The sequence below is a fragment of the Hafnia sp. genome (assembly GCF_036648275.1).
GTDB classification, from domain to species: domain Bacteria; phylum Pseudomonadota; class Gammaproteobacteria; order Enterobacterales; family Enterobacteriaceae; genus Hafnia; species Hafnia alvei.
On the sequence record NZ_JAVXIQ010000004.1, the window covers coordinates 1 to 81,167 of the forward strand.

Annotated in this window: 76 protein-coding genes; 25 read left to right on the forward strand and 51 right to left on the reverse strand. The window is 49.3% G+C overall.

The genetic code is table 11. The features are described 5' to 3' along the window. Nucleotides 1–336: 336 nt before the first annotated feature. Together RSC70_RS05260 and yebS are read right to left on the reverse strand one after the other, a co-directional pair. Entirely contained in the window at nucleotides 337–2,967 is a 2,631-nt protein-coding gene (locus RSC70_RS05260) for a PqiB family protein (RefSeq protein ID WP_332541918.1), read from the reverse strand. After that, the gene (yebS, locus tag RSC70_RS05265) at nucleotides 2,936–4,180 is read right to left on the reverse strand and encodes a membrane integrity lipid transport subunit YebS (RefSeq protein WP_332541919.1); all 1,245 of its coding nucleotides are present in this window, start codon (nucleotides 4,178–4,180) and stop codon (nucleotides 2,936–2,938) included. The genes RSC70_RS05260 and yebS overlap by 32 nt, the downstream gene beginning before the upstream one ends. 230 nt (nucleotides 4,181–4,410) lie before the next feature. Between yebS and RSC70_RS05270 the strand changes: the two genes are divergently transcribed. The 4 genes from RSC70_RS05270 to htpX all read left to right on the forward strand — a co-directional run bounded on the left by RSC70_RS05270 (nucleotide 4,411) and on the right by htpX (nucleotide 8,967). Further along, nucleotides 4,411–4,902, forward strand: coding sequence for a GAF domain-containing protein (locus RSC70_RS05270; protein ID WP_043493284.1), 492 nt, complete (start codon nucleotides 4,411–4,413; stop codon nucleotides 4,900–4,902). Nucleotides 4,903–5,003: 101 nt separating this feature from the next. Beyond that, nucleotides 5,004–5,711, forward strand: coding sequence for an RNA chaperone ProQ (gene proQ, locus RSC70_RS05275; RefSeq protein WP_025801078.1), 708 nt, complete (start codon nucleotides 5,004–5,006; stop codon nucleotides 5,709–5,711). A 19-nt stretch (nucleotides 5,712–5,730) separates the two neighbouring features. After that, complete coding sequence (prc, locus tag RSC70_RS05280) at nucleotides 5,731–7,761, forward strand: carboxy terminal-processing peptidase (protein ID WP_103009744.1); 2,031 nt, start codon at nucleotides 5,731–5,733, stop codon at nucleotides 7,759–7,761. Nucleotides 7,762–8,085: 324 nt separating this feature from the next. After that, nucleotides 8,086–8,967 (forward strand): protease HtpX, encoded by an 882-nt coding sequence (htpX, locus tag RSC70_RS05285; protein ID WP_130999171.1) that lies wholly within the window; start codon nucleotides 8,086–8,088, stop codon nucleotides 8,965–8,967. Between the two features lie 90 nt (nucleotides 8,968–9,057). On the opposite strand, the gene cfa is transcribed toward htpX, so the two are convergent. Both cfa and punC read right to left on the reverse strand, forming a co-directional pair. Continuing rightward, on the reverse strand, nucleotides 9,058–10,209 hold the full coding sequence (gene cfa, locus RSC70_RS05290) for a cyclopropane fatty acyl phospholipid synthase (protein ID WP_040044889.1): 1,152 nt from the start codon (nucleotides 10,207–10,209) through the stop codon (nucleotides 9,058–9,060). 319 nt (nucleotides 10,210–10,528) lie between these two features. After that, nucleotides 10,529–11,755: a purine nucleoside transporter PunC gene (gene punC / locus RSC70_RS05295; RefSeq protein ID WP_332541922.1), complete on the reverse strand. Its 1,227-nt coding sequence runs from the start codon at nucleotides 11,753–11,755 to the stop codon at nucleotides 10,529–10,531. Nucleotides 11,756–11,895: 140 nt separating this feature from the next. On the opposite strand from punC, the gene punR reads away from it, so the two are divergent. Continuing rightward, nucleotides 11,896–12,804: a DNA-binding transcriptional activator PunR gene (gene punR, locus RSC70_RS05300; protein ID WP_332541923.1), complete on the forward strand. Its 909-nt coding sequence runs from the start codon at nucleotides 11,896–11,898 to the stop codon at nucleotides 12,802–12,804. A 2-nt stretch (nucleotides 12,805–12,806) separates the two neighbouring features. Here the strand turns inward: punR and RSC70_RS05305 are convergent, their stop codons facing one another. The 3 genes from RSC70_RS05305 to purR all read right to left on the reverse strand — a co-directional run bounded on the left by RSC70_RS05305 (nucleotide 12,807) and on the right by purR (nucleotide 16,105). Beyond that, entirely contained in the window at nucleotides 12,807–13,433 is a 627-nt protein-coding gene (locus RSC70_RS05305) for an ATP-binding cassette domain-containing protein (protein WP_332541924.1), read from the reverse strand. Next, complete coding sequence (locus RSC70_RS05310) at nucleotides 13,430–15,007, reverse strand: ABC transporter permease (RefSeq protein ID WP_332541926.1); 1,578 nt, start codon at nucleotides 15,005–15,007, stop codon at nucleotides 13,430–13,432. The genes RSC70_RS05305 and RSC70_RS05310 overlap by 4 nt, the downstream gene beginning before the upstream one ends. Nucleotides 15,008–15,079: 72 nt before the next feature. After that, complete coding sequence (purR, locus tag RSC70_RS05315; protein ID WP_025801071.1) at nucleotides 15,080–16,105, reverse strand: HTH-type transcriptional repressor PurR; 1,026 nt, start codon at nucleotides 16,103–16,105, stop codon at nucleotides 15,080–15,082. Nucleotides 16,106–16,459: 354 nt separating this feature from the next. Between purR and cydH the strand changes: the two genes are divergently transcribed. Next, nucleotides 16,460–16,549 (forward strand): cytochrome bd-I oxidase subunit CydH, encoded by a 90-nt coding sequence (cydH, locus tag RSC70_RS21010; RefSeq protein WP_020303734.1) that lies wholly within the window; start codon nucleotides 16,460–16,462, stop codon nucleotides 16,547–16,549. A gap of 93 nt (nucleotides 16,550–16,642) precedes the next feature. Here cydH and sodB read toward each other — a convergent pair whose 3' ends face one another. Together sodB and RSC70_RS05325 are read right to left on the reverse strand one after the other, a co-directional pair. After that, entirely contained in the window at nucleotides 16,643–17,221 is a 579-nt protein-coding gene (gene sodB, locus RSC70_RS05320) for a superoxide dismutase [Fe] (RefSeq protein WP_282814213.1), read from the reverse strand. A gap of 351 nt (nucleotides 17,222–17,572) precedes the next feature. Next, nucleotides 17,573–18,553: a C40 family peptidase gene (locus RSC70_RS05325; RefSeq protein WP_282814214.1), complete on the reverse strand. Its 981-nt coding sequence runs from the start codon at nucleotides 18,551–18,553 to the stop codon at nucleotides 17,573–17,575. 365 nt (nucleotides 18,554–18,918) lie between these two features. On the opposite strand from RSC70_RS05325, the gene RSC70_RS05330 reads away from it, so the two are divergent. Beyond that, nucleotides 18,919–19,263 (forward strand): Grx4 family monothiol glutaredoxin, encoded by a 345-nt coding sequence (locus RSC70_RS05330; RefSeq protein ID WP_025801068.1) that lies wholly within the window; start codon nucleotides 18,919–18,921, stop codon nucleotides 19,261–19,263. Between the two features lie 121 nt (nucleotides 19,264–19,384). On the opposite strand, the gene rnt is transcribed toward RSC70_RS05330, so the two are convergent. The 4 genes from rnt to RSC70_RS05350 form a co-directional block, all read right to left on the reverse strand. Further along, nucleotides 19,385–20,044 carry a ribonuclease T gene (gene rnt, locus RSC70_RS05335; protein WP_234619346.1) on the reverse strand — a complete coding sequence of 220 codons (660 nt, stop codon included), beginning with the start codon at nucleotides 20,042–20,044 and terminating at the stop codon, nucleotides 19,385–19,387. 172 nt (nucleotides 20,045–20,216) lie between these two features. Then, nucleotides 20,217–20,624 (reverse strand): lactoylglutathione lyase, encoded by a 408-nt coding sequence (gene gloA, locus RSC70_RS05340; protein WP_025801066.1) that lies wholly within the window; start codon nucleotides 20,622–20,624, stop codon nucleotides 20,217–20,219. 196 nt (nucleotides 20,625–20,820) lie between these two features. Next, nucleotides 20,821–21,918 carry an alkene reductase gene (locus RSC70_RS05345; protein WP_234619347.1) on the reverse strand — a complete coding sequence of 366 codons (1,098 nt, stop codon included), beginning with the start codon at nucleotides 21,916–21,918 and terminating at the stop codon, nucleotides 20,821–20,823. 254 nt (nucleotides 21,919–22,172) lie between these two features. Next, nucleotides 22,173–22,814: an NAD(P)-dependent oxidoreductase gene (locus tag RSC70_RS05350; protein ID WP_282814341.1), complete on the reverse strand. Its 642-nt coding sequence runs from the start codon at nucleotides 22,812–22,814 to the stop codon at nucleotides 22,173–22,175. Nucleotides 22,815–22,937: 123 nt separating this feature from the next. Here RSC70_RS05350 and RSC70_RS05355 point away from each other — a divergent pair, with 123 nt between their 5' ends. Both RSC70_RS05355 and RSC70_RS05360 read left to right on the forward strand, forming a co-directional pair. After that, nucleotides 22,938–23,846 (forward strand): LysR family transcriptional regulator, encoded by a 909-nt coding sequence (locus tag RSC70_RS05355; protein ID WP_130933002.1) that lies wholly within the window; start codon nucleotides 22,938–22,940, stop codon nucleotides 23,844–23,846. Nucleotides 23,847–23,912: 66 nt separating this feature from the next. Beyond that, nucleotides 23,913–24,152: a DUF1289 domain-containing protein gene (locus RSC70_RS05360; RefSeq protein WP_040044896.1), complete on the forward strand. Its 240-nt coding sequence runs from the start codon at nucleotides 23,913–23,915 to the stop codon at nucleotides 24,150–24,152. Nucleotides 24,153–24,156: 4 nt separating this feature from the next. Here RSC70_RS05360 and RSC70_RS05365 read toward each other — a convergent pair whose 3' ends face one another. Genes RSC70_RS05365 through RSC70_RS05375 form a run of 3 tightly spaced genes read right to left on the reverse strand, consistent with a single transcriptional unit; the run spans nucleotide 24,157 to nucleotide 27,291 of the window. Then, nucleotides 24,157–26,175 carry an FUSC family protein gene (locus RSC70_RS05365; RefSeq protein WP_282814215.1) on the reverse strand — a complete coding sequence of 673 codons (2,019 nt, stop codon included), beginning with the start codon at nucleotides 26,173–26,175 and terminating at the stop codon, nucleotides 24,157–24,159. Between the two features lie 12 nt (nucleotides 26,176–26,187). Next, nucleotides 26,188–27,048, reverse strand: a complete 861-nt coding sequence (locus tag RSC70_RS05370) for an HlyD family secretion protein (RefSeq protein WP_332541938.1) — start codon at nucleotides 27,046–27,048, stop codon at nucleotides 26,188–26,190. Between the two features lie 6 nt (nucleotides 27,049–27,054). Further along, nucleotides 27,055–27,291, reverse strand: a complete 237-nt coding sequence (locus RSC70_RS05375) for a DUF1656 domain-containing protein (protein ID WP_130999180.1) — start codon at nucleotides 27,289–27,291, stop codon at nucleotides 27,055–27,057. A gap of 175 nt (nucleotides 27,292–27,466) precedes the next feature. On the opposite strand from RSC70_RS05375, the gene slyA reads away from it, so the two are divergent. Beyond that, nucleotides 27,467–27,898 carry a transcriptional regulator SlyA gene (slyA, locus tag RSC70_RS05380; protein ID WP_130986481.1) on the forward strand — a complete coding sequence of 144 codons (432 nt, stop codon included), beginning with the start codon at nucleotides 27,467–27,469 and terminating at the stop codon, nucleotides 27,896–27,898. A gap of 92 nt (nucleotides 27,899–27,990) precedes the next feature. Here the strand turns inward: slyA and RSC70_RS05385 are convergent, their stop codons facing one another. Further along, nucleotides 27,991–28,461, reverse strand: a complete 471-nt coding sequence (locus RSC70_RS05385) for a glycine zipper 2TM domain-containing protein (protein WP_025801058.1) — start codon at nucleotides 28,459–28,461, stop codon at nucleotides 27,991–27,993. A gap of 372 nt (nucleotides 28,462–28,833) precedes the next feature. Here RSC70_RS05385 and anmK point away from each other — a divergent pair, with 372 nt between their 5' ends. The 5 genes from anmK to pdxY all read left to right on the forward strand — a co-directional run bounded on the left by anmK (nucleotide 28,834) and on the right by pdxY (nucleotide 33,614). Continuing rightward, nucleotides 28,834–29,949: an anhydro-N-acetylmuramic acid kinase gene (gene anmK / locus RSC70_RS05390; RefSeq protein ID WP_332541943.1), complete on the forward strand. Its 1,116-nt coding sequence runs from the start codon at nucleotides 28,834–28,836 to the stop codon at nucleotides 29,947–29,949. A gap of 39 nt (nucleotides 29,950–29,988) precedes the next feature. Continuing rightward, nucleotides 29,989–30,297: an MliC family protein gene (locus RSC70_RS05395; RefSeq protein WP_040044901.1), complete on the forward strand. Its 309-nt coding sequence runs from the start codon at nucleotides 29,989–29,991 to the stop codon at nucleotides 30,295–30,297. A 301-nt stretch (nucleotides 30,298–30,598) separates the two neighbouring features. Continuing rightward, nucleotides 30,599–31,252 carry a pyridoxamine 5'-phosphate oxidase gene (gene pdxH / locus RSC70_RS05400; protein ID WP_040044902.1) on the forward strand — a complete coding sequence of 218 codons (654 nt, stop codon included), beginning with the start codon at nucleotides 30,599–30,601 and terminating at the stop codon, nucleotides 31,250–31,252. A 129-nt stretch (nucleotides 31,253–31,381) separates the two neighbouring features. Beyond that, nucleotides 31,382–32,656 (forward strand): tyrosine--tRNA ligase, encoded by a 1,275-nt coding sequence (tyrS, locus tag RSC70_RS05405; RefSeq protein ID WP_025801054.1) that lies wholly within the window; start codon nucleotides 31,382–31,384, stop codon nucleotides 32,654–32,656. 97 nt (nucleotides 32,657–32,753) lie between these two features. Further along, a complete protein-coding gene (gene pdxY / locus RSC70_RS05410) occupies nucleotides 32,754–33,614 on the forward strand; it encodes a pyridoxal kinase PdxY (protein ID WP_025801053.1) in 861 nt (286 codons plus the stop codon). A gap of 80 nt (nucleotides 33,615–33,694) precedes the next feature. Here pdxY and cynS read toward each other — a convergent pair whose 3' ends face one another. Continuing rightward, nucleotides 33,695–34,165, reverse strand: a complete 471-nt coding sequence (gene cynS, locus RSC70_RS05415) for a cyanase (RefSeq protein ID WP_282814217.1) — start codon at nucleotides 34,163–34,165, stop codon at nucleotides 33,695–33,697. A gap of 25 nt (nucleotides 34,166–34,190) precedes the next feature. Beyond that, the gene (locus RSC70_RS05420) at nucleotides 34,191–34,853 is read right to left on the reverse strand and encodes a carbonic anhydrase (RefSeq protein WP_025801051.1); all 663 of its coding nucleotides are present in this window, start codon (nucleotides 34,851–34,853) and stop codon (nucleotides 34,191–34,193) included. Between the two features lie 107 nt (nucleotides 34,854–34,960). On the opposite strand from RSC70_RS05420, the gene cynR reads away from it, so the two are divergent. Further along, nucleotides 34,961–35,857, forward strand: a complete 897-nt coding sequence (gene cynR / locus RSC70_RS05425; RefSeq protein WP_304184268.1) for a transcriptional regulator CynR — start codon at nucleotides 34,961–34,963, stop codon at nucleotides 35,855–35,857. 41 nt (nucleotides 35,858–35,898) lie between these two features. On the opposite strand, the gene gstA is transcribed toward cynR, so the two are convergent. From gstA to RSC70_RS05500, 15 genes are all read right to left on the reverse strand, one after another. Next, nucleotides 35,899–36,504 carry a glutathione transferase GstA gene (gene gstA, locus RSC70_RS05430; protein WP_130999184.1) on the reverse strand — a complete coding sequence of 202 codons (606 nt, stop codon included), beginning with the start codon at nucleotides 36,502–36,504 and terminating at the stop codon, nucleotides 35,899–35,901. 185 nt (nucleotides 36,505–36,689) lie between these two features. Next, on the reverse strand, nucleotides 36,690–38,201 hold the full coding sequence (gene dtpA / locus RSC70_RS05435) for a dipeptide/tripeptide permease DtpA (protein WP_063587622.1): 1,512 nt from the start codon (nucleotides 38,199–38,201) through the stop codon (nucleotides 36,690–36,692). A 614-nt stretch (nucleotides 38,202–38,815) separates the two neighbouring features. Further along, nucleotides 38,816–39,457: an endonuclease III gene (gene nth / locus RSC70_RS05440; RefSeq protein ID WP_234619352.1), complete on the reverse strand. Its 642-nt coding sequence runs from the start codon at nucleotides 39,455–39,457 to the stop codon at nucleotides 38,816–38,818. Further along, nucleotides 39,454–40,152: an electron transport complex subunit E gene (locus RSC70_RS05445; protein WP_103009735.1), complete on the reverse strand. Its 699-nt coding sequence runs from the start codon at nucleotides 40,150–40,152 to the stop codon at nucleotides 39,454–39,456. The genes nth and RSC70_RS05445 overlap by 4 nt, the downstream gene beginning before the upstream one ends. After that, nucleotides 40,152–40,793: an electron transport complex subunit RsxG gene (gene rsxG / locus RSC70_RS05450; RefSeq protein WP_304184263.1), complete on the reverse strand. Its 642-nt coding sequence runs from the start codon at nucleotides 40,791–40,793 to the stop codon at nucleotides 40,152–40,154. Before rsxG ends, RSC70_RS05445 begins: the two co-directional genes overlap by 1 nt. Before the next feature lie 9 nt (nucleotides 40,794–40,802). Then, nucleotides 40,803–41,855, reverse strand: a complete 1,053-nt coding sequence (gene rsxD, locus RSC70_RS05455; protein ID WP_332541945.1) for an electron transport complex subunit RsxD — start codon at nucleotides 41,853–41,855, stop codon at nucleotides 40,803–40,805. After that, nucleotides 41,856–43,964 carry an electron transport complex subunit RsxC gene (gene rsxC / locus RSC70_RS05460; protein ID WP_234619353.1) on the reverse strand — a complete coding sequence of 703 codons (2,109 nt, stop codon included), beginning with the start codon at nucleotides 43,962–43,964 and terminating at the stop codon, nucleotides 41,856–41,858. After that, nucleotides 43,957–44,550, reverse strand: coding sequence for an electron transport complex subunit RsxB (gene rsxB / locus RSC70_RS05465; RefSeq protein ID WP_046359963.1), 594 nt, complete (start codon nucleotides 44,548–44,550; stop codon nucleotides 43,957–43,959). Before rsxB ends, rsxC begins: the two co-directional genes overlap by 8 nt. Beyond that, nucleotides 44,550–45,131: an electron transport complex subunit RsxA gene (rsxA, locus tag RSC70_RS05470; protein ID WP_025801041.1), complete on the reverse strand. Its 582-nt coding sequence runs from the start codon at nucleotides 45,129–45,131 to the stop codon at nucleotides 44,550–44,552. Before rsxA ends, rsxB begins: the two co-directional genes overlap by 1 nt. A 154-nt stretch (nucleotides 45,132–45,285) precedes the next feature. Next, nucleotides 45,286–45,717, reverse strand: coding sequence for a DUF2569 domain-containing protein (locus RSC70_RS05475; protein ID WP_040044911.1), 432 nt, complete (start codon nucleotides 45,715–45,717; stop codon nucleotides 45,286–45,288). A gap of 192 nt (nucleotides 45,718–45,909) precedes the next feature. Further along, complete coding sequence (locus RSC70_RS05480) at nucleotides 45,910–47,637, reverse strand: formate--tetrahydrofolate ligase (RefSeq protein WP_332541946.1); 1,728 nt, start codon at nucleotides 47,635–47,637, stop codon at nucleotides 45,910–45,912. A 153-nt stretch (nucleotides 47,638–47,790) separates the two neighbouring features. Further along, nucleotides 47,791–48,678 (reverse strand): drug/metabolite exporter YedA, encoded by an 888-nt coding sequence (gene yedA / locus RSC70_RS05485; protein WP_040044913.1) that lies wholly within the window; start codon nucleotides 48,676–48,678, stop codon nucleotides 47,791–47,793. Between the two features lie 249 nt (nucleotides 48,679–48,927). After that, a complete protein-coding gene (ydgT, locus tag RSC70_RS05490) occupies nucleotides 48,928–49,143 on the reverse strand; it encodes a transcription modulator YdgT (RefSeq protein ID WP_025801037.1) in 216 nt (71 codons plus the stop codon). Nucleotides 49,144–49,494: 351 nt separating this feature from the next. Next, on the reverse strand, nucleotides 49,495–50,997 hold the full coding sequence (gene araA / locus RSC70_RS05495) for an L-arabinose isomerase (protein WP_332541947.1): 1,503 nt from the start codon (nucleotides 50,995–50,997) through the stop codon (nucleotides 49,495–49,497). 26 nt (nucleotides 50,998–51,023) lie between these two features. Next, nucleotides 51,024–52,700: a ribulokinase gene (locus RSC70_RS05500; RefSeq protein ID WP_282807084.1), complete on the reverse strand. Its 1,677-nt coding sequence runs from the start codon at nucleotides 52,698–52,700 to the stop codon at nucleotides 51,024–51,026. Nucleotides 52,701–53,097: 397 nt separating this feature from the next. On the opposite strand from RSC70_RS05500, the gene RSC70_RS05505 reads away from it, so the two are divergent. From RSC70_RS05505 to RSC70_RS05530, 6 genes are all read left to right on the forward strand, one after another. After that, a complete protein-coding gene (locus RSC70_RS05505) occupies nucleotides 53,098–54,078 on the forward strand; it encodes an arabinose ABC transporter substrate-binding protein (RefSeq protein ID WP_025801034.1) in 981 nt (326 codons plus the stop codon). A gap of 114 nt (nucleotides 54,079–54,192) precedes the next feature. Next, nucleotides 54,193–55,713 (forward strand): L-arabinose ABC transporter ATP-binding protein AraG, encoded by a 1,521-nt coding sequence (araG, locus tag RSC70_RS05510; RefSeq protein ID WP_332541949.1) that lies wholly within the window; start codon nucleotides 54,193–54,195, stop codon nucleotides 55,711–55,713. 20 nt (nucleotides 55,714–55,733) lie between these two features. Then, entirely contained in the window at nucleotides 55,734–56,729 is a 996-nt protein-coding gene (araH, locus tag RSC70_RS05515) for an L-arabinose ABC transporter permease AraH (protein ID WP_046359969.1), read from the forward strand. Between the two features lie 176 nt (nucleotides 56,730–56,905). Next, the gene (araC, locus tag RSC70_RS05520) at nucleotides 56,906–57,847 is read left to right on the forward strand and encodes an arabinose operon transcriptional regulator AraC (RefSeq protein ID WP_025801031.1); all 942 of its coding nucleotides are present in this window, start codon (nucleotides 56,906–56,908) and stop codon (nucleotides 57,845–57,847) included. A 308-nt stretch (nucleotides 57,848–58,155) separates the two neighbouring features. Continuing rightward, on the forward strand, nucleotides 58,156–59,199 hold the full coding sequence (locus RSC70_RS05525) for an oxidoreductase (RefSeq protein ID WP_332541950.1): 1,044 nt from the start codon (nucleotides 58,156–58,158) through the stop codon (nucleotides 59,197–59,199). 161 nt (nucleotides 59,200–59,360) lie between these two features. Next, entirely contained in the window at nucleotides 59,361–60,356 is a 996-nt protein-coding gene (locus RSC70_RS05530) for a bile acid:sodium symporter family protein (RefSeq protein ID WP_234619357.1), read from the forward strand. A gap of 522 nt (nucleotides 60,357–60,878) precedes the next feature. On the opposite strand, the gene RSC70_RS05535 is transcribed toward RSC70_RS05530, so the two are convergent. From RSC70_RS05535 to RSC70_RS05580, 10 genes are all read right to left on the reverse strand, one after another. Continuing rightward, the gene (locus RSC70_RS05535) at nucleotides 60,879–61,700 is read right to left on the reverse strand and encodes a heme ABC transporter ATP-binding protein (protein ID WP_332541954.1); all 822 of its coding nucleotides are present in this window, start codon (nucleotides 61,698–61,700) and stop codon (nucleotides 60,879–60,881) included. After that, the gene (locus tag RSC70_RS05540; RefSeq protein WP_332541956.1) at nucleotides 61,693–62,694 is read right to left on the reverse strand and encodes a FecCD family ABC transporter permease; all 1,002 of its coding nucleotides are present in this window, start codon (nucleotides 62,692–62,694) and stop codon (nucleotides 61,693–61,695) included. The genes RSC70_RS05535 and RSC70_RS05540 overlap by 8 nt, the downstream gene beginning before the upstream one ends. Next, nucleotides 62,691–63,530, reverse strand: a complete 840-nt coding sequence (locus tag RSC70_RS05545) for a heme/hemin ABC transporter substrate-binding protein (protein ID WP_043493150.1) — start codon at nucleotides 63,528–63,530, stop codon at nucleotides 62,691–62,693. Before RSC70_RS05545 ends, RSC70_RS05540 begins: the two co-directional genes overlap by 4 nt. Next, the gene (locus RSC70_RS05550) at nucleotides 63,527–64,564 is read right to left on the reverse strand and encodes a hemin-degrading factor (protein WP_332541958.1); all 1,038 of its coding nucleotides are present in this window, start codon (nucleotides 64,562–64,564) and stop codon (nucleotides 63,527–63,529) included. The genes RSC70_RS05545 and RSC70_RS05550 overlap by 4 nt, the downstream gene beginning before the upstream one ends. Nucleotides 64,565–64,683: 119 nt before the next feature. Then, nucleotides 64,684–66,801: a TonB-dependent hemoglobin/transferrin/lactoferrin family receptor gene (locus RSC70_RS05555; protein ID WP_052439890.1), complete on the reverse strand. Its 2,118-nt coding sequence runs from the start codon at nucleotides 66,799–66,801 to the stop codon at nucleotides 64,684–64,686. A gap of 114 nt (nucleotides 66,802–66,915) precedes the next feature. Further along, on the reverse strand, nucleotides 66,916–67,119 hold the full coding sequence (gene hemP / locus RSC70_RS05560) for a hemin uptake protein HemP (RefSeq protein ID WP_025801288.1): 204 nt from the start codon (nucleotides 67,117–67,119) through the stop codon (nucleotides 66,916–66,918). Between the two features lie 113 nt (nucleotides 67,120–67,232). Further along, on the reverse strand, nucleotides 67,233–67,850 hold the full coding sequence (locus RSC70_RS05565; RefSeq protein WP_332541961.1) for an SDR family oxidoreductase: 618 nt from the start codon (nucleotides 67,848–67,850) through the stop codon (nucleotides 67,233–67,235). Continuing rightward, entirely contained in the window at nucleotides 67,847–68,371 is a 525-nt protein-coding gene (hutX, locus tag RSC70_RS05570) for a heme utilization cystosolic carrier protein HutX (protein WP_332541962.1), read from the reverse strand. Before hutX ends, RSC70_RS05565 begins: the two co-directional genes overlap by 4 nt. Continuing rightward, nucleotides 68,368–69,705 carry a heme anaerobic degradation radical SAM methyltransferase ChuW/HutW gene (hutW, locus tag RSC70_RS05575; protein ID WP_332541963.1) on the reverse strand — a complete coding sequence of 446 codons (1,338 nt, stop codon included), beginning with the start codon at nucleotides 69,703–69,705 and terminating at the stop codon, nucleotides 68,368–68,370. Before hutW ends, hutX begins: the two co-directional genes overlap by 4 nt. 177 nt (nucleotides 69,706–69,882) lie before the next feature. Next, nucleotides 69,883–70,929, reverse strand: coding sequence for a 3-deoxy-7-phosphoheptulonate synthase (locus tag RSC70_RS05580; protein WP_282814280.1), 1,047 nt, complete (start codon nucleotides 70,927–70,929; stop codon nucleotides 69,883–69,885). A 405-nt stretch (nucleotides 70,930–71,334) separates the two neighbouring features. Between RSC70_RS05580 and RSC70_RS05585 the strand changes: the two genes are divergently transcribed. The 3 genes from RSC70_RS05585 to pnuC are packed head-to-tail and all read left to right on the forward strand — an operon-like array spanning nucleotide 71,335 to nucleotide 73,531. Beyond that, a complete protein-coding gene (locus RSC70_RS05585; RefSeq protein WP_282814279.1) occupies nucleotides 71,335–72,036 on the forward strand; it encodes a Crp/Fnr family transcriptional regulator in 702 nt (233 codons plus the stop codon). A gap of 23 nt (nucleotides 72,037–72,059) precedes the next feature. Beyond that, the gene (locus RSC70_RS05590) at nucleotides 72,060–72,812 is read left to right on the forward strand and encodes a nucleoside phosphorylase (protein ID WP_282807018.1); all 753 of its coding nucleotides are present in this window, start codon (nucleotides 72,060–72,062) and stop codon (nucleotides 72,810–72,812) included. Continuing rightward, nucleotides 72,812–73,531: a nicotinamide riboside transporter PnuC gene (gene pnuC, locus RSC70_RS05595; RefSeq protein WP_332541966.1), complete on the forward strand. Its 720-nt coding sequence runs from the start codon at nucleotides 72,812–72,814 to the stop codon at nucleotides 73,529–73,531. Before RSC70_RS05590 ends, pnuC begins: the two co-directional genes overlap by 1 nt. A 92-nt stretch (nucleotides 73,532–73,623) precedes the next feature. Here the strand turns inward: pnuC and RSC70_RS05600 are convergent, their stop codons facing one another. The 7 genes from RSC70_RS05600 to RSC70_RS05630 form a co-directional block, all read right to left on the reverse strand. Beyond that, entirely contained in the window at nucleotides 73,624–74,073 is a 450-nt protein-coding gene (locus tag RSC70_RS05600; RefSeq protein ID WP_332541967.1) for an NADAR family protein, read from the reverse strand. Further along, a complete protein-coding gene (locus RSC70_RS05605; RefSeq protein WP_332541968.1) occupies nucleotides 74,070–74,279 on the reverse strand; it encodes a hypothetical protein in 210 nt (69 codons plus the stop codon). Before RSC70_RS05605 ends, RSC70_RS05600 begins: the two co-directional genes overlap by 4 nt. Before the next feature lie 339 nt (nucleotides 74,280–74,618). Further along, nucleotides 74,619–75,077 carry a hypothetical protein gene (locus RSC70_RS05610; protein WP_332541970.1) on the reverse strand — a complete coding sequence of 153 codons (459 nt, stop codon included), beginning with the start codon at nucleotides 75,075–75,077 and terminating at the stop codon, nucleotides 74,619–74,621. After that, a complete protein-coding gene (locus RSC70_RS05615) occupies nucleotides 75,077–78,955 on the reverse strand; it encodes an RHS repeat-associated core domain-containing protein (RefSeq protein ID WP_332541971.1) in 3,879 nt (1,292 codons plus the stop codon). Before RSC70_RS05615 ends, RSC70_RS05610 begins: the two co-directional genes overlap by 1 nt. A gap of 67 nt (nucleotides 78,956–79,022) precedes the next feature. Then, complete coding sequence (locus RSC70_RS05620; protein ID WP_332541973.1) at nucleotides 79,023–80,165, reverse strand: hypothetical protein; 1,143 nt, start codon at nucleotides 80,163–80,165, stop codon at nucleotides 79,023–79,025. A 4-nt stretch (nucleotides 80,166–80,169) separates the two neighbouring features. Next, complete coding sequence (locus tag RSC70_RS05625; protein WP_332541974.1) at nucleotides 80,170–80,919, reverse strand: DUF4123 domain-containing protein; 750 nt, start codon at nucleotides 80,917–80,919, stop codon at nucleotides 80,170–80,172. Between the two features lie 20 nt (nucleotides 80,920–80,939). After that, on the reverse strand, nucleotides 80,940–81,167 hold a 228-nt coding region (locus RSC70_RS05630), incomplete at its 5' end, for a hypothetical protein (protein ID WP_332541976.1).

Consider the following 81,167-nt stretch of genomic DNA (forward strand, 5'->3'; position numbering starts at 1 on the left):
GAGCCGTGCGCTAAAAGTTGGCATTAATGCAGGCTTGGATTGCCTTGCTATTTAAGAGTAGTCGACGGTATTTTTTTTGCCAGTTTTTAGCAAATTATGCTGTTGAAGTGAGTCGCTGCAAATGTTAAGTCTTTCTTTTGATGGGGAATGCGTTTGCGCGAGAGATTATGCCATTATTCAAGTTCTGCTCTATGTATCTCTAACGCTTAATGCTAGGGGGCGGTGTTTGCTATGTTGGCGAGTGGCGTCGAGGCGTGAAAAGCGGGGTTATTTGAACCCCGTATCTATTATAGATTAAAAAAGCACCGCCACTTGACGGTGCTTTTTTGCATGGCATTAGCGAAGGGGGATTGCGGTACCCCAGCTTTGCCACTTATCCGGCGCATTATCATTAAGCAAGTAATGCGTATTCGGTTGAGCCTGTGGTGCGAGCGGCGTAGTTGGTGGCGTTGCAAAGGCGATGCCGCCGCGAATAAATTGCTGGAATGTGCCCGTTTTGACCATTCCACCCGTTAACCCAAACTCTACGTTGTAGCCTGATGCCAGCCAGAATACTGAGTTTTCGCGTACCAGTTTTTGATATTTCTTACTGATACGCAGCGCTACATGCACACGGTCTGACATCGAACCCAAATATAGACCGGTCACGGTACCCACTTCGATGCCACGGAAAAGAACAGGAGTGCCAATTTGTAGCGATCCCGTTTCCGGCGCATCGACAATTACGCTCAGCCCATCCAGATAGCGTGAATCTGCGATAGAGGCCTGTTGTAGCTCGAAGGTACGCATGGTGCGACCATGGCCTGGTTCTAAGTTGATATAGGGCTGTAATAGCGTTTCTAAATTGCTGACGCCAGTGGCTGAAATCTCAGGCGTGACGATAGAGAAACGTGTTCCTTGGCGTGCAAAAGAGTCCACATATTCTGGATAGAGCACCGCTTTCGCTAACACTTCGTTGCGTTCGTTGGAGAGCTTTAGCGATTCAACCTGCCCAATATCAATGCCGAGATAGCGAATTGGCATGCCAGCAGAGAGTTTTGAAGCATCGTAAGTCCGCAGGGTGATCTGGCTACCAATGGCTCTGGCCGCTGTTTCTGAAGCATAGAGCTCAAGCTTCTGCCCTTTGGTAACGCTTACGCCTTCTATGTTGTCAAAGCTAACAGCGCCTTTGATTGCGCGATCCAGCGGGGAAGCCTGAATCGTCAAACCGCTGCCGTTAAGCTGGACTTTAGCTCCGCCTTCCGCCCAGAAAATAGTTTGCGGCGTCAGCAATTTTCGGTAAGCCGGTTGAATATATACATCGACTTCAAACTCATTGGATTTCGGCCGAACATCGACAATTTCACCAACTTGGAATTTGCGATACAGAACAACTGAACCTGCTTGAATGTCAGGTAAGGTGTCTGCGCGTAAAGTTAGGGTTGAAGGCGGAAGATTGCCGGTAATGCCTTGTTCCGCATGTTCGCTGTTTTGATAGAGCGGGTATTTATCTTTGGGTTCACCTTTGCTGCCCGGGATGACGCGAATACCGCCATCTAGCCATTCTTGTGCGCTTGCACCGAGCACTTGAACACCGTCAACGCCAAACTTAACGTCAAGGCGGCTGTTAACCACAAACTTACTGTCGCCGTGGATACGGCTGCGATACTGCGGTTCAATGGCAACGTCGAAGACAACCGCGTTATCTTTCAAAACGCGGCTAAGAACTTGGCCAATTTTAATCCCGTTCATGCTGATAGGCTGCCCAACGTCCACGCCATAGCTTTGCGATGCGCTGAGCGATAGCTTAAGGATATTGGGCTGTTGCAGCAGCGACTCGGCGCTTGGCAACACGGCGAAATGATTTTGCGGTTCACCTTCGCCAGGGAGCAGTTCAAATACGTTGCCTGTGAGGAGCTGGCTCAGTTTGGCATTATCCAAGCTGAGGCGAGGGCTGGTCATCTTGATGCGGGTTCCGCTGCGCATCAGATCGACGATGCTGGGGTCAATCGTTAATTCGCCACTGACTTTGCTGTCTTTCTCCAGCGTCATTTTGGTGAGCGTACCGACCTGTAACCCTTGATAGATAAGCGGCGTTCTGTCCGCAGTGAGGCCATCGCCATTTGGCAAATCCAAGCCGATGACAACGCCGCGCTGGCTGTGGGCCAGATCGGGATAGAGCGTGTAGTTGTGGTTGGCGACAGCCTGCTTGCCACCCTGCGGTGAGTCAAAGGCAATCGCACCATTCACTAATGCGGCCATGCTTTCCATCTGTACCGAAATGCCGTCTAAGGCAAAATCGCCTTTGAAACCAGAAACATTCCAGAAACGGCTGTTATCTTTCACCAAATTAGCAAAGCGCTTATCGATAAGCACATCGATGCTAACCCCTTGTTGGTTTTCAGCAATCGTAAAATCGTAGACTTTGCCTACCGGGATTTTACGGTAATAAACCAGTGAACCGGTGTTTAAAGATCCCAGATCGGGTGCAAACAAGTGGATCAGCAATTCACCGGTATTAAGGCGGAACTTAGGCTGAGTATCCAGCGCGACGAAATGTTGGCTAGGTTTGCCCGTACCCGGCATCATCCCAATATAGTTGCCGCCGACTAGCGCGTCTAATCCAGAGATCCCCGCCAGCGATGCTTTAGGCGTGACAAGCCAAAACTGGGTGCCATCACGCAGAGCGTCTTTCATATCGCTTTTAATGCTCACGCTGACTTCAATTTTATTGAGGTCATTGCTCAGCGCTATCTTTTGTACCGTTCCAACCTCAACACCTTGATAACGTACCGGCGTACGGCCAGCCACCAAGCCTGCCGCCGATTGGAAATCGATAATGACGGTATCTCCGCGCTCTTGCATCGTGGAATAAATCAGCCAACCTGCAATCAGAAGGGCGATAAAAGGTAATAACCAAAACGGTGAGATACGACGTTTACGTCGTAGCGTCGCGTTAGTCGGTGTATTCGGCGTTTCCTGTTGCATGAGCATCCCAAATCAGTCGGCTGTCTAACCATTCTACGGCAAGGATGGTTAGGAATACGGCGGCGCCAAAATAGAAGGCTGCCGGTCCCATAGTAAAAGAAAGTAGCTGGTCACGATTAACCAACGACATCATTAACGCGATGACAAAAAGATCGAGCATCGACCAGCGTCCAATCCACGTCACTAAGCGTAGTAGACGCATGCGTGTTTTTAGGCTGTGCTGGGTTTTAAATTGGATGCTGATCAACAAGAACAGCATCACGATCACCTTCGTGAAAGGAACTAAAATACTGGCAATAAATACGATTGCCGCAATAGGAATATTGCCCGACGTTGCTAAAGAAACCACGCCAGAAAAAATAGTGTCTTCCATCCGCACGCCGTTCACATACAAAATTGAAATCGGCAGCATGTTGGCGGGGAAGAGCATCACAATTGCGGCAATGAGCGCGGCCCATGTTTTTTGTAGGCTGTATGGCTGACGAGCATGCAGCGTCGTATGGCAGCGCGGGCAGCGGCCTCGTTCATCAGGCAGGCCTGTATAATGACAGGCACAGCAGAGTTTCATTTCATACGGTGACGTTTTGGGCTGAGTACGTGGATAGAAACGCTCCCACAGCTGATTCAAATTGAGATGAATCAACGTGACCAGCGTGAGCAGCGTCATCATCACGTAGGCAAAGAAAGCGTTCCCAACGTTGATATCAGCGTATTCCTGAACCTTTATACAGGCTACGCCCATGCCGATAAGATAGATATCGAGCATGATCCACTCTTTTAACCTGTCCAGCATCAATAACACCGGACGCAGATTCATCCCCAGTCTATGCCCGATCCGCAGATAGAGAATGGAGAGTGGAAGCGTTAGCGGGGCGCCTACGGTACAAAACGCCACCATGCTGGCCGTGACTGGATCGCCTTGGATCGCCATTTGCCAAATACCTTCAATCAGGCTGGCATAAATTGTGGTTCCCAGTAGGCGGATTTGAATCAGCGGTTCGTTTAAGGCAAACGGCATCAGTAGCAAAATTGCGATAGACAACGCTGTTAAGCGCGTCATGGACCAATCACGCCCAGAGCAGATTTTGGCACAGCAACGTGGGCAGTATGCGGTATGGTTTTTATCCAGTTCAGGGAGCTGGAAAACATAGTCGCATTCATGGCAACGTTTGATGTGCTGTTCGGGTAGCGCGGTTATTCGAGTGATATTCATTCAGAAACGCAAGATGGGTGGCGCAAGGGGGGAAAGTATCGCATTGATGGCCTTAAAACAGAATGGTTGTTATAAAAATGTAGGTCGAACTTGCGTAAAGATACAATGTGTAACGAGTTAAAGTGTAGTGATGTTGGATAGGCCTTGTGTGATAACGCATTTAATGCTTATTTTATGTGACGTATTCGAGCCTTATGGCTACCGCCCAGTAACAAGATAACGAGATTTACATGAGTAAAAAAGAGTTTTATACCGATCTAGCGCGTGATTTGGCTGCCCTAAGCAGCGGTGAATATAACTTTATCGCAACATTATCCAACGCGAGTGCGCTAATTTATGAGCGATTAGAAGATGTTAACTGGGTCGGATTCTATTTGGTTGATGGAAATACGTTGGTACTTGCGCCTTTCCAAGGAAAATTAGCCTGCGTGCGAATTCCTGTTGGTAAAGGTGTATGTGGTACTGCATTTGCCAAAAATGAGATCCAACGCGTTGCCGATGTGCACGCTTTTGCCGGTCATATTGCCTGTGATGCAGCCAGTAATGCTGAAATTGTGCTGCCTATTGAGGTGAATGGACAAGTTATTGGGGTTTTAGATATCGATAGCACAGTTTATGACCGATTCGATAAAGAAGACGAAAATGGTTTAAAATCAGTGGTTTCCGCTCTTTCTGAGCACTTAAAAGAGTGCGACAGCACAAAATTTGTGACATTTGCATAAGGTTGTCGTGCGTATGGCGTGGCTTTTGGCGGTAGCGCCATTATAATGTCGCCTGTTCATGCCATCGCTGGTTGGCAAACCCGTTGTAATCAGGAAATTTCATGGAAAATCAACCCAAGTTGAATAGTAGTAAAGAAGTCATTGCATTTTTAGCCCAGCGTTTCCCGCAGTGCTTTAGCGCAGAGGGCGAAGCACGTCCGTTGAAAATCGGTATCTTTCAGGATCTGGTTGAGCGGATGCAGGGAGATGAAAACGGACTGAGCAAGACTCAGCTACGTTCAGCGCTCCGTCTGTACACCTCAAGCTGGCGTTATCTGCACGGCGTGAAAGTGGGTGCGGAACGAGTCGATCTTGACGGTAATTCGTGTGGTGTGCTGGAAGAGCAGCATGTGGAACACGCTCGTCAACAGTTAGAAGAAGCCAAAGCGCGAGTTCAAGCACAACGTGCAGAACAGCAGGCGAAAAAACGTGAGGCAGGGGAAACGACTGAGAATCGTCGCCCACGTCCAGCGGGTAAAAAACCTGCTGCACGCCGTACCGATGCTGCCAACGGCGATAAAGAAGCGCGTAAACCACGCACTCCTCGCCCACAACAGGATCGCACGCCTCGCGCGAACACAGAATCAGCTAAACCGCGTGCTGTACCGGTAACTGACATTACTAAACTGACCGTAGGTCAGGGCGTAAAAGTCAGCGCAGGTAAAAGTGCGATGGACGCTTCCGTATTGGAAATCACCAAAGATGGTGTACGCGTTCAGCTTTCTAACGGTCTGGCGATGATTGTGCGCGCAGAACACTTGCAGTTCTGATACGGAGGCCAGCCAAGGCATGAACAAATTTTTCAGGGTATCAGCGATAGCCCTGGCGTTATTCGCTGGTGCCAGCTTTGCGGCTGATAATGTTGCTTACAACATTAATCAGTTACCGCAGTTGCGCCAAGAGCCGCAGCACGCGACCGTCAGTGAACGGGTGACGTCACGTTTTACGCGCTCTCATTATCGTCAGTTCGATTTGAACGACGATTTTTCTAAAAAGATCTTTGCTCGCTACCTCAATATGTTGGACTACAACCATAATGTGTTGTTGGCCTCTGACGTTGCGCAGTTCAAAGACCGTGAGACGGCGCTGGATGATGAGTTAAAATCCGGCCAATTAGATACCGCCTATGCGCTGTTTAATTTGGCACAAAAACGTCGCTTCGAACGCTACGAATATGCACTTTCCTTGCTGAAATCCCCGATGACTTTCGACGGCAACGACACCATTGATGTCGACCGTAGTAAATCACCGTGGCCAACCAGCACGGAAGAGTTGAACAAGCTTTGGGAAGCCAAAGTTAAATACGATGAATTGAACCTGAAACTGGCCGGTAAAGATTGGCCAGAGATTCAAAAGATCCTGACCAAACGCTACCAGTTTGCGATTAAACGCCTTACGCAAAGCAAAAGCGAAGACGTTTTCCAACTGTTCATGAATGCGTTTGCGCACGAGATTGATCCCCATACCAACTATCTGTCTCCGCGTAACACCGAGCAGTTCAATACCGAAATGAGCCTGTCTCTGGAAGGTATTGGCGCTGTGCTTCAGCAGACCGAAGACGATTACACCCAGATTAACTCGATGGTTGCCGGTGGACCTGCGGCGAAGAGTAAATCTCTCAAGGTTGGCGATCGCATCGTTGGCGTTGGGCAGCCGGGTAAACCGATGGTGGATGTGATTGGCTGGCGTCTTGATGATGTGGTTGAGCTGATCAAAGGGCCAAAAGGCAGCAAAGTTCGATTGGAAATTCTGCCAGCAGGTAAGGGCACCAAAACACGCACTATCACGTTAACTCGTGAACGGATCCGCTTGGAAGATCGCGCGGTGAAAATGAGCGTGAAAACCGTTGATGGCAAGAAAGTCGGGGTTCTGGATATTCCTGGCTTCTACGTCGGTCTAACCGATGACGTCAAAGTACAGCTGCAGAAGCTGGAAAAACAGAACGTGAGCAGCGTGATTATCGATCTGCGCAGCAACGGCGGCGGTGCGTTAACCGAAGCGGTATCGCTTTCTGGCCTGTTTATTCCTAGCGGCCCTGTGGTTCAGGTACGTGATAATAACGGTAAAATTCGTGAAGATGCGGATACCGACGGCGTTGTTTACTACAAAGGCCCGCTGGTGGTTCTGGTCGATCGCTTCAGTGCGTCAGCCTCAGAAATCTTTGCAGCAGCTATGCAGGATTACGATCGTGCTCTGATTGTAGGTGAACCAACCTTCGGTAAAGGTACCGTGCAGCAGTATCGTTCGGTAAACCGTATTTACGATCAGATGCTGCGCCCTGAGTGGCCGGAGCTGGGCTCGGTTCAGTACACGATTCAGAAGTTCTATCGCATTAATGGTGGTAGCACGCAGCGCAAAGGCGTGACGCCGGATATTATTATGCCGACGGGGCTGGAATCGATTGATACCGGCGAAAGCTTTGAAGACAACGCCTTGCCTTGGGATAGCATCAAAGCAGCTACCTACGATAAAGCAGGTGACGTGCAGAAGTTTGATCCGGTGCTGTTAGCCGATCACAACCAGCGCATCGCGTCGAATCCTGAGTTCCAATACATTGAGCAAGACATCGCTCACTATAAGGCACTCAAAGATCGTAAAAATATCGTCTCTCTTAACTATGCTCAGCGCGAGAAAGAGAATAAAGATGATGACGCAACGCGCCTGAAACGCATTAATGAACGCCTGAAAGTTGCGGGTAAAAAGCCAATTAAATCACTTGATGATTTGCCAAAAGATTATCAAGAGCCCGATCCTTACTTGGATGAAACGGTAAAAATTGCGCTTGATCTTGCTCAGCAAATGCAGGGCAGCTCAAAATAAGCGAGCACGGTAACAGTAAAAAGAGCGAGAAATCGCTCTTTTTTTATGCCTGAAGTTTTAGCTGAACGGTGACTAATTAGTCAATTATGTGATTTTTAGTACGTCAAATTGTAAAGTTATGTTTCTTTAGTGTGTTATTGCTTAACACCACTTGAATCCCGCGCAGATGGCCTTACGATCTATACACTAAATCATTCGAGTTGCATGAAAGCGGCAAACAGTTGTTGTCAACAAACAATAGTTGTTAGCGCTTCTGCAACTTGAAGTAAAACGAGTATATGCATCGCATAATGCGTGCTCCATAAATGAGGATTAATAAATAACATGATGCGTATCGCTTTGTTCCTGCTAACCAACCTGGCTGTCATGCTGGTGTTTGGTGTGGTGTTAAGCCTGACAGGGATCCAGTCCAGCAGCGTGCAAGGGCTGATGGTGATGGCACTGCTGTTCGGCTTTGGTGGTTCTATTGTTTCGTTGTTGATGTCTAAGTGGATGGCCTTGCGTTCGGTTGGGGGAGAAGTTATCGAGCAACCGCGCAATGAGACTGAACGTTGGTTGGTTGAAACCGTTCGTCGTCAGTCTCAGCAGGCAGGTATTGATATGCCGCAGGTGGCGATCTACCACGCACCGGATATGAACGCATTCGCAACGGGCGCACGTCGTAATGCGTCACTGGTCGCGGTGAGCACCGGTTTACTGCAAAACATGAGCCGTGATGAAGCTGAAGCCGTGCTTGCGCATGAAATCAGCCACGTTGCCAATGGCGACATGGTCACCATGACGCTGGTTCAGGGCGTGGTGAACACCTTCGTTATCTTTATCTCGCGCCTGATCGCTCAGGTGGCTGCTGGATTCTTGTCAGGCAACCGTGATGAAGGCGAAAACAGCAGCGGCAACCCAATGATTTACTTTGCGGTATCCATGGTCTTGGAAATCGTGTTCGGTATTTTGGCGAGCATTATTACTATGTGGTTCTCACGCTATCGCGAATTCCGTGCAGATGCGGGCTCGGCTAATTTAGTGGGGCGTGAAAAAATGATTGCCGCGCTGCAACGCTTGAAAACCAGCTATGAGCCGCAGGAAGAAGGGAGCATGATGGCATTTTGCATCAATGGTCGTAATAAATCATTTAGCGAACTGTTCCTGTCACATCCGCCGTTAGATAAGCGTATTGAAGCCTTACGTACTGGCCAATATCTGAAATAATTCAGATTTGCCACCGATGGCAGAAGTAGCACGTTACAAACAAAAAGGAGCCTTTTGGGCTCCTTTTTACTATCCGATAACCATCAAATATTACCGCGCTACGCGCAGGCCACCTTCGGCTCCGCGAGGAGAAAACACCACTTGCCATAGCTGGATATCTCGAGCGCGGAAAGCCCCCGCGCACGCATTGAGATAATAGCTAAACATGCGGAAGAAGCGTTGAGAATAGTTATGCTCGATCTTCGGCCAATTCTGCACGAAGCGTTCATACCAAGCCATTAACGTGCGGTCGTAATCAGCCCCAATATTGTGCCAGTCTTCCATCACGAATTTACCTTCACTGGTGGTTGCAATGTGCTTAATTGAAGGGAGGCAGCCATTAGGGAAGATATATTTATTGATCCAAGGATCTACATTCATATTGGTTTCGTTTGCGCCAATGGTATGCAGTAAGAAAAGCCCATCAGGCTTTAAATTACGCGCCACCACGTTGAAGTAGGTTTGATAGTTCTTTGGCCCAACATGCTCGAACATGCCCACTGACACAATGCGATCGTACTGTGAGTTAAGGTCACGATAGTCTTGTAGCAAAATTTGCACGTCTAAATCTTTACAACGTTCCTGCGCCATTTTCTGTTGTTCTGCTGAAATGGTGACGCCGTGAACGGATACGCCGTAGTTCTTGGCAGCATAAGCCGCCAAACCGCCCCAGCCACAGCCGATATCCAGTAAGGTCATCCCAGGCCGCAGTTGAAGTTTTTCACAGATCAGTTTTAGCTTAGCCTCCTGAGCCTGCTTTAGCGTCGTCGCATCTTTCCAGTAGGCACAGGAATATTGCATGTAGGGATCAAGCATTAGGCTGAATAGGTCATTGCCTAAGTCGTAATGTTCTTTGCCGACGATCCAAGCACGTTTTTTCGACTGAAGATTGGTAAGACGCGCCGCGGCGACACGCAAGGTGTCTTTGATGTGGTGTGGCAGCTGGTTTTCAAGCCCAGCTCGAAGCACCTTCTGAAAGAAAATATCTAAGCGGTCGCACTCCCACCAGCCGTCCATATAGCTCTCACCGAGACCGAGCGAACCTTCTTGTAAAACGCGTTTGAAAAAGTGTGGATTTTTAACGCGAATATCAAAAGGGCGCGAGCCATTAACCTCGATGTCTGCCGACTGCAACATTTCACTGGCAATTCGATACCATTGACTGTTTTGCACGCTTAGATCTTCTATACACGATGAACTCATAGTTTCTCCATGAACCAAATTCTTCATAAAACTGACCTGCTAGAGAGCGTTGGCAATCTAAAGGCGCACGAGTACCAACGGATAATCCGCGGTGTTTAACCCGACTTAGAAAAATGGAAAACTGAGGAAACCCATGCGTTTAGCAGGGACTCATCCTTAAGTAAAAATGTGATGTGCTCCGCACATCGGAAAGTAAAAGTTACTTGCTAGCAGAATAATTGTAGAAGCAACCTTCGCAGTATAGGACGCAGCGGTGACAGACTCAAGTATGAATCTGCACCGCTGCTCAATGGTTTAGGTTAAAGGAGACAAAAATAAATTAATGCTGTGACAGGTGTTTTTTGCTGGATTCACTTGCCGTTAGTGATTCGGCCGTTAATTTCTTTGTGACGCCGTCACTTTTAAGCCAATAGCCGATCGCGACTAATACCACCGTGCCCGCCATGATGGCGGTTGTAGCCAGTAACGCAGATTCGACAAAAATGGATACCAGAAGGCTTGCCAAGAAGCAGACGCCTAACTGTAACGTGTTCTGCAAGGCGGCCGCTTTACCACTATTTTCTGGGAATGGGGTTAATGCATTGGCAACCACGATAGGGTAAATCGCTCCGTTGGCCATGGCCATAATGCAGAAAGGAACTAACAGCGCAAAGAGTCCCGGTGAGCTCAGCAGCGCCATCGCGAACATTCCAACCATGCTCAGGCTATAGACCACGAGAAGCCAAGGCAGCATCAAGTTTCCGCCAATGCGGCTCAGCAGCGCACGACAGCCATAGCCGCCAATCAAGAATGCGATAGTCTGTGGCACATAGCTTAGGCCAATGTCATTCGGGCCATAGCCCATATCGCCTAAAATGAACGGTGAACCGGTGAGCCAGGCGAAGAAACCGGCAGAGCACGCGGCAAAGATCATCACGTTGCCAGAGAAAATGTTTGAGCGCATCAGTTGGAAAAAGCTGATGTTCTCTTTCGGTTGGTTTTCTGTGGGTTTCCGGCGCTCATCTTTAAGCATGAGAGTTGGGATTAACAGCAGCAAAGAGATACCAAATAGCACGGCAAAGATGGCCTGCCACTCCAAATGGTTGAGCAACCACGCACCTAATAGCGGAGCCAGGGCTGGGGACAATGCCACCAGCGGCATGATGGTGGCGAACACACGATTGGCAACGCCTTTGCTGTAGCGATCGATAACCAATGCTTGCCACGTCACGGCGGCAGAACACACCCCAATCGCCTGCACAAAGCGCAGCACGAGCAGTTCAGTGGTGGTATCCACCCACAGCATGCCTAAGCAGCCAAGGCTAAACAGGGTTAAGCCCATGGCTAAAACCGGCTTACGGCCAATACGATCGGACAGAGGTCCCCAAACCAGCTGTGCGAAGGCAAAACCGGCGAGGAAAATACTGAGGCTTGCGCTGATGGCACCCGCGGAAGCATTGAGATCCTGCTGCATCGCACCAAAAGCAGGAAGATACATATCAGTGGCCAGATATCCCAGCATGCTCAATCCGGCCAGATAGAACATGAAAAATGATGAAGTTCGCATTATTTTGACTCGTTATATATTTGTTGCAGAATGAATGTGTGACGCGTGGAGTGTAGCGATCTCTCTAATTACTTGTGAAACGCTAATATTTGCTATTATGGATGAAAATTTTTGAAAGCAAGAAAAGTGAGGTAGCGCACATGTGGTCGGAATACTCATTAGAGGTTGTTGATGCGGTTGCTAGGACAGGAAGTTTTAGCGCAGCAGCGCAAGAACTGCACCGTGTGCCGTCTGCCGTGAGTTACACGGTACGTCAATTGGAAACTTGGCTGGCGGTGTCACTGTTTGAACGACGTCATCGAGATGTTGAACTCACCGAAGCTGGCGCATTTTTTGTTGAAGAAGCGCGAGCTATTATCAAAAAAATGAATTCCACCCGTCGTCAATGCCAGCAGGTGGCAAATGGTTGGCGTGGGCAGCTAAATGTTGCAGTCGATCGCATCGTAAATCCCCGTAGAAGCCGCCAACTGGTGGTTGATTTCTACCGCCATTTCCCCGATATGGAATTAATGATCCACCCAGAGGTATTCAACGGCGTATGGGATGCATTAGTTGCCGGACGCGTAGAGGTGGCCATCGGGGCGACGCGTGCGGTTCCTGCCGGAGGGCGCTTTTCTTTCCGTGATATGGGATTTCTTCGCTGGCATTGTTTGGTGAGCCCCGATCACCCGCTGGCAAAACTGGAAGGCGAGTTAAGCGACGACAAAATTCGTCCTTTTCCCGCCTTGTGCATTGAAGACACCTCCCGAGATCTGCCTAAACGCGATACATGGCTATTAGATAACCAGCGCCGCCTAGTGGTGCCTGATTGGCAATCCGCCTGTGATTGTCTAGAGAATGGACTTTGCGTTGGCCTGATGCCTGCACACATGGCGGAACCACTGGTGCATTTGGGTAAGCTGAAGATCTTGCAATTGGCTCAGCCGTTTCCTGATAGCGCTTGTTGTGTCACTTGGGAAGACCACACCCGTTCACCGGCCATTGATTGGTTACTGGATTACTTAGGTGATACTGAAACGATGAATCAAGAGTGGCTTAGCCCCGAATAGGGTTAGAGCATGATGATTTGGCCGTTTGGCGGTACGTCGTCTTCGTCGTGTGTCACTAGCAGGGCAGCAATATTCGCCTGTTGTAGTTCACCAAAGACCCATTGGCGAAACTGTTGCCGCAGCGATTTATCAAGTTTGGAAAAAGGTTCATCCAATGCCACCGCGCGAGGGCGGGAAAGCAGGGTGCGCAACAAACTGATTCTGGCACGCTGACCGCCAGATAATTCATCAGGATAACGTGACGAAAACTCGGCCATGTCAATTTTCCCCAATGCCTTTGCGACCTGCTGATGCTGTTCTTCTTTGCCGATACTTTCAGGTAAGGCGAAAAGCAGGTTTTGTGTAACGTTTAGATGGGGAAACAATAAATCATCTTGGAATAACAGCCCTATTTTGCGCTGATAGGCGGGGAGTTCCGTCACATCTTGACTATCAATCAGCACTTTTCCCTGCGTTGACAGCGGGGCGTGAGCATGTCCCGCCATAGCTAGCAATAAGCTCGATTTCCCGCAGCCGCTTGGCCCCATCAGCGTGAGTATTTGCCCGCCTTCTACGCGGGTATTCAACGCTGAAGTTAGCGGTCTACCATCGAGATAAACCTGAAATTGCTCAAGCGCTAAAACCGTCACAGTTTTTTGTTCCTTGTCAGTATGAATGGCAAAAATAGCGCGATACCGTAAACCAAAAGCGGAATGAACGTTTGCCACAGAGCCGCAACGGCAGCCATGCGGCGATCGATACCGGATGCATAGGCAACGGTTTCCGTTGCTAGCGTGGGGAAACGTCCAGCGCCCAAACCTAGCGTGGGTAAATATAATCCCAGGCTAACCGCAAAACCTAGCGCAACGGAAAGCGCCAATGGTTTGCTCAATAAAGGGATCTTGATGCGCCAGAAACAGGTCCAAGGCGACTTCCCAAGAGATTGTGCGGTATAGATCAGCCGCGAATCGAAAGTCTGCCACGCGCCGCTGAGGCTAAGAAAATAGTACGGAACGATAAATACCATATGAGCAAAGATCACGCTGGGCAGCAGACCAATAACATCCAACCAAGCGGCCATGTGCTGCAAGCCGAAAATTAGGCTGATTTGTGGAATCAACAGCGGGGCGAGCAGAAGCCATAAGTTTGTATTTCTACGCGTATAAAATTGCCATTCCAAAAAACCAACGCACAGAAGTAAACCTAATAGATTCGCCACACTCGCAATGAGCAGACTGTTTATGATCGGAGCACTAAGCTGATGAACGCTGGTAAGCCAATAATCATAGCTCCACTGTAGTGGAAAAGAAGACGAGAAAGGCCAACGCCATGCAACCGACCAGACGAAGAGTACCACGTAAGCGCCCAGCGTTAACATGAGACCCATTGTCCAGAGCGGGGTAAGCGGCATACGCCACGTGTTGCGTCTTTGTCCATAAGCGTTGCGGCAATATGTTAACCAGACCTTTTCAGCATATCGCCACGCGCCAAAGCTGGCTAATGTGATAACCATAAGCAGCAGCGTGCCCGCAGCAGCCAAAGACTGATGCCCAATTGAGGGTTTGCTTATCCATTGCCAAACTAACAACGCCAAGGTAGTGGGTTGCTGCGGCCCCAATAGAATCGCAATATCCACGGTGGATAGGCCAAAGGCCAGCACACAAAACAGCGGCAGACGCAGAGCCACAAGTATTTGCGGTACTAATAGCAACCACCAGACTTTCTCACTGTGGTAACCCAATGCGTTACCAGCCTGCATCTGGCGAGCGACATCAATGCGACCCGAGATGTTAAACGTCATTAAAAATAAAAAAGGTGTCTCTTTGATCACCAATAAAAGAATTAAGGATAGGGCATAAGGGTCATTGACGATCGGCCAATCCGGCGGGCGTACAAATCCTGTAAATATTGGGGATATAAGCCTGAGTAGCCAACCTGAGGGGGATAACAGCAGTATGAGACCGGTCGCCAGTGCAATATGCGGCATGGCTAATATCGCGCTCGAAATAGCGCGAGCAGTGCCGCTGGCGCGCTGTATAACCTGACCGCAAAGCGCTAATGCCAACCAAAGAGATATTAACGTCGCGGCGATTGCACTCCATAAACTCAGGCCAACCGAGTGCATCAAACCTGGCCATTGGAGTAAAAGCGTCCACGGCTGGGTGAAGGTATCGAAAGAGGAAATATCAGACAGCGGCTGAGTCAGTGCCAGGAACGCTGACAATATTGTCAACGCTCCTGTTAAGAACAGCCCAACGGGGAACAGCGCTAAAAGAAAAGGGCTGTTCTTCATCACTTAGCGGCGATAATCCAGATATGGGCCATCGGCAACGGAGCGACGTTCCACGAGTTTTGGATGCACCTCGATCGTTTGAGAATCTTCACGCTTGCTCACGATACGGTCGAGCAGCATATCAAAGGCCATTGAGCCCAAACGCTCTTTCGGCTGGTGGATAGTGGTCAACGCTGGCGAGAAGTAACGGGCGTTGCGCACATTATCATAACCGATCACTGATATATCCTGCGGTACACGCAAGCCCATCTCATCGGCGGCACAGATTGCGCCCATCGCCATGATGTCGCCACCCACAAAGACCGCCGTTGGGCGATTTTTTTGCGACAGGATTTGATGCATGGCTTTGTAACCGGATTCTGGTTCGAAATCGCCTTCTACCATCCATTCATCGCGAGCGGGAATGTTGGCTTCTTGCAGGGCCTTCAGGAAGCCGCGTAGGCGACCACCGCCGGTGTTGCGGGAAAGCTGACCGGTAATTGCGCCAATATCGCGATGGCCACGTTCAATTAAATAGCGACCGGCTAAATAGCCACCTTCGAACGCATTATCTTGAATGGCATCGGTAAAGTCACTGCGTTGCGTACCCCAGTCCATCACCACCATTGGAATATTGCGGTAGTCCTCAAGGGTTTGCAGCAGGTTTTCTGGGTATTCAGAACACATCACTAATAATCCATCGACGCGTTTTTGCGCCAGCATCGCCAAATAAGCTTTTTGCTTTTCAGGGTTATTATGAGAGTTACATAAAATGAGCGTATAGCCTTGGCTGTAGCAGGCGTTTTCAACGGCCTCAATGACCTCAGCAAAATAGGGCGCCTCGCTGGACGTCGCCAGCAAACCGATCGATTTGGTGTGGTTAACTTTCAGGCTACGGGCGACGGCGCTGGGGGAGTAGTGCAATTCTTTAATTGCTTCCCAAACCGCGGTCTTGGTCTCTTCTGCGACAAAACGCGTCTTATTAATAACGTGAGACACTGTCGTGGTTGAAACGCCCGCGCGTTTTGCCACATCTTTAATCGTTGCCATGAAACAGATGACTCCTAAGCTAATGTAACTATGACATAGCTATTGTGTTAATCGTTTGCTTACGTACACCAAGATACGCTGATTATAATCGCATCAAAGAGAGGAATATGCGGATATATCGAGCGCCAGCCTATTCTTTTACGTTATGAAAGCTGATACGTAGCAGTAAACCGTAAATTTTGGCCTATAAAATGCAAAAGGGGAAGTCAAAATTGTGTGTTAACAGAAAGAATAATCGAAAGTTTTACTGCGTGCGATCCCATTTAAGGTATGTGAAAATGATTTCACACACTTTCTGCAAGTGTTTATGTATAATCAAAATTGATCTGATAACGAAATGCGGGAGAAGAAGAAATGGAAACCGATCTGAAATATTCTCTAATGACAACGGTCGCAGCACTGGCTGTGATTGTTATCTTTAGTTTTGTTGCCGCACTACACTGATTTATTGCTAAGTTTTCTATCGATAGCCATTAACATGGCTAAAACAAAAGGCGGTCAATTGACCGCCTTTTTTATGTGCGTCACTCAGCAAACTTATGCCAGGTTTTTCGCCACGAATTCCCAGTTTACCAGAGCCCAGAAGTTCTCCAGATATTTAGGACGCGCGTTGCGATAGTCGATGTAGTAGGCGTGTTCCCAAACATCCACGGTCAGCAGTGGCTTGTCACCGTTGGTCAGTGGGGTTGCAGCGTTTGAGGTATTTACAATAGCCAAAGAACCGTCTGCATTTTTAACCAGCCAAGTCCAGCCAGAACCGAAGTTGCCGATTGCAGATTTAGTCAGTTCTTCTTTGAAAGCATCAAATGAGCCAAATGCTTTATTAATGGCTTCAGCCACTGCGCCAGTAGGTGCGTTGCCACCTTTTGGAGACAGGCAATGCCAGTAGAAGGTGTGGTTCCAAACCTGAGCGGCGTTGTTGAAGATCCCGCCAGTAGAGGTCTTGATGATCTCTTCCAGTGATTTGCCTTCGAACTCGGTGCCTTTGATCAGATTGTTCAGGTTTACCACATAGGTGTTGTGATGCTTACCGTAATGGTATTCCAAAGTTTCTGCGGAGATGTGCGGTTCGAGTGCGTTTTTTTCGTATGGTAATGCAGGTAATTCAAAAGACATTGCTCTCTCCTATTATTGCTCTATTTTGCAATGAAACAGTTACACGTAAGTGTTTTATGTTTCATGCATCACACCAACGTTAATGTCAGTGAGCGGGTTTTTAAAATTGAAACGATCTTGTTGTACTCTTGTTATGGGGATCGATTTTAGCAAGTTTTGAATCTAATAACAGGCAAAATTTTTGTTTTTGGTTATCAATTGGCGATTTGTGCACCATTCGTTCAAAACGGCCACAGAACATAAAACAAGGGGAGGGGATAATACAAAGACGGGGTAAATCTAAATGATAGGGATTATCACAAAATGCAATTAATCCCTACCATAAATCCGTTTAGCAATGACCTTCTGCTATTAACGAATCGTTTTTGGCGTCATTACGCGGCGAGCGCCAACGTAGTGTCCCTGCCAATAATCATTATCTAAATAGCTGATCCGAATTTGTTCGCCGGTGCGAGGTGACTGAATGAATTTGCCTTCACCCATATAAACACCCACATGATCGGCGGCACCACGATTATTAATACGGAAGAAGACCAAATCGCCTTTTTGTAGTTCTGCTTTTTTCACCGGAGCGGCATCGCGTAGATGATACATTTCATTGGCGGTACGAGGGATCTTGATGCTCAGTAAATCCTGATAGGCGTAATAAACCAATCCACTGCAATCGAAGCCTGTGCTTGGTGAAGCACCACCCCAACGATACGGTTTTCCTACCTGATTCATCAGCTTATTCATGGCCGTTTGTTTGGCGTGCTGATAGCGTTTTTTATGCTGAGGACTCAGACGAATTGGTTTGCCATCAACGATTTCAATATTGTTTTGATTCAGCTTGAGCTTGGCTAATTCACCTTTGCTGCTTCTGCCATGGCTATTCAATTCACCGCGCTGGCGGCCATAGGTTTTTTTATTACTTACGCGAGCCAACGTCGCGGTGGAATGTGGGCCACTTTTCTTGGCGCTGGATTTTGTCTTAGGGTTAGAAATAGATGCTAGTACCGCTTTATCTATTTTTTTGCTATTCGCTTTATTGCGCGCGACTTCTCTATTTTTGGCAAACTTAGTGGCGAGAGCGCTAGGTTTAGCTGTCGCTGAATTTTTAGTCGTTTTGCTTTTTTGTTCTAACGATTTTTTATTTTTTGCCGTCGTCGTAGGCGTCGCTGTTTTTTCTTTTTTGCTGGTGGCGGGTTTTCGTTTTTTACGATCGGCAGATTCGCTACTCGTCGCATGCGACTTTCGCTGATCGGCAACGACTTTATGCCCCGGAGAGGCATTCGCTGCATTAGCAAATAGCTGTGTAAACAGCAGAACAAAGAGCGCGATATATAGACGCATCGATAGGTTCCAGGCTTTGTCCCAAGCAAAAAACATGGCAAACAGTATTAAATAAACAGCCGCAACAAAACAGCATTCATTTCTGCTATTTATATTCTCTTTGTGACTAAATGTTACGATGATTGAATCAGATGCTGTTTTATTCACAAAACGCCGCAAATCTGATCATGTACAAAACGGATATAGCATAGCACGTTTTTAGATTAAACTGAGCTTACGCTGTGACGGTGTGTTGAAAATCAGATAATAGCCACATAAAAGATGGCGTTTTTTTCTCAGAGCGACACTCGATAGAATCCAGTACAATAATTCGATATGCACTTGCATGCTGTAGGCATAACACTGGCTAGAGGAAGTAAACTAAAATGACAATGACCACCATTGAAAAAATTCAGCGCCAACTGGCTGAAAACCCGATTATTTTGTACATGAAAGGCTCACCTAAATTGCCAAGCTGTGGCTTCTCTGCGCAAGCAGTTCAGGCATTGTCAGCCTGTGGTGAACGTTTTGCCTATGTTGATATTCTGCAAAACCCAGATATTCGTGCTGAACTGCCAAAATATGCGAACTGGCCAACCTTCCCACAGCTGTGGGTCGAGGGTGAACTGGTTGGCGGCTGTGACATCATCATTGAGATGTACCGTGCTGGCGAACTGCAGCAGCTGATTAAAGAGACTGCGGCGAAGCATCCTGCGCAGGAAGAACAGTAATCGTTGATGATTATTGTGACAAAAAACAAAGGCGCCTTAGGGCGCCTTTATAATTTATCGTGTTAACTCAGAAACAAAAGTTCTTACATTGCGCAATGCCGCGGCAAGAGGGAGGAGCGGATTATTCGGCGGCCTCTTCTGGTGCAGGCGTTGGCAATGGCCATCCACCCATGCGTTTCCAGCGGTTTACCAACTCACAAAACAGCGTTGCGGTTTGCTCTGTATCATAAAGCGCAGAGTGAGCCTGAGTGCTGTCAAAAGGAATATTGGCGGCGATACAGGCTTTCGCAAGCACGGTTTGTCCTAATACCAAACCGCTTAGCGCGGCAGTATCAAAGGTGGCAAACGGATGGAATGGGTTACGTTTTAAACCTGCACGTTCTGCTGCGGCCATCACAAATGAATGATCGAAGTGCGCGTTATGCGCAACGATTACCGCACGATTACAGTCCTGATCTTTAATACCTTTGCGAACTGCTTTGAAAATAGCATGTAGGGCTTCGTATTCACTCACCGCGCCACGCAATGGATTTTCAGGATCGATACCGTTGAATGCCAGAGCCTCTGGAACAAGAACGGAGCCAACAAAAGGCTCAACGTGGAAATGAAGTGTTTCATGTGGCTCTAACCATCCATCGTCAGTCATACGTAACGTGACTGCCGCAATTTCAAGTAGCGCGTTGGTGTTGGCATCAAAACCCGCAGTTTCGACATCAATGACAACAGGATAGAACCCGCGAAAGCGCGCGCTCAGCGTATTTAGATTGGTGGTTTCAGCCATGTTCAACTTCTGGTCTATGGAATGCAGCGCGCATTATGGCAAATTTTTTTGCAGTTTGCAGTCAGCAAACGTGGGGCGACTCTCATTCAGGCAAAACATAAAAAAGCGAACGGCTATGCGTTCGCTGGATTTTTAAGCAATGCGGTCGGGCTTTATCCCGATGGGAGGGGAATTAATTCCCTAAGCCCGCACCCGCCTGTTTGTTTTCGATCAGTTCGATTTTGTAACCGTCAGGATCTTCAACAAAAGCGATAATAGTATTACCACCTTTAACGGGGCCAGCTTCACGCGTGACTTTGCCACCCGCTTTGCGGATGTTTTCACAGGTTGCTGCAACATCATCAACGCCTAATGCCAAATGGCCAAATGCGGTGCCCATGTCGTAGCTGTCTACGCCCCAGTTGTAGGTCAGTTCGATAACGGAACCCACGCTTTCATCGCTGTAACCGACGAACGCGAGAGAGTATTTATACTCTTCGTTTTCGCTGGTACGCAGCAGACGCATGCCTAAAACGTTGGTATAGAAGTCGATTGAGCGTTGCAGGTGACCAACACGCAGCATGGTATGAAGTAAACGCATAATTTTCCTCTTAAATTAGAATGGCCTTGATAACAAGGCTTCGCTATTGGAATAGCGACAGGATGTAGACACATTGTAACAGCCTACTTTCAGCGATCAATAAAAGCCCCTGATTAATCGCCGCTGCTGTAAATAAAAAACCCTCTGGCCGAGTGGAGGCGGTCAGAGGGTTGGCAGCTATGCCAAGGTATGACTGTTACAGCGTTGGATAATCGGTGTAGCCTTTGGCATCACCACCGTAGAAGGTTTCTGGATGTGGCGTATTCAGTGGGGCTTTTTTCTCTAAGCGCTCGACCAAATCAGGGTTAGCGATAAAGTTACGGCCAAAAGCCACCGCGTCAATGAGACCTTGATTCAGCAGCGTTTCGGCTTTTTCAGCGTTGTAACCGCCTGAACCGATAATGACACCGCTAAACTGTTTGCGAACCGCCTGACGGAATGCCTCAGAATAAGGTTTGCCGCCTGCCCAATCTGGTTCAGAAATATGCAGGTAAGCAATTTTGCGTTGGTTAAGCTGACCGATCAGATAAAGCGCCGCTTCTTCTTGATCTTCGCCATTGTCCAGACCATTGAACGGGCCCAGCGGAGAAATACGGATCCCAACGCGGCCAGCGCCAGATTCGGCAATTGCAGCGTCAACCACTTCCAGCGTTAAACGTGCGCGATTTTCAATGTTGCCACCGTATTGATCGGTACGGTGGTTCGAAGCCGGTGACATGAATTGATGCAGCAGGTAACCATGAGCAGCATGCAGTTCAACCAGATCAAAACCGGCTTGGCTCGCAAGGCTTACCGCATGACGGAAATCGTTAATGATGCCTGGAATTTCACTGGTTTCTAAGGCGCGTGGTTCTGAACAAGGTACGCGTACCCAGTGGCCATTTTCATCACGAACGGTGGTGCGGGTATCGGCGGCAATCGCAGAAGGCGCAACCGGAGCCTGTTGATTTGGCTGGAGGCTATTATGAGAAATGCGGCCCACGTGCCACAGCTGCACCGCGATATGCCCGCCGTGCTGATGGACGCCAGACACAATTTTTTTCCATGCGGCTAGCTGCTCTGGCGTATGTAATCCTGGAGCACCGGCGTAACCTTTGGCTTGGAATGAAACCTGTGTGGCCTCAGTAATGATCAAACCTGCGCCTGCGCGCTGGTTGTAGTATTCGCCCATCAGCGGTGTTGGGATATCACCCGGTTCTGTGCTGCGCAAACGCGTCAGCGGAGCCATGAAAACGCGATTAGGTAGAGTAACGTCACCAACGGTGACCGGTGTGAATAACTTTTCGATTTTCATAGTCAATCCTGTTGCAGTTGTTGCGCATTGTCTTGCGCCACGAAGTTTAGGTTTGCTCGTTAGACGTGGGTAAAACGTGACAGCGAGGCTTGGGCAAAGACTAATAGACCAGTTGGTCTAAGTCAATACAAGCGAAGATAGTTTGTGAAGAAATAATTTTAAATGCAGTAATTATAGGCGGTTATAGATAACAAAACGCACACGGACAGCGCATTGCTGTCCGTGATAAAGAGGGATTTGGAGGGAATTGTGGCTTAGTAAGCGGCAGTGAATTGCTGCTTAATAAATTGTGGTTGTTCAATTTCATTCAGAATGGCAACGGCAAGATCCTCGACGGAAATATTGGCCGGCACATCACCGTTCATCAGCAATGACGTTGTACCCAAACGGAAGTTGCCGGTACGTTGACCCGGTGCCAGCATGGCCGCAGGTGATAATACCGTCCAATCCAGTGAGCTACCTGCACGTAAAGCGTCACGCAGCTCGCGAGCACCTTGCGCGCCGGGGCGGATCTCGGCGGGGAACTGGGGTGTATCGATCAGCTCAACACCTGGCGCAACTTCAAGACTCCCCGCGCCACCGACGACCAAGAAGCGCTTCACACCTGATTTTTCGACCGCTTTCAAAATAGCATTGCTGCCTTTGACAAAGTTTGCGTACAAATCGGGATCGGTCCAACCAGGGTTAAAGGCGCTAATTACGGCATCGACGCCTTTCAACGTTTGTGCCAGCCAATCAATGTCGGTCACGTCGCCAAGTGCAATATGCAAATGGCTGTTAGTGGGTAAATCTTTGGTATGACGGGCGATGGCGGTCACTTCATGGCCCCGAGCCAATGCTTCGTTAACAGCCACACGACCCACAAAACCTGTTGCACCGATAATAGCGAGTTTCATCATTCATTCCTTTTTCAACATTGGTTGCGATAGAGACACTTTAAGCCTTAACAGCGTGGCTGATAAGTGGCATATTGCCACTAACTTCTTTAAGTAAAACTTTAAGATGAAGTGAGTGATTCAATGGATAAACTTAATCGTATGGCGGTCTTTGCCGTTGTTGTCGCTGAAGGTTCACTGAGTGCGGCGGGGCGCCGTTTGGGCATGAGCGCTTCCGCCGTGAGTCAACACATGCGAACGTTGGAGCAGGATCTGGGCGTGACGCTACTACATCGTTCTACGCGAAAACTAACGCTCACCGATGCAGGCGCGGCATTTTACCCTGGCTGCAAAGCCATGCTGCATGAGGCAAGTCAGGCTGAGCAAAGGCTGGCTGAAATGCGCGATACCTTAGTAGGCGAGTTGCGCATTGCCACAACGATAGGGCTTGGTGGAACGCCGCTTGCACAGGCACTTGCTCCATTATTGCAGGCGCATCCTAAGCTTAGCCTGCGGATCTTAGCTAACGATGAAATTATCAATTTAATTGAGGTTCGCGCGGATATTGCTTTGCGGGTAAATCGACAACTGGATGACGCGTCTTATATTGCTCATCCGCTCGCAACGTGGCCGATGGTGTTATGTGCATCGCCGCGTTATTTAAATCGCAGCGGGATACCTGAGTCGCCGCATGAATTGACGCAGCATCAATGGCTGATCAATACCAACGATGCGATTCCGGCGTCAATCAGCTTACAAAAACGCAGCGGGGAGACGTGCAAAATTCGGTTACCCGATATCGCTACCGGCAGTAGTAGCATGAATGTGTTGCGCGCATTTACCTTGGAGGGATTAGGGATCTCAGTGCAGCCGCTGTATGAAATTAGCCATGAGCTGCAAAGAGGCGATCTGGTGATGTTATTACCGGAATGGCGACCAATGCCGCTTAAGCTGCACGCGCTAACGCTCGAGAGAGTGCATACAGAAAAGAGCCGACAGGCCATGCTCTGCTTGCGTAATTACTTCCAGACATATAAAGATACAGAATATTAACTAGAAATTGATTTGCTCAGTTCCTTGTTTGCGTCTTCACTTAGGATGGTAAGCAGGAGGTATATCGTGGCCCAGCAGCTTGAATTTTTTGATATTCCCAGCCCGTGTCGAGGTATATGCCAAGCGGATGAGCGGGGTTACTGCCGCGGCTGTATGCGTAGCCGAGAAGAGCGGTTTGGCTGGATGAAACTGAGCGATCCACAAAAACGTGATGTACTGCGTTTGTGCCGCCAACGCTTTTTACGTCAGCGGCGTAACGATAATGCCGATCAAATTAACCCGCCGGAGCAACCATCGTTGTTCTGATCTCTCAGGGCTTGCTTGCGACCGACGAAACCACGCTTTGCTGTAACTGCGATAAAGAACAATATAAGCGCCATACGAGGCCGGCTAAATCACGGCCGCTTTGGTCAGGATGATGAGATAGCACATCGCTGATCCTTAACAGTTCAGCTAAGGTTCCATCGAGCGACTCATGCTGAACGCCTTTCTCGGTCATGATCCCTTTCAAGCAGTGTATGCAAACGTCGCGAACCGCTGAAAGCGGATCGGAACGCGTCTGCCATTCACGCAGTTGCCAGACAATATGGCTACAGTTGAGTAAGACCACGCCCCAACGCAGTACCCAAATACGTGACACTTCATCCTTGCTTTGGTTGAGCTGGTTGATTCGATGATAAATCCGTGACTCGAACTGGCTTTCATCCTGCTGAGGTCGGCGGCTTATCTGATCCATGAAGTCTAGGCGCAGAGCACGAATGATTCGGCGGCTTTTGCGTTTATCAGAGCTTGGGCGCAAAATCTGAAATGCCACGGCGGCCAGCAAAACACCACAAATCTTCGCGATGTTATCGTTTACGAAGCTGCTGTAATCATATTCTGGTGGGTTGGTTACTAACAAAAATGAACCCATAAAGACAATCAGCTGTCCCCACAGCGCTGCTGTTTTTGGGTTTTGCAACTTGAGTAATTGCATTGTAAGTAATACAGGCAGCAAAAAGGCGCAGAATACCCAGAAATCATCGATTTGAATCATTAACCCAAATTTTGCCAGATAACAGCCAATAGACAGCAGCACCATCGCTTTAAACAAGGTGGTTAGACTCGTCATGGGGGAGGCCGACGTGGAATAAAGCACGCAGGTAATGGCCGTAATCGTCAATGCCCCAGCCCCCTCATCCCACTGGGTACTCATCCAGAATGCGCAGCCAATAATGATGACCACAAAGGTGCGCAGAGCATTATAGGCCGACTCCATACTGTCCGTGTGTCGTGCGATACTGTGAACCTTTGGCGGTGAAAAACTATCTTCCGGAGTTGAGTTTTCAACGTGTTGTATCCAGCGGCTACCTTGCAGATAAAGCCAGCAAAAATAGCGCAGACGAAGATAAAACGTGCGTAGCCGGTAATCGCTCGGATCCTGCGGATAAATACGACTGAGAATTTGGGCCAAACGATATTTGTTTGTCTCGGGATCCTGCAGTTCTTTTATGATGTCTCGTAATACGTCTTGCAAAACATCGGGGCGATCGGGCCAATTCACCAGCATTCGACGAATGCTAGAAATCACGCTGGTTAACCGTAGCTGTCGATGGAGCAGAAAGTTAAGCACATTGTTACGGCTACGCAGTCGGTGATTACTCCAGAAGGCCTGAATACGGAGAATATTCATGGTCAGGATTTGGCCGATCAATCCTTCGTGCGATGCGCGCATTTCTGGTGTGGTTTCTGGGTGCCACAGCATGGCAGCATGCTCAAGCAGACGCTGATGCATACGGCGTAGTGACGTCAGCAGATTCGTTCCGTCTGAAGTGCTCGGCAGAAGCATCATCATAAACGCGCCACACAGCAAACCGGTAATGACCTCACAGACACGCGCTTGTGCAATATCAAAGATTTGCATGCTGTCGGTAGATTCTGCCGTTGAGAAGGCAATGATTGCGGCGGTATAACCGGCTAAAGCGAAAGCGTATGCGACGTTATTTTGATAATGATTTGAGACGTAGGTGCATACTGCAATCCACGCTGCAATGTAAAAGGTAAACAGCCACGGATCATTAAGGCATTGTCCGGCAATTAGAACCGATGCCGCTGCGCCCAGCAAACTCCCAGCGATACGACCAATACTTTTACTGATAACCCCGCCAACGGTAGGAAAACTCACCACGGCGGCGGACGTAAACGCCCAATAGGGTTCATCCAAATCTAATAAAAAAGCGACCCAGAGCGCCAAACACATCGCAATGGCGTTGCGCAGCGCGTAACGCCATTGTCCTGCGTTGGCTTTTGCCCACGGCGTGTTGCGCCAATCTAGCCAAGATAAATTCACAAGACTGTCCTGTTAATGGCTGCGAACAGAAATTGTGCAGGTGGTTCCCGCAACCAGCAAAACATCTTTAGGAACATTTTCCAGCTTAATTCGGATCGGTACCCGTTGCGCTAGTCGTACCCAAGGGACGTTCGGTTTTACATTAAGTAGCATGTTATCGCTGCTTTCGACGCTTTGGTCATAAATTGCACGGCCAATACTTTCTACGCGTCCCTGTAATGGAATATTTCCGTTATACAGAGTTATATCCACGTTATTTCCGATGTTTATATGTTTGAGTTTAGTTTCTTCGAAATAACCCATCACATAAAACGAATTAATATCAATAAGAGCCACGAGCGGTGAGCCAATAGAGGCATAATTTCCTACGCGAGTTTGTAAATTAGTTATAAACCCGCTGACTGGAGCATAAATATTGGTGTGGTGTAAATTCCACTGAGCCTTTTCCAAATTAGATTGTGCGGATTTATAATTCGCTTTCATTGCTTGCGCATTCAGTTGGGCTTCGTCTAAGTCTTCTGCGGAGATAACGTTACGAGGCAGGTTGCCACGGCGAGTCGCTTCATGGTTAGCCTTGGCCAAGTCTGACTCCGCTTTGGCTATCGCGGCATTAGCATTACTCAGCGCAATTTCGAATGGGGTTGGGTCTAAAGCAAATAACAGGTCGCCTTGTTTTACCTGTTGGTTATCACTGATATTTACTTTAATTATTTTTCCCGATACTTCTGGTGTAATATTGACGAGCTCGGCACGCACTTTACCATCTCGCGTCCAAGGTGATTGCATATAATAATTCCAAGCCCACCAGCCAGCTGTGATTGCAATTGCACAAACTATAACCGTTGAGAAGTAGCGTAATGTGTTCTGTTTCATATTATTTTACCAACTGGTTAATAGCCAAAGACTGGTGCTTACACAGATGACGAAAATTGACAAATCCATCAGTGTCGGATGCCAAATATCGCCAGAGTAAATCACATCACGGAATAAGCGATGAATAAGCAGCCAGAAAACAATGCCGAGTAAAATAGCTTTAAAAATAGGCGGAAAATAGAGCGATGCGCCTAATATCAGATCTGGTAAAGGCGAGCCTTGTGCTGATGAGAGGATGTCCATGTTTACCACTCCCGATCCATTAAGAGATTTATAGGTAACATAGATGTTAATTGTCCATAAGCATAGATTATTTTTTGGAGGTAATAGATATACATTTGAAATTTTTACGATTGAGAACCAAACTAGTAGCTACTCTGGGTGAGTATCTTAGCACGCTAATTATAAGGAGAGTAAATTGGAATCGACACTAGGCTCGGATTTAGCACGATTAGTTCGTGTATGGAGAGCGTTAATTGACCAGCGTTTGAAGCCGCTTGAATTAACACAAACGCATTGGGTCACTCTATACAATATTAATCGTTTGCCGCCGGAGCAGTCTCAGATCCAACTGGCTAAAGCTATCGGCATTGAGCAGCCTTCATTAGTTCGTACGTTGGACCAGCTTGAAGAGAAGGGCTTAATTACGCGCCATACCTGTGCAAACGATCGCCGCGCTAAACGCATCAAGTTGACGGAAGAAGCTGCACCAATTATCAAGGAAGTTAATGACGTTATCACGATGACACGTGGTGAGATCTTATCTGGTATTTCACCAGAAGAAGTGACACTGCTGACTGGCTTAGTTGAGCGTCTGGAACAAAATATAATTCACTTACAAAACAAATAATTATAATTATTTTTTATTACTAACAGCAAACCAAAAAAAACCGGAGGCATTGCCTCCGGTTTCGTGATCTCGTTTAGCTAAGCCACTCAGTCTTAGTTAGTCGCTGAGACGCTGACGCTGCTGCCGCTAGACAGCAGCATGACACGCTGACCAACCGCGAAAGGTTTGCTGCCGTTTTTCTGCACTACGGCAATTGTTTTGCCATCGTCTTTACGAACCACTAACTGCACGCCATCGGTGCGGTTAACGGCGCCTTCGATGCTGTTACCGGCTAAGCCACCCGCAACTGCGCCAGCCGCTGTTGCCAAGCTACGACCCGTACCGCCGCCTACGGTATTACCTAAGAAACCACCTAAGACCGCGCCGCCGATAGAGCCGATCACGTTGCTATCGTTGCCAGCCTGAATACGAACCGGCTGAATTGACACGATGCTACCGTAAGTAACCTGCTGAACTTCTTTAGCCTGACCCGCAGTATAAACGTCACCAGATAATGTGCTGGTGTTAGCACAACCAGCCAATGAAGCGCCGGCAAGAGCGATAACAATAAGACGCTTAATCATAACAATATTCCTTCCATTCTAGCCTTCTACGCGCTGGCTTGTTTGTTGCCTGTCGTTACGGCTGTGTGTTTACTCTAAAAGGTTGGCTATAAACAAACTATCGCCTATACCAATGCCTGTATCGCTGTAGCATACAGATGATTAACTCAACCAACAATAAACGACCGTTTAAGTTTTGTCGGTTTAAATAATCACCAACTCTTTTACTATTTTACTGCATTTTTTCAGTCTACGAACTGTTAGCGAGGAAAATATTACGTCAAGAAAAGTCAGCAATGTTTATGATATTAACTCGGAAATTAGATAAATCCGGTTCCGTTTAGTGTCTGAAGAGGCTAATTTCAACTAACGAAAATAAATAAGGACGATGAAATGAGATCGGGACGGTACATTGGCGTGATGTCAGGAACCAGCCTTGACGGGATCGACGTTGTCATTGCCGCTATTGATGAGCGGATGGTTGCACAGCAAAGCAGATATTCACATCCCATTCCTATAGCCGTAAAAGAATCCATTTTAGGCATGTGCCAAGGGCAGGCGGTGACGCTGGCGCAGGTCGGTGAATTAGACCGACAAATGGGAGGCCTCTATGCCGAGGCGATTAATCATTTATTAAAGCAAGCCTCGCTCACACCGCAGGATATTACGGCCATTGGCTGTCATGGGCAAACCGTTTGGCACCAGCCTGAGGGTGATAATCCGTTTACCATGCAGTTAGGGGATAATAACCGCGTTGCCGCGCTCACCGCGATTACCACCGTGGGTGATTTCCGCCGTCGTGATATGGCCTACGGCGGGCAGGGCGCACCGTTAGTTCCCGCTTTCCACCATGCGCTACTCACGCATCCGGTAGAGCGACGCATGGTGCTTAATATCGGTGGCATTGCTAATCTCTCCCTGCTTTTACCGGGTTTACCGGTCAGAGGATTCGATACCGGCCCCGGCAACATGCTGCTGGATGCTTGGATTTGGCGCAATCACGGCAAGGCCTATGACGAAGATGCTGCGTGGGCAAAACAAGGTTCGGTGAATCAGCCTTTATTGCAACACCTTTTGGCTGCCCCTTATTTTGCGCGTCCTGCACCGAAAAGCACGGGGCGAGAACTGTTTAATTTGGGCTGGTTGGAACAACAACTGGCTCAATTCCCGCCGATTGCTGCCGTAGACGTTCAAGCAACGCTGGTGGAACTCACCGCAATCAGTATTTGCGATCAGGTTCAATTAGCGGGTGGCTGTGAACGCTTGTTGGTGTGCGGCGGCGGAGCGAGAAACCCGCTCATTATGAGTCGTATGGCTGCGTTGTTGGCGGGAACCGAAGTTTGTAGCACTGACGCCTATGGCGTGAGTGGTGATGATATGGAAGCGTTGGCCTTTGCATGGCTAGCTTACCGCACGTTGTCCGGTTTGCCTGGTAACTTGCCTTCCGTCACCGGTGCTTCACAGGAAACCGTCCTCGGCGCTATCTATCCGGCTAATCACGCCATTTGATTTTGTTATCTAATTTGAAAGTACAATGGGAGAACGTTCATGTTGAAATATATCTGTACCGCAGGTGCGATGTTATTACTGGCAGGGTGTCAGACCGCGCATAAAGAGCCTGCACCTGAGCCTCTGAGCTATCAATGTGGCACTACGCCACTGACCGTAACCGTGGATAACCAAAAGGATCAGGTCAGTTTTATCATGGATGGCAATCAGTTAACGCTGCCACAGGTCGTGTCTGCTTCCGGTGCGCGCTACAGCGACGGTAAATACACCTTCTGGTCTAAAGGCAATACCGCGTTTATTGAACGTAACGACCAAATCATTATTAATGACTGTGTGCTGAAATCTTAATCCAATCTGGGGCTGTGTCAGCGGCCCCAACCGCCTTATTCCTTGCGTATGATGACTGTCCCTATAACATGCGGTGTACTGTCACCGCTCGTCAGCGAATTACATGCCGCTTTAAAAAATCACTTTTGATTCAGTAAAATAAACATCTTCCAATGTTTTCAGATGATGGGGGAGTTCACTCGTAACCATACTTTCGCCCTCAATAATGGCTAATGTAGCCACAACGATAGCCGTGAGTGAATTGAGATTATCCCGCCACGGGAGCAGAATAGCGTTCTGGACTTGTGACGGACTGCTGAATATGAGTGAAAACAACGAGTTTGATGTTGCCGACCTGCGTCGTGAATACGTACGTGGTGGACTGCGCCGAAGCGATCTGACGGACGATCCGCTGGAGATGTTTGAGCGCTGGTTGAAACAGGCCTGTGAGGCACGTTTAGCCGACCCCACAGCCATGTGCGTGGCGACGGTAGACAAAAATGGCCAACCGTATCAGCGTATTGTGTTACTCAAGCATTTTGACCAGCAAGGAATGGTGTTCTACACCAACTTAGGCAGCCGCAAGGCGCAACAGTTGGAAGAGAACCCGCATATTAGCCTGCATTTCCCGTGGCATATGCTCGATCGCCAAGTCAGCGTATTAGGTACGGCAGAAAAACTTTCTACATTAGAAGTGATGAAATATTTCCATAGTCGGCCCAAAGACAGCCAAATTGCTGCGTGGGTATCTCATCAATCGTCGCGTATTTCGACGCGTGGCATCTTGGAAGGCAAGTTCCTAGAGCTGAAACAGAAATTCTTACAAGGTGAAATTCCACTGCCAAGCTTCTGGGGCGGATATCGTGTAAAAATTAACTCGATGGAGTTCTGGCAAGGGCGCGAAAACCGCTTACACGACCGTTTTATTTATCAGCGCCAAGGCGATGCGTGGGAAATTGACCGGTTGGCGCCTTAATCAGCGAAAAACACCAGTTAAATCTAGCGCGATGGGCGTGACCCCTTTATTCTATAGGGCTTATCACCCGCACGAACTATCACTCGTATGGAACGCGCGGTAGTAAATTAAAATCTAATGGAGTCTTTAATGGCGAGCAGCAACCTGATTAAACAACTGCAAGAGCGGGGCCTCATTGCCCAGGTAACGGATGAAGAAGCGTTGGCAGAGCGACTGGCGCAAGGGCCACTAGCACTGTATTGCGGTTTCGATCCGACCGCTGACAGCTTGCACTTGGGCCATCTGGTTCCGTTGCTGTGCTTGAAACGTTTCCAGTTAGAAGGCCATAAGCCTGTTGCCTTGGTGGGCGGCGCGACTGGGCTCATCGGTGACCCAAGCTTTAAAGCCACCGAGCGTAAACTGAATACGCAGGATACCGTGCACGAGTGGGTGGATAAAATCCGCCATCAGGTTGCACCGTTCCTCGATTTCGACTGTGGCGAAAACAGCGCTATTGCAGCCAACAACTACGATTGGTTCGGCAATATGAACGTGCTGACCTTCCTGCGTGACATTGGTAAACACTTCTCTGTTAATCAGATGATCAACAAAGAAGCGGTAAAACAGCGTTTAAACCGTGATGACGTGGGTATTTCGTTCACCGAATTCTCCTACAACCTGCTGCAAGGTTACGACTTTGCTAGCCTGAACGAGCTGCACGGCGTTGAGCTGCAAATCGGTGGTTCTGACCAGTGGGGCAACATCACTTCAGGTATCGATTTAACCCGTCGTCTGCACCAGAAACAGGTTTGGGGCTTAACCGTTCCGTTGATCACCAAAGCCGATGGCACCAAATTCGGTAAAACCGAAGGTGGCGCAGTGTGGCTAGATCCGAAGAAAACCAGCCCATACAAATTCTACCAATTCTGGATCAACACCGCTGATGCGGACGTGTATCGCTTCCTTAAGTTCTTCACCTTTATGGATCTGAAGGACATCGACGCGCTGGAAGAAGAAGACAAAAACAGTGGCAAAGCGCCGCGTGCACAATACGTGCTGGCTGAGCTGGTGACCCGCATGGTTCACGGCGAAGAAGGATTAGCCGCTGCAAAACGTATTACCCAGAGCCTGTTCTCTGGTGCGTTGAGCGAAATGACCGAAGCTGACTTTGCTCAGTTAGCTCAGGACGGTATGCCAATGGTTGAACTAGCGCGCGATGCAGACTTGCAACAGGCGCTGGTGGATTCCGAGCTACAGCCGTCTCGTGGTCAAGCGCGTAAAACTATCGCGTCAAATGCAATTACCATCAATGGTGAAAAACAGTCTGATCCGGAATATACCTTCAGCGATGCTGACCGTCTGTTCGGACGCTTTACTTTATTGCGTCGCGGTAAAAAGAATTACTGCCTGATTTGCTGGAAATAAGCCACGGATGCAATAAAAGGGGGACTTAGGTCCCCCTTATTTTCCCCTTAATATGAATAACCCGCTGTCGAGAGCGACAGTGAAGTAGGTCGCATCCATGAAAAATATCCTATCTATTCAATCTCATGTGGTTTTTGGTCATGCAGGAAACAGCGCCGCTGAGTTTCCTATGCGTCGTATGGGCGTAAATGTCTGGCCACTGAACACCGTTCAGTTTTCAAATCATACCCAGTACGGTCACTGGACTGGCTGTGTGATGCCAGCCAATCATTTGACAGAAATTGTGCAGGGAATTGCAGACATCGATCAGCTTAAAAACTGCGATGCCGTATTGAGTGGGTATATTGGTTCGCCAGAACAGGGCGGGCATATTTTGGATATTGTACGCAAAGTCAAAGCTGCCAATCCAAATGCTTGGTATTTCTGCGACCCAGTGATGGGGCACCCAGAAAAAGGATGTATCGTTGCACCAGGCGTAGCTGAATTCTTTGCGCGTGATGCCGTGGCCAGCAGTGACATCATGGCCCCTAATCTGTTGGAGTTGGAGCAACTGACCGGACATACTATTAACAGCGTAGAAGAAGCGCTGGTTTCTGCGCGTAGCGTTATTGCTCGCGGACCGAAAGTGGTTCTGGTCAAACATTTGTCCTACGCTGGTTATCACAAAGATCGCTTTGAAATGATCTTAGTTACCGCCGACGAAGCGTGGCACATCAGCCGTCCGCTGGTCGATTTTGGCGCTCGCCAGCCGGTTGGCGTGGGCGATTTAACCAGTGGTTTGTTGTTGGTGAACATGCTGAAAGGTGAACCGTTGAAGAAAGCCTTAGAACATGTGACCGCGGCAGTCTATGAAGTGATGCTGACCACCAAAGAAATGGGTGAATATGAGTTGCAGGTTGTAGCAGCTCAGGATCTGATCGCTCAGCCGGTGCATCAGTTTGCAGCCGTTGCGCTGTAAAAAATAGCTGAATAGTACGTTATCAATAAATCCCCCAGCGGTTAAATATGACCGCTGGGGGATTTTTTATTTGCCTAAAGTTAGAACGGTTTGGTTGGCAAATATTTCCCGTCAAAAGTAATCACTGCGCGTGAACCTCCGTCAGGATCTTCCACTTTCTTAATATCCAGCTTGAAGTTGATGGCGCTGATGATGCCATCGCCGAACTGTTCGTGCACCAGCGCTTTCAATGTAGTGCCATAAACCTGCAGCATTTCGTAGAAACGATAAATGGTTGGGTCGGTTGGGATGCCCTGAGGAATAGAACCGCGCAGTGGTATCGCCTGCAATAACAAAGCGGCATCTTCTGGCAGCGCGAGCTGTTTTACGATTTTTTGCGCGGCATGTTCCGGCAATGGATGTTGGCCTAATAACGCAGCGGTAACGAAGGCGATACTCATATTCGTGCCGTCGGCCAGATCCTGCCAAGACAGGTTTTTCGTCATTTTGGCCATAATAATGTTTTCTGTCAGGGTGACACGTGCGTTTTGAGTCGTTAATGTCTGAGTCATAATGTTCTCCAAAATAGTCAATGAATTAGGCTGCATTAGCTGCGCGGTGTGATGCCAAAGCGCATGCGTAAGGATTTTCACTCAGCGAAACGAATTGTTTGCTTTTCCCTTCAAGGGTCAGCATTTCTCCGCTCTCGATGTCATAGACCCAGCCGTGCAGGTTGAGTCGTTCTTGCTCGATGGCGACCGCCACCGAAGGATGCGTTTTTAGGTTGGAAAGTTGTGCTACGACGTTAGCCTGCACCATGCCATTCAAGCTCTCGGCTTCGGACGCATAGAAACGGGTCGCATTGACCAGTTTGGCAGCATCGGCATGTTTCAGCCATTGAGCCACCATTGGCATATGGTCTAGGCTGACACCTTGGTTAATCGCCGTCATGGCTCCGCAGTCGGAATGCCCGCAGATGACGATATCGGTTACGCCTAAAGCGGCTACTGCGTACTCAACGCTGGCAGAAACACCGCCGACTTCAGGGCCGTAAGAGGGAACCAGATTACCCGCGTTGCGAATAACGAAAAGATTGCCTGGCTCCTGCTGAGTCAGAAATTCCGGCACAACACGGCTGTCGGAACAAGTAATAAAAAGGACGCTAGGGCTCTGGTTATTCGCCAGATCTTTGAACAGCTTGGTACGCTGCGGAAAGCATTCCTGCTGAAATTTTAAAAAGCCTTTGATGATGTTCTGCATGATATTTTCCTGCGTGCTAAAACGTGCAGCAAGAATGCGGTTATTTCTCTATAATGTCTAAGTGCCATTTTTTATACTTTGTATAATTTTTTTGAATAGTAGGTGTTATGTTTCTCCGCAATCTCCGTGCACTTCTTTCCGTTGTCAAACATCGAAATTTCACCCGCGCTTCAGAAGAGGTCTGCCTTTCTCAGCCCGCGCTCTCGCAAAAAATCAAGCAACTAGAGGAGCAGTTGGGCGTTGCTTTGCTCGATCGTTCACACCGGATAGTGCGCCCAACCGACGTGGGAGAGGTCTACCTTGAACATGCGCGTCGTGCGCTGAATGAGCTAGAAATGGGGTATCGAGCGATCCATGATGTGCAGGATTTAAGCCGAGGAAGTTTACGGGTTGGCTTTACGCCCACGTTTAGCGCCTATTTGATCGGCCCGTTGTTTAAACGCTTTTATCAGTTATATCCCAACATTAAGCTGCATCTGCGTGAGCTCTCGCAGGAACAGTTAGAAAAAGACTTGCAGGAAAATGAGTTGGATCTCGGCTTAGCGTTCGTTTCTCACAACGCTGAGCATATCGATTATCACCCTCTATTTTCTGAAGCACTGGCAGTAGCCGTGGGGGAAAATAGCCCGCTATACAGCAAAGAAAAAATGACGCTGGATGAGATCTCCGCTGTGCCGATGGCGCTATTAAGTCAGGATTTCGCTACGCGTACCTATATCGATCACTACTTTGACCAGCATCAGCTAAAACCTCATTTGGCCATCGAAGCCAATTCCATTAGCACGATCCTCGATTTGGTTAAAAGCAGCGAATTAGTCTCTGTGCTTCCTCAGGCCATTATTGAAAAACAGCGTGAAATGCACGCCATCAGTTTGGTGCCCTCGTTACCCGAGCGCACGGCAGCCTTGTTGCTGCATAAAACGCACTATATCAGCGCGGCAAGTCATGCCTTTAAGTCACTTATGATCGACGAATTTATGCAGGATAGTATTGATTCAAAATGAAAAAGACCCACGAGGGGCCTTTTAGATAAAGCAGAAAGAGATTACTTAAGGCCTTCAGCCGTAAGCGCAGCATCAACGGCAGGGCGAGCAGCTACGCGTGCCATATAGCTGACAATGTTTGGATAGGCTGGCAGATCGAAATGCAAGGCTTTAGCCCAGCCTAACACGGTGAACAGATAAGCATCGGCGACGCTAAAACGTGCGCCCAGCAGATAGCTCTGATTGCTCAGTACACCATCAAGGTAGGCGAACTGCTGTTCCAGTTTCTGACGTGCGATGGCTTTATATTCTTCTGGTGTTTTTGGGTTAAACAGCGGGCTAAAGCCTTTATGTAACTCAGTGGCAATATAGTTCAGCCACTCAATCGCATGATAACGAGCCAGTGAGCCTGCCGGTGCGATCAAATTACGGTCTGGCACTTTGTCTGCGAGATATTGCACAATGGCAACGCCCTCGGTTAATAGGCTACCGTCATCTAGCTGCAGGGCAGGTACTTGACCTTTCGGGTTAATCTTCAGGAAGTCTTCACCGTGCTCGGTCTTTTTAGTGGCAAGATCGACGCGCTCAATCGTAAAGTCTAGCCCAGCCTCACGCAGAACAATGTGCGGAGAAAGAGAACAAGCTCCGGCTTTGTAAAACAGTTTCATCAAACACTCCTTAGACGATCCTGAGACATTGATATCCCCGTGTGGGGTATCGATATACCTAGCGAGAAACCATATTACGGCGACAACGAATAATTGTCAGTGACTGGTTTATGTATTTTTGTTGGTGCTCGCAGATAAAAAAAAACGCCCATGAGGGCGTTTTTCATAATCATAGCCTGAAGTGATTAAGCAGTCGCAGCTTCGCGAGCGGCTTCTTCATCGCTGCTCTGAGTCATACGATTCAGTTTAGGCGCGGTCAGCATCATCAGCACGGCGATAACAGCCGTTACGATACCAATCTGCATAAACACGTGGCTGTAGATAGCCAGTGATGCGTGAGCATCTGGTACGTCAGAAGGTACAGCGGTCAGCGCAGCAACTTTACCTGCAATCAGTGCAGCAGCAGCGGTAGTCAGGAACCAAGAGCCCATGATGAAGCCCATCAGACGCTGTGGAACCAACTGTGCAACCATTGCCAGACCCAGACCAGAAATCATCAGCTCGCCGATACTTTGCAGAGCGTAGCTCAGGATCAGCCAGTTTACAGACATGATGCCTTGTTCGTTGGCGAAGGTTGCGCCCCATGGCAGCACTAAGAATGCGCCGGAACACAGAACCATACCGATAGCGAACTTGTGCGGCATTGGCAGACGGTCACCCATCTTGTTATACACTGCCGCCAGAATTGGGCTAGCTACCATGATCCAGAATGGGTTCAGTGCCTGATACTGCTCTGGCTCAAACGCGATACCCAGAATAGAGTGCTCAACGTTGTGAATTGCGAAGAAGTTCAGAGACGTTGGCATCTGGCTGTATAGAACGAAGAACACAACGGCTTCCAGCATCAGCAGGAAAGCAACGATCATCTTACGACGAGCAGCACCGTGCAGGGCGAAAGTCTCTTTAGCGAATACCAGAACGATACCCAGAGAAATCACCGCCAGCGCCCAGCGAGCAACGATCTGGTTATGCAGCAGCCAGTAAGAAACACCGATCAGCACGACGATACCGACTAAGGTCATCAGCAGTTTGTGTAACTTCAGAGACTCAAAGTCAGGTTTAGAACCGTGGTTCTTAACCCAGCGACGGCACATCATGAAGTTAACCAGCGTGATCAGCATACCCACAACGCTCAGTGAGAATGCGATGTTCCAGCCATACTTTGCGGCCAACCAAGGAGTTGCCAGCATAGAGAAGAAGGAACCGATGTTGATGGACATATAGTACATAGTAAATGCACCGTCCAAACGCGGATCGTTTTTCTCATAGCAAGTTGACAGCAGGGAAGATGGGTTGGCTTTGAACAAGCCGTTACCAACAGCGATAGTCGCCATACCTGCATAGACCCACGTGATGTCGTGGCCTGAGAAGGCAACTAAGGCATAACCTACGGCGAGGACTAATGCACCAAGCACGATAACGCGTTTGGCACCGAGAACTTTATCGCCTAACCAGCCACCGATAGCAACGAAGCCATAGACCAGTGCGCTGAAGGAAGAGAACAGGGTGATCGAGTCGGCCTCGGTCATTCCAAGCATTTTGACCAGGTAAACGGCCATGATGCCTTGAAGGCCGTAGTAACCAAAACGTTCCCATAGTTCGATGGAGAAAATCAGGTAGAAAGCTCTAGGCTGTTTAAAGGCGTTTAGGCTAACGCTCTCATCGGCCTTATTACTGTTGTTGTTTGCGGTTGACACAAATACCTCGAATTTTTTCATACCCCATCAGTGACAGGGAAACAAAGAGTGATGCGGGGAAGCATCCTTTTGCATTGTTATAAGTGGGAAGATCGAGGGTTAATGTTCACTATATGATGCAGTCTGACAATACCTGTGAAATATTCTGTTACATAAACTCTATGCAGAACATCCGCGAGTTGTTACAAATGTTATGCAGAGTGAAGCATTGTGTTTTTGCTCTTTCCCAAATTAATGTTTTGATTAAATCATAATCAGAGTGCTTTGCGTTATATATTCTTCTATTGTAAAGATATCCAGTGTGATCGACTGCTTTCTATAAAAATGCCATTGTAATAATAATGCATAACTGTTTATGTGCATAATTATCCAAAAAATTCACATTTAGTATGAAAATAGTTATTTTTCGTGACCTAATAAATGTGATCTATTTCAAAAAAATGACAACAAAAACCCTTGATCTCTGCGTTGGGATGGCTTTTCACACGTATTGTGAAAAAAGCGAACACGATCACAGCTGAAGGAGCATATTACAGGGCGGGATTTGAGGTATATCGGGGAGACGGCATTCAGTAATGCGCAAGAAAATGCCTGCGCATTATGTATCGCTATGATTAGGATTCAGGATAAACTTTTTCTTTAAACTCGCAGAGATCTTCGATGATGCATGAGCCACAGCGCGGCTTGCGCGCGATGCAGGTATAGCGGCCGTGCAAAATTAACCAGTGATGACAATCAAGCTTAAACTCTTTCGGAACGACTTTTAACAGCTTGGCTTCGACTTCATCAACGTTTTTTCCCGGTGCAAAACCGGTGCGGTTGCACACACGAAATATATGCGTATCGACGGCGATCGTTGGCCAACCAAAGGCGGTGTTGAGCACAACGTTTGCCGTTTTTCGGCCAACGCCGGGCAGTGCTTCAAGCGCCGCACGGTTTTCTGGCACTACGCCATTATGCTCATCAAGCAGGATCCGGCAGGTCTTAACGATATTTTCTGCTTTGCTATTATATAAACCGATGGTTTTGATGTACTGCTTGATGCCATCAACGCCCAGTTCGAGCAGTGCCGCAGGGGTATTTGCCACCGGATATAGCAACGCCGTTGCTTTGTTTACGCTCACGTCGGTAGCTTGCGCTGATAGCAGCACGGAAATCAGCAACTCAAAATTTGAGCTGTAGGCCAGTTCAGTCGTGGGATGAGGATTATCCTCTTGTAGCCGCTTAAGGATCAGCGTGCGCTTTTCCTGATTCATAATGCTCGTTCGCTTCCATTATCGAGAGTCGGAGCAACCGTTTGACGCGCTGCCTGACGTGCTTTCATTTTCTGATCAATAACATACTTCAGCGCCAGCAAAAATCCTAGGCCCAAGAATGCGCCGGGTGGCAGCATAGCAAGGAGGAATGGCGTATCGGTGTGGAAGAGTTCAATGCGTAATGATTTAGCCCAAGAGCCCAACAATAAATCGGCGCCGTCAAACAACGTACCGTTGCCGCAGATTTCACGTAGCGAACCCAATACGAATAGCGCGCAGGTTGCGCCCAGCCCCATCGCTAACCCATCAATGGCAGAAAGACCGACCGGATTTTTAGCCGCATAAGCTTCGGCGCGGCCAATCACGATACAGTTGGTGACGATAAGCGGGATGAAAATCCCCAACGACTGATAAAGCCCAAAGGCATAGGCGTTGATCAGCATCTGCACGGTGCTCACCACCGAGGCGATGATCATCACATAAATCGGAATGCGGATCTCGTGCGGAACCCAGCGGCGCAGGGCAGAAACGGCGCTGTTGGTGAAAACCAGTACTAACGTGGTTGCCAATCCCAGACCTAGCGCGTTGGTTGCGGTAGATGATACCGCCAACAAAGGGCACAAGCCGAGCAACTGAACCAGCGCGGAGTTATTCTTCCACAGGCCATTTGCCAGCAACGTTTTGGCTTCACTCATCAGTTACTTTCTCCTGCGGTTATTTGGCAGCGTGGCATGGATTCAATACGTTCGCGGTTCTCTTGTAAGAAAACCGCCGTATGGCGAACTTCATTGACGACCGCGCGAGGCGTAATGGTAGCACCGGTAAACTGATCAAACATGCCGCCGTCTTTTTTCACAAACCAGCGTGGGTCATTATCCCCGTGAACGGTTTGATTGCGAAAGCTGTTAATCCAGTCAGAAATTCGGGCATCAATTTTATCCCCGAGACCGGGCGTTTCATGATGCTCTAAAACGCGTACGCCCAACACCTTACCGGAAAAATCAGCAGCAACCAGCAGTTGGATTGCACCGGAATAGCCATCGGGCGCCGTGGACTCAACCGCGGCAGCCACTGGTACGCCATCTTTTCGTGCCAGATATAAATGGTGCGGGGCAGCAGAACCAAGACGCTTATCCGTGACAACGTAACATTCATGTTGTAGTTCGTTGTTATACATCTCAGCTGGCAGAACCTGATCAAATAATTGTTTTTGCTGCAGTTCGGCCTGATGAGCGATGGTGTCTTTGGTTAATTCATTCACCACCGCCGTCAGACCTGTGGCTAATACGGCAAATAACGCTAGCGTGGTGCCATGGCGGCGCATAGTAGAAAGCATAGCGATTCCTTAGCGATGTCCGTAAGCTCGTGGCTTGGTGTAGTGGTCGATCAACGGTACGGTAATATTAGCTAGCAGTACGGCAAAGGCCACGCCGTCTGGATAGCCACCGTAGGTACGGATGATCCACACTAATGCGCCGATCAACCCACCAAAAATCAAACGCCCGCGCGGCGTGGTGGAGGCAGTCACTGGATCGGTTGCGATAAAGAAAGCTCCCAGCATGGTTGCGCCGGAGAACAGTTCTAACATCGGCGGCACTGCGCTTTCGGGAGAGAAATAACCACCGAGAGCCGAGCACACCGCTAAGGCTGCAATAAAACTCACGGGGATCTGCCAATGGATCACGCCGCGCAGCAGTAACACGATGCCGCCCAGCAAGAAACCGGCGTTAACCCACTGCCAGCCTAAACCGGCAAATTCGCCTTGATAAATTGGCTGACGCAGAATTTCAGCCACGTCATGGCCGGAGCGAAGGCTGGTTTTAAAGCTGTCTAACGGCGTGGCTTGGCTGATGCCATCGGCGGTTTGAATCAGCTGATGGATAACCGTGCCGTCAACGGTATGCCCGCTAAAAATAAGCAACAGCGTATCATTCACATTTAGCGGCGCGCTCATCAAGCTCTCTGGCGGCAGCCACGTGGTCATCTGCACTGGGAACGAAATCAGCAGAACGACATAGCCAATCATCGCTGGGTTAAACGGGTTTTGTCCCAAACCACCGTACAGCTGTTTGGCAATCACGATGGCGAAGACCGTGCCTAATACCACCATCCACCAAGGCGCAAGCGGAGGCAGGCTGATCCCTAACAGCAACGCCGTCAGCAGGGCGGAATTATCACCCAATGTTTTAGCTACGTTTCGATGACGCAAGCGCAAAACCAGAGCTTCAGTCAGCAGCGCCGTCACAATGGCCAACGCGCATTGGATCAGATTGCCATAGCCAAAAAAATAGGCTTGAGCAGCAATGCCAGGAATACAGGCAAAAATCACCCACAGCATGATGCGTTGGGTCGATTGCTGATTATGAGTAAAGGGTGAACTGGCGATTCTAAAAGCCATTTATTCCTCGTTAACCGCGGCGGATTTCTGCGCGGCCTGTTTCGCTTTTACACGGGCAATAGCGGCTGCAACAGCGGCCTTGCGTGGGTCTTGTGGGGTATCAACGTCTTCGTTAGAAGGGGCTGATACCGTATCGGTTTCTTGAGCCTGAGACGCTTTTTTTGCTTTAGCGCGCGCAATAGCCGCGGCCACCGCAGCTTTACGCGGATCGACATCGACGGTCGTTTCCGTTTGATCCACAGAAGATGCGGCACTCTCTAGCGACGTCGCTTTTTTCGCCTTGGCTCGAGCGATAGCGGCCGCAACGGCGGCTTTGCGTGGATCTTCAGCAACTTCAGCAGGAACGACGATATTCACGTTGGCTGTCGCACCACCCTCAGAGGTATTCGTCTGAGCGGCTTTTTTGGCCTTAACGCGCGCAAGCGCCGCAGCAACGGCAGCCTTACGCGGATCGGTTTCGGTTTCAGGCTGGGAAACATTTTCCTGCTTACGCTCGCGAGCTAAGGCTTTGCGCGCCTCACGAGCCGCACGGATGCTGTTATCTTCCTGATCGTTATTAAACGGATGAATTGAGCTGATACCGTTTTGCTGCTCTTGACGCTGTTTGACGCGCGCTACCGCAGCCTGTACCGCACTTTGGTCGCTTTCAGTCACTTTCACCGCAGCTTGTTTATGGCGCAGTTCTCGAGCAGCTTTTTCACGTTCTAAACGCGCCTGACGAGCTTCGAAACGCTCTTTCGCCTGAGCGGCTCGTGCGGCTTCCTGATCGGCGGCTTTAATTTCTGCTTTCTCTTGGCGGTAGTACTGCACCAGCGGAATGCTGCTTGGGCAGACGTAGGCACAGGCGCCGCATTCGATGCAGTCGAACAGATGATGCTGGCGTGCTTTCTCATGTTCTTGACCACGGCTAAACCAATAAAGCTGCTGTGGTAAAAGACCTGCAGGGCAGGCATCGGCGCATTGGCTACAGCGAATGCAGGCTTGCTCTTCGCTGGCTTCATCAAATTCACTTTTTGACGGTGCTAAAATGCAGTTGCTGATTTTAACAATCGGCACATTGAGATAGGCGAGGGTAAAGCCCATCAACGGGCCGCCCATAATCACCATCGGCGAGCGGTTCTGAGCTTCAAATTCACCGGCCTGCAAAAGATGTTTAACCGGCGTGCCTAATCGAGCCCACACGTTGCCCGGTTTTTTCATCAATTCACCGGTAAGCGTGACGACGCGTTCAATCAACGGCTCACCGTCGATAATGGCGCGTTTGATCGCATACACCGTTCCGACGTTTTGCATTAAAACGCCGATAGAAGCGGAGTGTTTGCCGAAAGGTACTTCCATCCCTGTGAGGATTTTGGTGAGCTGTTTGGCGCCGCCGGACGGATATTTGGTCGGGATCACCCGTAGTTTGATATCGTCGTGACCCTGTAGTGCGACCTTTAGCGCCGCGATGGCTTCCGGCTTGTTATCCTCAATGCCAATCAGGGTGCGCTGAGGTGACAAAATATGGCGCAGAATTTCGCAGCCGGTGATGATTTCAGCGGCATGTTCACGCATCAGACGATCGTCGGCGGTGATATAAGGCTCGCACTCGGCGGCGTTGATGATCAGCGTTTCAACTTTGCCATAGCCGCCTTCCAATTTGTTACCGGTCGGGAAGCCCGCACCGCCCAAGCCCGCAATACCCGCCTGATGGATAAGCTCAGTGAGAGCTAACGGTGACTCTGCGCGGTAATCTGCGACCGGATGCAACTCTCCCCAACGGTCTTGATTATCGGGAATAAGGGTAATACAGGTTTCGCGCAGGCCCGATGGGTGCGCGGTGATCTGAGGCGAAATGGCGCTAATGACGCCCGAGGTGGAAGCGTGTACCGGCAGCATGCGTCCCGTACCGCGCGTGAGCGGCTGACCTTTCATGACGTGCTGGCCGACCTTCACTAACAGTTCACCTTCTGGCCCGATATGCTGTTGAACGGGAATAATCAACATTGGCGGCAGCGAAACGTGGCGCAGCGGAACATGGCTGGACGGATGCTTCATTTCAGGCGGATGAATACCGCCTTTGAAGTCCCACAACTTGTCTTTTTTCAGCGCTGCAAACAGATTAAACATGGTGTTCCACTTCGCGTTCATTTACGGAAATTGTTCTGACCGGAATGGTATTTAAGTCCCATTTCCAGTTTGCCGTGGTGGTTGGCACCGCCACTAACGTGATGCAGTCGGTTGGGCACGGAGCGACGCACAGGTTACAACCGGTGCACAGATCGCTCACCACCGTGTGCATGGCGCGGGTTGCGCCCACGATGGCATCAACGGGGCAGGCTTGAATGCACTTAGTACAGCCGATGCAGTTCTCTTCATCAATAAGAGCCACCTGACGCACCGGCTCCGACTGAGCGGTTTCGCCGTCTAAAGGCTGAGGGTCTACCGCGAGCAGTTCGGCGATCTTCAACATCACCTGCTCGCCGCCAGGAGCACATCGGTTAATTTTTTCGCTACCGCCTGAAACGGCTTCGGCGTAAGGGCGACAGCCTGGGTATCCACATTGACCACATTGGCTTTGCGGTAGAATCGCGTCGATCTGTTCAACGATAGGGTCAGCATCAACTTTAAAACGACGCGCGGCAAAGCCGAGCACGATACCGGAAACCAGCGCAATAGCGCCGACGGCACAAATAGCAATCCACAACGACGACATTAGAATTTCACCAACCCGGTAAAGCCCATAAACGCAAGGGACATCAGTCCGGCGGTAATCAGTGCAATAGAAGAACCGCGGAACGGCGCGGGCACGTCAGCCACGGCTAAGCGTTCACGAATTGCGGCAAACAGAACCATCACCAGAGAGAAGCCTGCGGCGGCGCTAAAGCCATAAACAGCAGATTGCATAAAGTTATGCGACTGGTTGACGTTAAGCAGCGCCACGCCAAGCACGGCGCAGTTGGTGGTAATCAGCGGCAGGAAGATACCGAGCAGTCGATACAGCGCAGGGCTCGTTTTACGCACCACCAACTCGGTGAACTGCACCACAACGGCGATCACTAAGATAAAGGTTAAGGTACGCAAATATCCTAGCGCCAGCGGCACCAGAATGAATTCGTTAACTGCCCAAGCGCAAACCGAGGCGAGGGTGAGTACAAAGGTGGTTGCCAGCCCCATACCAATGGCCGTTTCCAGCTTTTTAGATACGCCCATAAATGGACATAAGCCGAGAAACTTAACTAAAACAAAGTTATTGACCAGAACGGTACCGACCAGTAACAGCAAATAATCGGTCATCAACTAAACCTAGCAAGAAAAACAGTAGACGAAGAAAAACCGCCGTATTATCGGGATTTAGCCGCCGGACGACAACAGATCAAGTACAAGGTTATTCGATTTATTGCGAATTAACTCGAATCAGGGTGTACTGAACGCCGATAAAAACAGCCTGTTACGGCTCAATAAACGTATCGCGTACGCGGCTTGAGCGCTTGATATAAGGAACAAAAATAGCGGCAGCCAACAGCGGCATCACCATGTTACGTACCGCCGCGGCGTCAGTAACCGGAGAAAACGCAAAGGATTTCAACGCTAAAAGCACCATCACCAGCAGCCATAAAATGAAAAATTTAGGGAAGCGGCGAGAGCGTTTGCCAAAAAGGTACAGATTAAACAGCGTGAAGGCCCAGATGATCACGGTAATCGCAAACGATAGCATCCACTGGCTGGAGAACGTAGGGCTATGCGAAAGCAACTGGCTGCGACTGGCAGGCTGGATGATCGTCATCAAAAAGATAATCAACATCAGACTCGACGATAGCAAGGAGACAATCATGTAAGCCAGCGGTGCAACCAGCCAACCACCAATCCGTTTTGTTTTCATATTGCTACCTTCTTTCGACATAGTCCGTTTTTCAGCCTAGCCGTTACGTTAAATCCAAATTTCAGCGTTACGCATCATACAGGCTAATTGAAACGCTATCATCGATATCGTGCTGCCGAGCCGTCAACGGGTCACGGCATGCACGAAATGACGATAATTTATTCTATGTTACGGCGTAACTTAACGACTCCCTTAACTCAGCCCGACGATATTTCCCGCGTTATCGATATCAATATGGCGGTAGGCCGGTAAGGTGCTAAGCCCTGGCATGGTCATAATGTTACCGGCATAAACGCGAATAAAACCGGCACCCGCCGACACTTTCAAATCGGTAACAGGCAGAACGAAATCACGGGGCACGTTTTTCAGGGCCGGATCGGCACTGATTGAGAGTGGCGTTTTTGCCATGCACAGCGGTAGATGACCAAACCCTGCCAACTCAAGCTGCTGCATTGTGGCTTGTGCCGCTGGGGTGAGTTCTGCACGTAACGCGCCGTAGCCATTTTTTGCCAGCGTCTGTAACTTATCCGCCAGAGACATGTCATCGGGATAAAGCAGTGACACTTCGCCGCCGGTGCGGCAAGCGGCTGTTACACATTCGGCTAGCTGAGCCGTACCTTTACCACCCGCAGAGAACGCATCGCTGATTTCAACGCCGAAAGCGCCGTGTTCCATCGCAAACTGGCGTATGAATTCAAGCTCTTCCGCGCTGTCCTCTGGGAAGTGATTGATAGCCACGACGACCGGTAATCCATAGCGGGATGCGTTGCCGATATGCCACGCCAAATTGCTCGCGCCTTCGGTCAGTAACGGCAGGTTGGCATGCTTAACTTCTTCCGGCAAAGACTCTCCCGGTTTCATATTAAACTTGCCGCTGTTGGCTTTTAAACTGCGCAGCGTAGCGACTAAAACAACGCAAGAAGGTTTAATCCCCGACTGGCGACATTTGATATTAAAGAACTTCTCCATACCCATATCGGAACCAAAGCCCGCTTCGGTCACCACATAATCGGCCAACTGTAGGGCGAGGCGATCGGCCAGAACCGAAGAGTTGCCGTGGGCGATGTTAGCAAATGGCCCCGCATGAATAAGCACCGGCGTGTTTTCACTGGTTTGCATCAGGGTTGGATGAATGGCCTCTTTCATTAACACGATCATTGCGCCAGCCACTTCTAAATCTTCGGTGGTAATAGCGTGACCCTGTAACGAATAGGCTAAAATAATGCGGCCAATGCGCTGGCGCATATCGGCCAAACTCTCAGATAGCGCCAAGATCGCCATCAGCTCCGATGCCGCGGTGATATCAAAACCGTCGTGACGCGGAACGCCGTTATTGCCGCCACCCACGCCGATATCAATGCTGCGAAGCGCGCGATCGTTATGGTCGATCACACGTTTCCACAGGATATGCTCGGGATCGATATCGAGACGTTTTAGTCCGGTATGTTCAGTAAATTTATCGCCCAAACGCTGTTCATGAAACAGACGGGCGTCCAGCGCTGCCGCTGCCAGATTATGTGCCGCAGTAATCGCATGAATATCGCCTGTAAGATGCAGATTAAGCTGCTCCATGGGCAGAACTTGCGCTACGCCGCCACCGGCCGCGCCGCCTTTTACCCCAAACACTGGGCCAAGACTCGGCTGACGAATACAGGCCAGTGCTTTTTTACCAATAAAGTTTAGCCCTTGGCTTAAACCGATAGTGGTGACGGTTTTACCTTCACCGAGCGGCGTTGGCGTTATGCTGGAAACCAACACGAGCTGGCCGGTACCTTGCTCTGGTTTGATAGCCTTGATATCGATTTTTGCCGCGTAATGGCCATAGGGGATCAAATGTGTGGTTGGGATCCCTAACTGTTCAGCGATCTGGGAGATAGGTTTTAACTGAGGAGCATGCATCTGTTCGGAGAGGGACGTCATGGCGTGGTGATCCTTGCAAAAACAGGTAAAAGCAAACAGGTTAATGGCGACGATTATAGGCTATCGGGCAGTACACTCAATGGAGAATACCGCCCGACACTCATTTTTCGCGCGTAATATTTCATACTACGCAAACGTTTACTCTGCGAGAAATCAATTTTGTGGCAGTAGATATTTACCCAGTGTCACCAGAAGAACCGCAACGATAATGACGCAAAGCGCCAGCCATTCGGTTGACGACAGCGTTTCACCACCTAAGCCGGTGCCTAACAATACGGCGACCACTGGGTTAACGTAGGCATAGCTGGTGGCAACGGCAGGGCGAACGTTACGAATCAAAAACATATACGCGCTAATCGCGATCAGAGAGCCAAAAACGGCCAGATAACTTACCGCCAGAATACCCTGCAAACTTGGCATCTGCGTCATACGTTCACCGGCGATGGCGCTAGCAATCAATAGCACTATCCCTGCGGTAAGCATTTCAATCGCTCCGGCCATCAGTCCTGCCGGTAACTCAACGCGAGAACCCCACACCGAGCCGAATGCCCATGTCATTGAGCCCGCCAAAATGAGCAGTGCCATCCACGGATTGCCGCTCAAATGTCCACCGCTGTTGAGCAAAATAATGCCGCATAGTCCGATCGCGATCCCTAGCCATTCAAGCCAACGAGTCGGCATTCCGTACATGCGGCTAAAGCACAGGGTGAAAAGGGGAACGGTGGCAACCATAACCGCAGCAATTCCCGAGGGAACATCCTGATGTTCAGCCACCGTTACCGCGCCGTTACCAGCGGCGAGCAGCAAAATACCGATGATTGCCGCATTTAATAACGGGCGGCCGCTCGGCATTTTATGCCCGCGCAGACGTAGAAACGTGAGCATCACCAGACCCGCGCAGAGAAAGCGCACGCCTGCCATCATCAACGGTGGCCAACTTTCCACCCCCAGACGAATAACAAAGTAAGTTGAACCCCAAATAATATACAGGGCAAATAATGAGCCAATGAGCGGGAGAAAGGTGGCAGCACGAGAGCGCATAGTAGGCATTTTCCTTGGCAAAAATAAGCAGCCAGTAAACGCTAAAATGGGCGGAGTAAGTACTCTTTTCTCATGCTTTTTGCTTATTAATAAAATGAATTTAAAGGGAATTAGCTATAAGGCTGCGGCAATCGGGTTTATTGTCGAAAGATAACAAAAATATGTTCATTTAAGCAGCAAATGTTAAGGTGAAACCGCATTCAAATGAATAGCCGATGATCGCAGGCAATATAATGCGGCTAATGATTTTTATTGAACGTAGCGCCAGATCTCTTTCGGGACACACCCCACATCATATAAGCGACCGCCGCTGGCTAATTCCGCACGACGATGATCGGCAGCGCGATACATATTAATAATTTCCTCATCCTCGTCGAGAGAATAATTAAGATGGTCAAAGAGTTTTTCTAAGCTTTCCAGCGTGCTAACTCTGCGGAACTTGAGCAGATAATCATTTACGTTCATTTTATATGTTCATCAACAGGAAGGATTACAGAAGAGTTTCCAGTATATGTAGTGAAAACCATCTGTCTAGTACAATATTAGTGATACGTGTTACATAATCAAAAAAAGGTTATAATTTAAAAGGTAACACGATGATCTTCTGTCCAATATATCAACGGGGATAGGTACAAGATCATTGGCGGCTAATTAAATGAGCTGAAATACTTATAAACAAAATGAAGCCGTTAATTAAACTAGGTGTGTTTTTATATTTGCGATTGCAGTTTGTGCAGTGTTTTAGTTGTGTGAAGCCATAAAAAATGGCGGCCACAGTTATAACCACTGCGCCACCATTTTATATCGCGTGATCGGCTATTTACGGTTCAACATGTAATACATTTCATTCCAGCGGATCTCATTTTTAAATGCAGGAAGCGTGGTGGCATTATCAATGAGTAAGAACTCGATATTGTGCATTTCTGCATATAAGCGCAGATATTCAACGTCGAGCGCTTGGGTAAACACCGTATGATGCGCGCCTCCGGCCAAAATCCATGCCTCAGCAGCGGTGGCTAATGACGGCTGGGCTTTCCAGATGGCGCGTGCAACAGGCAGTTTTGGTAAATCACGTGGCTGTTCAACGGTATCAACGCAGTTAACCAAGAGGCGGAAACGATCGCCTAAATCAATCAGGCTGGCATTCAGCGCTGCGCCCGCAGGGGCGGAAAACAGCAAGCGAGCCGGGTCGGCTTTACCGCCAATGCCAAGATGCTGAACATCCAGCAGCGGCTTTTCTTCTTTGGCTATCGATGGGCAGACTTCCAGCATATGCGATCCTACCACCAGATCGTTACCCGGCTGGAAATTGTAGGTGTAGTCTTCCATGAATGAGGTGCCGCCTTGTAGGCCTGACGCCATCACTTTCATAATGCGCAGCAGAGCCGCGGTTTTCCAATCGCCTTCGGCGCCAAAGCCATAGCCTTTCTGCATCAATCGCTGGCAGGCGAGGCCGGGGAGTTGTTTCAGCCCGTACAGGTTTTCAAATGTGGTGGTGAAGGCGTGAAAACCACCTTGCTGAAGGAAACGTTCGATACCTAACTCAAGGCGCGCAGCATCCAGCAGATTCTCGCGTTTTGCACCGCCGTTTTTCACAGCGTCAGTTAGGATATAGCTGGCTTCATACTCTTCCACCAGCGCGCTGATATCGCTGTGGCTAACTTCATTGACGACCTGTTCTAAATCACCCAGCGCATAGCCGTTCACGCTATAGCCAAACTGGATTTGAGCACTGACTTTATTTCCTTCGGTTACCGCCACTTCACGCATATTATCGCCAAAGCGCGCCACTTTCAGATGCTGGCTCTCGTGTTTTGCGGCACAAACGCGCATCCAACGTGCGATGCCTTCCTGTGCCTGTCGATCTTCCCAATGTCCAGCAACCACGCTGTGCTGTTGGCGCATGCATGCACCGATAAAACCGAACTCGCGGCCACCGTGCGCGGTTTGGTTAAGATTCATGAAGTCCATATCCATGCTGTCCCACGGAATTTGGGCGTTAAACTGGGTGTGGAATTGCAGCAGTGGTTTTTCTAGACGGCGTAGCCCGTTGATCCACATTTTTGCAGGAGAAAACGTGTGTAGCCAGACGAGCAGGCCAAGGCAGTTATCCTGATAGTTCGCGTCGCGGCACAGCGCAGTAATTTCATCCGGCGTCGTCGCTAACGGTTTTTGCACCAGTTTGACCGGTAAACCCGCTTGATTAAGATGAGCGAGCACTTTTTCCGCCTGCTCCTTAACCTGCTGTAACGTACGCTGACCGTATAAATGCTGGCTACCGATAACGAACCAAACTTCGTTTTGTTGGAACTGTTGCATGATGACTCCGTAAATTCTAAATGGTATTAATGTTTGACGGCGGCGTAGCAGGGCTCAGCGCTCTGACACCACTGCTGGTAACGTTCATAAAGCTGTTGGAAACGCGCCACGCGCTCGGGATTAGGGTGTAACGTACGCTCAACTTGGCTGGCCATGTTCTGCTGGGCGGTGGCGATATCGGGATAGGTGCCTGCGGCGACGGCGGCAAAAATGGCGGCGCCTAGCGCACAGCACTGATCGGAGGCCACGATTTGCACCGGGCGATTCATCACATCGCAGCATACCTGCATGATTACCGGTGATTTACGTGCGATCCCGCCGAGTGTCAGGACGTTTTCCACCGGTACGCCCTGATGTTCAAAGCATTCCATGATGGCGCGTGCGCCAAAGGCCGTTGCGGCAATAAACCCGCCGAATAACGCTGGCGCATCGGTTCCTAAATTAAGATCGGCGATCACGCCTTTCAGACGCTGATTGGCAAAAGGCGTACGGCGGCCGTTGAACCAGTCCAAAACGACGGGGAGGTGATTAAGATGCGGTGCTTTGGCCCACTCCTCGGTGAGCGTCGGCAATAGGTTTTTCATGGTGCATTCTAGCTGTGGTGCTAGCTCTGGGTGTTGTTTGGCGACCTGATCCAGCGGCCAAGTCAGCAAACGGCTGAACCAAGCGTACATATCGCCAAACGCCGACTGACCGGCCTCTAGCCCGACATAGCCTGGGATCACGCTGCCATCAACCTGTCCGCAAATTCCAGCAATGGTGCGATCGCCGATTAACTGTTGTTCGGCAATCAGAATGTCGCAGGTAGATGTGCCAATCACTTTTACCAACGTATAGGGCTGCGCACCGGCACCGACGGCGCCCATATGACAGTCAAATGCGCCGCCGGAGAGGACAACATCGGTAGAGAGGCCTAAGCGCTGTGCCCATTCATCGCTTAATTTCCCCACCGGAAGGTCGGCCGTATAGGTTTCACTAAACAGAGGCTGTTGCAGGTTTTCGCTAAGGCAAGGATCGAGCGCTTCAAGAAATTCGCGTGGAGCAACACCCCCCCACGATGGATGCCAAAGGGCTTTATGTCCGGTGCTACAACGGCCACGCTTTAACTGATGCGGCTGCTGTTTACCGCACAACAGCGCAGGCACCCAGTCGCAAAGTTCAATCCAAGAGGTTGCGGACTGACGTACCGCGCGATCTTGACGGCTGATATGCAGAATTTTCGCCCAGAACCACTCAGACGAGTACACGCCGCCAATATAGCGCGTGTAGTCAGGGAACGAACCGTTGCGGCATAGCTGGTTGATTTCTTCAGCTTCTTCGATAGCGGTATGGTCTTTCCACAACACAAACATCGCATTGGGGTTATTGGCAAATTCCGGCAGTAATGCCAGCACATCGCCGTCATCATTAATCGGCGCTGGCGTTGAGCCGGTGGAATCGACGCCGATCCCCACCACCGCAGCGCGTTGTTCCGCACTCATCCTTGCGACCACAGCTTTTATCGCCTTTTCGAGCGATTCAATATAGTCGAGTGGATGGTGGCGAAATTGGTTGGCGGGCGCATCGCAAAACAGTCCTTGTTTCCAGCGCGGATAGTAGATGACTTCGGTATCTAACTCCTGACCGGTCACACAATCCACGGCGAGCGAACGCACCGAGTCACTACCAAAATCCAGCCCGATTGCAATGGGGTTCACGCGCATTCCCTATCTCCTGTTATATAGATTTCACTGCTAACCAACATAGGAAATAGGCACCCTTTAGCGTGAGGATGGCTTAGCTACAAGTATGTATTTTTCAGCTATGACTTGCTTTTATGTGACTCGCATCAAAAGTTTTTATTGTTATTGAATTGCTAAATATATGCACAAAATGGCTGTATTTTTCTGGTGTGATTTTGCTCTCTATTTGTTCTTTAATTAGCCGCTACAACTTAGCCCGTCCTACACAACGACCTTACATTGCAGCGTGATATCAATATGTTTGGTATTTGCTGCGCTAAACCCCCTAAATTCGTACACCTAGCTTTGCGTCGTTAAACAGCATGGTCTGTATGACAAATCTGCTACATAAGAATGACGAAATTGGAGAGTTAGAAATATGCATAAATTCACTAAGGCTTTGGCTGCCATTGGACTGGCTGCCGTTATGTCACAATCCGCTATGGCTGAGAACATGAAACTCGGTTTCTTGGTTAAGCAACCGGAAGAACCGTGGTTCCAAACGGAATGGGCATTTGCCGATAAAGCCGGAAAGGATTTGGGATTCGACGTGATTAAAATTGCCGTTCCTGACGGAGAGAAAACGTTAAACGCGATTGATAGCCTTGCCGCCAGCGGAGCCAAAGGTTTTGTTATTTGTACGCCAGACCCGAAATTAGGCCCTGCGATTATCGCCAAGGCGCGTAGCTACGATTTAAAAGTCATCGCGGTCGACGATCAGTTTGTGAATGCCAAAGGTAAGCCGATGGAAAATGTGCCATTGGTGATGATGGCGGCCAGTGAAATTGGTGCGCGCCAAGGACAAGAGCTGTGGAAAGAGATGAACAAGCGTGGCTGGAAAGTGGACGAAACTGGGGTAATGGCGATTACCGCCGATGAACTGGATACCGCACGTCGCCGTACCACAGGCTCAATGGATGCATTAAAAGCGGCGGGCTTCCCTGAAAAACAAATCTATAAAGTGCCGACCAAGTCGAATGATATTCCTGGCGCGTTTGACGCGGCTAACTCCATGTTAGTGCAGTATCCGAAAGTTAAAAACTGGCTGATCGTTGGCATGAATGACAACACCGTTCTTGGCGGCGTACGCGCAACGGAAGGCCAAGGATTTAAAGCCGATAACGTCATCGGTATTGGTATTAACGGCGTGGATGCGGTTAGCGAACTTTCTAAAGCCAACCCAACGGGCTTCTACGGATCTTTGTTACCAAGCCCCGATATCCACGGTTACAAGAGCATCCAGATGCTGAATGATTGGGTGACAAAAGACGTTGAGCCCGCCAAGTTCACGGCGGTGACCGACGTGGTGCTAATTACACGTGACAACTTTAAAGAAGAGCTGAAAAAGAAAGGGTTATAGCGGCAGGCTTTGATTTAAAGAGAAAGGGATCTCGCCTTTCGCGGGCGAGATCCTCCCAATTCACGATTTTAGCCGCCTGTTGCCTTTGGTCGCAGGCTGGCAAGGAGAGGGGTTATGACCTCCAACGTACCCTATTTGGAATTCCGTCATATCGGGAAAACATTTCCTGGGGTGAAGGCGCTGGATGATATTAGTTTTAGCTGCCAAGCCGGTCAGATTCATGCCCTGATGGGCGAGAATGGCGCAGGGAAATCGACGTTGCTGAAAATTCTCAGCGGCAGCTATACGCCGACGCAGGGTGAAATTGTGCTTAAAGGCGAGTCGGTTCAATTCAATAAAACCACCGATGCGCTAGATGCTGGCGTGGCCATTATTTACCAAGAGCTGCATTTAGTGCCTGAAATGACGGTGGCTGAAAATATTTATCTGGGCCAGTTACCGGCCAAAAAAGGGTTTGTGAATAATTCACTGCTGAATTACGAGAGCCGTTTGCAGCTTGAACATTTAGGTTTAGATATAGATCCGCAAACGCCGCTGAAATACCTCTCCATCGGACAGTGGCAGATGGTTGAGATTGCTAAGGCGCTGGCACGAAATGCCAAGGTCATTGCTTTTGATGAACCCACCAGCTCGCTGTCGTCGCGGGAAATCGAACAGCTATTTCGCGTGATCCGCGAACTTCGGGCGGAAGGGCGCGTGATTATCTATGTGTCGCATCGCATGGAAGAGATCTTCGCATTGAGCGATGCCATTACGGTGTTTAAAGACGGCAAATATGTAAAAACGTTTGACGACATGCAGCAGGTCAATCATGAGTCGTTGGTTCAGGCCATGGTGGGACGTGATTTGGGTGATGTTTACGGCTATCAGCCGCGTGAACATGGGCCGGTTCGTCTCGCGGTTGAAGAGGTGTTGGCGCCGGGTGTTAAGCAGCCGGTTTCGTTGCAGGTCAAACAAGGCGAAATTGTTGGGCTCTTTGGATTAGTCGGCGCTGGCCGTAGCGAACTGATGAAAGCACTGTTTGGTGTCACCAAAATCACGCAGGGAAAAGTGCTGTTGGACGGGCATGATATGCAGGTGCGCAGCCCGATAGATTCGATACGCCAAGGCATGATGCTATGCCCCGAGGATCGCAAAGCAGACGGCATTATTCCCGTTCACTCGGTGCGCGAGAATATTAACATCAGCGCACGGCGCAATACGCTAACCGCAGGCTGCCTGATAAATCATCCGTGGGAAGTTAAGAATGCGGATCAACGCATCAGTGCGCTAAATATCAAAACCCCAAGTCCAGAACAACTGATTATGAATCTCTCCGGTGGCAATCAGCAGAAAGCCATTTTAGGACGCTGGCTGTCTGAAGATATGAAGGTCATTTTACTTGACGAGCCGACGCGCGGCATTGACGTAGGCGCTAAACACGAAATCTACCATGTGATCTATCAGCTGGCAGAGCAAGGTATTGCCGTGCTGTTTGCATCGAGTGATTTGCCTGAGGTGCTTGGCCTTGCCGATCGCATCATTGTTATGCGTGAGGGCGCGGTGTCTGGCGAGCTGCTGCGTGAAGACGCCAGCGAGGCCAAAGCGCTGGCGCTCGGCATGCCCGGTATATCCACTTCCTCTCATGCGGCCTGAAAAAGTCTAGGAGCAGAATTATGTCGAGTGTCACGTCTACGCCGGCGACGGTTAAAGCAGGAAAAAAGGGGCTTCATCTCAGCCGCATTTGGGATAGCTACGGCATGCTAGTGGTGTTTGCTGCGCTATTTATCGCCTGTTTGATTTTTGTGCCTAATTTTGGCTCGTTTATCAATATGAAGGGGCTGGGGCTGGCTATCTCAATGTCGGGCATGGTGGCCTGTGGGATGTTGTTTTGCTTAGCGTCGGGTGATTTTGACCTATCAGTTGCCTCGGTCATTGCCTGCGCGGGCGTTACTGCGGCTGTGGTCATTAACATGACAGAAAGCCTGTGGATCGGTATTTTTGCCGGTTTGTTGCTGGGCGCGGTATGTGGTTTGGTGAATGGTTTTGTAATTGCTCGTTTAAAGATTAATGCGTTGATCACCACGTTAGCCACGATGCAGATTGTGCGCGGCCTAGCCTACATTATTTCAGATGGTAAAGCGGTGGGTATTGAAGACGAACGCTTTTTTGAATTGGGCTATGCCAACTGGCTAGGACTACCGGCACCGATTTGGATAACCGTTATCTGTTTTATTCTGTTCGGTTTCTTGCTGAACAGAACTACTTTTGGGCGAAATACCTTAGCGATTGGCGGTAACGAAGAGGCCGCTCGTCTAGCAGGGGTTCCGGTGGTGCGTACCAAAATTATTATCTTCGTGTTGTCGGGGTTGGTATCGGCGGCGGCGGGGATCATTTTGGCTTCGCGCATGACCAGCGGTCAGCCAATGACATCCATTGGCTATGAGCTGATAGTGATCTCGGCCTGCGTGCTGGGGGGCGTATCACTCAAGGGGGGGATTGGCAAAATATCTTATGTCATCGCGGGTGTACTGATTTTGGGTACGGTAGAAAATGCGATGAATTTGCTGAATATTTCACCGTTCTCTCAGTACGTGGTACGCGGGGTTATCTTGCTGGCAGCGGTAATTTTTGACCGCTACAAACAGCTCTCCAAGAAAAGTCTGGGGTAATCCCATAGGGGACAAAATTTACGCCTGAAACGTGATATGAAATAGGGTGAGTCCTGATTGTTAAGTTTAAATTATAGATAATTACTTATCTGCTTCACATTTTTACAGCAATTATGAGCAGCGTTTTCGCTGCTCTGTAAACTGATTAGGTGGTTTACTAATGGATGGGAGGGACGATGTATCAACGTTTAACGCAGGACCCACAACCAAACCCCTTATTACCGGGATACAGTTTTAACGCTTATTTGGTCGCAGGATTAACGCCGATTACTGCAGATGGACCATTAGACTTCTTTATTGATCGTCCTGAGGGCATGAAAGGCTATATCCTCAATTTGACGATCAAAGGTGAAGGCCGCATTTTTAGCGGCAAAGAGGGAGAAGAAACGTTATACAGCAAACCGGGAGAGTTGCTGTTATTTCCACCGAAAGCCAGTCATTTTTATGGACGCTCATCGGAAAGCGATTGTTGGTATCACCGCTGGGTCTATTTTCGTCCGCGCGCCTATTGGGCCGACTGGTTGGAATGGCACAGTCAGGTTAACGGCGTAGGGCACATGGTGCTGCCTGAAAATACATTGCTAGAGTTTGATCGCTTGTTTGCCAATATTGAGCAAACACACAAATCGGGTCGTCGCTTTGCTGAAGAACTGGCAATGAATTTACTCGAGCGGTTGCTGCTGCGCGCGATGGAAGAAGATCCTCAGGCACCGCAGCGCATTATGGATGCACGTATTATTGAAGCCTGCCAGTTTATTACCGGCAATTTGGCCGATGAGCTGCGCATTGAAGATGTGGCGAAACACGTTTGCTTATCTCCGTCGCGACTTGCACATCTTTTCCGTGAACAGGTTGGCGTGAATATTCTACGCTGGCGTGAAGATCAGCGGGTTATCCGCGCTAAACTGCTACTGCAAACCACTCAAGAACCCATTGCGACCATTGGCCGTGTGGTGGGCTACGACGATCAGCTCTATTTTTCACGCGTATTCCGCAAGCGCGTTGGTGTTAGTCCGAGCGATTACCGTCGTCGTAATCATGAAGTTAATGATTCCTCATCGATGAGCGCGGGAGAGCGCCGCCAGAGCGAAAGACAGAGTACGTTGCTGAGAGTTTAGGTAAGTGACAATGTCACTTTTCTTGTTTTCTCTGATCATAAACTCCTGCTGTTTTTTGCTCTCCAATATTTTAGTTTTGTTCCGCTATGCGAGTGCCACAGTTGCTGTGTTCGCATAGCGGAGTTCTTGTTTAATAATTACCCGCCTAATCAAGATCGCACCAAGATCGCACTGCGTCCCCTTGCTCCTTGTCCTAAAACAGGCTATCAAATAGCACTATCTTAATATTTCGATAACAATGTATAAGTTGAAAAGATGATCTAAGGTCGTCTCTAACTCTTTTTATTGCTAGGGCAGCGAGGTTTTGTATGGCGGATTCAATTCGTGTTGGGCTGATCGGTTATGGCTTTGCCGGTAAAACGTTCCATGCACCGTTGATTGCTGGCACGCCGGGGCTAACATTAGCGGCGGTTTCAAGCAGCGATGCCGAGAAAGTGCGCGCTGATTGGCCGGGAATGACGGTGGTGGGTGAGCCAGGGCAGCTTTTTACCGATCCCAATATTGATATGGTGGTTATCCCAACGCCGAACATTACGCATTATCCTCTCGCAAAGCAGGCGCTGCTAGCGGGTAAACATGTGGTGGTGGATAAGCCTTTCACGGTAAATCTACAAGAAGCACGCGAGTTAGACATGCTGGCTAAGCAGCAAAAACGGTTGTTGTCGGTGTTTCATAATCGTCGTTGGGACAGCGATTTTCTCACGGTAAAAACCTTACTGGCGGAAGGCGCGCTGGGTGATGTGGTGCAGTTTGAATCCCACTACGATCGTTTTCGTCTGGAAGTGCGTGACCGCTGGCGTGAAAAAGCGGGCGCGGGCAGTGGGATCTGGTTTGATCTTGGCTCACACTTGCTCGATCAAGCTTTACAGCTGTTTGGCAAACCTCAAAGCCTGTTAGCGGATTTGGCTGCGATGCGGCCAAACTCGCAGACCACGGACTATTTCCACGCCATTCTGTATTACTCCGATAAACGCGTTATTTTGCACGGCAGCATGGTAACGGCCGCTGAAACGCCACGTTATGTGGTCCATGGTACGAAAGGCAGCTACATCAAGCATGGATTAGATCCGCAAGAAGATCGTTTGAAGGCCGGTGAACGCCCACCGCAGGCGGATTGGGGCTATGACATGCGTGATGGCGTGTTAACGCTGGTGCAAGACGACATTATGGTTGAGCAGTCGTTGCTGACTATTCCGGGTAACTACCCGGCGTATTATGCCGGTATTCGCGATGCGATTAACGGTGACGGCGATAATCCAGTGTCCGCTTGCGAGGCGATTACCGTGATGGAACTGCTAGAGCTGGGGCAAGGCTCTTCGCTACAGCAAAGAGCCTTGCCGTTACCTGTTTAGTGCAGCTCCGTTATCTCTGTGCTGATACCTGTTCGTTGATGTAACGGCGAGTAGTCTCAGATAAGCCTTCTTTCGTATATTTATAGAATCACAGAAAGAAGGCTTTGTTTTTTTATTCGACCCTATGTAAATGCACTTTTTTTGGTAAGGGATGTTGAGTTATGTCTTGGCTGCAACGTTTGCGGATTGATAAGTTTTTACTGGTTCTGATTTGTGTGGTGATTCTGGCGTCGTTGTTCCCTTGTGAAGGGATCTACAAAAAGGTCTTTGAGCATCTCACCACGGCGGCGATTGCGTTGCTGTTCTTTATGCACGGTGCCAAGCTTTCACGTGAAGCCATCGTTTCAGGTATGGGCCATTGGAAGCTGCATTTGGTTGTCTTTCTCAGTACGTTTGCGCTTTTCCCTCTGCTAGGATTAGCGCTCAACGTAGTGGTGCCTAATCTTTTGAGCCCTGCGCTCTACCTTGGTTTCCTCTATTTATGTGCATTGCCTGCGACGGTTCAGTCGGCGATTGCGTATACCTCGATGGCGGGGGGAAACGTTGCGGCCGCTATTTGTAGCGCATCGGCATCCAGCATTCTCGGCGTATTCCTTTCGCCACTGCTGGTGGGGCTGTTGATGCAGACGCAGGGGGGCGAAACCGATACGCTGCACGCGATTGGCTCGATTATCCTGCAACTGATGGTTCCGTTTGTGGTGGGGCATTTGTCTCGCCCACTGATTGCCAAATGGGTCGATCGTCATCGCAAGCTGATTAATATCACTGACCGGTCTTCGATTTTATTGGTGGTCTATACCGCATTCAGCGAGGCCGTTATCGAAGGTATCTGGCACCAGATTGATGTGTGGTCGCTGCTGTCTATCGTTGTCTTCTCCACCGTGTTGCTAGCCATTGTGTTGGTTATCAATACCTTTGCGGCTCGTTGGCTAGGGTTTAATACCGCGGATGAAATTACCATTGTGTTCTGTGGCTCTAAAAAGAGTTTGGCAAACGGCATTCCGATGGCAAACGTACTTTTCCCTGCCACAGCGGTGGGCATGATGGTTCTGCCGTTGATGATTTTCCACCAAATCCAGCTGATGGTATGCGCGGTATTAGCGCAAAGATATGTCAATCGGGGGAAAAAGGTGGCCGAGGAGAAGGAGAAGGAATAGGGTGTGATTATGTCGGAGTTGTGTGAGGTTACGTCCGCCTAAAACACCGAGTCCTACATATACATCGTGCAGGCGTCCGTGTTAGGGGGGCCAATCGTGAACTGCACCCCAAAAGTTAGACGCCATCTCCGCTCCGGTTTGGTATCGCCCGTCCAGGGCGCCCCAAACTCTGCCGGTACATCCTTGTACCGGCGGCTCTCTCAGCCAAGACTTAAACAATCAATAAGACAAGATTATATTTTGTCTTATTCGTGTTAGATGAAATGCATTTTAGAGCCGCCAGCAGGGACGCTGGTGGCAGGTCGAGGGCGTGCAGGATGTACGCTCCGAGACCGGTCGGCCAAACGGCTCAGTCAAAAGCGCGAGAGTGTAGAGGTTGCGCGCTGGCAACCTCTACTCGGACGCCTACGTCAGCCGTTTCATAGAAACGTATTTGTTGATTGGCGGACGAAAACCTTCACCGTCCTAATATGAAGGTTTCAGATGAAGGCGACGTCGCGTGCGCAGGCTTAATGTAGCGCGCTAGCGCCTTAAGTATACCTGCGGTTCCCCGCACTCAGGATGCGGCATAACGCCCAAATCGGCATGATACCAACGGGTTAGCGTTTCACCGTTTAAGACTTCTTGTGGTGTGCCTTGTGCCACCAACTGGCCTTGATGCAGCAGCAGAATTCTATCGGCATACAGCGCGGCCAAATTCAAATCGTGCAGAATACAACAAACGCCAAGCGGTTCGCTGCGGGTAAGCGATTTCAGCAGTCTCAGCGTTTGCTGTTGATGATAGAGATCGAGCGCCGAGGTGGGTTCATCTAAGAACAGCCAACGCGGTTGCGGCTCGGGCTGCCAAAGTTGGGCTAACACACGGGCCAGTTGAACGCGCTGCTGTTCGCCGCCGGAAAGGGCACGGTAATCACGGTCGGCTAATACATCGCAGCCGGTTTGTGCCATCACATGTTCAACCGCACGCTGATTGTGCTCGCCTTCGCGTCCTTGGTTTGGATAGGGGGAACGGCCCATCGCAACCACTTCTCGCACGCTAAAAGCAAAAGCGAGATCGCTATGTTGACGCATAACGGCGCGGGTGCGCGCTAACTGGCGCGGGCTCCATTCTGCCAACGGCTGACCCTGTAATTCACAGTGGCCTTCGCTCGGTGGCAAAAAACCGGTCAGCAAGCGCATCAGCGTCGATTTGCCTGCGCCGTTAGGGCCGATAATCGCCACCATTTCACCGCTCTGTAAAGAGAGCGAAACCTGCTTGATCAGCCGACGCTGACCCAGATGGTAACTGATGTTGTGCGCCTGTAGCGCTGCGGGGGTAAGACGGATTTCAGATTGCTTATCCAACGTTAAACTCCTTTTGACGTAGAATCAGCCATAAAAAGTAAGGACCGCCGATCAAGCTGGTCAGCATGCCAACGGGCATTTCTGCGGGTGACACCAGCGTACGCGCCAGCGTGTCTGCGGTTAATAATAAACAGGCTCCGCCCAACGCCGAGCAGGGAAGCAACCAGCGATGATCGGCACCTAAACGCATACGTACCAAGTGGGGGATCACCAAGCCGATAAAACCAATCACGCCGCTGACCGCCACGGCTGCGCCCACTAAGACCGCGCTCAGTAGCAGAAGCTGGCGCTTGGTTTTAGGTACGTTAATTCCTAGATAATGAGCTTCTTCATCGCCAAGCTGTAAAAGATTCAGGCGGCGCGCCATCAGCAAGGCGGCAATGCTGGCTGGGAGGATCAACGAGGAGGCCGCGAGCAGCGTTCCCCATTGCGCTTGTCCTAAACTGCCCATGCTCCAGAGAGAGAACTGACGCAGTTGCTGGTCGTTGCTGATGTAGCTAAGAACGCCTACCAAGGCGAAGCACAGTGCGTTAATAGCGATACCGGCTAACAATAAGCGAGACAGCGAACCGTGTCCGCCACGACTGAGGCCGTAAATGAGCAGGGAAATAAATAGGCTGCCACCAAAGGCCGCCAGCATATGGCTATAAAGTGCCAATGTAGGCGCCAGCGTCATTGGCATCACAATCACTAGGGCAACGCACAATGATGCACCGCTGCTGATACCTAATAAGGTTGGATCGGCGAGCGGATTGCGAAACAGGCCTTGCATGATGGCACCGGACACCGCCAGCGCAATGCCGACTACCGTGGCGAGTAATACGCGCGGCAGACGAATATTCAGCCAAACCTGCCACATCGCATCATCTAGCGGTGTTTCCCACAGAGTATGAAATGAAAGGCGTAGGGCACCTAAATTGGCGGAGCCTAAACCCAGCGCCAGCAACAGGACGATGAGTACGCTGAATGCAATGCGTGGCGATGCTTTTGTCATCTCTGTGCTCGCTCCGCCGCTTCACGCAGCGCCGCTAGTGCAGCCGGTGTTTCTAAGCTAAATCCAAGCAGCGCCATATCGTCAACCACCAGAATCTGCTTGTTTTTAGCCGCAGGGGTTAATGCCATACCCGGCAACGCCCAAACTTTATCCACGGTGCCCAAGGTTTTGAAACCATCGCGGGTGATCAGAACGAGGTCTGGCGCACTGGCCACGACGCCTTCTTGTGATAGTGGGCGATAGCGTGAGAAACCTTGCATCGCGTTTTGCGCGCCGCTGGCCTTGATGATCGCATCAGCGGCGGTGTCTTGACCTGCGGCCATTGGTGTCATTCCGCCGTGGCTAAGGATAAACAGTACCTTAGTTTTGAGTGGGGTACGCGGAACGGCTGCCAGCTGTTGTTCATACTTTTGCGTGACCGCTGCGCCTTGTTTTTCTAGATTAAGCGCGCTGGCGACCTGCTGAATTTTGTGCGGTACGTTGTCGAGTGAGGCTTCGCCGCTGACGGGAACGACTTTCACACCAACATCTGCGATTTGGCGCAGCACCAAAGAGGGTTCAGCCAGTTCGCTAGCTAACACCATGGTTGGTTTTAGGGAAAGAATGCCTTCAGCATTGAGCTGGCGCATATAGCCAACGTCAGGCAGATTTTTGGCAGCGGGAAGGGTACTTGTTGTATCTCTGGCAACCAGACGATCGCCTGCGCCCAGCGCATAAACAATTTCGGTGACGTCACCGCCGACGCTAACGATGCGGTCGGCTGCGACGGCGTTCAGAGAGAATACAACCATCAGCGGTGCAGAAAGCACCGCCGCAAAGCGGCGGGCTAATGTCATGCGGCAACTCCATTCAGACGTGGCAGGCCATCAATCTGGGTGCGCCACTGTTCTTGTTCCGGCTGGCCTTCGGTACGTTGGCCGAACAGTTGGGCGATCTGCGTGCCATCTTCGGCAAACAGTTCCAGACTGGTAACAAAACCGTCTTTGGTTGGTTTACGGGTGATCCAGCTTTCAGCAATCGCGGTTTCGATTAAGTGCAGCGTGAAGCGGGAGTTAAAGATATTGATCCATTCGTGGTGTGGAACCACACGTTCGATTTTGCCGGTGAAAATCTGTACACAGCCACGGTTACCGACGAAAACCATAATCTCGTTTTGGTCCGCTTTGGCGGTGTTCAGAAGGTGGGTCAGCGCACTGTTATCCACGCGATATGCGAGGTCGTCACCGACGGCGGCAAAAGCCTGCTGGCGAGACAAATTGTGACGTCCCAACAGTTGGAAGAATTGGTGAACGTCGGTCATGGCGCGCCATTCAGCGTCGATAACCTGATTATCCACGTTGCTATTTTTGGCTTCGGAGGATGCTGGAGCGATCGTTAACGCAGGTTTTTCGTCGCTGACAAAACGGCCAATCAGATCGTTCCAAGCAGCAATGTCGGTATTCGGTGTGGTGTAGACTTTATGCAGCGCATCGCCCTGAGCATCAAAGAACTGGATGCAGTGGCGCTCGCCGTTGCGGCTCTCTTCGGTCAGCGTAAAGGCACTGGTCCAATGCTGTAAGAATAAGCGCAGATCGATGCTGCCCGGATTGAGGATCAAACCTGCATGGCCGTGCAGATGCTGGTTTTCGTAGCTGCCCAGTTGTTCGTGAACGGCATATTCGTTACGCGTAATCGCTTTAACTTCGCCCACGGCTTCAAGCGCTGCCAGTAAGGTGCGAGCATCCGCATTTAAGCGACGTGCATCATGACCCACGCGGGCATGGGTAAGTTCAGCTTCGCTCACGTTCAGGATCGCAGCCAGATCGCGGGCATATTTTCCACTGTTCTGCTCTTTGGCAGTCAGGTATTGCTCATATAGTGCAGGTTTCATCTTCTCTTCCTTTATAGGGATAGGGTGCTTAAATAAATCAATCAAACGGGTAGTGCCTATTTTATATGTGCTAAACCTCCCCCAAACTGGGGGAGGTTTTTATCGCTGCGATGCGCTCATTACCACTGATAGCTAACCAGCACCTTGCCGTTGATGCCGTCCTGAATCACGCCTTGTGATGTGTAATATTCTTTGTCGAAGGCGTTGCCCAGCACGACGCTGGTGGTCATACCGTTGAACGAATCTTTGCCTTTGTAGCTAACGTAGAAATCATTCACGCCATAGCCAGCCTGTGGTGCCGTACCGGCGTTAACCTGATTGTTACGATCGGCGAAGGTGCCGACCCAGCCCACTGAGAAACCAGTATTGCTGATAGGTACATTCAGCTGGCTGGTGACGGTGTCTGGGTTGATGTTGTCGAGCCATTCGCCGGTTTTCTGATCTTTACCGCGAGTACGGTTGTAGGCCAGATTCCAACCGAACCAATCGGTTTGATATTCCAAGGCGGCATCCCAACCCCAGATTTTGGCGCGGTCGATGTTGGTTGAGGTGGTGCTACAGTCGATACAACCAAATCCACCGTTGACGAAGCCCATATCCATGGTGACTTGCGTTTTGATGTAGTCTTTGGCTTTGGTGCCGAAGTAGCTGGATTTGAATTTCAGGGAGTCATTCGCCATCAGCACGTCATCAAAGCGCAGACCGAAACCGACTTCTTGGGTTTCATTAGTTTCTGGCTTCAGATTCGGGTTTGGCTTCCAGTAGTTCGCCATGCCTGGGCCCATCTGGAAGTGCAAGGAGTCGTTATACATCTCGCCCATGGTTGGGGCGCGGAACGCCTGCGCATAGCTACCAAATACCATCAGCCAATCAGTCGGGTTAATGGTCATGGCCGCACGGGATGACCATTTGTCAGCGTTGACGTCATCGTAGCCGTCGCTGCTGCCTTTGTAGTTGTCGTAACGCGTACCGGCAACGATATCGACAGGCAGATCGCGCAGGGTGATTTCATCCTGTAACCAGCCAGATGCAAATTTGATGTCAGCCTGTGGGAAACCGGTGGTCGCGCCGCCTGGGGTTTGTTTTTGCTTGTACGCTTCGGTGCCGTAAGTCAGCAGGTGAGACGCAAAGCTGTCAGCAAATAAACGGCTGCGGTTTTCTAATTTTGCACCGTTGGTAGTTTGCTTACGTTTTTCATAAGACGTGCCGGTTGGGCTGGCGTTGATTTTGACTTCAGAGGTATAGCCGGTCAGCTTAGCATCAAGCCAATCTTGTCCAACTGGTTTTAAGCTGTAGCTCGCCTGCGCATCACGCTGAATGGTGGAGCGGTCGGTCATCACGTTACCGGTGCCCGCGTCTTCAGTCTGCGGGTTTTTAGGCTCGCGTGCGGCGTTGTTGTAGTAACGCAGATCGCCAGACAATGATTGGTTTTCATCGATGGTCCACGTGCCTTTGGTCAGCACGTTGCTGATGGTTTCATCGTTAGGAGAATCAAAACCGTTGCTCATGCGCAGATTACCGCGATCGCGGGTGCTAAATGAGATGATGCCGTCTAAGTCATCGGTTTTACCGTAGGCGCTGGCGCCCATGCCTAAGCTATGATCCTGTGTGCCAGCGGTGCCAAACACGCGGTAACCGGTGTTTTTGCCCGGCATCAGTAGGTCTGCGGCATCGACGGTTTCATAAGAGATCACGCCGCCCAATGCGCCGCTGCCATACAGCATTGCGCCAGGGCCACGAACCACTTCAACGCGTTTGATCAATGCGGGATCCAGGAACGTCCCGTTCAAGTGGCCCGTGTCAGTGCCTTGGCGTACGCCATCGACCAGAACCAAAACGCCACGGCGATCGTAGCCGCGCATGCTGATGTCTTGTCCGTTTGCACGGCTACCACCGGAAATCGTCACGCCAGGAATATGGCGCAGCATGTCGGGTGCCGAGCTGGCGGTCAGGGTTTCAGGATCGTTGTTTTCGAGAACGGATACCATCATAGGTGCTTCGAAGCTATCGCGTTCGTTACCCGTGGCGGTGACGGTCATCGTGTTTTGCTGTTTGCTGTCTTTGCCACCGGCTGGGGTATTTCCCGTGTAGGCAATTTCTTGCGATGTCGATCCTGAAGTTGTATCAACCAAGGCTTCAGCATGCGCAAAGAGCGGTAGGGCGCAAGCAACGGCAATGCTTAAGCGAGAAGGGCTAAAGGTTGAACGAGCCAGCCTGGCGCGGGTGGAACAAGACATGGGGCAACACTCCGTATGTACGAAAACATAGCATCAGGGTTGCTGGCTGCCTTGCCTCGAGAGGCTGGGTGGCTGGCAAAGTTAATGTTTAAATTAAAATGAAAGATGTACTGATTATTTGGTCAGGATCAGCTTGCCTGATTTTGTTTGGCGCAGTTGGTACTGTTCTCCTTGATGCTGAATAATGACTTTTCCTTCATCACCTAGGAGTGTGTGGCTATCGATCACTGCCGCAGCCGAGGTAAAAAACGTGGGGCTTTGGTGGGTCGATAAACTCAACAGGTCAACAGATTGAGGATCAATATTCGGCTTTTCCATGTGCGCTCTTTCTTACGAAAAGTAAGTGAATGTTAATTGTTATCACAATGAGAATCATTATCATGAAATGTGCATGGCACGGCAAGATAATTTTTCAAAAAATGTGAACCTTTTTACGGTTTGAGCATCGGGTCAACCAGCGCGAAGGTTTTCCCGTATGAAATTTCGTCATCGATGAATTTTTGAATCATTAATGCCACATCTGCACGGCGAATTAAACCGTGGGCTTCGCCTTGAATACACTGCGCATTTCCGGTTGAGTCACCGTTGAAAAGTCCACCTGGGCGTAAAATACAGTAACGAAGTTGGCTGGTTTGCAGCCAGCTTTCAGCCAGCGATTTCTCGCGCACGGCTTGGCCAAAGGCTTTCTTCGCGCGTTCTGACAGCGTCGGCCAGCTGTCACCACAGCCGATAGAGGTGACTAAGATCATATGCGTGAGGCCGCAATGTTCAGCGGTGTCGATGATGAGGCGATTACCTTGATAATCACCTTCACGGCCACCAAGAGTTGAAACGATGCGGGCATGTTCCCCGGCTAAACGACAAACCTGTTCGACCTTTTCCGCATTGAGGGCATCGCCTTCAATAACCTGTACGCCTTTGTCGCGTAATGCCTGCGCTTGCTCAGGATTTCTCACCAGTGCAAAAAGCGGGCGCTGCTCTCGCAGGCCCAAGGTGACTAATTCTGCTCCAACGCCGCTACCAGCACCAAAAATTAACCAAGATGTCATGCGGTAGTCTCCTGTTTAGCGGCCATTTTGCTCGGTAAAGCGCGGAAAGCGGCTAACTGCTCGGCGAGCAGTACGCGATGGCTATCACGGCCGACAAAAATTTTCATCATGGCGCGACCCGCGGCATTAATGAACCAAACGGAAGCCGTATCCATGCCCATAAACTGGCGTTCTACCAGTGCGATTTGCACGCAGTGGGTGGCGCGAATATGGCCGCTCAGGCCTTTTTTACCGCGCAGGTTAAAGAAGCCGTGGCGGTGCGTTCCGCTTGGTAATTCACCTTGGAATTCAAGGATCAGATCTTCGTTATTCACCAGCGTAGTGACATCGCCCCACTGGGTAATATCATCCCAAACCGTATCAAACTGTGCGCCATCAAAAACCTGCGCGGTGGGAATTAAGCGGATAACGTCCAGAGGCGTTACGTCATAGCGCTTGGCGATATCTTCGACCGTTCCGTCTGGATTAGTGCTCAGAAAAGCGATCAGGTCGTGCTGCTGTGCGGAAGAAGTATGGCTCATGGTGTTGGCTCCAGTTGAATAGGTTGAGTTAGCTGTGTTTCTAGTAGTTGTGGAACGAGCGTTTGTAGCGCCTGCATGATATTGCTCGCCCAAAAACGGCCAGCCGGTGTGAGGCGAAAACGAGAACCGTTGACGGTCATCAGCCCGCATGTTTGCCACTGTTGCAACAACGGCTCCAGCGGAGAAGGGTTGGCAAGAACGCGCGCCAGATCGAAATATCCCACTTCGATACCGCCCTGCAAGGTGAGCCGCCAGCGATACTGATCGCTACGCGAGGTCATCATCATGATCGGTTTGCGACCTTCATCCAATTTTTGGTAATAGCGCTCAAGGCTACGTTCCATCATGTATGACTGGCCGTTTAAGTTACCGCCTGCGCAGCTACCAAAGGCTAGGCAGTCTGCACCTTGTTTGATCAGCAGGTTATACAGATTACGTTCACGCGTGGTGCGAGCCCAATGACTATTGCTGAGCTGGCGCCAGCCTTCGTCGGCTAAGAATGCTTCGCCTGTCAGATAAAAATCCCTGCGCTGGGTAACATCGGGTAGGGTGACGCGTTTGTTCTCGACGGCTTTGCCGAGCGGAGTAGATGGTAAAAGATTGAGGGCGTAGAGATCGACGCCGTCTAAAGGCAAATCGCTGACGATATCAAGGTCGGTTTGCCAATCCTGCATGGTTTGGTCGGGTAAACCAAACATCAAATCGCATACCACGGCAGCACGATCGCGCTCGGCCAACTGACGCATGAAAGCAACGGCCTCTTCGCGGGTTGCGCGACGGCCCATACGCTGACGGATGCGCGTATTAAAGGTTTGAATGCCGATTGAGAAACGGTTAGCACCCGCTTCTAGGCACGCATCGACGCGCTCATCGTCAAAATTAAGAATGCGGCCTTCAACCGTAATTTCGCAGTCTGGCGCTAGCGGCAGCAGGCGTTTTAACGCGCTGATAATTCGATGCAGTTGAACGGCGGACAGCGCGGTCGGTGTGCCACCGCCAAAATAAACGGCGTGAATTGGCGATGATTGATGCAGCGGGCTGGATGCCTCCATCTCGATCTCGCGCACTAAGTAGTCGCAGTACTCTTCGGTTGCTTCTGCTTCCAGTTTGTTTTGATAAAAACCGCAGAATTTGCAGTGCGTAGCGCAAAAAGGGATGTGTAGATAGAGCAGACGCTTGTTTCCGCTAACGCGACTGTTAAGAATGCTTTGCCAGTGTTGGTCAACGCTTTCTGGGGCGACTGGCTTTTGGTTTCGCCACGGCATAGTTGCCCATCGGTCACGGAAAGGGATGCCTTCTTCCGCGGCGAAATAGGGCGCTAGATCCAAATTCATGCGCAAATTTCCTTGGTGACTTTTTGATAAAGGCCAACATTAAATGATAATCATAATCATTTAATCAACAAGGAAATTACGATTGGATGATCTGAATCAAAACGAAATGATAATTAATACAAATAAATGGCTAAAAATAAGCCGACTCGAAGGTCGGCTTTTTATATCGGTATGAGACTACAATCGTGCGCTTACCGCATCGGCAAGTAGCTCAAGCAGGGTTTCGGTATCCTTCCAGCTTAGGCACGGATCGGTAATAGATTGGCCGTAGGTCAACGCTTGTCCCGGAATGTTTTTCTGTGTGCCTTCAACCAAGAAGCTTTCGGCCATGATCCCCACAATTGCATTGGAACCATCACGTATTTGTTGCCCAACATTGGCCGCAACATCAAGCTGGCGCCGATGCATTTTCTGGCAATTGCCGTGGCTGAAGTCGATAACCAGATGCTCAGGCAAATCAAACTCACGCAGGCTGTCGCAGGCGCTGGCGATATCGTCGGCATGATAGTTTGGCGTTTTACCCCCGCGCATGATGATATGACCGTAAGGATTACCGCTGGTTTGGTATATCGTCATCTGACCATGCTTATCGGGTGATAAGAACATGTGGCTAGAGCGTGCAGCACGAATGGCGTCAATTGCGATGCGCGTATTGCCATCGGTGCCATTTTTAAAGCCTACTGGGCAGGAAAGTGCAGACGCCATTTCACGATGAATTTGGCTTTCCGTGGTGCGTGCCCCGATAGCACCCCAACTGATCAGGTCGGCGATATATTGACCGGTCACCATATCTAAAAACTCGGTTGCCGTTGGCACGCCCAGTTCGTTCACTTTCAACAAAAGTTGGCGCGCTAAGCGGATACCGTGGTTAACCCGATATGAACCGTTGAGATCGGGATCGGAGATCAGTCCTTTCCAACCAATAACGGTGCGCGGTTTTTCAAAGTAGGTGCGCATGACAATTTCCAAGCGATTTTGGTATTTGTCACGCATGGTGGCTAAGCGCTGAGCATAGTCAACGGCAGCATCAGTATCATGGATAGAGCAGGGACCAACGATAACCAGCAGGCGTTTATCATCACCACTCAGAATTCTTTCGATTCGCTTACGTGACGCCGTCACGTTTTCTGCAACCGTCGATCCAACAGGCAGTTGTTGCGCCAGTTCTTCAGGCGTAACAAGGGTGTCGATGCGCGCGGTTCGCAATTCATCGGTCTTATGCATAACCATCTCTAAATCTGTTCTTCGCTACGGCAGGAGTACCGGGAAGTGATGACGATCACAATAAAGCAATTGACGGACAAATCAAGAGTGTGTTGTTCGTTTTATGTACAAATAACGTACTTTTTTACTAGTACATGTGTACATGGTGATGTGCATCATGTCTGAGTGTCTATTTTATCGACAAAAACACGCCGTAATGTTCTGCTGAAAGTATGACTTCTTTGCGGATTACGACCACGATAAAAGCGTTTCATTCGTCACCAGCATGAACTTCAACGCGCCGAGGATAAATGTCCAACAAGGTATTCTATTATTAGAGGTTGTTGGCAGTTTGCGCTGCAATGAGTACCGGCTTCAGGACATGTGTCCTGTCTTTAGTCAATGAGAGGAAATATAGTTATCACCATGAAAACCGAGAATAAAAACAATCAGTGGTTGAGCGTTATTGAGTTGGTGACAAGCGACAAAACGCTTTACTCGTTGCTGAAGTATTGTCCTCTGGAAATTTTGCGCTGCTGGCAATTAAGCCAATTTTCTGCGGGTGAGTTAGTTTGTCGGCAAGGAGATATTTGTGGAGAGTTTCATCTAATCGTACAGGGCGAGGTGGATGTATTTACCACCGCTGATGATGGCCGCAAATATTCACAGGCTCGGTATAACAAAGGCGATATGTTGGGCGAATTAGAAATATTTGAGCAACGTCCTTATATCTGTTCTGTAGAAGCGATAGGCAATGTGACTTTGCTAACGTTAACTCGAGAGGCGTTTTGTTGCTGGCTGACGTTAGATAACTATTTTAATCAAAAAATCTTGCAGTTATTTAGTCGCCAGTACTATCAGCTGTCTAAAAAGGCCGGCGAGGATACGCTTTATTCGTTACATCAACGTATTTGTTTAGATTTACTACAACGGTTCCAACACCAGGGATCCGATAGCAGCAAATGGATGCTATTTAATAAACAACAGCTGAGCGAACAATTTGCGGTTGCACCACGCAGCATCAACCGCATTTTGTTTGAACTCCGCGAGAAAAATATTATTGCGATTAACGGTGAGCAACTTCAGGTTATCGATCCTCAACGCTTACTAAAACAGTCAGAACAATAACGAGTGACTCATAGGGATATATTATGACTCAGCGGCAACCCCATATTCAGTTAAGCCAAAGTATGACGCAGGCGCGTTATGCATTATTGCCTGGCGATCCAAAGCGCGTAGAACACGCAGCGCAATTTTTAGAGAATGTCGAGGAGTTGGGCTGCCATCGAGAATACCGCGCGTTGCGTGGATGGTTTCGTGGAGTGGAAGTGTTGGTGATGTCAACCGGTATGGGCGGGCCTTCGACGGCGATTGCCGCTGAGGAACTCAACCAAATCGGTGTGACAAATTTAATTCGTATCGGAAGCTGTGGCGCGATGCAAGACCATATGCGTCTGGGTGATTTAGTTATCGCTCACGCGGCGGTGCGCGATGAAGGCACCAGTGATGCCTATGTTAAAGCCGCGTATCCCGCTTGCGCAGATGTTAGCTTGGTTAATACGTTGGTTCAGCAGGCCAAGCGGTTGGAATACACAGCCCACTGCGGCTATGTTCGTAGCCATGATAGTTTTTATACCGATCATGAGCAGGAAATAGACCATTATTGGTCAAATAAAGGTATCTTAGCCGCTGATATGGAAACCGCTGCGCTTATGGTTGTTGGCGCGCTACGCCATATGCGAACGGCATCGATCCTGAATGTGGTTGTCGAGCATAATGCCTGCCTTACTGAAGGGATTAATGACTACCAGCAACAAGAAAAATCAGCACAGCAAGGTGAATCTCGCGAGATCCTTCTTGCGTTAGAAACTGTGTATCAAGATAGTCTCGAAGGGAGGCAATAATGGATTTTTTTAGTATCACAAATGTGATGGTTAATATCCCGCTGGGCGAGGGTGGCTACGCGCTCTCATGGATTGAAGCCATCGGTACCATATTTGGTTTGCTATGCATCTGGTTTGCTAGTAAAGAAAAAATTATTAACTATTTATTTGGGTTAATTAACGTTACGTTATTTGCCGCAATTTTTTTCCAAATTCAGCTATACGCAAGCTTATTACTTCAGGTTTTCTTCTTTGCCGCCAATCTCTATGGCTGGTACGCATGGAGCCGTCAGAACGAAGCTAATGAAGCCGCATTAAAAATACGCTGGCTTCCACGCAATAAAGCCATAATGCTGGCGTTAGTATGCATCGTAGCTATTGCATTGATGACATTCTTTATCGATCCGGTATTTGCGGTACTGACGCGTATTGCAATAAGCGTGATGCAATTCTTAGGTCTTTCCGTTGTGATGCCAGAGCTTCAGCCGGATGCATTCCCGCTTTGGGATTCCGCGATGCTGATCCTCTCTATTGCTGCAATGGTATTGATGACGCGGAAATACGTTGAGAACTGGTTGCTGTGGGTGCTCATCGACGTGATTAGCGTGGTGATTTACGCCATCCAAGGCGTCTACGCGATGTCGCTGGAATACATTTTACTGACTGCTATTGCCATCATGGGGTCAGTGGCTTGGATTAAGAGCGCCAAAGCACATGGCTCTGCGCCATTGAGCTCGTAGGCGACTTAATTGAATTAACTAAAGTTAATCTTAGTGAAAAGGCTCTATGGTAATAGGGCCTTTTTTGTTTTCTATATAATGTATATCTGTTTTTATTTTATCAATTGTATTTTAAGTAGTTCTCTTGTGTCCATTAAAATTAGCCCAAGCATGTTTTTTCCTGAACCGTCACCTCCGTCAGCCCAGTAAGCGTCGTTTGATGTATGTTCTACTAAATGAGCATCATTTGTCGCTAACAATAGTTTTCCTATTTCTTTGTTTTGACTGAATTTGTTAAAAACAGCAACACGCATGACATCATCTTTGATACTTTCCCAGTCATCACGAAGCTTATTTCTCCTATCTCGTCCGATTTTCGCTACCTCCATAGGAGATTGTGTTTGTAGAATAGATAGCCTCACCGTTTGATCTAAGAATTTAGCTGCCTGAAAATAATGTTCTACCGTTGGCCAAAAATGATCACTTAATGTAAATCCATAAGGAGAAAAATTAGAAAGATAGCCGTAGCTATCATTGTTACGATAAAATTTTATCAGACTCATATAATTCTTGGAACTCCAGGTTTTCTATCGTTGATAGATTTTCCTGCGATAATAAGAAACATACACTTGTCTATTTTTTTTACAATCTCATTAAGATAGTCACTATTCATTTCTTCATTTTCAGTTTTTATAGCATTAGATGCTAATAAAATTTCTCTTAGTAATGTCTTAAAAATAAAATCCTCATTTTTCAACGTAATCGTCATGTCCTCCAAGAACAGAGTTAATTTTTCAAAAGCAGTTTCATCAATTTTTTTTCCAAAATTAAAGGATATACAGAATCAGTAGTTTGCTGTTTTAGCAAATGTAGTAATTCAGTTTGAGCATTCATTTACTTACCTATAATTGCAGTGTTTGGAATACTTAGATGTATGGTTACTTCTTGATGGAAATGAAACAATGACATGCCAGTCTATCTGCTAATACTGCTTGTTAGTTTTTATAGAATTCATAGCACCTTTAATCATTCATAATACTACATGTATTTACTTTGATTCTCTTGTGTGTTTTTAATCAAAATCGATCAGCTAAAGATAATTGAGATATTAGCACTTATATATAATAAACCCTGATATGTTATCTGAGGTTGATAAGTTTTTTTTAATTGCACTATCAAATAATTGGAGGAGATTATCATTTTTATAACAAATGTATGGCGTGATTTTCTCATCTATTACATCAAGTATTATCGCCCAGTCATCTAACGTGGATATTTCGCTGGATAAAATTCTTTGTAATATTCTAATTTTATAATTGCCTTCAATAAAAATATGCTTATCAAACTCTGGATACAAACATACATATTCACATTCTTTATATTGCTTGGGGAAAATGGAATTGATATATTTCGGCGCATCCCCAATGCTAAACCTGACACCTTTCCATAAGTATTCTTTCGGTTCTTTACTGAAAAATTCCCCAGCCCATTCTATTTGAATTTCTTCAATGTCTGTGAGTTGCAAAAAGATATCTTTTTGTAAAACAAAAATAAACATAAATTCCATTACTTTTTACCTCCGATTGGAAATCGTGTTGCACTAAGTCTCATCCATTTATCACTAACATACTGAAAAATATGCTGATGAGGATTAACATGATGATGAGGAGTACCATGATCGCCCCAATGTACTTCGCTCCACGGAACAGGTTTACCATCTGCAGATGGCCATGTATTTTCTGGAAACTCGGCGCTTTGCCTATAAATGGTACCATCTTTAGAACTTGTTTTCCCACCTAACACTGTATGTGATCTTCCTTCTGCATCTGGGTGAGGTAAAGGAATATCTTGACCGTTAACGCGGTGTTTATCTAAAGGGATTGGATTTCCATCTGCATCTTTAGGTATATATACATCAGGGATATCTGGTTCGCCATTTTGGGCTGTTCTATTCTCTGAACCAGTTGAGTTTTGCTCAAATAGGCCTAATGGATCAATGGAGCTAATTGGATTAGCCGCTACATACAAATAAAAATTCAACCCAGCCGCCAACTTCAGCGGATCCTGCGTCAAATACCGCTTCATGGTTGGGTCGTAATAGCGGTTTAGATTGTAAAAGAGCCCAGTTTCCCTGTCGTGATACTGTCCGGCAAAGCGTAGGGGATTGTCAATGCCGGCGCCGTTGTTAGCCTCGGTTTTTATGCTGCCGAAGGCGAGGTAGCTGCTTTTCCACACCGCTTGCCCGTGGGCGTCGGTCAAGCAGTGCGGTGTGCCGAGGTGATCGTTTTGATACCAGTATATTTCCGGCTTTTGTCTAACTGGTAGGCTACGGTCGGTGTGGCGGTGCTCTTGATAATAGTCGTATTCGAAGCTGTGATGACGGGTCATCGCCAACGGTTCGAAGCTGTTGGGGCGATAAATATAGTTGTGGTAGTTTTCGCGGTCGCCTTCCATTTGCGTGGCTAATCGATGGCCGCGCCAGATGAACAGGGTGGTGATGTTGTTAACGGTTTTACTTAGGCGCCGATTGAACGCGTCATAGGTATAGCGGGCGACTTTGCCATCGGGCATCTCGGCTTTGATTAATCGATGCTGGCAGTCGTAGTTAAAGTGCTTAACCAGCAACAGCCCCGCGTGTTTTTCCACGCTTTCGCTGATGAGATTACCAAACCGGTCATACTCGAAACGTTTTCCGCTGTAGTGAGCCAAGCGGTTGCCCGGCGCCACATTTTGCGCATCGGTGCGAAACGCGCCATACACGGGGTTTCCTGCTGCATCCCAGCGGAACGTTTCTGAGTTGTAGCCGTCAGGCTCGCCATTGGGGGCGTCAACCGCGCTGAGCCGGCTTAGCGAGTCATACTGGTAGTGTCGTGCTTCGTTTCCCGCCGTTTCTTGCAGATTGCCCTGCGAAGCGTAGCGATAACGCTGTTCCCAAAGGGCGACGTTAGGCTGTTCGCTGCGGTAGATTTTATGCAGATTACGCTGCCCGCGCGGGCTGTAGCCATAGCGGTTGACCAAACCGTTGCCTTGGTGGTATTCATTCAGGCGCTGCTGCGGGTTATAACGGAAATTCGCCAACGGTTGCTGATTGAGCGTGATCTCCGCCAGGTGTTGGTTCTGATAGTGATATTCCAGCCACTGAAAATCGGGCAACTGGGTGCCAACCAGCCTGCCGCATTCATCATAACGATAGCGCTGTGTATGACCATTTTGGTGCTCGGCGCTGAGTCGGCCAACGGTGTTATATTCGTAATAAAGCAGCGTAGCGCCTTCTTCTACGCTAACTAACTGGCCTTGTGGGTTGTACTGGTAAGTGACCGTATGCCCATCGGGCAGGGTTTTGAGCAACAATCTCCCTTTTGGATCGCGCTGGTAGGCGGTGATAAATGGCGGTTCATTATGCTGATTGCCGAACTCTTGTTTTTCAATCAGATGGCCGTTGGCATCGTGCTGATAGGTAGTTTTAAGGTTATCAAAGCCAATTTCTTCGCATAGCCTACCGTCGGCATCGTAGCGCAACTGATAATGCTCGCCTTTGGCATTGGTGATCTCACTGACCTGCAAATGCACGTTGTCGTAACGATAGGCGAGGGTATCGCCATTCGGTAGGATTTTGCGGGTGAGTAGGTGCAGCGGAGCGGCATATTCATAACGCGTTTCATGGCCTTGCTCATCGATAAAGCGAGTGACTTTGCCATAGGCGTTATATTCATAGCGCTGCGGTTTTTCATCGTCCTGCTGGCAGAACACCATTCTGCCTAGCGCATCGTATTGATAGCAGTTGACTGCGCCTACATCGCTACGGATCGTTTCAGGATGGCTATTGAGGCCAGAGTAGGTGTATGCACGTTGGCTGCCCGAATGAGATTCAGCCACCATACGGCCCAGTGCGTCATAGCTGTATTGCTGAGTTTGTCCGTCAGGTTCAGTGACGGTGGCCACTTTGCCCTGCGAGTAATAGGTAAAGGTTGTGGTTAGACCGCTAGGGTCGGTGGCTTTCAGCACGTCACCTTGCGGGTTGCGCTCACAACGCCATACCTGCTGATGCGGAGGTGCACCGCGTCTCTCTTCGAACAAATGACCCGCTAGCCAGCGGTATTGGGTCATGACTTGGCCGGGTTCAGCTTTGGTAACAAGTTGGCCGTTATCGTTGTAGAAGTAGCGCGTGACCTGACCCAATCCATCGGTGTAACCGACGCACAACCCAGTGCCATTGTATTGCCAGCGCTGCTCAATACCCGCTGCGCTTTTGCTGTATATCAGACGAGCGCCGTCATTATGCTGGTATACCTGCTGGCTACCGTCCATGCGCGTCACGGTGACCTGCTGTTGCTCGGGACTCCAACGGTAGCGGTTGTTGAGTTGACCAAAATTACCAAACTGGCGTATGCAACGCAGATGGTCATCTACCTGCGCCCATTCCCAATTAAACTCAGCGCCACCTGCTAGCCGGCGCTGGGTGATGACATGATCGTCACGATAGCAATAGTGTTCGCGTTCGCCTAAGGCATTAGTGGCCGCAATGAGCTCGCCAGTGGAATTGTACTCATAGCGCATCAAGGTGCGGAATGTGTTCCAGACTTGCTGGAGCCTATCCTTTTGCTGCAAATGCACGGCGGTGATCTGCGCTGCCGTTGAGGATGAATATTCGAAGCTAAGGCGTGCTTGCGCGGTATCAGACAGTGAAATCAGTCGATTCTGTTTATCGTAGAACAGGGTTAACGTGTTGCCATAGGCATCGCTGATGCCGATAAGTTTGGCGTGGTCGCCTTCGCGATAAAACTGATACTGCCCTTGCCCGTTAGCGAAGGTTAGGGTGTAGCCATTGGCGATGATATTGCCATTCAATCTGGCGATGGAAAGATTAGCCGCGCCGGCAACGTTGACGACTAACGGGGCATCAGGATGAGGCAATGGGAAAGTGGTGGTACGATGCTCATCGTCGTGCCAAATGACTTTTTCACCTTCAAAGGTGAGTGAATGAGAGAGGCTATGACGCCAGCCAAAGCCTAAATCATGGGCGCTGTTTGCCGCACTGCTGCGATAGCAACGCTTCCAGGTAAAGGGCAACCAGCCTGGAAGTGTACCGTCGGCGAGCGTCAATAACTCTTCGCCGCTCATCATGGAAACCGGATCGCCGTCGGTGGCGGTATCTCCGCTACCCTGTGAGCGATGGCCATCAGGTCCGATACCACCGTCACCGCCGAGCGGGACTTTTTCCTCGATCTCGATTTGATGCGTGCTGGCGTAATCACGATTAAGTGACACATTGTTCAGGCGTTCAGGGCTTTGCACGCTGTGCCCGGTCGCTTTTAAGTGACTCGCAGCACTGAGTTTTTTTATCTCATCGAGATGTTTGCTTTCTTCGACGGCTTGTTTCATTACCTTCAGCAGGTCTTTGACGTCACTCATTACCTTGCTGCCGGCACCAATTCCTTTTGCCACGAGACGTTCCTTCTTATCACTTAGTTTTAATTGTAAACATTGGCGTAATTATCTGAGAGTGCTGGCGCTAAGCGATGACGCCGCTAGCGGTATCGAGCACATCCAATAGCTGGGTGGCTAATCCACCGGGCAGGGCCAAATACAACGCACTCATCACCAGCATTTGGCCAAAGGCTTCGCCAAGCGCATTGGTGATTTGCTGTGGTGTTAACAGTGAGATATAGCAATAGAGGGTGTTTACGAGGATATAGAGCATAATTTCGTCACTTAGCAGCGTGAGCGTATCGGCAATCTCTTTACCACCGGCTTCAAATTTAGCCTTGAACTGTTCAAGACCCTCAGCGGAGAAATATTTTCCAAGCTCGGTGAGATTACACTCACTCACCCAGCTCCAGACCTTTTTCAACGTGTCGTACAGGGTTTTTAGCTGACCGAAGATGCCTGTGATGACGTGACTCATCACTTCAACGCTATCAATTTTCCCGTCATTTTTGGCAAATTTGGCCCATTCAGCTTGCAATGAGGTTGTCCACTGCGTTGTTAGCCATGTAATGCATTTATCAACAAAGCCCTGATAGGCAGTGACCAGTGAGCTTCGTAGGCTATCCGGGATGTCAGGGGATACGGCTAAAACGTAGTAATAGCCTGCTTCGCAGGCTGGAATGGTGACGGTTGCTTTGCCTTGCTCGTCAAATTGACCAGAGCTGATGACGTCTCCGCCCTGCAGATTGGCATTGTGCCAGTCGGTAAAACCCGTGGTGGATATATCTTGAATCAAGGAGCCGCGAAGCCGATAGGGCGTAATCGTGTCATTCTCGTTGTAAATTCCTTTATGTTTGAAAAGCTTGAAGGGCGAGTTAGGAATAGGGATAAATTTGACCGACTCGAATGCATGCGTGAGGGTAATGGTTTTTTCCACGTCCTTAGAGCATTGCGTAAAGAGCGGTAGGCCTTTGTTGTCTACGCTGCCAGTGGCTAACGTCATGTCACCAGACTTAACCTGCTGATCCATATTCAGCAGGCTGCCCCAGAAACGATCTTTGTTATTGGCGATATAGCTTTGAACCGTTCTGCCCATATCAGTCATAACCTTGAGATAGTTAGTCTCAGCATCGGCGATTATTTTAGCCGGATCAGGCCTGTACATTTTGCAGGCTGCCATGGACTTCCATGGGTATACATCACAGGATGCCTCAAAATCATCTGACATCGTTTTATCCCTTTTCTAGTTCAGTGATGATACGTTGAATAAAATCAGCACGTTGGCGACGTTCTGGCGTGAGCAGTTGATTCAAACGTTGGCGCAGCACTGGTTCTGCCCAGCGTGCATAAATCATGGGATGCTCTTCGCCCAGCATTTGTAGAAGATTATTGACCTGTGGTTCGGGATTTTTGGCGGCCATTTTTTCGATCAGTTCTGGCGGAATATGCCACCACGGAGAAGTGGGAATACCGGCGTCACTGTCGATTGAGCAGGTGAAAGTCTTTCCATCCACCCAGTAGTCTGAGAATGCGGAGAGAACGGTATGCCATTTATCACCGATGAATTCGAGATGCTGCTTAAAATAGCGGCCGTCCCAGTAGCGGAAAAACACAGCTTGCCCATTGGGCATGAACACCTGTGTTAACCCCGCAAGATGTTGGGTGATCACAGACTCGGGAAGCGGAGAGCGTGCGAGCCAACCCCATGCAGGCGTGGCATGCTCTTCTACCCAGGTTAAAAAGGGGCTGTAGGGTGATAGCTCAACCAGCATTGGCATAACTGGATACCAGTTAGCATAAGGCGTGTCGGCATAAAGGCCCTGTGGGGTGTGTTTCCCATCCAGCGCGTAATAGGCCTTGAGAGCCGCGCCACCATTGGTGCTGGCTAAAATGGCATAGAGCCGAGCGCCGCTGGCTTCGGTATTTTTTATCCAATGCGGAACACTAACCACGTCTTTTTCGGATGAACGATCGGTATTCATTTACCAGCAGCCTCCTGGTTTTAGCATATCGTCAATAGACGGTGGTTTATTACCCGAATTACCAAATCCGCCACTAGAACCACCACCGGCACCAGAGTTGCCAGAGCTTCCAAAGCAGCCATCAGGGCCGGAGTTATGCTTGTCGGTGCCGGTTCCGCCGGTTCCACCAGTTCCGCCAGTTCCGCCAGTTCCACCAGTTCCACCAGTTCCACCAGTTCCACCAGTTCCACCAGTTCCACCAGTTCCAC

Excerpts from the sequence above, each read along its gene's own strand:
- RSC70_RS05260 (WP_332541918.1), bottom strand. The coding sequence starts at position 2,967 with ATGCAACAGGAAACGCCGAATACACCGACTAACGCGACGCTACGACGT.
- yebS (WP_332541919.1), bottom strand. The coding sequence starts at position 4,180 with ATGAATATCACTCGAATAACCGCGCTACCCGAACAGCACATCAAACGT.
- RSC70_RS05270 (WP_043493284.1), top strand. The coding sequence starts at position 4,411 with ATGAGTAAAAAAGAGTTTTATACCGATCTAGCGCGTGATTTGGCTGCC.
- proQ (WP_025801078.1), top strand. The coding sequence starts at position 5,004 with ATGGAAAATCAACCCAAGTTGAATAGTAGTAAAGAAGTCATTGCATTT.
- prc (WP_103009744.1), top strand. The coding sequence starts at position 5,731 with ATGAACAAATTTTTCAGGGTATCAGCGATAGCCCTGGCGTTATTCGCT.
- htpX (WP_130999171.1), top strand. The coding sequence starts at position 8,086 with ATGATGCGTATCGCTTTGTTCCTGCTAACCAACCTGGCTGTCATGCTG.
- cfa (WP_040044889.1), bottom strand. The coding sequence starts at position 10,209 with ATGAGTTCATCGTGTATAGAAGATCTAAGCGTGCAAAACAGTCAATGG.
- punC (WP_332541922.1), bottom strand. The coding sequence starts at position 11,755 with ATGCGAACTTCATCATTTTTCATGTTCTATCTGGCCGGATTGAGCATG.
- punR (WP_332541923.1), top strand. The coding sequence starts at position 11,896 with ATGTGGTCGGAATACTCATTAGAGGTTGTTGATGCGGTTGCTAGGACA.
- purR (WP_025801071.1), bottom strand. The coding sequence starts at position 16,105 with ATGGCAACGATTAAAGATGTGGCAAAACGCGCGGGCGTTTCAACCACG.
- cydH (WP_020303734.1), top strand. The coding sequence starts at position 16,460 with ATGGAAACCGATCTGAAATATTCTCTAATGACAACGGTCGCAGCACTG.
- sodB (WP_282814213.1), bottom strand. The coding sequence starts at position 17,221 with ATGTCTTTTGAATTACCTGCATTACCATACGAAAAAAACGCACTCGAA.
- RSC70_RS05325 (WP_282814214.1), bottom strand. The coding sequence starts at position 18,553 with ATGCGTCTATATATCGCGCTCTTTGTTCTGCTGTTTACACAGCTATTT.
- RSC70_RS05330 (WP_025801068.1), top strand. The coding sequence starts at position 18,919 with ATGACAATGACCACCATTGAAAAAATTCAGCGCCAACTGGCTGAAAAC.
- rnt (WP_234619346.1), bottom strand. The coding sequence starts at position 20,044 with ATGGCTGAAACCACCAATCTAAATACGCTGAGCGCGCGCTTTCGCGGG.
- gloA (WP_025801066.1), bottom strand. The coding sequence starts at position 20,624 with ATGCGTTTACTTCATACCATGCTGCGTGTTGGTCACCTGCAACGCTCA.
- RSC70_RS05345 (WP_234619347.1), bottom strand. The coding sequence starts at position 21,918 with ATGAAAATCGAAAAGTTATTCACACCGGTCACCGTTGGTGACGTTACT.
- RSC70_RS05350 (WP_282814341.1), bottom strand. The coding sequence starts at position 22,814 with ATGAAACTCGCTATTATCGGTGCAACAGGTTTTGTGGGTCGTGTGGCT.
- RSC70_RS05355 (WP_130933002.1), top strand. The coding sequence starts at position 22,938 with ATGGATAAACTTAATCGTATGGCGGTCTTTGCCGTTGTTGTCGCTGAA.
- RSC70_RS05370 (WP_332541938.1), bottom strand. The coding sequence starts at position 27,048 with ATGAAACAGAACACATTACGCTACTTCTCAACGGTTATAGTTTGTGCA.
- RSC70_RS05375 (WP_130999180.1), bottom strand. The coding sequence starts at position 27,291 with ATGGACATCCTCTCATCAGCACAAGGCTCGCCTTTACCAGATCTGATA.
- RSC70_RS05385 (WP_025801058.1), bottom strand. The coding sequence starts at position 28,461 with ATGATTAAGCGTCTTATTGTTATCGCTCTTGCCGGCGCTTCATTGGCT.
- anmK (WP_332541943.1), top strand. The coding sequence starts at position 28,834 with ATGAGATCGGGACGGTACATTGGCGTGATGTCAGGAACCAGCCTTGAC.
- RSC70_RS05395 (WP_040044901.1), top strand. The coding sequence starts at position 29,989 with ATGTTGAAATATATCTGTACCGCAGGTGCGATGTTATTACTGGCAGGG.
- pdxH (WP_040044902.1), top strand. The coding sequence starts at position 30,599 with ATGAGTGAAAACAACGAGTTTGATGTTGCCGACCTGCGTCGTGAATAC.
- tyrS (WP_025801054.1), top strand. The coding sequence starts at position 31,382 with ATGGCGAGCAGCAACCTGATTAAACAACTGCAAGAGCGGGGCCTCATT.
- pdxY (WP_025801053.1), top strand. The coding sequence starts at position 32,754 with ATGAAAAATATCCTATCTATTCAATCTCATGTGGTTTTTGGTCATGCA.
- cynS (WP_282814217.1), bottom strand. The coding sequence starts at position 34,165 with ATGACTCAGACATTAACGACTCAAAACGCACGTGTCACCCTGACAGAA.
- RSC70_RS05420 (WP_025801051.1), bottom strand. The coding sequence starts at position 34,853 with ATGCAGAACATCATCAAAGGCTTTTTAAAATTTCAGCAGGAATGCTTT.
- cynR (WP_304184268.1), top strand. The coding sequence starts at position 34,961 with ATGTTTCTCCGCAATCTCCGTGCACTTCTTTCCGTTGTCAAACATCGA.
- gstA (WP_130999184.1), bottom strand. The coding sequence starts at position 36,504 with ATGAAACTGTTTTACAAAGCCGGAGCTTGTTCTCTTTCTCCGCACATT.
- nth (WP_234619352.1), bottom strand. The coding sequence starts at position 39,457 with ATGAATCAGGAAAAGCGCACGCTGATCCTTAAGCGGCTACAAGAGGAT.
- RSC70_RS05445 (WP_103009735.1), bottom strand. The coding sequence starts at position 40,152 with ATGAGTGAAGCCAAAACGTTGCTGGCAAATGGCCTGTGGAAGAATAAC.
- rsxG (WP_304184263.1), bottom strand. The coding sequence starts at position 40,793 with ATGCTTTCTACTATGCGCCGCCATGGCACCACGCTAGCGTTATTTGCC.
- rsxD (WP_332541945.1), bottom strand. The coding sequence starts at position 41,855 with ATGGCTTTTAGAATCGCCAGTTCACCCTTTACTCATAATCAGCAATCG.
- rsxC (WP_234619353.1), bottom strand. The coding sequence starts at position 43,964 with ATGTTTAATCTGTTTGCAGCGCTGAAAAAAGACAAGTTGTGGGACTTC.
- rsxB (WP_046359963.1), bottom strand. The coding sequence starts at position 44,550 with ATGTCGTCGTTGTGGATTGCTATTTGTGCCGTCGGCGCTATTGCGCTG.
- rsxA (WP_025801041.1), bottom strand. The coding sequence starts at position 45,131 with ATGACCGATTATTTGCTGTTACTGGTCGGTACCGTTCTGGTCAATAAC.
- RSC70_RS05475 (WP_040044911.1), bottom strand. The coding sequence starts at position 45,717 with ATGAAAACAAAACGGATTGGTGGTTGGCTGGTTGCACCGCTGGCTTAC.
- RSC70_RS05480 (WP_332541946.1), bottom strand. The coding sequence starts at position 47,637 with ATGACGTCCCTCTCCGAACAGATGCATGCTCCTCAGTTAAAACCTATC.
- yedA (WP_040044913.1), bottom strand. The coding sequence starts at position 48,678 with ATGCGCTCTCGTGCTGCCACCTTTCTCCCGCTCATTGGCTCATTATTT.
- ydgT (WP_025801037.1), bottom strand. The coding sequence starts at position 49,143 with ATGAACGTAAATGATTATCTGCTCAAGTTCCGCAGAGTTAGCACGCTG.
- araA (WP_332541947.1), bottom strand. The coding sequence starts at position 50,997 with ATGCAACAGTTCCAACAAAACGAAGTTTGGTTCGTTATCGGTAGCCAG.
- RSC70_RS05500 (WP_282807084.1), bottom strand. The coding sequence starts at position 52,700 with ATGCGCGTGAACCCCATTGCAATCGGGCTGGATTTTGGTAGTGACTCG.
- RSC70_RS05505 (WP_025801034.1), top strand. The coding sequence starts at position 53,098 with ATGCATAAATTCACTAAGGCTTTGGCTGCCATTGGACTGGCTGCCGTT.
- araG (WP_332541949.1), top strand. The coding sequence starts at position 54,193 with ATGACCTCCAACGTACCCTATTTGGAATTCCGTCATATCGGGAAAACA.
- araH (WP_046359969.1), top strand. The coding sequence starts at position 55,734 with ATGTCGAGTGTCACGTCTACGCCGGCGACGGTTAAAGCAGGAAAAAAG.
- araC (WP_025801031.1), top strand. The coding sequence starts at position 56,906 with ATGTATCAACGTTTAACGCAGGACCCACAACCAAACCCCTTATTACCG.
- RSC70_RS05525 (WP_332541950.1), top strand. The coding sequence starts at position 58,156 with ATGGCGGATTCAATTCGTGTTGGGCTGATCGGTTATGGCTTTGCCGGT.
- RSC70_RS05530 (WP_234619357.1), top strand. The coding sequence starts at position 59,361 with ATGTCTTGGCTGCAACGTTTGCGGATTGATAAGTTTTTACTGGTTCTG.
- RSC70_RS05540 (WP_332541956.1), bottom strand. The coding sequence starts at position 62,694 with ATGACAAAAGCATCGCCACGCATTGCATTCAGCGTACTCATCGTCCTG.
- RSC70_RS05545 (WP_043493150.1), bottom strand. The coding sequence starts at position 63,530 with ATGACATTAGCCCGCCGCTTTGCGGCGGTGCTTTCTGCACCGCTGATG.
- RSC70_RS05550 (WP_332541958.1), bottom strand. The coding sequence starts at position 64,564 with ATGAAACCTGCACTATATGAGCAATACCTGACTGCCAAAGAGCAGAAC.
- RSC70_RS05555 (WP_052439890.1), bottom strand. The coding sequence starts at position 66,801 with ATGTCTTGTTCCACCCGCGCCAGGCTGGCTCGTTCAACCTTTAGCCCT.
- hemP (WP_025801288.1), bottom strand. The coding sequence starts at position 67,119 with ATGGAAAAGCCGAATATTGATCCTCAATCTGTTGACCTGTTGAGTTTA.
- RSC70_RS05565 (WP_332541961.1), bottom strand. The coding sequence starts at position 67,850 with ATGACATCTTGGTTAATTTTTGGTGCTGGTAGCGGCGTTGGAGCAGAA.
- hutX (WP_332541962.1), bottom strand. The coding sequence starts at position 68,371 with ATGAGCCATACTTCTTCCGCACAGCAGCACGACCTGATCGCTTTTCTG.
- hutW (WP_332541963.1), bottom strand. The coding sequence starts at position 69,705 with ATGAATTTGGATCTAGCGCCCTATTTCGCCGCGGAAGAAGGCATCCCT.
- RSC70_RS05580 (WP_282814280.1), bottom strand. The coding sequence starts at position 70,929 with ATGCATAAGACCGATGAATTGCGAACCGCGCGCATCGACACCCTTGTT.
- RSC70_RS05585 (WP_282814279.1), top strand. The coding sequence starts at position 71,335 with ATGAAAACCGAGAATAAAAACAATCAGTGGTTGAGCGTTATTGAGTTG.
- RSC70_RS05590 (WP_282807018.1), top strand. The coding sequence starts at position 72,060 with ATGACTCAGCGGCAACCCCATATTCAGTTAAGCCAAAGTATGACGCAG.
- pnuC (WP_332541966.1), top strand. The coding sequence starts at position 72,812 with ATGGATTTTTTTAGTATCACAAATGTGATGGTTAATATCCCGCTGGGC.
- RSC70_RS05600 (WP_332541967.1), bottom strand. The coding sequence starts at position 74,073 with ATGAGTCTGATAAAATTTTATCGTAACAATGATAGCTACGGCTATCTT.
- RSC70_RS05605 (WP_332541968.1), bottom strand. The coding sequence starts at position 74,279 with ATGACGATTACGTTGAAAAATGAGGATTTTATTTTTAAGACATTACTA.
- RSC70_RS05610 (WP_332541970.1), bottom strand. The coding sequence starts at position 75,077 with ATGGAATTTATGTTTATTTTTGTTTTACAAAAAGATATCTTTTTGCAA.
- RSC70_RS05620 (WP_332541973.1), bottom strand. The coding sequence starts at position 80,165 with ATGTCAGATGATTTTGAGGCATCCTGTGATGTATACCCATGGAAGTCC.
- RSC70_RS05625 (WP_332541974.1), bottom strand. The coding sequence starts at position 80,919 with ATGAATACCGATCGTTCATCCGAAAAAGACGTGGTTAGTGTTCCGCAT.